Raw genomic sequence first — 111,431 nt, forward strand, 5'->3', positions numbered from 1 at the left:
CGCCCATGTTGCGGATCTGCTCGGTCGGCTCGATGAAGGTCCGGCCCATATACTGGTTGCGGATGATGCCCATGCCGAAGGGGATGCCGCTTTCATGCGCATAGCCGATGGCGGCGGGGGTGCCGCTGTCGGGCACCGGGCAGACCAGGTCGGCCTCGACCGGGGCCTCGCGCGCCAGTTCCACGCCGATCTGGCGCCGGGTCTCATAGACCGAGCGGCCGCCGATGATCGAATCGGGGCGCGAGAAATAGACATGCTCGAAGATGCAGAACCGGCCCTTGGAGGGGCCGAAGGGGCGCGAGCTTTCGACCTCGCCCTTCGAGATCACCACCATCTCGCCCGGCTCGATCTCGCGCAGGAACTCGGCGCCGATGATGTCGAGCGCGCAGGTTTCCGAGGCCAGCACGAAACCCTCGTCGCCCAGCCTGCCCAGCACCAGCGGCCGCACGCCCAGGGGGTCGCGCACGCCGATCAGCTTGGTGCGGGTCATGGCGATGACCGAAAAGGCGCCCTCGACCCGGCGCAGCGCGTCCTTCATCCGCTCGGGGATGTTGCGCTGGATGGACCGCGCCATCAGGTGGATGATGCATTCGCTGTCGCTGCTGGACTGGAAGATCGAGCCGCGCTCGATCAGTTCGCGGCGCAGCGCCATGGCGTTGGTGATGTTGCCGTTATGGGCGATGGCGCAGCCGCCCATGGCGAATTCGCCGAAGAAGGGCTGCACGTCGCGGATCGCCGTCGCCGCCTTGGTGCCGGCGGTGGAATAGCGCACATGGCCGATGGCGAGCGAGCCGGGCAGCGTCTCCATCAGGCTTTGCTTGGTGAAGTTGTCGCGCACATAGCCGAAGCGGTGGGCGCTGTTGAAGCCCTGCTCGGCATCGTGGCTGACGATACCGCCGGCCTCCTGTCCGCGATGCTGCAGGGCGTGCAGCCCGAGGGCGACGAAATTGGCGGCATCCGTCACTCCGATCACGCCGAACACGCCGCATTCTTCGTGCAGGCGGTCGGAATCGAAGGGATGGGCAAGGAATGGCTGCATCATCACCGACTCTTGGGGCTATTCCGGGGCTGGGTATAGGGGACGTTCGACGCCAATCTAGGGTGTCAGGCCGGCGAAGTCACGCCCCACCGCCATCGCGGGGCGCATTTTATGTCACAAAAGAGCCATATCGCCCTAGTTCGCCGGCGTGGCGGGGACGGGAGTCGCGGCATCGACCGGCTGGCCCACGGGCCCGCAGCTGCGCACCAGCTGCTCGTAGCGGCTGACCACCCAGCCGGGGGCGTCCTGCGGGATCTGCTGGTCCATCTGGCCGCGCATGCGCTCGAACACCTGGGCCGAGCGCGAGTTTTCCACCACCGCGACGGGCTGGGTGGCCATCACCCGGTCATAGACGATGAAGGCGATGGCGACGAGCAGGATGCCGCGCGCCACGCCGAACAGGAACCCCATGCCCTGGTCGACGCCGCCAAGCGCGGAACGCTGCACGACCGAGGAAAACAGCGGCGTGATGATCGAGAACAGCACCAGCGCCAGCGCGAAGACCGTGGCGAAGCCGGCGATGGTGGCCAGCTCGCAGCTGTCGGCCAGGAACTTGTTCAGCCCCGGCACCTGCGCCACCATCGGCCGCACCGTCGGCGCGAAGATGAAGGCCAGCACCGCCGCGCCGATCCAGCCCAGGATCGCCAGCGATTCGCGCACGAAGCCGCGCGCATAGGCCAGGATCGCCGAGAGGATGATCACGGCCGCGACGATGCCGTCGATGATGGTGAATCCGTCCATTTTCACGCCCTTTCGCGGCATTGCCCGCGTCTTGGGACGAGTTCATCCGGCGCCGAATGTCTCGCCCACGAAACTTGTCAGATCCGCGATGCGGTCGATCCGCATCGCGGCCATGCCCTCGACCTTGGTGGCCGCCGGCAGGATCGCCCGTGAAAAACCAAGTTTCTGCGCCTCTTTCAACCTGTTTTCCGCCTGCGCGACCGGCCGTAACGCGCCGGAAAGGCTGATCTCGCCGAAAAGCACGGCTTCGGGCGGCAGCGCGAAGTCCTCGCGCGCGCTGAGCAGCGCGGCGGCGATGGCGAGGTCGGCTGCAGGCTCGGCGACGCGCATCCCCCCGGCAACATTGAGAAAAACGTCAAGGCCGGCGAAGGGAACGGCACAGCGCGCCTCGAGCACGGCGAGGATGGTCGAGACCCGGCCGCCATCGAGTCCGACCACGGTTCGGCGGGGACTTGCCAATGTCGAGGGGGCGACGAGGGCCTGCACCTCGGTCAGCACCGGGCGGGTGCCCTCGATGCCGGCGAAGACGGCCGAGCCGGCGCTGGCCTCGCCGCGTTCGGACAGAAACAGCGCCGAGGGATTGGCGACTTCGGAGAGCCCGCCGCCGGTCATCTCGAAGACGCCGATCTCGTCGGCCGGACCGAAACGGTTCTTGTGGGCGCGCAGGATGCGGAACTGGTGGCCGCGCTCGCCCTCGAAATACAGCACGGTGTCGACCATGTGCTCGACGACGCGCGGGCCGGCGATCTGGCCCTCCTTGGTGACATGGCCGACCAGGATGACCGCGGTGCCGCGGCGCTTGGCGAAGGTGACGAGCTCATGCGCGGCGGCGCGGACCTGCGCGACCGAGCCGGGCGCCGCCTCGATCCGGTCGGACCAGAGCGTCTGGATCGAGTCGATCACCGCGACGTCCGGCCGTTCGGCGTCGAGCGTGGTCAGGATGTCGCGCAAGGCGGTCTCGGCCCCCAGGCGGACGGGTGCGTCGCCGAGGCCCAGGCGCTGCGCGCGCAGCCGGACCTGGGCGCTGGCTTCCTCGCCCGAGACATAGATCGCCTGCTGGCCGGCGCGGGCGAAGGCGGCGGCGGCCTGCAAGAGCAGCGTGGACTTGCCGATGCCCGGATCGCCGCCGACCAGGATCGCCGAGCCGGGCACCAGCCCGCCGCCCAGCACCCGATCGAACTCGGCGATGCCCGAGGTGGCGCGCGGCGGCGGCGCCTCTTGCGTGGCGAGGCCCGAAAGCGGGATCGGCTTGCCCTTGAGCGTGCCGAGGCCGCGCCCGGGGCCCTGGGAAAGCGGCGCCTCCTCGACGATGGTGTTCCAGGCGCCGCAGGCGTCGCAGCGGCCGGCCCATTTGCGATGGCGGGCGCCGCAGGCGGTGCAGGTGAAGGCGGTGATCGGTTTGGCCATGCGGGATATGTGGCAGATCGCGGCGGGGGATGCCATGGGGCGCCGGACGGGCTTTCTCTGTTTCTGAAATACCCCTGCGGCGGTTCCATCAACTCGGGCGCCGGGCCGGGCTGCAAGATGGGTATTTGGAAAACAGAGAAAGCCGCTCAGCTGACACCCAGGCCGGCCCGCATCATGAAGCGGCGGACCGGGGCCACGGCGTAGAGCCCGCCCAGGGCGGCGGCGCGCAGGTCGCGCAGCGGCCGGGCCGAGATCATGCTGGCGCGGTTCAGCGCGTCGATGCCGAACAGCCGGGCCAGCGCCTCGGGACGGCGGCGGCGCTCATAGGCGGCGAGCGATTCCGCGCAGCCCGGGTCCTCCGCCGAGAGATCGAGCAGGGCGGCGAGATCGGCAAGGCTCATGTTCAGCCCCTGCGCGCCGATGGGCGGCACCACATGCGCGGCCTCGGCGATCAACGCCGTGCGCGGGCCGGTGAAGCGGTCGGCAATCTGGCTGATGATCGGCCATTCCGTCAGCCGCGTCGCCTGGGTCAGAAGGCCCAGCACCCCGGCCGAGCGGCGGTTCAGCTCGGCCTCGAAATCCTCGCGGGGCAGGGCGCGCAGCCGGGCGGTTTCCGGGCCGCGCTCCATCCAGACCACGGCCGAACTGGGCTTGCCGTCCCGGTCGGGCAGCGGCACCAGCGTGAAGGGGCCGCCCGAGCGGTGGATTTCGGTCGAGACGTTGTCGTGCGGGCGGTCATGGGTGACGGCGAAGGCCAGCGCCTTCTGGCCGTAGCGCAGCGTGCGGGTGCCGATGCCGAGCGATTCGCGGACTGGCGAGTTGCGGCCGTCGGCGCCGATCACCAGCTTCGCGCGGATGCGGCGGCCATCGGTCAGCGTCGCCAGTGCCTCGCTGTCGCGGGCCAGCAGCCCCGCCGTGCCGGTGCCGGGCAGGAAGCGGACATTCTGCAGCCCGGCGAGGCGGGCCGAGATCTCGCGCTTCAAAAGCCAGTTGGGCAGGTTCCAGCCGAAGGGCTGGTCCGAGATCTCGGCGGCGTCGAAGTCACGGGCCAGCCGCGCCTGCGGCAGCTTCCCGCCGGCGTCGATGATCCGCATCACCTGCAGCGCCGTGGCATGCGGGGAAAGGCGGTCCCACAGCCCGGCCGCCTGCAGCACGGCGATCGAGGGGCGCAGGAAGGCGGTGCTGCGCAGGTCCGAGCCCTCAGCCGCCTCGTCGGTCACCGGCGGGGCGGGGTCGACGCAGACCACCCGATGCCCGGCGCTGCCGAAGGCGGCGGCCGCGATCAGCCCGGCGATGCCGCCGCCGGAGACGAGGACCTCGGTATCGTCGATCTGCATGGTCGGGGCCGGCCTAGAACCCGGCCGCATAGGCGGCGAGCATGGCGAAGACCAGCGCCGTCGCGGCCAGCGCGATCAGGCTGAGCCCCGGCAGGCCCCAGAGCACCAGGACCACCACCGAGAGCACCACGGCCAGCAGCGCGAAGGTGAAAAGGCTTCTCGCGGTGCGCGCCTCGGCCCGGTCCTGGGCGGCGGCTTCGGCGGGGGTGAGCGGTTGGGACATGGCGCGTTCCTCGGCTTGCGGTTTTCCTGTCGGGCGGAAGCTCAAGTCTTAACCGGCCCGTCGGTTCCGGCAAGCCCGCGCAGGAAGGCGGCCAGGTCGCCGGTGCGGTAATGCACATGCGGCCCGTGGTCCTGGTCCCCGGCAAGCTCGTCCGGGCCGTGGCGGCCCGGACCGACCAGAATCGTCCGCATTCCAAGCTCATGCGGGATGGCGAGGTTCCTGGGGTCGTCCTCGAACATGGCGGCGCCGGCAGGTTCGAACCCCTCGGCAGCCAGAACTGCGGCATAAGAGCGCGCATCCGGCTTGGGGTGGAAGCCCGCTTCCTCGACGCCGTGGATCGCGTCGAAGACCATCAGCCCGCGATGTTCCAGCACCCGCGTCGCATAGGCGCTGTCGGCATTGGTATGCACGATCTTGCGGCCGGGCAGGGCGGCGATCAGCGCCGCCAGTTCCGGGTCCGGGGTCAGGACCGTGAAGTCGATGTCATGGACGTCGCGCAGATAGGGCAGCGGGTCGATGCCATGCTCGGCCATCAACCCGGCCAGCGTCGTGCCGTGCGTCCGCCAGTAATGGCGGCGCAGCCGGCTGGCCTCCGCCTCGGTCACGCGCAATTCGCGCATGACATAGGCGGTCATGCGCCGCTCGATCTGGGCGAAAAGCCTGACCTCGGGCGCATAAAGCGTGTTGTCCAGATCGAAGATCCAGGTGGAGACATGACGAAAATCCATGGCGCCTGCCTAAACCCGCGGCATGGCGCTTGCAATCGCCGTTCCAAGCGGGGATCGTGCCCGCCATGAAAGACGCCTATTCCCTGATCCTTTCCGCCATCGACAACGGCATCTATCGCCCCGGCGACCGGCTGGTCGAATCCGAGCTGGCCGAGCGTTTCGGCGTCTCGCGCACCCCGGTCCGCGAGGCTTTGCAGCGGCTGGAAACCCAGTCCATGCTCAAGCGCGACGGGCGCAGCCTGATCGTCGCCACGCTGGACCACAACCAGCTGGCCGAGCTTTACACCGTGCGCGCCGAGCTCGAGGCGCTGGCCGCCCGGCTGGCCGCCCGCCACGCCACGCCCGAGGAGGTGCGCGTGCTGGCCGGCATGGTCGAGGACGACCGCGCCATCCTGGGCGACCCGCAGGCCCTGGCGCGGGCGAACCGCCGCTTTCACCACCAGATTCACCTGGCCTCGCACAACCGCTATCTGGTGCAGCAGCTGGACCTGGTGCATCGCAGCATGGCCTTGATGGCGCGCACCAGCCTGGCCGCGCAGGGCCGCGACGTGGTGACGCTGGACGAGCATCAGGCCATCGTCGACGCCATCGCCGCCCATGACGGGGCGGCGGCGGAACAGGCGCTGCGGCACCATATCTCGATGGCCTTCGAGACCCGGCTGAAGGAAGAGGCGCGGCTGGCCGACGAGGAGGAATGATGCGCGAGATCCGCGCCCCCGCCGATCTGGAGGAAGGCGCGGCGCATCTGGTCCGGGTCTGCCCGGTCTGGGCGCGGGAACTGCCGGCGCTGCTGCCCCTGCCGATGCGGCGCTGGCCCGAGGGTTTTCCGGCGATCCGCGACGCGCTGGTCTCGCAGCAGATCTCGACCCGGGCGGCGGCGGCCATCGGCGCGCGCATGGCCGAGGCGGGGCTGGCCGACGAGGCCGGGATCGCCGCGGCAGAGGACGAGACGCTGCGCGCCGCCGGACTGTCGCGGCCGAAGATCCGCTACCTGCGCGGCATCGTCGCGGCCGGGGTCGACTGGCCGGGCTTGCGGACCCTGCCCGACGAGGAAGTGATCGCCCGGCTGACCGCCCTGCCGGGAATCGGCCGCTGGACCGCCGAGATCTATCTGAAATTCGCGCTCGGCCGCGCCGATGCCTTTGCCGCCGGCGACCTGGCGCTGGCCGAGGCGGCGCGGCTGCTCTACGGCTTGCCCGAGCGGCCCGGCCCCGCTGCGCTGACGGCGCTGGCCGAACCCTGGCGGCCCTGGCGCGCGGTTGCGGCCCGGGCACTCTGGGCCTATTACCGGGCCGCAAAGGGGCGCGAGGGCGTCCGTTAGGGGGACGAGATGCTGCGCGAACTGAAATCCGAACGCAAAGGCCCGCAGAAACCCGATTCGGTGGTGGTCTTTCTGCATGGCTACGGCGCCGACGGGGCCGACCTGCTGGGCCTGGCCGATCCGCTGGCGCCGCATCTGCCGGGCACCGCCTTCTATTCCCCGGACGCGCCCGAGCCCTGCCTGAACAACCCGATGGGCTATCAATGGTTTCCGATCCCGTGGATGGACGGCTCCAGCGAAGAGCAGGCCCGCAGCTCGGCCGAGCAATCCTTCAAGGACATCAATGCCTTCCTCGACAAGGTTCTGGCGGATGAGGGGCTGACGCCGGACAGGCTGGCGCTGGTCGGCTTCTCGCAGGGCACGATGATGGCGCTGGCCGTGGCCCCGCAGCGCGACGCCGAGATCGCCGGCGTCGTGGGCTTCTCGGGCCGGTTGCTGGACACTGAGAACCTGGACAAGGCGCGGGTCCGGCCGCCGATCCTGCTGGTGCATGGCGATCAGGATCCGACGGTGCCCTTCGAAAGCATGGGAATCGCCGGCGAGGCGCTGCAGAAGGCCGGCTTCACCGTCTACGGCCATGTGATGAAGAATACCGGGCACGGCATCTCTCCCGACGGGCTGTCCGTGGCGCTGGCCTTCCTGAAAGAGCGGTTTGCCGCCAAACCGTGAGGGTTTGATCGATTGGCCTCTTGCGAAACCTGCGGCAGCCCCTACGTTTTTTAAAGAGACACAGAGACGAGGAGAGGCCCCATGACCCTGATCTGGATGACTGCGATCGCCCTGATTCCGACCGGCATGCTGGCCCTGCGTCTCGCCCGTCAGCCGCAACATGCCGCGGTGCGCGCCCGGCGCTGACCGCCCGGCCCGCGATCAGTCCCAGATCGCGGGATCGGCTATCTCGATCGAATTCCCGGCGGGATCGCGGAAATAGAGCGAGCGGCCGCCTTGCGGCCAGATGAAATCCGCCTCGATCTCGACCCCCGATGCTTCCAGATGCGCGCGCCAGGCGTCGAACAGGCCGGGCTCTGCGGCCATGCAGAAATGCCCCGGCCCCTCGGCGCCATGCGGCGGCACGGGCAGGCGGGCGTCGGGCTTGGGCGGAATCCGGGTCGCGCTGGAGCGAAACACCAGCAGCACCTGCGCGCCGCAGCGGAAGAAGACGTGCCGGTCGGGGACGCGGGCGATTTCGGACAGGCCGATGGTTTCGGTCCAGAAGCGGGCGGCCTCGTCCAGATCCTCGGCGTAAAGCGCCGATTCCAGCGTGCCGATCAGTTTGGGCGGCGTGGTCATGCCGCCATCCTGCCAGCAATCGGCCAGGCAGGCCAGCCCGGCTTGACCTTGCCCCCGCCCCGCGCGACAGCTTGCCTGCAGGACAGGAGGCGCGGCATGGCATGGATCTATCTGGGTGTGGCAGGGTTACTCGAAGTGGTCTGGGCCTTCGCCATGAAACTGTCCGAGGGGTTCACCCGGCCCTGGCCGACCGCCATCACCCTGGTCGCCATGGTGGCCAGCGTCTGGTTCCTGTCGCTGTCGATGAAGGTGCTTCCGCTGGGCACCGCCTATGTCATCTGGACGGGCATCGGCGCGGTCGGCACCTTCGTGCTGGGGATGGCGCTGCTGGGCGAATCGGCCGACGCCCTGCGCCTTGTCGCGGCGGTGCTGATCGTCGCCGGGCTGGTGCTGATGAAAATCGCCTCGCCGCATTGAACGTGTCACGCCCTTGTCACGCCGCCCGGTTATTTGAGCGCCAGGCATATATTCAGGGACTTGTCAGCCCGGAGCCGCGATATATAGTCGGTGCCATGTTCTGACCCGTCCCGGACAAGGCGAAGCGAGGGCCGATGCTGGACGACCATGGCGAATTCCGAACGCAATTCGTGCGCGAGCCGTCCTGCTTGCGCCACCACCCCGCGCTGGTGCTCAACGCCGATTTCAGGCCGCTCAGCTACTACCCGCTGTCATTGTGGCCCTGGCAGGAGGCGATCAAGGCGGTGTTCCTGGACCGGGTCCAGATCATCGCCGAATACGACGAGGTGGTGCGAAGCCAGCGCCACGCCATACGCATCCCCTCGGTCGTGGTGCTGAAGGATTACGTCAAACCCCAGAAGCGCGTGGCCTTCACGCGCTTCAATCTTTTTCTGCGGGACGAATTCTGCTGCCAGTATTGCGGCGCCAAGGGCGAGCTGACCTTCGACCATGTCGTGCCGCGCTCGCGCGGGGGTGGCACCAGCTGGGAAAATGTCGTCGCCGCCTGCTCGCCCTGCAACCTGAAAAAGGCGAACAAATCGCTGAAGCATTCGGGCCTGAGGCTGCGCCGCCCGCCGCGCCGACCCACGCCCGAAGAGATGCACGCCATCGGCCGGCGCTTCCCGCCGAACCATCTGCACGAAAGCTGGATGGATTTCCTGTATTGGGATACCGAGCTGATCGCGGATTAGCGCGGTCGCGCATGACGCTGCTTTTCCAGGCGTTTTTCGCGCCAGAGCCTGGGCGGGGGGCCCGCGATTGCCGGCCCGCGCCACGACAATGACAGCGGATCGTTGCAGTCGCCGGCAATGCCGGGTAAAGAAGCCGTCAGGTTTGCGTGATGACATCCAGACCTGTATGCGGCGGGCCGCCCTTCGCCCGGCGCAGCGACTATCGTCCGCGCGCATGGCCGCCGCTGACAGGCGGCCCTGCAGGGCGATCACGAAAGACAAGAAAGGATCTCGTATGTGGACGCGTATTCAGACCGTGGTTGAGGGAAAGCCTGTCTCTGGCGACTGGACGATCTGCCGCAATGAGGTGCCGGTCGGGCGTATCCGCCACGATCCGCAAGTGCCCGGCGTCGCCGCCTGGGCCTGGAGCCTGTTGCACGATCCGGCTGCCGGCGGACGGGCATGGACGGAGGAAGCGGCCATGTCGGCGGTCAAGGACAGTGCCGAGAAACCGGGCGACGCAGCCGCCTGAGACAGTCCGGGTCGGGCGGCGATGATGCCGCCCGTCCGTTTCCGCCAGGCCGCCCGCACCTTGCGGGCCGGATGCGGGAGAATCTAGCTTCGGTGATCGCGCGTCGTCAGATGCGCGATCGCGGCGGCCAGAAGCGCCAGAAGACCCAGCGCGAACAGCGGGATGCCAACGGCGCTTGCCGCCCAGATCGTCAGCCCTGCGGCCAGGATCACGGCGAGAATCAGGATCAGGAAATGCGGCAGCGGCATGTCATCCTCCGTTGCCTTCAATATGGTCCCGGCGGCGTGGCTGGAAAAGGCCCCGCCGCGGTTTTGCGCATGCTGTTGCCGATGAATCGGGCCGGGCCGGGGCATCGTCTGCGCGATCTGGAAAATGTTCGCTAAATGTTCTAGCCTGGCGGCATGAGCCTGCCACCCCGGAACCCCGACGAGATCCTGCGCGCCCGCGGCGCCGACTCGCGCCCTGCCGCGCGCTTCGAGCCCTATCGGGCCGAGCGCGAGGAAGACGGCTGGGACATCCCCGAAGAGCAGAGCCTGCTGCGCACCGAGGTCGCGCAGGAGCGGGCGCGCTCGATCATCACCCGCAACACCTCGCCCGATATCTCCTTCGACCGCTCGATCAACCCCTATCGCGGCTGCGAGCACGGCTGCATCTATTGCTTCGCCCGGCCGAGCCACGCCTATCTGGGCCTGTCGCCGGGGCTGGATTTCGAGACGCGCATCACCGCCAAGCCCAACGCTCCCGAATTGCTGGAAGCCGAGATCGGCCGGCGCGGCTATGCGGTGGCGCCCATCGCCTTCGGCACCAGTACCGACCCCTACCAGCCCGTCGAGGCCAAGCTGGGCATCATGCGCGGCTGCCTGCAGGTGCTGCATGACTGGAACCATCCGCTGAGCCTGGTGACGCGCGGCGCCACGGTGATGCGCGATGTCGACCTGCTGGGGGCGATGGCGGCCAAGGGGCAGGTGATGGCCGGCGTCTCGATCACCACGCTGGATGCCGAACTGGCGCGGCAGATGGAGCCGCGGGCGCCCGCGCCCTCGACCCGGCTGCGGATGATCCGGGTGCTGGCCGAGGCCGGCGTGCCGGTGCGGGTCATGGTGGCGCCGGTGATCCCGGTGCTGACCGAGCACGAGATGGAGCGCATCATGCAGGCCGCCCGCGATGCCGGGGCCAGCGCCGCCAGCATGATCCCGATCCGCCTGCCGCTGGAGGTGGCGCCGCTGTTCCGCGACTGGCTGGAGCGGCACCATCCCGGCAAGGCGAGGCATGTCATGGCGCGGGTGCAGGCGATGCGCGGCGGGCGCGACAACGACCCGCGCTTCGGCAAGCGCATGCGCGGCGAGGGGCCCGAGGCCGAGCTGCTGCACCAGCGCTTCCGGCTGGCCCGCAAGCGGCTGGGGCTGGTGCGCGAGGCCGAGGTGCTGGATTGCAGCCGCTTCGGCCCGCCGCCCCGGACGGGGGACCAGCTGTCGCTGTTCTGATTACTCGCCCGGCCCCATGGCTTCGGCGATGCGGGCCGAGATGCGCTCGGGCGAGGGGCGCGGCCCGCGCGGCGCGGCGACCAGCGCGTCGCGCATGGCGGCCAGATGCTCGGGCGTGGTGCCGCAGCAGCCGCCGATGACGCGCACGCCCAGATCGCGGGCCAGCACGGCGAATTCCGCCATGACCCCGGGCGTCGCGTCATAGATCAGCCCGCCGTCCTGATAGCGCGGCACGCCGGCATTCGGCTTGGCGATCAGCGGCCGTTCGTTGCCCGAGGCGGCGAAACCCGCCACCGCCATCAGCAGCTCGGCCGGGCCGGTGCCGCAATTCGCGCCATAGGCCAGCGGCGGATAGGGCAGCCGGTCGATCAGCGCGGCGAGTTGCGGCGGCGTCACCCCCATCATGCTGCGCCCGCCCGGCTCAAAGCTCATCATGCCGCACCAGGGCATGCCGACCGCCTGCGCGGCCTTGGAGGCGGCGCGCATCTCCTCGGCGGCGCTGATCGTCTCGATCCACAGGATGTCCGCGCCGCCTTCCTTCAGCGCCTGCGCCTGTTCGGTGAACATGGCGGTCGCCTCGGCCTCGGTCAGCCGGCCCATCGGCGCCATGATCTCGCCGATGGGGCCCATCGAGCCGGCGACGATCACCGCGCGGCCGGTCCCGGCCGCAGCCTCGCGCGCCAGGCGGGCGGCCGCGCGGTTCAGCGCGGCGACGCGGGCCTCGGCCTTGGCCAGCCGTAGCCGGCTGGCATTGGCGCCGAAGCTGTTGGTCAGGATGATGTCGGCGCCCGAGGCGATCATCTGCCGGTGCAGCTCGCGCACCTTGTCGGGATGGGTTTCGCACCACAGGTCCGGCGCCTGTCCCGGCGCCAGCCCCATGTTGTAGAGATTGGTTCCCGTCGCCCCGTCGGCCAGGAGCCAAGGGCGTTCGCCGAGCATCCTCGACAGCTGGTCAGGCATGGTCTTTCCCGTTCTGCGGCAGGATCGGGGAATCATAGCCCATCCTGCCGGGAAGTCATTGGGACATTTGCGGCCCGCTCAGCGCGAGCGGATCATGCCCATGATGTCCTTGGTGCGCTCGACGATCGGTTGGGCGATGGCCTGCGCCTGGTCGGCGCCGCGGCCGAGGATGCGGTCGATCTCGGCCGGGTCGGCCATGAACTCGGTCATCCGCCGGGTGATCGGCGCCAGGGCTTCGACTGCCACCTCGGCCAGCGCGGGCTTGAAGGCGCCAAAGCCCTGGCCCTCGAACCGCGCCAGCACCTGCTCGCCGCTCTCGCCGGTCAGCGCGGCATAGATGTTGACCAGGTTCTTCGCCTCGGGCCGGTCCTTCAGGCCGTCCATCGATCCCGGCAGCGGGTCGGCATCGGTGCGCGCCTTGCGGATCTTTTGCGCGATGGCGTCGGCATCGTCGGTCAGGTTGATGCGGCTGGCATCCGAGGGATCGGATTTCGACATCTTCTTGGAGCCGTCGCGCAGGGACATGACGCGGGTGGCCGCGCCCTCGATCATCGGCTCGGTGATCGGGAAGAAGTCCACGCCGTAATCGTGGTTGAACTTGGCGGCGATGTCGCGGGTCAGCTCCAGATGCTGCTTCTGGTCCTCGCCCACCGGCACGGCGGTGGCGTGATAGGCCAGGATGTCGGCGGCCATCAGCGACGGATAGGCCAGAAGGCCGAGGCTGGAATTCTCGCTGTTCTTGCCGGCCTTGTCCTTGAACTGGGTCATCCGATACATCCAGCCCACCCGCGCCACGGTGTTGAACAGCCAGGCGAGCTCCGCATGCTGCGAAACCTGGCTCTGGTTGAACAGGATCGAGACCTCGGGATCGACGCCCGAGGCCATGAAGGCCGCCGCGACCTCGCGGGTGTTGTGCCTGAGCTTCTCGGGCTCCTGCCAGACGGTGATCGCGTGCAGGTCCACGACGCAATAGATCGTCTCGGCCCCCTTGCCCTGATAGTCCGCAAAGCGTTTCAGCGCGCCCAGATAGTTGCCCAGCGTCAGCCCGCCCGAGGGCTGGATGCCGGAAAAGATGCGCTTGGCGAAGCTCGTGGTCATGGCACTACCTGCTTGGAAAATCCCGGTGGCTGGCTTACCTCTTGCCCCGGTCGGGCGCAACCGCCCGCAAGGAGGGCTTGCGCAACAGCCCACTGGAAAGGAGCCTTGATGCGACCCGGTTACGATGAATCGCCGCTGAACCCCGTGCCCGCCGTGGTCTGGATGATCGCCCTGCCGATGATCGCCTGCGAGGCGGTGTTCGGCCTGGCGCAGATGGGCTTCATCGGCGGCGGCGGGCAGGGTGCCGGCCTTGCCATGCGGCAGATCGCGGTCGAGCGCACCGCCTATATCCCCGAATTCGTGCTGCGGCTGTGGCAGATGAAGGTGTTCCTGCTGGACCAGAGCTGGCGCATCCTGACCTATTCCTTCGTGCATCTGTCGCTGACCCATGCGCTGTTCGTCATCGTCTTCACGCTGGCGCTGGGGAACCTGATCGCGAACCAGTTCCGGCCTTGGGCGGTCGCGGCGCTGTTCTTCGGCTCGGCCATCGGGGGGGCGCTGGTCTATACGCTGGCGGCGGGGCTTCTGCCGCAGTTCCGGTTCCAGGCGCTGATCGGCGGCTATCCGGCGGTCTACGGCTTCGTCGGTGCCTTCACCTTCCTGCTCTGGACGCGGCTGGGGCAGGAGAACGCGAACCGCCTGCGCGCCTTCACCCTGATCGGCATGCTGCTGGCCTTCCAGCTGGTCTTCGGCATCCTGTTCCAGGACGGCAGCCTGACCTGGATCGCCGAGATCGCCGGCTTCTGCTGCGGCTTCCTTCTGTCCTTCGTGCTGGTGCCGGGCGGGATCGGGCGCGTGATGCGCCAGATCCGTCAGCGCTGACGCCGCAAGCCCGCACGCAGGTCCGAGGGCCGGAACGCGCCCAGCACCAGCGCCGCCGCGCCATAGGCCGCCATGCCGCCCAGGACCAGCGCGGCCAGCGCCAGATAGCGCGTCCCGGGCTGCTCCAGCGTGTCGCCCAAGGCCAGCATCAGGCCCCAGATCACCGCGCCCATGACCGCGGATGCCGCGCAGATGCGGGGCAGGCGGTGGCGGAAGCGGTCGTCGAGCTCGGCCGCCTCGCCAAAGGCTTTCGTGCCGCGCCAGAGCTGCGCCGCCATGGTCCAGCCGGCGACGGTGGTGCCCCATGCGGCGGCGGAAAAGCCGATGAAGGGCGCCAGCCCCAGCGCCACCACCGCATTGACCACCATGGACCAGACCGCGAAGCGGAACGGGGTGCGGGTGTCCTCGCGGGCGAAATACAGCGGCTGCAGCACCTTTTGCAGCACGAAGGCCGGCAGGCCGAGCCCGTAGATCGCCAGCGCCACGGCGGTCGGCCCGACATCGGCGCTCAGGAAGGCGCCGCGCCGGAACAGCACCGAGATCAGCGGATAGGCCATCACCACCAGCGCCACGGCGGCCGGCACGGTCAGGAACAGCGCGAATTCGGCGGCGCGGTTATAGGCGTGCCTGCCGCCGCCGGTATCGCCGGATTTCAGCCGGCGCGAGATGTCGGGCAAGAGCACGATGCCGATGGCGATGCCCACCACCCCCAGCGGTAGCTGATACAGCCGGTCGGCATTGGTCAGCCAGGCGATGGCGCCGTCGAAGAACGAGCCGACCTGCCGCCCGACCAGCAGGTTGACCTGCACCACGCCGCCCGCCAGCACCGCGGGGGCGGCCACGGCCAGCAGGCGCCGCATGTCCGGCGTCAGCCGCGGCAGGCGCAGGCGCAGCGGAAAGCCCATGCGCTTTGCCGCCCACCAGACGGTGAAGAGCTGCGCGATGCCCGAGACCGGGGTGGACCAGGCCATGGCCAGCCCCATGTCCCAGCCCCGCCAGTCGGCCAGCAGCATGGCGGCGATCAGGACGAAGTTCATCAGCACCGGCGCGGCGGCCGCGGCCATGAAGCGCCCGCCGGCGTTCAGCAGCCCCGAAAGCAGCGCCGTCAGCGAGATGAACAGGATATAGGGAAAGCAGATGCGGCCATAGATCACCGCCAGCTCGAAACGCTCGTCGCCCTGGAAGCCCGCGGCCTGCATCAGCACCAGCCAGGGCATGGCCAGATGCGCGATCAGCGAGACGACCAGCACCACCGAGAACAGCCCCGAAAAGGCCTCCTCGGCAAAGCCGCGCGGGTTCTCGCCGCTTTCCAGCCGCTTGGCGAACATCGGCACGAAGGCGGTGTTGAAGGCGCCCTCGGCGAAGAAGCGGCGGAACATGTTGGGCAGGGTGAAGGCGACGATATAGGCCTGCGCCACCGGGCCGGTGCCGAGATAGGCGGCGATCATCACGTCGCGGACGAAGCCCACGACGCGGCTGGCCAAAGTCCACGCCCCTACCGAGAGGAAGCCCCGGATTAGTCTGATCGGTTGCATCTTCGGTCCCTCAGAACGTCCCGCCCAGCGGCCGCCCGGCGCGTTCGGCGCGCTCGGCCCCGTCCTTGATCGCCTGGCGCAGCTTCTTCTCCAGCGACTCGCGGCGGCCGGCCTGGTGCAGCTTCAGCCCGAACATGTCCTTGACATAGAAGGTGTCCACCACCTGCGCGCCGAAGGTGGCGATCACCGCGCTGGCGATCTGGATATGGTTGTCGGCCAGGGTGCGCGTCAGGTCGTAGAGCAGGCCGGGACGGTCGCGGGTATCGACCTCGATGACGGTGTAGACGTCGCTGCCCTCGTTGTCGAAGGTGATATGCGTCGGGAAGCGGAAGGCGCTGTCGCGCTTGCGGGGCTTGTCGCGGCCGGCCAGCGCCTCGCGCGCGACGATCTCGCCCTTCAGCGTGCGCTGGATCATGGTGTGCAGGCGCGGCAGCCGGTCGGCGGCATAGGGATGGCCGTCGGCATCCTGCAGCCAGAACACCGCCGTCGCGAAACCGTCCTTGGTGGTATAGGTGCGGGCATCGACGATGTTCGCCCCGACCAGCGCCAGCGCCCCGGCCATGCGCGAGAAGATGCCGGGATGGTCGGCCAGCACGAAGGCGGCGCGGGTGGCGTCGCGGTCGGTGTCGGGATGCAGGTCGGTGCGGATCTCGTCATCGCCCAGATCCTTCAGCATCTCGGCAAAGACATATTGCGTCTCGGTCGGCAGGCCCGGCCAGTAATTGTCGTAATGCCGGCCCAGCTCGGCCTTGATCGCCTTCGGCTCCCAGCCCTTGGCGGTCAGCAGGTGGCGCAGCGAGCGCTTGGCCTCGCCGGTGCGCTTGTCGCGGTTCAGCTCCTCTAGGCCGTTTTCCAGCGCCGCCTTGGTTTCCTGGTGCAGCTTGCGCAGCAGCATCGCCTTCCAGTTGTTCCAGGTGCCGGGGCCGACGCCGCGGATGTCGCAGACGGTCAGCACCAGCAGCATGTCCAGCCGCCGGGTGGTCTTCACCGCCTTCGCAAAGTCGCGCAGCGTGCGCGGATCGGCGATGTCGCGTTTCTGCGCCACGTCCGACATCAGCAGGTGGTTGCGGATCAGCCATTCGATGGTCTCGATCTCGTCCGCCGGCAGGCCGAAGCGGGTGCAGATGCGCCGCGCCAGCCGCGCGCCCAGGATCGAATGGTCCTCGGCCCGGCCCTTGCCGATGTCGTGCAGCAGCACGGCAAGGTAGATCACCCGGCGGTTCACCTTGCCCCGCATGATCTTGCTGACCACCGGCAGGTCCTCGGCATCCTCGCCGCGCTCGATGGCGGCCAGGGCGGCGACGCATTGGATCAGGTGCTCGTCCACCGTGTAATGGTGATAGACGTTGAACTGCATCATCGCCACCACCGGAGCGAATTCCGGGATGAAGGCGGCCAGCACGCCCAATTCGTTCATCCGGCGCAGCGAGCGTTCCGGGTTGCCGTGCTTCAGCAGCAGGTCGAGGAAGATGCGCACCGCCTCGGGGTCCGAGCGCATGCGGTCGTCGATCATCTCCAGATTGGCCGCGACGGCGCGCATGGCGTCGGGATGGATCAGGATGCCGGTCCGCAGCGCCTCCTCGAAGAGCCGCAGGATGTTCAGCGGATCGGACAGGAACTGCTTCTCGTCGGCATAGGTCAGCCGCCCGCGATCCACGCGAAAGCCGGCCCGGACGCGGCGGCGGCGCTGGAACAGCCGGTTCATGATCGGCGCCTTGTAAAGGTGCCTTGCCTCCAGCGCGACCAGGAACACCCGGGTCAGCTCGCCGACCTTGGTGGCGTGCAGGAAATAGTCCTGCATGAAGATCTCGACCGCGCGGCGGCCGCCGAGGTCGCGATAGCCCATGCGCTTGGCCACCTCGACCTGCATGTCGAAGGTCAGCTGGTCCTGCGGCCGGCCGGCGATCAGGTGCAGGTGGCAGCGCACGGCCCAAAGGAAATCCTCGGCCTGCCAGAAGGTCAGGTGCTCGTCGCGGGTGAAGAAGCCCAGGTCGACCAGTTCCACGGCGCGGTCGACGCGATGGATGTATTTGGCGATCCAGTAGAGGGTCTGCAGGTCGCGCAGGCCGCCCTTGCCCTCCTTGACGTTGGGCTCCAGCACATAGCGCTGCCCGCCCTGGCGGCGGTGGCGCTCGGCGCGTTCGGCCAGCTTCGCCTCGATGAACTGGGGGACGGTCTTGTCGAACAGCTCGGACCAGAGCCGGTCGCGCAGGGTTTCGGCGGCGGTGGCGTGCCCGCAGATCAGCCGATGCTCCAGCAGGCTGGTGCGGATGGTGATGTCGCCGGCGCCCAGCCGCAGGCAGTCATCGACCGAGCGCGTGGACTGGCCGATCTTCAGCTTCAGGTCCCACAGCATGTAGAGCATGGATTCGACGACGCTTTCCGCCCAGCCGCTGACCTTCCACGGCGTCAGGAACAGCAGGTCCACGTCGGATTGCGGCGCCATCTCGGCCCGGCCATAGCCGCCGATGGCCAGCACCGCCAGCCGCTCGGCATCGGTGGGGTTGAGCAGCGGGTGCAGGATGGTGGTCGCGACGTGATGGATCGCCAGCACGACGGCGTCGGTCAGGCTGGCGATGGCGCGCACCGTCTCGCGCGCGGCGCGGGGGTGGGACATGAAGCCGGCCGCGATGTCCTCCATGGCGGCCGCGCGCGCCTGGGACAGGATGGCGACGGTGCGGGCGCGGATCTCGCGCGGCTCGGCGATATCCGCCAGCGCGCCGGTCAGCGCGGGCAGGAAGCTTTCGGGGGCGAACAGCGAATGCGCCCCGGGCAGGGCCGGGGCGCTTTGCGGCAAGGTGTCGGTGTCCCTGGCGCTCAAGATCAGAACCCGAAGCCGCCGAAGCTGCGCGGCGCCGGATCCAGCACCACCACCTGGTTGCCCCGCACCGTGGCCACCGCCAGGGCGCGTTCGTTGGTGCCGTCCCGCTTGAGACGGAAGGCGCCCGAGACCCCGGCGAAGCCCGCGCTCTGCGTCAGGCCCGAGGTGGTCAGCGCATTGCGCTTGCCCGCCCGCACCAGCGCCGCGATGGCCGCGACCCCGTCATAGGCCAGCGAGCCCAGCTCGTGCGGGGTTTCGCCATGGGCGGCGCGGTAACGCTGGTCGAACTGCGCCTTGAGCGTGGTGTCGGGAATGGCGAACCAGCCGCCCTGCACGCCGCGCAGCTGCAGCCGGGCCGAGGGCTGGTCCCAGCGCGTCAGCCCCATCATCTGCACCGAGGCCGAGGTGACGCCGGCATCGGCCAGCCTGTCGGTCAGATAGGGCAGCACCGCGCCCTGGTTCGCGGTCAGGAAGACCGCGTCGACATTGCCCGACAGCGCCGCCTGGGCGACATTCGGCACGATGCCGTCGATGCCCTGCTTGGATAGCGGATGCACGGCGGTGCCGACCAGGGTGGCGCCGTTGCGCTGGATGGCGCGCTGGATCGCGCGGGCGCCGACCTGGCCGGCAGTGTCGTCCTCGGCCACCATCAGGATGCGGCGCTTGCCGTTCCTGACGCCGTATTTGACCAGCCGGTCGGCGACGTTGTCGAAGGTGTTGCCCAGCACGAAGACATTGCCGCCGGCGATGTCGGTGTTGTTCGAGAAGGACAGCACGTTGACGCCCTGCGGCGCCATGGCATTGCCGACCGCATTGGCGCTGTCGGCGAAAAGCGGGCCCAGGATGATCTTGGCCCCCTCGGCCACCGCCTGGTTGGCCATGGCGACGGCCGTGCCGGGCTCCGAGCCGGCATTGTAGATCCGCAGGTCGATGGTCGCGCCGCGCGCATCCGCGGCCGCCATCCTGGCCGAATTGGTCAGCGAGCGCGCCAGCCAGTCCAGATCCGCGCTGCCCGTGCCCCCCGGCACCAGCAGCGCCACCGGCACCGGCTGCGACGGGTCGATGCTCTGGCCGGTCTGCGGGCCCGAGGCCCCCATCTCGATGGGCTGGCAGGCGGCAAGCGTCACGGCGGCAAGGACAGCTCCGACGCGCGCCAGCGGACGGCGCAGGTCGAAGGCGCCGCGGATCGTTTTCAGGACGGTCATGGCGTGATTCCCTGTTGGATCGAGGCTGGGGGTTTGATGGGGGCAGGTTATTGGCATATTCCGGACATGGCAACTTGCCCGGCAGAGAGAAAGGGACCCGCGATGGAGGACAGCGCCAGCACAACCGGGACGGGCGCGCGGCCGGTTTCCCTGACCGTCTCGGCCGCCGCGCCCGAGCCGGGCCTCTACCTGGTCGCGACCCCGATCGGGGCGGCGCGCGACATCACCCTGCGGGCGCTCGACGTGCTGAACACGGCCGATGTGCTGGCGGCCGAGGATACCCGCAACCTGCGGCATCTGCTGGATATTCACGGCATCGCGCTGCGCGGCCGGCGGCTCGTCGCCTATCACGACCACAATGCCGACCGGGCACGCCCGGCGATCCTCGCGGCGCTGGGCGAGGGGAAGAGCGTGGCCTATGCCTCGGATGCCGGCACGCCGCTGGTCGCCGATCCGGGCTACCGCCTGGCGCGGGACGCCGCCGAGGCCGGGTTTGCGGTTCGGGCGCTGCCCGGGCCGTCGGCGGCGCTGGCGGCGCTGTCGGTCTCGGGCCTGCCCAGCGACCGCTTCCTGTTCGTCGGCTTTCCCCCGGCCGCCGGCGGCGCGCGCCGGAAATGGATCGAGAGCTGGCAAAAGGTCGACGCGACGGTGATCGCCTTCGAAAGCCCGAGGCGCGTTAAGCAACTGTTGGAGAACTTGTGCGAAACTGAGGCGAATCGGTCTACGGTGATCTGCAGGGAACTGACCAAGAAGTTCGAAGAGGTGATGCGTGGCAGCGCGGCGGAGCTGGTCGAAAGAATCCCTGCGGAAGGATTGCGCGGCGAGGTTGTGGTGCTGTTCGGGCGTCCCGAACCCGTCGTCGCGGATGAGGGCAGCTTGCGCGTGGCTCTGGACGGGCTGCTGGGCACGCTGTCCGTGAAAGAGGCGGCGGCAGAGGTTGCTGCGCGGTTCGGTCTGCCCCGGCGCGAGGTCTATGCGCTGGCGGTGGAGATGAAAAGGGAACGGGAATGAAGTTCGAAAGAATCTCCGAGGGAACGCCTGTTCCGGCCATCGGCGTCAGGGCGCGGCGGGGGGCAGTCGCCTGTGCCGCGGGCCGTTTCGCCGAGGAATCGGTGGCGCGGGAATATCGCCGGCGCGGCTATGAGGTGCTGGCCGAGCGCTGGCGCGGCCGGGGCGGCGAAATCGACCTGATCCTGCGCAAGGATGAGGAATATGCCTTTGTCGAAGTGAAGAAGTCGCATTGTCACGACCGGGCGGCCGAACGGATCAGCCGCCGGCAGATCGCCCGGATCTGCCAGGCTGCGCTGGAATATTGCGGGCGCCTGCCCGCGGGCCTGCTGACCGCGATGCGTTTCGATGCCGCGCTGGTCGACCAGCTCGGCCGGGTCGAGATCATCGAGAATGCCTTTGGCATGAACTGACCGCTGCGGCTTGCAAACCCGGCCCGCGCGCGCGACAAGATCGCTCGAAACAGGCTGGGGATGATGGCATGAGTCTTTACGTGGCCCTGCAGATGGACCCGATCGAGCAGGTCTCGATCGACGGTGACAGCACCTTCCGGCTGGGGCTCGAGGCCGAGGCGAGGGGGCACCGGCTGTTCCAGTACACCGCCGACCGGCTGAGCTATAGCGAGGGCAGGATCCTGGCCCGGGGCCGCCCCGTCACGCTGCGGCGAGAGCCGGGCAATCACGTGACCTTCGGCGACTGGGTCGATGTCGACCTGTCGGAATTCGACGTGGTCTGGCTGCGGCAGGACCCGCCCTTCGACATGGGCTACATCACCACCACCCACCTGCTGGATCGATTGCATCCCTCGACCTATGTGGTCAACGATCCGTTCTGGGTGCGCAACAGCCCCGAGAAGCTGCTGGTGCTGGATTTTCCCGAGCTGACGCCACCGACGCTGATCACACGCGACCTGGCGCAGATCCGCGCCTTTCGCGAGCGGCATGGCGATTTCATTCTCAAGCCGCTCTACGGCAATGGCGGGGTCGGCATCTTTCACATGCGGCCCGACGATCCGAACCTGTCCTCGCTGGTCGAAACCTTCCTGGCCAACAGCCGCGAGCCGATCATCGCGCAGAAATACCTGCCCGCGGTGGTCAGGGGCGACAAGCGCATCATCCTGGTCGATGGCGAGCCGGTCGGCGCAATCAACCGCGTCCCGGCCGCGGGCGAGGCGCGCTCCAACATGCATGTCGGCGGCCGTCCCGAGAAGATCGGCCTGACCGAGCGGGAATACGAGATCTGCGCCCGGATCGGCCCGGTCCTGCGCGAGAAGGGGCTGATCTTTACCGGAATCGACGTGATCGACGGTTGGCTGACCGAGATCAACGTGACCTCGCCCACCGGCATCCAGGAACTCGAGCGGTTCGATGGCGTCAACGCCGCGGCGCTGATCTGGGAGGCGGTCGAGCGCCGGCTGGCGGAGCGAGGCTGACCTCCGGGTTCGTCCGGGCAGACAAGGCGTGCGGCGGATGGGACTATCGGGCAGGTGAGGTCTCGATTGCCAATGTTCCGTGGCTGGGCCTTTTCGCAGCATTCCCGGCACCTTCCGGGGGCGCTGATATTTCCCGGCTGCAGGATGGCGAGACAGCAGCACCGGTTGAGAATATGCGGATGTGGATCAGTGCCGTGCTGTCAGGCCATGGGGAAATAGCGGCCGCTTTTCCACCGGTAGCGACATTCGGTGCGCATCGCGGTGCTTCCGGTATTTTAGAACGGCTTCATCACCTCGACCGGCGGTCGAGAGTTTCGCCTTGGCGAGGTGGATCCCCTCGCGCCACGGGAGCAAGGGGCGTGATCGAGGCAGGCGCCAGACGAAGGCGCTCGTTCGCCTGGCGCAGATCTCGGCTCCGCATAATGCATCCTGCGAAAGAATCCGGGCCCTCACACCTCTGCAGGCGCGTGAAAATCTGGAGGTCGAGGATATGGTGGTCATATCGCCCAGGCAGACCGGTCGCCTGAACTCAGTCACAAGACGTGTGGCCTCCGACTGGCCGCCGAAGAACCGGCGGGCACGCCCTCAATCCGGCCGGCCGAAGGGCAGGCGGTAGGTCAGCGCCTCGGCCAGGTGCGGCTGGCGGATCGCCGGGGAACGGTCCAGGTCGGCAATGGTCCTCGCGCTGCGCAGGATGCGGTGGTAGCCGCGCGGCGTCAGGCCCAGCCGCTCGGCCGCCAGGGCCAGCAGCGACCGGCATTCGCTGTCGAGCGGCGCGATCTCCTCGAGCAGACGGCCCGAGGCGTCGGCGTTCACCCGCGCCGACGGATGGCCGGCGAAACGTTCGGTCTGGAGCATCCGGGCGGCGGCGACCCGCTCGGCGACGCTGGCCGAGCTCTCGCCGGTCGCCGGCAGGCCCAGGTCCTCGATGGCGACCTGCGGCACCTCGATGCGCAGGTCGAAGCGGTCCATCATCGGCCCCGAGATCCGGCCCAGATAGTCCGATCCGCAGCGCGGCGCCTTGGAACAAGCGCGCGCGGCGTCGGCGATCTCGCCGCAGCGGCAGGGATTGGCGGCGGCGACCAGCAGGAAGCGCGCCGGGTAGCGGATATGGGCATTGGCGCGCGAGACGTGGATCTCGCCGGTCTCGATCGGCTCGCGCAGGGCGTCGATGACCCGGCGCTCGAATTCCGGCAGTTCGTCGAGAAACAGCACGCCATTATGCGCTAGGCTGGCCTGGCCGGGCCGGGCATTGCGGCCGCCGCCGACCATCGCCGCCATCGAGGCGGTGTGATGCGGCTGGCGGAAGGGCGCCATGCGCGAGATCCCGCCCTCGGCCAGGAGTCCGGCGACGGAATGGATGATCGAGGTCTCCAGCGCCTCGGGCGGGGTCAGCGGCGGCAGGATGCCGGGCAGGCGGGTCGCCAGCATGGATTTGCTGGCTCCGGGCGGGCCGACCATCAGCAGGTGATGGCGGCCGGCGGCGGCGATCTCCAGCGCGCGGCGTGCGCGCTCCTGGCCCTTGACCTCGGAGAGGTCGGCCTCGTGCACGGTTTCGGCCAGCTCGCCCGGCGCGGCGCGGGGCAGGGGCGCGCGGTCGGTCAGGTGGTCGACCGCCTCGCGCAGGGTGCGCGGCGCAAAGACCGGCACCGTGCCGACCCAGGCCGCCTCGGCCCCGCAGGCGCGGGGCACCAGCAGCGCCCGGCCTTCCTCGGCCGCGGCCATGGCGGCGGGCAGGGCGCCCGCCACCGGCGAGAGCCGGCCGTCCAGCGCCAGTTCCCCCAGCGCCACCACGCGCTCCAGCGCCTCGGCCGGGACGATCTCCAGCGCGGCCAGCACGGCCAGCGCGATGGGCAGGTCGAAATGCGAGCCCTCCTTGGGCAGGTCGGCGGGCGACATGTTCACCGTCACCCGCCGCGAGGGCATGGCGATGGAGAGCGCCCCGAAGGCGGCCTTGACCCGCTCGCGCGCCTCGCTGACCGATTTGTCGGGCAGGCCGACGATGCCAAATCCCGGCAGGCCCGGCGAAACCGAGCATTGCACCTCGACCAGCCGCGCCTCGACCCCGTCGAAGGCCACGGTATAGGCAATCGCCGCCATCACCTCTCCCCATGTCACAGGGGCTCTGGTTAACCCGCCGGAGCTTAAAGATTGGTTAACGGGCGCGGCTTGCTTGTTCCGCGGCCCGCTTCGGCCTATGTGCAGGGCGAACGTCACGGCAGAGGAAGCGACCATGCAAGGCAGCCGCATATTGCTGATCGTCGGCGGGGGCATCGCCGCCTTCAAGATCCCCGAGCTGATCCGCATGATCCGGCGCGAGGGGGGCTCGGTCGTGCCGGTGCTGACGCGGGCGGGGGGGCAGTTCGTGACGCCGCTGACCCTGTCGGCGCTGGCCGAGGCGCCCTGCCATACCGAGCTGTTCGACCTGACCCGCGAATCCGAGATGGGCCATATCCAGCTGTCGCGCGCCGCCGATCTGGTGGTGGTGGCGCCGGCGACCGCCGACCTGCTGGCGCGGATGGCGGCGGGGATGGCGGACGACCTGGCCTCGACCCTGCTCTTGGCCACGGACAAGCCGGTGCTGGCGGCGCCGGCGATGAACGTGCGCATGTGGCAGCACCCGGCGACGCAGCGCAACCTGGACCTGCTGGAGAATGACGGCGTCCGGTTTGTCGGCCCGGACGAGGGCGACATGGCCTGCGGCGAATACGGTCCCGGGCGCATGGCCGAGCCCGAGGCGATCCTACAGGCGATCCGCGCGGCGCTGGGGCGCGAGAAGCCGCTGCGCCTGCCGCCCGAGGCGGTGGTCTCGCTGCCCGCGCGGGTGCTGGGCGGGCGGCATGTCATCGTGACCTCGGGCCCGACGCATGAGCCGATCGACCCGGTGCGCTATATCGCCAACCGCTCCAGCGGGGCGCAGGGCGCGGCGATTGCCGCGGCGCTGCGCGACCTGGGCGCGCGGGTCAGCTTCGTTACCGGTCCGGCCGAGGTGCCCCCGCCCGAGGGCGTCGCGGTGATCGCCGTCGAGACGGCGCGCGAGATGCGCGAGGCGGTCGAGGCCGCCTTGCCCGCCGATGCCGCGGTGATGGCCGCTGCCGTGGCCGACTGGCATGTCGCCAATGCCCGGCCGGGCAAGATCAAGAAGGACGGCTCCGGCAGGCTGCCCGAGCTGCAATTCGCCGAGAATCCCGATATCCTGGCCTGGATCAGCCAGCTGGGCCGCGACCGTCCGTCGCTGGTGGTGGGCTTTGCCGCCGAGACCGACGACGTGCTGGACAACGCCGCCCGCAAGCGCAAGCGCAAGGGTTGCGACTGGATCGTTGCCAATGACGTGAGCCCGGCGACCGGGATCATGGGCGGGACCGAGAATGCGGTGACGCTGATCTCCGAGACCGGGGCGGAAAGCTGGCCGCGGCTCTCCAAGGACGAGGTGGCGCACCGGCTGGCCGCGCGCATCGCCGATGCGCTGAACGCCGGGGACGGCATGGCGGAGGGGCATGCATGAACCGGGTCTATCTGGACTGGAACGCCACTGCGCCGCTGCGCCCCGAGGCGCGCGAGGCCATGCTGGCGGCCAGCGAGATCGTCGGCAACCCGTCCTCGGTCCATGCCGAGGGGCGGGCGGCGAAATCGGCGCTGGAACGGGCGCGCGAGGAGATCGCCTCGGCCCTGGGCGCCGAGGGGGCGGATGTGATCTTCACCTCGGGCGCCACCGAGGCGGCGGCGCTGGCGCTGCAGGGCCGCGGGCTGGCCTGTTCGGCGGTGGAACATGCCGCCGTGCTGGCCTGGTGCGACAATTCGCTGCAGACGGAGCCCTCGGGGCGCGTGATCGTCCCCGATCCGGCCCGTGCGGCGCTGCAACTGGCCAATTCCGAAACCGGCGTCATCCAGGACCTGCCCCAGGGGCTGGCGGCCAGCGACCTGACCCAGGCCTTCGGAAAGATTCCCTTCGCCTTCAACTGGCTGGGGATCGAGGCCGGTTTCGTCAGCGCCCACAAGCTTGGCGGTCCGCGCGGCATCGGCGCGCTGGTGGTCCGGCGCGGCACCGAGATCGAGGCCCTTATCCGGGGCGGCGGGCAGGAACAGGGCCGCCGCGCCGGGACCGAGAACCTGATCGGCATCATGGGCTTTGCGGCGGCGGCGAAAGCGGCGCAGAATGATCTGGATCAAGGAATCGGGGAAAAAGTGTCGGAAATCCGCGATTCCCTGATGGCTACTCTGGAATCCGGGGCAGAAATGGTTACATTCCCGGGGCGCGAATCCCGCCGCCTGCCGAATACATTGTCGATCCTGACGCCGGGATGGCGCGGAGAGACGCAGGTGATGCAGATGGACCTCGCCGGATTTGCCGTATCGGCAGGCTCGGCCTGTTCCTCGGGCAAGGTTCGGCCAAGCTCCGTTCTGACGGCCATGGGAATCGCGCCGGAATGGGCGGGCGATGCGATCCGCGTCTCGATCGGTCCGACGACGGACCCTCGGGACGTCGTGCGTTTTGCGGATGCCTGGCTGGCGGCTTATGCGCGCTGGCGGCAAAGGAATGATCAGCGGGCGACCGCGGGAAGGGTGTGAGATGTCTGTTGAGACCGGCGAGGCCATCGAAGTCCGCGAGGGCGTAGACCGCGAGACCGTCGAGACCGTTCAAAGCATGGGGTCCTACAAATACGGCTGGGACACCGAGATCGAGATGGAATATGCCCCCAAGGGCATCAACGAGGACATCGTCCGGCTGATCTCGAAGAAGAACGAGGAGCCGGAATGGATGACCGAGTGGCGGCTGCAGGCCTTTCGCCGCTGGCAGACCATGACCGAGCCGAAATGGGCGATGCTGCATTATCCCGAGATCGCCTATCAGGAGCAGTATTACTACGCCCGCCCGAAAAGCATGGAGGTCAAGCCGAAGTCGCTGGACGAGGTCGATCCCAAGCTGCTGGCCACCTGTGAAAAGCTGGGCATCCCGCTGAAGGAGCAGATGATCCTGGCCGGGATCGAGGGCGCCGAGGGCGCGCCGGCCGAAGGGCGCAAGGTCGCGGTGGACGCGGTCTTCGACAGCGTCAGCGTCGGCACCACCTTCAAGGACGAGCTGGCCAAGGCCGGGGTGATCTTCTGCTCGATCAGCGAGGCCATCCGCGAGCATCCCGAACTGGTGAAGAAATACCTGGGCTCGGTCGTGCCGCAATCGGACAATTTCTTCGCCACGCTGAACTCGGCGGTCTTCTCGGACGGCAGCTTCGTCTATGTGCCGCCGGGGGTGCGCTGCCCGATGGAGCTGTCCACCTATTTCCGCATCAATGCCGAGAATACCGGCCAGTTCGAGCGCACGCTGATCATCGCCGACAAGGGCTCTTACGTCAGCTATCTGGAAGGCTGCACCGCGCCCAAGCGCGACGTGGCGCAACTGCACGCGGCGGTGGTCGAGATCGTCGTGCTGGAGGATGCCGAGGTCAAGTATTCGACCGTGCAGAACTGGTTCCCCGGCGACGAGGAAGGCAAGGGCGGCATCTACAACTTCGTCACCAAGCGCGCCGATTGCCGCGAGGCGCGGGCCAAGGTGATGTGGACCCAGGTCGAGACCGGCTCGGCGATCACCTGGAAATACCCGTCCTGCATCCTGCGCGGTGACGAGAGCCAGGGCGAGTTCTATTCCATCGCCATTGCCAACAACCACCAGCAGGCGGATACCGGGACCAAGATGATCCATCTTGGCAAGAATACCCGCTCGCGCATTGTTTCCAAAGGGATTTCCGCCGGGCGGGCGCAGAACACCTATCGCGGCCTCGTGTCGATGCATCCGCGCGCCAAGAACAGCCGCAACTACACGCAATGCGACAGCCTGCTGATCGGCGACAAATGCGGCGCCCATACCGTGCCCTATATCGAGGTCAAGAACACCTCCTCGCGCGTCGAGCACGAGGCGACGACCTCGAAGGTGGATGACGACCAGCTCTTCTATTGCCGCCAGCGCGGCATGGACGAGGAGGAGGCGGTCGCCCTGGTGGTGAACGGCTTCTGCCGCGAGGTCTTGCAGGCGCTGCCGATGGAATTCGCCATGGAGGCGCAGTCGCTGGTCGCCATCAGCCTGGAAGGGTCGGTCGGATGATCGTCACCACCACCCCCGGCATCGAGGGCCGCCGCATCAGCGCCTATCACGGCGTGGTGACGGGCGAGACCATTATCGGCGCCAACATCTTCCGCGACATCTTCGCCGGGATCCGCGACATCGTGGGCGGCCGTTCCGGCGCCTATGAATCCGCGCTGGCCTCGGCCCGCGAAACCGCCTTGTCCGAGATGCAGGACCGCGCGACCGCCCTGGGCGGCAATGCGGTGGTCGGCGTCGACCTGGACTATGAAGTCATCAACAACATGCTGATGGTGTCGGCCTCCGGCACCGCCGTGACCGTCGAATAGGAACCGAACCATGCTGGAAATCAAGAATCTGCACGTCAAGCTTGAGGACGAGGACAAGCAGATCCTCAAAGGCGTCGATCTGACCGTCCCGGCTGGCGAGGTCCATGCCATCATGGGGCCGAACGGCTCGGGCAAGTCGACCCTGTCCTATGTGCTTTCGGGCCGCGACGGCTATGAGGTGACCGAGGGCGAGGCGAGCCTGGAGGGCGAGAGCCTGCTGGAGATGGAGCCCGAGGAGCGCGCCGCCGCCGGCCTGTTCCTGGCCTTCCAGTATCCGGTCGAGATCCCCGGCGTCGGCAACATGACCTTCCTGCGCACCGCCGTGAACGCGCAGCGCAAGGCGCGCGGCGAGGAAGAGCTGTCCTCGGCCGAGTTCCTGAAGCTGATCCGCGAAAAGGCCCGCACCCTGAAGATCGACGCCGAGATGCTGAAGCGCCCGGTCAATGTCGGCTTCTCGGGCGGCGAGAAGAAACGCAACGAGATCCTGCAAATGGCCATGCTGGAGCCGCGCATGTGCATCCTGGACGAGACCGATTCCGGCCTCGACGTCGATGCGATGCGGCTGGTGGCCGAGGGGGTGAACGCGCTGCGCTCGCCCGACCGGGCCTTCCTGGTGATCACGCATTACCAGCGGCTGCTGGACCATATCCGGCCGGACGTGGTGCATATCATGGCCGACGGCCGCATCGTGCGCACTGGCGGGCCCGAACTGGCGCTGCAGGTCGAGCAGCACGGCTACGGCGATCTTCTGGCGGAGGTCGGGTAATGGCGGACACGGCTGTTCTTGCCGCGCAGGTTCCCGCGGTCGAGGGCAAGGCCCGTCCCGGCGACACCGCCCTGGCGGCGCGCCTGGACGCGCTGGACCTGCCGCGCGGCGGCTTTACCCGTCCGGCGCGCGAGGATGCGGCGCAGCGGCTGCAGGCCATGGGCCTGCCCGGCGCGCGCGACGAATACTGGCGCTATACCGATCCGGCAGCTTTCAACGCCGCCCGGCCGCAGCCGGTCGATCTGGCTGCCGATACCAGCACCCTGTTCACCGGCATTGACCGGCTGAACATCGTCTTCGTGGACGGGCGCCTCGATGCCGCCGCCTCGGATGCGCTGGAAGCCGAGGGGGTCGAGATCGAAAGCCTCGCCGCCGCCGAGGCGCGGGCGGATCACTGGGCCGCCGGGCTCTATGGCCGGCTGGAAGCCGCCGGGCAGGTGCCGGTCAAGCGTCCCTTCGCGGCGCTGAATACGCTGGCCGCCGCCGAGGGCGTGCTGATCCGCGTCACCGGCAAGCCGGACCGGCCGGTGCACATCACCTATCGCCGCTCGGCCGCCGATGCGGACGTCCATCTGCATCACGTCGTCAAGCTTGAAGAGGGGGCCGAGCTGACGCTGCTGGAAACCGGCTCGATCGGCGCGCGCTCGAACGTGGTGATCGAGGCCGATCTGGGCCAGGGCGCGCGCTTCCACCACATCAGCGCCAAGCGCGCCAACGATCCCAAGCTGGGGCTGGGCCATATCTTTGCCCGCGTCGCCGCCGAGGCGCTGTTCAAGTCCTTCACCTTGACGGTCAACGGGCTGATGATGCGCAACGAGGCGGTGATCGACATTGCCGGCGACGATGCGGTGGCGCATATCGCCGCGGCGGTGCTGGGTGACGGCGACATCGGCCGCTTCCACCACGACGACACCGTCTTCATCACCCATGCCGCCGAGCGTTGCGAAAGCCGGCAGGTGTTCAAGAAGGTGCTGAAGAACGGCGCCGAGGGCGTGTTCCAGGGCAAGATCCTGGTCAAGCCCGGCGCGCAGAAGACCGACGGCTACCAGATCAGCCAGGGGCTGCTGCTGGACGAGGGCAGCCAGTTCCTCGCCAAGCCCGAGCTGGAAATCTATGCCGACGACGTGAAATGCTCGCATGGCTCGACCACCGGGGCGCTGGACGAGACGGCGCTGTTCTACCTGCGCTCGCGCGGGGTGCCGAAGGAACGCGCCATCGTGCTCTTGGTGCTGTCCTTCCTGGCCGATGCGCTGGACGAGATCGAGGACCAGCGGCTGCGCGACGACATCCTCGGCCGGCTGGAAGACTGGCTGACGGCGCGCGCGGGCAATCCGGGCAAGGCCGGTTCGGGCGGGGCATGAGCCGGGCCGGCATCGTCCCGCGCATTCTGGAAAGCTGGTGGGCGCCGGGCAGGGTGGTCAGATCCCTGCGCGGCATGCCCGACCGGGCGCTGATCGTCGTGCTGATGGCGGCGATGCTGGTGTTTCTGGTCGCGCAGGCCCCGGGCCATGCCCGGGATGCGCAGCTCATGCCCGAGGTGCCCTTGGGCGCGCGCATGGGCGGGGCGCTGCTGGCGGTGATGTTCATGATGCCGCTGCTGGCCTATGCGGTGGCGGCGCTGGTCTCGGGCCTGTCGCGGCTGACGCCCTGGCCGGTGGCGCCGCTGGATTCGCGCCTGGCGCTGTTCTGGGCGCTGCTGGCGGTGGCGCCGGCGATGCTGCTGGTGGGGCTGACCGCCGGCTTGGTCGGCCCCGGTCCGGCGCTTGGCCTGACGCGGGCGGTGGCGGGTCTGGGCTTTCTCGTGATATGGGGCGCGGGACTGCGCGCATTGGCGGGGAACAGATGAAACTGGGCGATCTTGGCGACCTGACGGTCCTGACCCTGCGGGACCCGGAGGCAGCCGTCCGCGTGCTGCGCGAGCTGGACTTGCCGATGGTGGCGCGCTGGATGGTGCTGCTGCTGGCGGTGACGCTCTCCACGCTGCTTGCTGCGCTGTCGCTGCTGCTGTTCCCGGTCGAGGTGGACAACCCCGTCTCGCGCATGCTTTCCGAACCGATGACGCTGGCCGGCATCCAGCTGGGCGCCATGGTGCTGTCGGCCCTGTTCGTTGCGCAGATCGGGCGGCTGTTCGGCGGCCATGGCACCTTTCCCGACGCCCTGCTGATCGTCGGCTGGGTCGAGCTGATGCTGGTCGGGCTGCAGGCTGTGCAGGTGGTGATGATGGCGCTGTTTCCTGCCACGGCCACGCTGCTCTCCATGCTGGCCTTTGGCCTTTTCCTTTATCTTGCCGTGACCATGACCAAGGCGTTGCACGGCTTCACCAGCACCGGCAAGGTGGTGGTGGGCCTGATCGGCAGCGTCTTCCTGCTTGGCTTCGTGCTGTCGCTGATCGCGGCGGCATTCGGCATCGTCCCCGAGGTGACACCATGAGCTTCGACGTCGAAAAGGTCCGCACCGATTTCCCGATCCTGTCGCGGCAGGTGAACGGCCGGCCTCTGGTCTATCTGGACAATGGCGCTTCGGCGCAGAAGCCGCGCGCGGTGATCGATGCCATCACCCGCGCCTATGAGGCGGAATATGCCAATGTCCATCGCGGGCTGCATTTCCTGTCCAATCTCGCGACCGAGAACTATGAGCGCGTGCGCGCCATCATCGCCCGCTTCCTGAACGCCCCGCGCGAGGACGAGGTGATCTTCACCTCTGGCGCGACCGAGGGCATCAACCTCGTCTCCTATGGCTGGGCCGCGCCGCGCCTGCAGGCGGGCGACGAGATCGTGCTGTCGGTGCTGGAGCATCACGCCAATATCGTGCCCTGGCATTTCCTGCGCGAGCGCCAGGGCGTCCAGCTGAAATGGGTCGAGCCCGAGCCCGACGGCAGCCTGCCGCCCGAGAAGGTGCTGGCGGCGGTGGGGCCGCGGACAAGGCTGATCGCCGTCACCCATATGTCGAACGTGACCGGCACCGTGGTCGATATCGGCGCCATCGCGCGCGGCACCTCGGTGCCGGTTCTGGCCGACGGCAGCCAGGCCGCCGTGCACATGCCGGTGGACCTGTCCGCGCTCGGCGTCGATTTCTACTGCATCACCGGGCACAAGCTCTATGGTCCCTCGGGGTCGGGCGCGATCTGGATCCGGGCCGAACGGCAGGCCGAGATGCGGCCCTTCATGGGCGGCGGCGACATGATCCGCACCGTCACCCGCGACAGCGTCGATTATGCCGACCCGCCGCTGCGCTTCGAGGCCGGCACGCCCGGCATCGCCAACCAGATCGGGCTGGGCGCGGCGCTGGAATACCTGATGGCGCTTGGCATGGAGAACATCGCCGCGCATGAACGCGACCTGCGCGACTATGCCCGCGACCGGCTGCGCAGCCTGAACTGGCTGTCGGTGCAGGGCGACGCGGCCGAGAAGGGCGCGATCTTCTCGATGACCATGCAGGGCGCGCATGCGCATGACATCTCGACCATCCTCGACAAGCGCGGCATCGCCGTGCGGGCGGGGACGCATTGCGCCACGCCGCTCTTGGATTATTTCGGCGTCACGGCCACGGCGCGCGCCAGCTTCGCCATGTACAACACCCGCGCCGAGGTCGATGCGCTGATCGACGGATTGACCTTCTGCCGCGAGCTTTTCGCCTGAACCCCATTGCAGAGCCGCGCGTTTGCGGGTAATCAACGGGGGCTCGCGGTCCCATAGCTCAGCTGGATAGAGCGCTACCCTCCGAAGGTAGAGGCCACACGTTCGAATCGTGTTGGGACCGCCATTTTCCCCTTCATCCGCCCTGCCGCCGCGTTTCCTGATCCGGCGCTGCGATGGAAAGAAGCCCCGCTCATGGCAGGAGCGGGGCTTGCGTTCGCTGCGGATCTCGGGAGGAAAAATTCCGCAGCCTCTGGGTGACTGATCCGGGGACCGGCCTGTGCAGCCTATCTGGGGGCGGCCGCGGCAAAGGGGAATGCGGGATCACCCGTGACGCGGCGTCATCCGTGGGGTTTGCCTTGGGCGCGTGAAAAACCCGGCCATCGCGGAGGCGACAGCCGGGCGCAAAGGAAGACCCAGGACAGGGTCAGGCGAGTTCCAGGTTCAGCCGCTTCTCGAAGGCGCCGCGATAAAGCTGCGACAGTTCGGCCAGCGGCGCGGCGTCGCCGCCAAGCGAGACCCGGTCGGCGCCGAAGCGGCCGACGCGCGCCAGCGGCACGCCTGCCGTCTGGGCCGCCGCGATCAGTTGCGCGGCATTCTCCTCGCTGCAGGCGACCAGATAGCGGGCCTGATCCTCGCCGAAAAGCTGGGCGATATCGGCGCTGTCCAGCGTGACGCCCAGGCCCGCCGCCTCGGCCAGCTCGAAGGCGGCCAGCGCCAGCCCGCCATCCGACAGGTCGGTCGCGGCCGAGACCAGCTTGCCATGGGCGCGCAGGAACTCGCCGTTGCGCCGCTCGGCGGCCAGGTCCACATGCGGCGCGTCGCCCGCCTCGATGCCGAAGGCTTCGGCGGCCAGCGCCGACTGGCCAAGATGGCCGCGGGTCTCGCCTATGACCAGCGCGATGTCGCCCTCGGCCGGCAGGCCGGCGATCAGATCGTCCAGGTCGGCGATCAGCCCGACGCCGCCGATGGTGGGCGTGGGCAGGATGCCCTTGCCGTCGGTCTCGTTGTAAAGCGAGACGTTGCCCGAGACGATGGGGAAGTCCAGCGCCGCGCAGGCCTCGCCGATGCCCTTGATGGCGCCGACGAGCTGGCCCATGATCTCGGGCTTCTCAGGATTGCCGAAGTTCAGGTTGTCGGTGGTGGCCAGCGGCAGGGCGCCGCAGGCGGTCAGGTTGCGATAGGCCTCGGCCACCGCCTGCTTGCCGCCCTCATAGGGGTTGGCCTTGACATAGCGCGGCGTCACGTCGCTGGTGAAGGCCAGCGCCTTGCGGGTGCCGTGCACGCGCACCACGCCGGCGCCGAGGCCGGGGCGGCGGATGGTGTCGGCGCCGACCTGGGTGTCGTATTGCTCCCACACCCAGCCCTTGTGGGCGTAGCTGGGGCTGCCGATCAGCGATTTCAGCGCAGCGATGGGGGTGATGGCGGGCAGGGCGGACATCTCGCCCGCTGCCGGGGTCTCGATCCAGGGACGGTCGTATTCCGGCGCGCTGGAGCTGAGCTTGGACAGCGGCAGGTCGGCTTTGACCTCGTTGCCGTGGACGATCAGGAAACGGTCCTCGGCGATGGTCTCGCCGACGATGGCGAAGTCCAGATCCCATTTCTCGAAGATCGCCCGCGCCTCGGCCTCCTTCTCGGGCTTCAGCACCATGAGCATGCGTTCCTGCGACTCGGACAGCATCATCTCATAGGCGGTCATGTTGGTTTCGCGCTGCGGCACGGCGTCGAGCACCAGCTTGATGCCCAGGCCGCCCTTGTCGCCCATCTCGACCGCCGAGCAGGTAAGGCCCGCCGCACCCATGTCCTGGATCGAGATCACGCTGTCGGTCTGCATCAGCTCCAGGCAGGCCTCCAGCAGGCATTTCTCGGTGAAGGGGTCGCCGACCTGCACGGTGGGGCGCTTTTCCTCGATGGTGTCGTCGAACTCGGCCGAGGCCATGGTCGCGCCGCCGACGCCGTCGCGCCCGGTCTTGGCGCCCAGATAGACCACCGGCATGCCGACGCCCGAGGCGGCGGAATAGAAGATCTTGTCGCTGTCCGCGAGGCCCGCCGCAAAGGCGTTCACCAGGCAGTTGCCGTCATAGCTGCGGTGGAAGCGCACCTCGCCGCCGACGTTCGGCACGCCGAAGGCATTGCCATAGGCGCCGATGCCCTCGACCACGCCCTTGACCAGATGCGCGGTCTTGGGATGCTCGGGCCGGCCGAAGGACAGCGCGTCCATGGCGGCGATGGGGCGGGCGCCCATGGTGAAGACGTCGCGCAGGATGCCGCCGACGCCGGTCGCGGCGCCCTGGTGCGGCTCGATATAAGAGGGGTGGTTGTGGCTCTCCATCTTGAAGACCACGGCCTGGCCGTCGCCGATATCCACGACGCCGGCGTTCTCGCCCGGGCCGCAGATCACCTGCGGGCCCTTGGTCGGCAGGGTGCGCAGCCATTTCTTCGAGGACTTGTAGGAGCAATGCTCGTTCCACATCGCCGAGAAGATGCCGAGTTCGGTGAAGCTCGGCTCGCGACCGATGATCTCGAGGATGCGCTGGTATTCGTCGGGCTTGAGCCCGTGCGCGGCGATCAGTTCCTCGGTGATCTGCGGTTCGTTCATGTCTGGCGCCCTTTTCCCCGGTTTCCCGGGCCTTTTAAGCGCAGGCGGGGCTTTAGGAAAGGGGCCGCGCGCGGCCCGGCGCGGCGGCGATCCGAAACGGTTCTGCCGCGCCGCGGCGAAGGCGCGGCCGGCGGGCAAAAAAAAAGCCGGGCATGAAGCCCGGCTCAAGTCCAACAGGGAGGTTGAAGGTGATGAGAATTGCTTCAAATCATCCCCTTCGAGATCGGAAATATGTGCAGTCGGCGAACGGTTCAAGGATGATTTCCGCATTGCGGCACATGGCCGATATGCATTCTGCGAATGCCTCGGGCAGAACGGCCGGGCAACTGCCCGTTTGCCGCTCATCCGAGGGGGCGGTCGCCGGCCTGTTCCTCGGTCTGCTGCCTGCGCAGCGACTGGATTTCCTCCAGCACGAAATCGCGGAAGGCCGCGACCCGGCGCGAGGCGCGCAGTTCTTCCGGGAAAGCCAGAAAGACCGGCACCTCGCCGGATTCGATATCCGGCAAGACGCGGGTAAGGTTGGGAAAATCGGCGCTGAGGTAATCCGGCAGCACGCCGATGCCGACGTGGTTCAGCACCGCCTGCAGCACGCCGAAATAGTTGTTCACCATCAGCGTCGATTTCATGGTCCGCGCCAGCAACATCTGCGACAGCACGGCGCCCGAGCTGACCTGCGGCGTCTGCGGGCTCTGGCAGATCAGCCGGTGCGGCGCCAGATCCTCGAGCGTGTGGGGCACGCCGGCCTTTTCCAGATATTCAGGTGTGGCGTAAAGCCGCATGCGGATATTGAGCAGGCGGCGCCGGATCAGGTCCTGCTGGTTCGGCTCTTTCATGCGGATGGCGACATCGGCCTCGCGCATGGGCAGGTCGAGGACGCGCTCTTCCAGCATCAGGTCGATCTTGAGGTCCGGATAGCGGTCATAGAGCTTGGCCAGGCGCGGCACCAGCCACATGGTGCCGAAGCCGGTGGTCGTGGTGACCTTGAGCTCGCCGAAGACGTTCTCCTCGCTGTCGCGGATGCGGGCAGCGGTGGTGTCGAGCTTGCGGACCATGGACGAGGTCGCCTCGAACAGCAGTTCGCCCTGTTCGGTCAGGATCAGTCCCCGGGCATGGCGGTGGAAAAGCGTGGTGCCCAGCGAATCCTCCAGCGCGCGGATCTGGCGGCTGACGGCGGATTGGGACAGGTGCAGAACATCGCCCGCGTGGGTCAGGCTGCCCGCGTCGGCGACGGCGTGAAATATTCTTAACTTATCCCAATCCATAACAGTGCTTTCTTGCGGCATCAGCCATGCAATCCGTGCAACCCTTACCACAGAAGGTTAGCGGAACAAGCCTGCAAAACGCCCGGAAAACCCTTTATCCGTCAGTGTTGCTGACGCACACTGCCCGCCGAACCGCCATCCGCACGGAAAGGGCCGGACAAGCGTGCAGAATACCGCCCGGGGGGCCCGATTCTCCGCGGGGCGCCGTCACGGGCTTTTGAACGCCGGCGGCATCGGGATGGGCCGCCGCGGGCCCTGGCCGCATGACATAAATCATGGCGTTCCCTCGCCTTGCGTCCTAAAAAGGCGCGTCGCGAGCAGGAGGCTAGTCATGGCGGTAGGGGTTTTCGATTCGGGTCTGGGCGGGCTGACGGTTCTGGCCGCGATTGCCGCCCGCATGCCGGACCTGCCCTTGGCCTATCTGGGCGACAACAAGCACACGCCCTATGGGGTGCGCGACGCCGAGGATATCTTCGACCTGACCTGCGCCGGGGTCGAGCGGCTTTGGGACGAAGGCTGCGATCTGGTGATCCTGGCCTGCAACACCGCCTCGGCCGCGGCGCTGCGGCGCATGCAGGAGACCTGGCTGCCCGAGGGCAAGCGCGTGCTGGGGGTCTTCGTGCCGATGATCGAGGCGCTGACCGAGCGGCGCTGGGGCGACAACTCGCCGCCGCGCGAGGTGGCGGTCAAGCATGTGGCGCTGTTCGCCACCCCCGCCACCGTCGCCAGCCGCGCCTTCCAGCGCGAACTGGCCTTCCGCGCTATCGGCGTCGATGTCGAGGCCCAGCCCTGCGGCGGGGTGGTCGACGCGATCGAGATGGGCGACGAGATCCTGGCAGAGGCGCTGGTGACCAGCCATGTCGAGGCGCTGCTGCGCCGCATGCCGCATCCCGAGGCGGCGATCCTGGGCTGCACGCATTACCCGCTGGTGCAGGCCGCCTTCCAGAAGGCGCTGGGGCCGCAGGTCAAGGTCTATTCCCAGCCCGATCTTGTCGCCGAAAGCCTTGAGGACTACCTGAAGCGCCATCCGGAGATGCTGGGCAGCGGCACCGTCTCGCGCTTCCTGACCACCGGCGATGCCGAGCGCGTCTCGGGCAAGGCCACGCAATTCCTCCGCCATCCGATCAGGTTCGAAAGTGCCTGAAACTGGAAAGCTTGAACGATGAAATCACTGAAGAAAAAGCGCCGCATCCAGATCATTGTCGCCGCCGCCCTGGCGCTGGTGCTGGCGGTCGGGCTGATCGGCTACGGGTTTCGCGACGGCATCAACCTGTATCGTTCGCCCAGCCAGATGGCTGAAAGCCCCCCCGAGGCCGGCGAGGTCTTTCGTCTGGGCGGGCTGGTCGAGGACGGCAGCCTGATCCGCGGCGCCAGCGAGACGGTGAGCTTCCGCGTCACCGACGGCGGCGCCTCGATCCCGGTGCGCTTTACCGGCGTGCTGCCCGACCTGTTCGCCGAAGGCCAGGGCATGATCGGCACCGGCCGGATGGAGGGCGACACCTTCGTCGCCACCGAGATCCTGGCCAAGCATGACGAGAACTACATGCCGCGCGAGGTCATCGACTCGCTCAAGGAGCAGGGCGTCTACGAGGACCCGAACTCCTGACGCAACGCGCGCCTGGTTAACAGGGCGTTAACCGCACTCCCCCAGCCTTGGCCCCATTTCCGCAAGTGGGGGCTGGCATGAAGACAGTGGAACAGATCGCGGCCGAGATCGTCGCGCGTGAGGGGGGCTACGTCAACGATCCCGACGATCCGGGCGGGGCGACGAATTTCGGCGTGACGCTGGCGACGCTGCGGCGGCTGGGCATCGACAAGACCGGCGACGGGCGCGTCGATATCCGCGACGTCAGGGCGCTGACCCGCGCCGATGCCGAGCGCATCTTCGTCGAGCATTACTTCCGCCGGCCGCGTCTGGCGGAACTGCCGGCCTCGGTGCAGGCCTCGGTCTTCGACATGTATGTCAATGCCGGCACCAATGCGGTGAAGATCCTGCAACGGCTGGTGACGCGCATGGGCTTTGCCGCGACCGACGACGGTCTGGTCGGGCCGCGCACCATCCTGGCCGCCCGGCAGGCCGAGGCGGCGGCACCCGGCCATTTCGCCGATGCCTACGGCATCGCGCGGCGCAACTACTACTATTCGCTGGGCGATGCGCGCCCGGCCAGCCGCAAATACGCCCGCACGCAATCGGGGGGCAAGGGCGGCTGGATCCTGCGGGCCGAGGAGTTCATCTCGCCCCGCTATCACCTGTCGCTGGCCGAGCATCGCGCAAGGGTGGCGGCATGGGGCTGATGGACCGTTTCCTGGGGGCGGGCGCCGCCGCCGCCACCGTCGCCAATGCCGCCACCGGCATGGCCGAGGTGTTCCGCGAGAACGCCACCCGCCGCATGGAACTGGACGAGCAAGCCTATGCCCGCGCCATCACCCAGCACGGCGCGGAATTCGCCGCCGCGCCGCGGGGCTGGTTCGATGGCATGATGAACGGGCTGAACCGGCTGCCGCGTCCCATGATGACGCTGGGGACGCTGGCGCTCTTCGGCTATGCCATGGTCGAGCCCGAGGGCTTCGGGCTGCGGATGCAGAACCTGAACCTTGTGCCCGAGCCGCTCTGGTGGCTGCTGGGCGCCGTCATCAGCTTCTATTTCGGCGCGCGCGAGGCGCATTACTTTCGCAGCCGGCCCGTCATCCGCAACGCACCCCCGGCCACGCCGCTGACGCTGCCGGCGCCGGAGGCCGGCGGGTCCTTCGGCGACAATCCGGCCCTGCGCGACTGGGCCGAGGCGGAAGCCGCGAAATAGCGATGCTGTGACAATCTGGCAGGCGCGGGGGGCTGGCTTGCCGCCCGCGCCACGGCTATTCTGCGGGGCAGCCACCCGGAGGAAGCCCATGATCGCCGAAATCGGCCATTTCGCCCTGATCCTTGCCTTTGCCGTGGCGCTTTTCCAGATGATCGTGCCGATGATCGGCGCCGCCAGGGGCTGGGGCGGCTGGATCGACAGCGCCCGCCCCGCCGCGCTGGCGCAATTCGGGTTGATCGGCATTTCCTTCGCGGCGCTGACCGTGGCCTTCGTGACCTCGGACTTCTCGGTCGCGCTGGTCTACGAGAATTCGCATACCGCCAAGCCCATGCTCTACAAGATCAGCGGCGTCTGGGGCAATCACGAGGGCTCGATGCTGCTCTGGGTGCTGATCCTGTCGCTGTTCGGCGCGGCGGCGGCTAGCTTCGACGCCAACCTGCCGCCCAAGCTGCGGGCGCGGGTGCTGTCGGTGCAGGCGGCGATCGGCGCGGCCTTTCTGGCCTTCATCCTGTTCACCTCGAACCCGTTCGCCCGCATGGCGAGCCCGCCCTTCAACGGGCGCGACCTGAACCCGCTGCTGCAGGACCCCGGCCTCGCCTTTCATCCGCCGTTCCTTTATCTCGGCTATGTCGGGCTCAGCATGGCCTTCAGCTTCGCCGTGGCGGCGCTGATCGAGGGGCGGGTCGATGCCGCCTGGGCGCGCTGGGTCAGGCCCTGGACGCTGGCGGCCTGGGTCTTCCTGACCATCGGCATCGCGCTGGGGTCCTGGTGGGCCTATTACGAGCTGGGCTGGGGCGGGTTCTGGTTCTGGGACCCGGTGGAGAACGCCAGTTTCATGCCCTGGCTGATCGCCGCCGCGCTGCTGCATTCCGCCATCGTCGTGGAAAAGCGCGAGGTGCTGAAAAGCTGGACCATCCTGCTGGCCATCATGGCCTTCGGCTTCTCGCTGATCGGCACCTTCATCGTGCGTTCGGGCATCATCACCTCGGTGCACAGCTTCGCCAGTGACCCCGAGCGCGGCGTGTTCATCCTGGCGATCCTGGCCTTCTTCGTCGGGGGGGCGCTGCTGCTCTTTTCCGTGCGCGCGGCCTCGATGCAGGCGCGGGGCGCCTTCGCCCCGGTCTCGCGCGAGGGGGCGCTGGTGCTGAACAACATCCTGCTGGCGGTTTCGGCCTTCGTGGTCTTCATCGGCACGGTCTGGCCGCTGGTGGCCGAGATGGCCTGGGACAAGAAGCTCTCGGTCGGCGCGCCCTTCTTCGAGAAGGCCTTCACCCCCTTCATGGTGGCGCTGGCGATCATCCTGCCGCTGGGCGCGATCCTGCCATGGAAGCGCGGCCGGCTGAAGCGCGTGCTTTATCCGCTGCGCGGCGCGCTGGTCTTTGCCGCCGCCGTCATGGCGCTGGTCTTTGCCGTCTCGACCGGGCATTCGGCGCTGGCGGTGATCGGCGCCGGGCTGGGTGCCTGGCTGGTCGGCGGCGCGGTGGCCGACCTGTGGCTGCGCACCGGCAATTCCGGCCTTGCGCGCCTGCGCCGCCTGCCGCGCGCCGATTGGGGCAAGGCGGTGGCCCATGCCGGGCTGGGCGTCACCTTCATCGGCATCAGCCTGCTGATGGCCTGGCAGGTCGAGGACATCCGCGTCGCCCAGGTCGGCCAGACCTTTACCGTCGCCGGCTATGACATCACCCTGGAGGCGGTCGAGGAGCGCACCGGCCCGAACTACGATTCCATCGTGGCCACGATGAGGGTCGGCCGCGACGGCCGGCAGGTCGCCCTGCTGCATCCCGAAAAGCGGGTCTATCCGGTGCAGGCCATGCCGACGACCGAGGCGGCGATCCAGAACGGGCTGTTCCGCGACCTCTATCTGGTGATCGGCGACGAGCAGCAGGCCGGCGGCTGGGCGGTGCGCAGCTATATCAAGCCCTTCGCCAGCTGGATCTGGCTGGGCTCGGCGCTGATGGCGCTTGGCGGCTGCATCAGCCTGTCCGACCGGCGCTATCGCGTCGCCGCCGGCGCACGGCAGAGCCGGGCCGCGGCCCAGCCGGCGGAGTAGGCGATGCGCGCGCTGATCCTGACCCTGTCGCTGCTCTTGGCGCTGCCGGCCCTGGCGGTCCAGCCCGACGAGGTGCTGTCCGACCCGGCGCTGGAGTCGCGGGCGCGCGAGATCTCGAAGATCCTGCGCTGCCCGGTCTGTCAGGGCGAGACCATCGACGAATCCAATGCGCCGATCAGCCGCGACCTGCGGCTTTACCTGCGCGAGCGGCTGGTCGCGGGCGACAGCGATGCCGAGGCGGTGCAGGCTGTCACCGACCGTTTCGGCGAATACGTGCTGTTCGAGCCGCCGGCGCGCGGGGTGAACTGGCTGCTTTATCTGGCCGGGCCGGTCATGGCGGTCCTGGCGCTGCTGCTGGGCTGGCGCTTCGTGCGCTCGCGCAACCTGCCCGAAGAAGGTCCGGCCCGGCTCTCGGACGAGGAAAAGGCCCGGCTGGACCGGATCATGCGCGACTGACGCAGGGTCGGGCCTTTTCCCCTGGCCGGTGCTTGGGCAGGATGGCCGAAAGCAGGGGGACCGGATGAGCTTTCAGACCATCGAATTCACGCATCGGGACGGCATTGCGCGGCTGGCGCTGAACCGGCCCGACACCGTCAACGCGCTGAACCGCACCATGCGGGCCGAGATCGTGGCGGCGATGACGAACCTGCCGCAGGGCACGCGTTGCGTGGTGCTGACCGGGACCGGGCGCGGCTTCTGCTCGGGCCAGGACCTGACCGACGCCACGGCCGGCTTCGACGTGGAAACCATCCTGCGCGAGGAATACGAGCCGATGCTGGCCGCCATCTCGGACGCGCCGGTGCCGGTGATCGCGGCGGTGAACGGCATCGCGGCCGGGGCGGGGGCCAATCTGGCGCTGGCTGCCGATGTGGTCATCGCCAGCGAAAGCGCCAGTTTCGTGCAGGCTTTCAGCCGCATCGGGCTGATCCCGGATGCGGGCGGCACCTTCATCGTGCCGCGCTCGGTCGGCGTGCCGCGCGCCATGGGAATGATGCTGTTCGCCGACCGCATCCCGGCGGCCCGGGCGGCGGAATGGGGGCTGATCTGGGAGGCGGTGCCGGACGCGGAATTCGCGACCGTGGTGGCAGAGCGGGCGCGAACCCTGGCCGAGGGGCCGACCGCGGCCTTCCTGGCGATCCGCCAGGCGCTGCGGGCATCAAGCGGCAACGACATGGCGGCGCAACTGCAGCTGGAGGCGCGGCTGCAGGGCGAGATGGCGCGCAGCCGGGATTTCGCCGAGGGCGTCGCGGCCTTTCTGGAAAAGCGCGCGCCGCGGTTCATCGGACGCTGAGCCGGGCGCGCTGCGGCCGGGCTCAGCCGATGCGCAGGAAGCGCGGCGCCGAGTCGCGGTTGTCGAAGAAGGGCACCGTCGGCGGCGGGACGAGCGGGCTGTCCCCGGCCGCGGCCAGCAGGCCGGCGACTTCGGCCAGCACCACTTCGGTGATGAAGGGCAGGTCCAGCGCCCGCGCCTCGGGCAGCGGCACCCAATGCAGATGCGAAAGCTCGTCGCAGGCGGCGCTGAAATCGTTGCGGTCGCCATGCAGGCGCTCGGCATCCAGCAGCAGGAAGCGGGCGTCGAAGCGGCGCGGCCGGCCGGGCGGGGTGATGGCACGGAACAGGTAGATCAGCGCCGAAGGATCCGGCGCCAGCCCGGCGCCGGAATAATGGTCCCAGCCGCTGGGGGCGGGGCCGGGCCGGCCGGTCAGCAGGCCGGTTTCCTCGGCCAGTTCGCGCAGGGCGGCGGCGGCCAGCGCCAGCGGCGTGGCGGCCGAGTCGGGGCGCGGCTCGGCCGCCAGCAGCGCCGAGGTCCGGGGCGGCAGGTCGCCGGCCAGCCGAACCTGCGCATCGGCGGCATCCACCGCCCCGCCGGGAAAGACGTATTTCGAGGGCATGAACACGGCCGAGGCGCCCCTTTGCCCCATCAGCACCGACGGCCCGCCGCGGGCCTTGCGGTCCAGCACGATGACGGTGGCGGCGTCGCGGATCGGCGGCTCGGCGGCGCTGCGGCTTGCGGGGGCGGTTCCGGCCTCGGCGCTCACGACGCGGCAGCCTCGATTCCCGCGGGCCCGGCGCCGAAGCCATGCATGCGGCGCGCCCATTGGAAGCCGATCATCCCGCCCTTGATCAGCGGCAGCAGCAAGAGCGACAGCACGACCGCGCCCAGGCTGAAGCCGATCAGCATCGCCATGGCCGAGGGCCGATACATCATGTAGACCGCCAGCAGCAGCGGCGCGCCCAGATGCGAGACCAGCAGGATGGTCAGATAGGCCGGCCCGTCATCGGCCCGCTGGTGGTGCAGTTCCTCGCCGCAATGCGGGCAGGCCGGGCGGACCGACAGGTAGCCCCGGAACAGCCGCCCCTCGCCGCAGGCGGGACAACGGCCCAGGGCGCCGCGCAGCATGGCCGGCTTGACGGGACGTTCGGGCAGGGTGGCATCGGAATAGGTATGAGGCATCGGCGCGTTCCTTTCCTGTTCCGCCCCTATGTAGGACAAGAGGCCCGCAAAGAAAAGCGCCGCGGCCGACCGCGGCGGCAGCGGCAAAGCGACGCAGCGGCCTCACGCCGCGATCATCTGCGAGGCCATGACGATCCGGTTGCGCCCCGAGGATTTCGCATTGAGCAGCGCCCGGTCGGCGCTGGTCAGCAGCGCCTCGGGGTCCAGTGCCGGCGCATGCGGACCGGGATGGCCGACCGCCACGCCCGCCGAGATGGTGACGTCCAGCTCGGGCAGCGCGCAGCCATGCGGCAGGGCGACCGGCGCGGCCATCACCGCATGGCGCAGCGCCTCGGCGATCCGGCGGGCGCTGCGGGCCGGGCAATCGGGCAGCACGGCCAGGAATTCCTCGCCGCCGATCCGGGCCAGCAGCGCGCCCTCGGGCAGCGCGGCGGCGAGGCGGGCGGCGATCTCGGCCAGCACCGCGTCGCCGGCGGGATGGCCGTGGACGTCGTTCACCTGCTTGAAACGGTCCAGGTCCAGCAGCATGACCGCCAGATCGCCCCGGCCCTCCTGCGCCTCGGCCGCGAGTTCGGCCAGGCGGGGCAGGGCATAGCGGCGATTGTGCAGCCCGGTCAGCGGGTCGGTCATCGCCCAGCGCATGTTGCGCCGGGTTTCATGCCGGCGGCGGTCGGCCTCGTGCTTGCGGGCAAGCTGGGCTTGCAGGCGCATGGCCGATTCGGGCGCTGCGTCGGGACCGGCGAGATCCCAGGCCAGCACGTCCCCGGCGCCGAGGTCCAGCGCCACCGGCATCATCTCGGCCCGCCCGGCGCGCAGTGCGACGACGAAGCCCGCCTCGCGCGAATGCGGGCGCGAGCGCAGCTCGGACAGCAAGCGCAGCCCGTCGCCCGGCTGCTGGATATCCGCCGCGATCAGGTAAAGGTCGGCCACCCGGCCCGCCGCCGCCTCGGCCAGGGCGCGCTCGGGATCGCTGACCGAGATCGCGAAATCGACCCGGCCCTGCAGGGCGTGGCGCCAGCCCAGGGCGGTGGCCGGCTGGTCGGCGACGAAGACCGCGCGCGGCCGGGCGTCATGGGCGTCATGGGCGTCATGGGCAAAGCCCGCCGCCGCCTCGGCCAGGCCGGGAAGGGGGTCTGGCAACGCGCCCGCCTCGTGCCGGATCAGCCCGCGGATCCGGGCCAGCAGCGTCAGTTCGTCGCCCGGTTCGACCAGCGCCGCGGCGCCGGCGCGCAGCGCCGCCACGCGATCCGGGCCGCTGGCCTGGAGCAGCACCGGCAGCTCGGCGCCGCAGGGCAGGGCGCGCAGTGCCGCGCAAAGCGCCGGCCCGGCCATATCGGGCAGGCTGGCGCCGATCAGCACGATCTGCGGGTGGATCAGCCGCGCCATGCGCAGCGCCTCGGCCCCCGAGGCGGCGGTCGAGACCTCGTAGCAGGCCGAGACCAGCCGCACCTTCATGGTGATGCGATTCGTCGGCACGCCGTCAACGACAAGAATACGTCCCGCCATGGTCATGCCCGCTTTACACCCGCTGCCCTGGCCCGCATCTTGCGCGACAATGGTTAACAAATCCTTTCCGGCCGCGACGATTTCGCCGCGGCCTCGAAGAAGGCGAGAGACGCATGACACCGAACGAGGCGCGCGACATCGCGGAGGCGGGCTTCGCCCATATCGCCGGGGACGCCGATCTGGCGGGGGCGCTGCTGGCGCAATCGGGCAGCGACGTGGCGGGCCTGCGCGCCATGGCGGCGCGGCCGGAATTCGCGGTCTTCGTGCTGGATTTCCTGCTGGAGCAGGACCAGCGCGTGCTGGACTTCGCACAGGTCGCGCAGATCGCGCCGCAGCGGGTGCAGATGGCGCGCGCCGTGCTGGGCGGGGGCGACCCCTGGTAGGGCCGCCCGCCGCCTCAGGCGACCTCGGCGAAGACCTTGTCGAGCGCCTTTTCCAGCTTCTCGAACATCTCGTCCATCTGCGCCTCGGTCAGGATGAAGGGCGGGCACAGCACGATGGACTGGCCCAGCGGCCGGCAGATCAGCCCCAGATCGGTGCAGGTATTGGCGATGCGCTCGCTGACCGAAAGCTTGCCGTCGAAGGGGGTCTTGCTCGGCTTGTCCTTGACCGCCTCCAGCGCCCACATGAAGCCGATGCCGCGATATTCGCCGATGTTCGGCCGGTCGGCGATGCGCTTCAGCCCCTCTTCGAAGCGGGGGGCGAGGCGGCGGACATTCTCGGCCAGCCCCTCGTTCATCACCACGTCGATGGCCTTCAGCGCGATGGCGCAGCCGACCGGATGGCCCGAGGCGGTGAAGCCGTGCGGAAACTCCTCGATCGCCTCGACGGCGGCCTCGACCCGTTTCGCGAGGTCGGGGCCAAGGATCACCGCGCCCATGGGGAAAAAGCCCGCCGTCAGGTTCTTGGACGAGATGATGGCATCGGGCATGAAGTCGTAGGTCAGGCAGCCCCAGGTGCTGCCGGTCCGCCCGAAGCCGCAGATCACCTCGTCCGAGATCATCGGGATGTCGTGCTTTTTCAGGATCGGCAGGATGGCCTGGAAATAGCCCTGGGCCGGCGGGATCACGCCCCCCGCGCCCATCACCGGCTCGGCGAAGAAGCCGGCGATGGTGTCGGCGCCCTCGCGGGTGATGGTATCCTCCAGCTCGCGGGCCAGGCGGGCGACGAATTGCGCCTCGGTCTCGCCTTCCTCGCCATAGCGCCAGTAATGCGGGCAGGTCAGGTGGATGAAGCCGGGCAGCGGCAGGCCGAAGACCGAATTGTAGGGCTTGCCGGTCATCGAGGCCGAAACCGCGGTCACGCCGTGATAGGCGTTCCAGCGCGTCAGGATCTTGCGCTTCTGCGGCTTGCCTTCGGCGGCGTGCAGGAACCACAGCATCTTGACCATGGTGTCGTTCGCCTCGGAGCCGGAATTGGTATAGAAGACCCGGCCGCTGTCGAAGGGCGAGACCTCGACCAGCTTTTCCGACAGCATCACCGTCTGGTCGGACATGCGGCCGAAAAAGGCGTGATAGCCGGGAAAGCGGTCGTATTGCGCCTTGGCGGCCTCGATCAGGCCCTTGTGGTCGAAGCCGGCGACCATGTTCCACAGGCCGGAATTCGCATCCAGATAGCGGCGGCCATGCACATCGACGATATAGGGACCCTCGCCATGGGTCACGACGACGGTGCCCCGCTGATGGACCGAGGGCATGTCGGTGAAACCATAGAGCGAATAGGTCTCGGCCCGGGCTTCCCAGCTTTGCGGTTGGTTCATGTCGTCAGCCTCCATCTGCTTTGCGGGCAGGCTAGCCGGGCGCCGGGGGCGGTTCAATGGGGCGCCGTCGCGGTTCGGGCCAAGTGCCGGCCGCGGCGCGGCCCGCCCGGCGAATTGCCCGACGGTGCGGCGAAAACGCCGCCTAGCGCGGGCGGGGCAGGCCGATCCGGTCCAGTGCCGCCTCGATGGCGGAAAGCGGCGCGGCGCGCGTCTCGGCCACCAGCGCGTCGAAGCGGCGGCGCAGCGCGGCTTTCTCCTCGTCCCGGCAATCGTTCCAGGGCCGGCCCTGCAAGCCCATGTGCAGCACGTAATAGCCGATGAAATGCGGCCGCTCGCCGGCGGCCAGCAGCGCGCGATAGGCCTCGTGCGCGCCGCAGCGGCGCAGGGCGGCCGCATCGGGAATGCCGGCCGCGACCAGGGCGCGGGCGGTCGCGGGGCCGATATTCGGGATCGTGGTCAGGTCGCTCATCTTCGCCCAGACTTTCCAAGGCAGCCGATTTCCTGTATCAGCGCGCGAACCCCAAGGACAGCACGGCATGAGCGACCAAGCCCCGAAATCCGCCCCGGCGGTGAAGAAACTCTTCATCAAGACCTATGGCTGCCAGATGAACGTCTATGACAGCCAGCGCATGGCCGAGGCCATGGGCGCCGAGGGCTATGTCCTGACCGAGAACCAGGCCGAGGCGGACATGGTGCTGCTGAACACCTGCCACATCCGCGAAAAGGCGGCCGAGAAGCTTTATTCCGACCTCGGCCGGCTGAAGCCGCTCAAGGCGGAAAAGCCGGACCTGAAGATCGGCGTGGCCGGCTGCGTCGCCCAGGCCGAGGGGCAGGAGATCCAGCGCCGCATGCCGATCGTCGATCTGGTGGTGGGACCGCAGGCCTATCATCGCCTGCCGGCCATGGCGCGGGCCGGAGGCGGCGTCGATACCGAATTCCCGGCCGAGGACAAGTTCGAGCACCTGCCGAAGCCCGCCGCCGCCACCCGCCGCGCCCCCGCCGCTTTCCTGACCGTGCAGGAGGGCTGCGACAAGTTCTGCGCCTTCTGCGTCGTGCCCTATACGCGCGGGGCCGAGGTCTCGCGCCCCGTCTCGCGCATCCTGGCCGAGGCGCGCGACCTTGTCGCCCGCGGCGTGCGCGAGATCACGCTTCTGGGCCAGAACGTCAACGGCTGGCACGGCGAGGGGCCCGAAGGGGCCGAATGGGGCTTCGGCCGGCTGATCCGGGCGATAGCGGAAATCGACGGGCTGGACCGCATCCGCTATACCACCAGCCACCCCAACGACATGGCCGAGGACCTGATCGCCGCGCATCGCGACGAGCCGAAGCTGATGCCCTATCTGCACCTGCCGGTGCAGTCGGGCTCGAACCGCATCCTCAAGGCGATGAACCGCAAGCATACGGTGGACCAGTATCTGCGGCTGATCGAGCGCATCCGCGAGGCGCGTCCCGACATCATGCTGACCAGCGACTTCATCGTCGGCTTCCCCGGCGAGACGGACCAGGACCATCAGGACACGCTGGCGCTGGTGCGCGCGGTGAACTTCGGCACCGCCTTCAGCTTCAAGTATTCGCCGCGTCCCGGCACCCCAGCCTATGAGCGGCCGGAGGTCGAGGGCGCCGTGGCCGATGCCCGCCTGCAGGAGCTGCAGGCGCTGCTGACCAGCCAGCAGAAGGCCGCGCAGGAAGGCATGGTCGGCCGCGAGCTGGGCGTGCTGTTCGAGAAGCCCGGCCGCAACCCGGGGCAGATGGTCGGCAAGTCGGACTATCTGCACGCGGTCTTCGTCGAGGCGCCCCAGGCCAGGGTCGGCGACCTGGTGCGGGTGCGCATCACCCACAGCGCGCCGAATTCGCTGGCGGGCGTGCTGGCCGCCTGAACGGCACTGGCCCGCGCCGCCGGGCGCGTGCCGTTTCTTGGGCGTCGCGCCTTGCCGCCCTGCAGAAGTGGTTTTCCGTGCGCTGCATCGCCCAAAACCGCCCGGGGGGCTGATCGGCCAGCCGCGCGTGGCGCACCCTGCCGCCACCCTCTCCGGCGGCGGGGGCCGCCGCCGGGCTCAGGCGGTCGTCAGTTACGGCCCCGTCCGGGCGGGAACGAGGGCGGGAATGCCTGGGTCATGGCTGGCCGGCAAACAACAGCCGGCCGCCCTCTCACCCGCATTTCGAATGGCCGCAGGACGGGCAGGTCATGCAGCCCTCGATCATGCGCATGCCGTATTGGCCGCAGGCCGGGCAGGCCGGGCCGCGCGGGCGTTCGCCCACCGCCATGACCTCGGCCTGGGGGTCGGATTTCAGCCCCATGCCCTCGCCGGCCAGGAAGCCGGTGGCGATCATGTGCCGTTCGATCACCCCGCCGATGGCGGCGAGGATCGAGGGCACGTAGCGCCCCTCGATCCAGGCACCGCCGCGCGGGTCGAAGACCGCCTTCAACTCCTCGACCACGAAGCTCACGTCGCCGCCGCGCCGGAACACCGCCGAGATCATCCGCGTCAGCGCCACGGTCCAGGCGAAATGCTCCATGTTCTTCGAGTTGATGAACACCTCGAACGGCCGGCGGTGGCCGCCCTGCACGATGTCGTTGATGGTGATGTAGATCGCATGCTCGCTGCCGGGGAATTTCAGCTTGTAGGTCGCGCCCTCCAGCGCCGCCGGGCGGTCCAGCGGCTCGGTCAGATAGACCACGTCGGCGCCCTTGTCGGCCTGCGGCGCCTCCTCGGTCTTTTCGCTGACCGACAGGACCGAGCCGGTGACGTCGTTCGGGCGATAGGTGGTGCAGCCCTTGCAGCCCTTGTCCCAGGCGGCCAGGTAGACGTCCTTGAAATCCTCGAAGGAAATATCCTCGGGGCAGTTGATGGTCTTGGAAATCGAGCTGTCCACCCAGTCCTGCGCCGCCGCCTGCATGGCGACATGGTCCAGCGGCGCCAGGGTCTGGGCGTTGACGAAGTAATCCGGCAGGGGCGCGTCGCCCTTCAGGTCGCGCCACATCTGCACGGCGTAGTCCACGACCTCCTCCTCGGTGCGCGAGCCGTCCTTTTGCAGCACCTTGCGGGTATAGGCATAGGCAAAGACCGGCTCGATCCCGGAACTGACATTGCCGGCATAGAGGCTGATCGTCCCGGTCGGCGCGATGGAGGTCAGCAGCGCGTTGCGGATGCCGTGCTGCGCCACCGCCTCGCGCAGATCCGCATCCATGCGCTGCATGAAGCCCGAAGCCAGGTATTTCTTCGCGTCGAACAGCGGGAAGGCGCCCTTTTCGCGGGCCAGATCGACCGAGGCGAGATAGGCGGAACGCGCGATGGCCTTCATCCAGGCCCGCGTCTGCTCGACCGCATCCGCCGCGCCATAGCGCAGGCCCAGCATCAGCAGGGCATCGGCCAGCCCGGTGACGCCCAGCCCGATGCGGCGCTTGGCCTGCGCCTCGGCCGCCTGTTGCGGCAGCGGGAATTTCGAGGCATCGACCACGTTATCCATCATCCGCACCGCGGTGCGGACCAGTTCGTCCAGCGCCTCGGGGTTCAGGCGCGCATCGGCGGTAAAGGGCGCCTCGACCAGCCGGGCCAGGTTGACCGAGCCCAGGAGGCAGGCGCCATAGGGCGGCAGGGGCTGTTCGCCGCAGGGATTGGTCGCCGCGATGGTCTCGGCATAGTTCAGATTGTTCTGCTGGTTGATGCGGTCGATGAAGATCACGCCCGGCTCGGCATAGTCATAGGTCGCGCGCATGATGCGGTTCCACAGGTCGCGCGCCCGCACGGTGTGATAGACCTTGCCGTCGAATTGCAGGTCCCAGGAGGCATCCGCCTTGACCGCCTGCATGAAGGCATCCGTCACCAGCACCGACAGGTTGAACATGCGCAGCCGGGCGCTGTCCTGCTTGGCCTCGATGAAGGCCTCGATGTCGGGATGGTCGCAGCGCATCGTCGCCATCATCGCGCCGCGGCGCGAGCCCGCCGACATGATGGTGCGGCACATGGCGTCCCAGACATCCATGAAGGACAGCGGCCCCGAGGCGTCGGCGGCCACGCCCTTCACCTCGGCGCCGCGCGGGCGGATGGTGCTGAAGTCATAGCCGATGCCGCCGCCCTGCTGCATGGTCAGCGCGGCCTCCTTGAGCATGTCGAAGATGCCGGCCATGCTGTCGGGGATCGTGCCCATGACGAAGCAGTTGAACAGCGTCACCTCGCGCCCGGTGCCGGCGCCGGCCAGGATGCGGCCGGCGGGCAGGAACTTGAAATCCTCCAGCGCGGCATAGAAGCGGTCCTCCCACAGCGCCGGCTCCTTCTCGACGCGTGCGAGGTCGCGGGCGACGCGGCGCCAGCTGTCCTCGACCGACAGGTCGATCGGCTGGCCCTCGGCGTCCTTGAGCCGATACTTCATGTCCCAGATCTGCTCGGCGATAGGGGCGGAGAATCGGCTCATGGCAGGCGTCCTTGGCTAGGGTCGGAATCGGGGCGAGCGGGTCTTATACAGCCGCGCCCGCCCGGTTGGAGTCGGAAAAACATGAGAGGTATGAATATAGGCGAAACCGGCGCCGATTTCCAGATCTTGCGGGCGCGCGCACGGCCCGCACAACCTGTGGGGGCAGGCTATTGCTGCCCGCCGCCCAGCTCGTCGATGACGTTCTGCCACAGGCTGGCCGGCTGCGCGCCGGTGACGACATGGGTGTCGGCGACGATGAAGGTCGGCACCGAGTTGATGCCGCGTTGCCGGGCATGCAGTTCGCGGCTGGCGATCTGGTCGCGGTCCTCGGCCGTGGCGAGCAGGCGGCGGATCATCCGGCCGTCCATCCCGGCCTTCTCGCCGATCTCGACCAGAACGTCCGGGTTCGAGATGTTCCGGCCCTCGCGCCAATGCGCCCGCATCAGGCCGGACATGACCGGGCTCTGCACACCCTCCAGCCCGGCCCAGTAGAGCAGGCGATGGGCGTCGAGCGTGTTCGGCACCCGCTCGATCAGCGAGGGGTTGATCCACAGGCCCAGCCGCTCGCTGGCCTCCATCACCGGCTTCATGGCGGCGATGATGCCCTTCTCGTCGGTGAACTTCATCTTCATGTAGGCGACGTAATCCATCCCGGCCTGCGGCATCTGCGGGTCGAGGCGAAAGGGCTGCCAGGTGATGGCGAAAGGGTGGCCGGGGCGGCTTTCCAGCGCCCGGTCCAGCTCGGCCTTGCCGATCAGGCACCAGGGGCAGACCGGGTCGGCGAAGATGTCGAGGCGCACTTGGCCGGGAAGGGGGTCGGTCATTCAGCGATCCTTGCGATGGATGTCGCGCAGGGCGCGGCGGTTGATCTTGCCCGTGGGCGTCCGGGGCAGGGCGGGCAGGCGGATGTATTCGCGCGGCTGCTTGTAGCGCGCCAGCGCCGCCTCGACCTGCCGCCGCATCGCCTCGGCCGTGGCGGGGCCGGTCCAGAAGGCGGCGATGATGCTCGTGCCGGGGCCGACAGGCAGTTCGGCGGCGGCGACGTCGCCGGCATCGGGCAGGGCGGAAAGCGCGTCCTCGACCTCGCCCGGTGCGACGCGGAAGCCGCCGGCATTCATCATGTCGTCGGCGCGGCCCAGGGTGCGGATTGCCCCCTCGGGCGTGGCCTCGGCCAGATCGCCGGTCAGGAACCAGTCGCCCCGGAAGCGGGCGGCGGTCTCCTCGGGCTGGTCGAGATAGCCCAGGAACAGGCCGGGGTCCGAGCGGTGCACGGCCAGGATGCCGGGGCCCGGGCCCGGTGCGCCGCTATCGTCGAGGATGGCGATGCGGCGGCCGGGCTGGGGGAAGCCGGCCGTGCCCTCGGGCGCCGGCCGGGCCGGGCTGCCGGACAGGAAGGTCGAGCATTCCGACATGCCCATGGCCTCGTGCAGGTCGGTGCCGGTGCGCGCCTGCCAGTCGCGGCGCAACCCGGGGTCGAGCCGCTCGCCGGCGGTGAGGCCATGGCGCAGCCCGGCCCAAGGCTTCCACTCGGCGCGCAGAATGCGGCGGAAGACGCCGGGCGCGGCGGCGAGGATGGTGGCGCCGTGGCGGCTGGCGATCAGCGGGATCTGCTCGGGCGCGACGCCTTCGACCGGGATCAGCGCCGTGGCGCCGACGGTCCAGGGGTCCATGAGCCCGGTGCCGAGCGTGAAGGTCCAGTTGAAGGCGCCGGCATGCAAGAGCCGGTCCTGCGCCGTCAGCCCATACCAGCCGTCGAACATCATCCGGCGGGCGAGGATGGCGCGATGCGCGTGGCAGACGGCGCGCGGCTGGCCGGAGGTGCCCGAGGTGAAGACGATATAGGCCAGGTCGTCGGGATCGCGTTGCGCGAAGCCGGCCGGCGGCAGGGCGGCGAAATCGGCGAGCCGGGCGGCGGGCAGAACCGGGGCCGGGTGGTCCGGGAGCGCGATGCCCTGGTCGGCGACGATCATCGCCGGGCGGATGGCGGCGGCGATCCTGCCGATCTCGGGCGCGGTCAGCATCGGCGAGGTCGGGACCGGCACGATGCCGGCGGCGATGGCGCCGAGATAGGTCACCGGGAAGCCGGGATTGTTGCCCAGCCGCATCAGCAGCCGGTCGCCGGGTGCAAGGCCGGCTTGCAGCAGGCCCGTGGCGGTGCCCAGCACCGCCCGGCGCAGCCGGGCGTGCGACCAGCGGTCGGCGCGGCTGAGGCCGAGGACCGACATGGCCAGCTTGTCCGGCACCGCCAGCCCGGCTTGCAGCACATGTTCGGCCAGATTCATCCCGTCACCTCCGCCCGGTCCAGGGCTTCGGGATAGAGGCTTGCAGCGCGGCTGGAAAGGGGGCTCTGTCCCCCGCGAGGCCGGCCCCTTCCGGGGCCTGCCTCGCGTCCCCCGGGATACTTGTGCAAGAAAGAAGCCGGGGGCCGGCATGAAAGCGGCCGGCGCCTTGCGGGGCCGGCCGGTTCCGAAATTCCGGGTGCTGTCGAATCAGAGCAGCTTCAGATCCGAGGCCGAGCTGCGGCCGTCGCGGCCGGATTGCAGTTCGTAGGCGATCTTCTGGTTGTCGTTCAGGCCGGTCAGGCCGGCGCGCTCGACCGCCGAGATGTGGACGAACACGTCCTTGCCGCCGTCATCGGGCGCGATGAAGCCATAGCCTTTGGTGGCGTTGAACCATTTCACGGTGCCGGTAGCCATTATACCGTCTCTCCTTCAAGTCCTCCCGGGGCGAGATTGCGCCCGGGCCGTGCAGCCCTTTCCCGTCAAGTCCGGCTGCCCCGTGAAGGGAGGCGGTAGAAAGTCGTGCTCACGCGGACGAGAGGATGAACGATTCGCGGAAAAACGCAAGCAATAATGCGTCGCGCAAGTTGACGCGAGGTCAGCTTGCGCGGTGCCATGGGCAGATTCTTGCTGATCTGCGCCGGTCAGCGCAGATCGGGCGGCGTGGCCTCGGCGGCCAGGGCCTGGATCGCCTGATCCAGCCCCAGGCTTTCGCTGCCCTGCCGGTCGAGGCGGCGCACGGAAACGCTGCGCTCCTCGACCTCCTTCAGGCCGACGGCCATGATGACCGGCACCTTGCCGACCGAATGCTCGCGGACCTTGTAGTTGATCTTTTCGTTGCGGGTGTCGGCCTCGGCCCGCAGTCCGGCCTTGCGCAGCGCGGCCACCACCTGATGCACGTAATCGTCGGCGCCCGAGACGATCGAGGCGACCACGACCTGGCGCGGCGCCAGCCAAAGCGGCAGCTTGCCGGAATAGTTCTCGATCAGGATGCCGATGAATCGCTCGAAGCTGCCCAGCACGGCGCGGTGCAGCATGACCGGCATGTGTTTCTGCCCGTCCTCGCCGACATATTCCGCCTCAAGCCGCTGCGGCAGGTTGAAGTCGCATTGGAAGGTGCCGCATTGCCATTCCCGGCCGATGGCGTCGGTCAGCTTGAAGTCGAGCTTCGGCCCGTAGAAGGCGCCGTCGCCGGGATTGACCTCATAGGGCAGGCCCAGGTGCTCGATGGCGCCTTTCAGCGCCGCCTCGGCCTTGTCCCAGATCTCGTCGGAACCGACGCGCACATCCGGCCGGGTCGAGAGCTTGATGTCGAATTTCTCGAAGCCGAGATCCTTGTAGACCGAGGACAGGAGCCCGATGAAGCCGGCGCATTCCGCCTCGATCTGGTCCTCGGTGCAGAAGATATGCGCATCGTCCTGGACGAAGCCGCGCACCCGCATCAGCCCGTGCATGGAGCCCGAGGGCTCGTAGCGGTGGCAGGAGCCGAATTCGGCCAGCCGCAGCGGCAGGTCGCGATAGGATTTCAGGCCCTGGTTGTAGACCTGGACATGGCAGGGGCAGTTCATCGGCTTGAGCGCGTTGATGCGCTTTTCCTTGGCGCCTTCCTCGTCCACCTCGACGATGAACATGTTCTCGCGATAGGCTTCCCAATGGCCCGACTTCTCCCACAGGATGCGGTCGACGACCTGCGGGGTCTTGATCTCCTTGTAATCGGCGCGGATCAGCCGGCGGCGCATATAGGCTTCCAGCTCGCGATAGATCGACCAGCCGTTGGGGTGCCAGAACACCATGCCCGGCGCTTCCTCCTGGAAATGGAAGAGTTCCATTTCGCGGCCCAGCTTGCGGTGGTCGCGCTTGGCGGCCTCCTCCAGCATGGTCAGATGCGCCTTGAGGTCGTCGCGGTTCTTGAAGGCCACGCCGTAGATGCGCTGCAGCATCGGCCGCGAGGCGTCGCCCAGCCAATAGGCGCCGGCGACATGCGTCAGCTTGAAGGCGTCGGCTGGCACCTGGCCGGTATGCTGCAGATGCGGGCCGCGGCAGAGATCCTGCCAGTCGCCGTGCCAATACATCCGCAGATCCTCGCCCTCGGGGATGCGGTTCACCAGCTCGACCTTGAAGGGTTCGCCGCGGTCCTCGTAATAGGCCAGCGCCCGGGCGCGGTCCCAGACCTCGGTGCGCACCGGATCGCGGGCGGCGATGATCTGCTTCATCCGCGCCTCGATGGCGCCCAGGTCCTCGGGGGTGAAGGGCTCGGCGCGGTCGAAGTCGTAGAACCAGCCGTAATCGCGCACCGGGCCGATGGTGACCTTCACGTCCGGCCAGAGCTCCTGCACGGCGCGGGCCATGATATGGGCGAGGTCGTGGCGGATCAGCTCCAGCGCCGGCTCGCTGTCCTTCATGGTGTTGATGGCGATCTTGCCGCCGGTCGTGATCGGCCATTGCAGGTCGATATGGCGGCCGTCGAGGCTGGCCGAGATGGCGTTCTTGGCGAGGCTGGGGGCGATGGAGGCCGCGACCTCGGCCGCCGTCACGCCGGCGGGGTAGTCGCGCGCATTGCCATCGGGAAAGGTCAGGGAGATCTGGGACATGGAGTCCTCCTCGTCGGTTTGGCGCCCACGGAACGCCCGGTTGCGGGTATGTCGGGCGGGTGTGGCCCGATTGCCGGGCGTTGTCAATGCGGCTAGGGTCGCGGGGGGCTTTGCGCCCCCGTCGCGCGAGGCGCGACTCCCCGCAGGGTATTTGGGAAACAGAGAAATGACGCAGTTTCTGGAAGGGCCGCAGGGGCGGCGCATCGCTTATGAACGGGTCGAGGGGCGGGGGCCGGGCGTGGTGTTCCTGGGCGGGTTCCGCTCGGACATGCAGGGCACCAAGGCGCTGTGGCTGGAGGATTGGGCGCGGGCGCGGGGCCGGGCCTTCCTGCGCTTCGACTATTCGGGGCACGGCGAATCCTCGGGTGCCTTCGAGGAGGGCAGCATCGGCGACTGGTTCGCCGATGCCATGGCCGCGATCCGCGGGCTGACCGAGGGGCGGCAGGTGCTGGTCGGTTCCTCGATGGGCGGCTGGATCAGCCTGCTGCTGGCAAGGACCATGCCCGAACGGCTGGCCGGGCTGGTCACGGTGGCGGCGGCGCCGGATTTCACCGAGCGCGGCTATTGGGCCGGGTTTTCGCCCGCCGAGCGCGCGGCGCTGCAGGAGCGGGGCCGGGTCGAGCAGCCCAGCGACTATGGCGAGCCCTATGTCATCACCCGCCGGCTGATCGAGGACGGGCGCGACCATCTGGTGCTGGACCAGCCCCTGCCGCTGCCCTTCCCGGTGCGCTTCCTGCAGGGCACCGCGGATGCCGATGTGCCGATGTCCTGGGCGCTGGACCTGCTGGACCATGCGCGCGGCGAGGACATGCGGCTGACGCTGGTGAAGGGGGCGGATCACCGTTTTTCGACGCCCGACTGCCTGGCGCAGATCGGCGCGGCGATCGAGGAGGTCCTGGCGCGGGGATGAGAGGGGCGCGGCCGGCAGAGCGGGCCGCGCCCCGTTCCCGCGGGTCGTCAGACCGCGATCTTGGAATCGTGTTCGGTGAGGTTGCTGACGCCGCAATCGACCGGGACCGGGCCGCTGCGGCGGCGCTTGCGCTGGCCGGCGGGCTGGACCTGTTCGTCGATGAAGTCCAGCACCAGCGGGCGGATGTTCAGCCGCCAGCTCTTGCCGGCGAAGATGCCGTAATGGCCGGCGCCGGGCTCCAGGTGCTGGGTCTTGCGGCTTTCCGGCACCCCGGTGCAGAGCGCCAGCGCCGCGACGCATTGGCCCGGGGCCGAGATGTCGTCATTGGCGCCCTCGACCGTCATCACCGCGACATCGGTGATCTTGCCCAGATCGACCGGCTTGCCGTTCACGGTGAAGCGGTTCAGCGCGATTTCGCGCTCCTTGAAGATGCGCTCGACGGTGGAGAGGTAGAATTCGGCGGTCATGTCCATCACGGCGAGATATTCGTCGTAGAACGTGTTGTGCTTGTCGCCCTCGGAGGCCTGGCCGCGGGCCTCGGCGAAGATCTTGTCGAGGAAGGCCTTGGCATGGGTCTCGGCATTCATGGCGATGAAGGAGGAAAGCTGCGCGAGGCCGGGATAGACCATGCGCCCGGCGCCGCGATACTTGAAGCCGACCTGCTGGATCATCAGGTAGTCGAGTTCGCCCATGGTGATGCGGTTGCCGAAATCGGTCACCTCGGTCGCCGCCGCGTCGGGATCGATGGGACCGCCGATCAGGATCAGCGAGCGGGGCTGGGCCTTGGGGTCCTCCTCGGCCAGGAGCGCGGTCGCGGCCAGGGCCAGCGGCGCCGGCTGGCAGACCGCGATCACATTGGTGTCGGGGCCGAGATGGCGGATGAAATCGACCAGATACTGGGTGTAGTCGTCGATGTCGAACTTGCCGCAGCTGACCGGAATGTCGCGGGCATTGTGCCAATCCGTCACATAGACTTCGCAGTCCGGAAGCAATGATGTGACCGTGGTGCGGAGGAGAGTGGCATAGTGACCCGACATCGGCGCGACCAGAAGAACCTTGCGGGCCAGCGGCGTGCGCCGCGCGACGCGGAAATGCACCAGGTCGCCGAAGGGGCGCTCGATCACCGGCTCGACATAGACGACATGGTCCTGGCCGTCCTCGGAGACGATGGGCGGAATCTCCCAGTCGGGCTTGATGACCATGCGGGCGAAGCTGCGCTCGGTCACCCGGCCCCAGGCCGACATGAGCTTGAACAGCGGATTCGGCATCAGCGCGAAGGCCGGATAGGAGGCCAGGGCGCGCGCGCTGGCGCCCATCCATTCGTTGGTGTTCCGGATCGTCTCCATCGCGTCGTAGGAGATGATACCTCTCAAACCTTTATACGTCGTCATTCCCAACCTTCTCCCGTGAACCCGCCGGATTCGGCCTTGCCGGGGAATGACACGGCTTTACCTGCGTATTGTGCTGGGCATAATGATTTTACGGTTCAGGGAGGATTGTCAATTATGGCGGGCAAAGACGAAAAGCCGGAAAGCGAAACCGGGGCCCAGACTGCGGCCAGCCCGGGCAGGGGCCGCAAGGCGGGGGCGAAGGGCCGGGCAGCCGCGCAGGCCGAGGCCGCCCCGGCCGAATCGGACAAGCCGAAACGGACCCGCCGGGCAAAATCCGCGTCCGTCGCCGAGCAGCCGGCCGCGCCGAAGGCCACCGCTTCCAAACCCGCTGCAGCGAAGCCTGCCACCGCAAAGCCCGCCGCCGAGCAGCCGCAGCAGCCGGTGAAGCCGGCCGCGCCGAAGGCCACCGCTCCCAAACCCGCCGCAGCGAAGCCTGCCGCCGCAAAGCCCGGCGGCGCGAAAGCCGCGACCAAGTCGGGGGCGCGCAATGCCGTGTCGCGGGCTCGGGCGGCCAGCCGCAGCGATCCCCGCACCGGCACGCGCCGCAAGCCGGCCGCCAAATCGGCGGCCAAGGCCAAGGCCGAGCCGGCGACGCTGGGCGCCGTGGACGAGGCGCTGCGTCCGCTGGGCGCCGTCGGCCCGGGCGGCCTGCCGCCCATGGGCGCGCCCGTCGCCACGACCCCGGCGCCCGCCGCGGCTGAAAAGCCCGCCGCCGACGCGTCGCCCGCACCCGGTTCCGCCGCCGCCTTTGCCGAGGCCGCCTTCGGCGTCGGCAGCCGCCTGCCCGAGAAACTGGCCCAGAACATCGAGCGCATCGAATCGCTGACGCAGCGCCTGATCAGCGCCCTGGCACAGCGCCGCCCCCACAGCCCCGGGGTCGAGATGCCCGGCCCCGACCTTTTCGCCACCGCGACCTCGGCCTGGATCAAGCTGCTGGCCGAGCAGCCCGAGCGGGTGATCGGCCAGCAGGTCAGCTATTGGGGCGAGACCCTGCGCCATTTCGCCGAGGCCCAGGCCGCGCTGGCCCGCGGCACGCTGACCCCGCCGCCCAGCGAGGGACCGCGGGACCGGCGCTTCTCGAACCCGCTCTGGGAGGCGCATCCCTTCTTCAACTTCATCAAGCGGCAATACCACATCAACGCCCAGGCGCTGCAGGAGGCGGCCAGCGCCCTCGACCTGCCCGAGATGAGCGACCGGCGCCGCATCGAGTGGTTCACCCGCCAGATGATCGACATGATGGCGCCGACCAATTTCCTGGCGACCAATCCCGATGCGCTGGAAAAGGCGCTGGAGACCGAGGGCGAGAGCCTGGTCAAGGGGCTAGAGAACCTGGTGCGCGACGTCGAGCAGAACAGCGGCGAGCTGATCGTCTCGCTGGCCGACCGCGACGCCTTCCGCGTGGGCGAGAACATCGGCACCAGCGAGGGGACGGTGGTCGCGCGCACCAGGCTTTACGAACTGATCCAGTACAAGCCCACCACCCCGCAGGTGCACGAAATCCCGCTGGTGATCTTTCCGCCCTGGATCAACAAGTTCTACATCCTCGACCTCAAGCCGCAGAACAGCCTGATCAAATGGATCGTCGATCAGGGGCATACGCTGTTCGTGGTGGCCTGGAAGAACCCCGATCCCAGCTATGCCGACACCGGCATGGACGACTACGTCTCGGCCTATCTCGAGGTCATGGACCGGGTGCTGGACCTGACCGACCAGAAGAAGCTGAACGTCGTCGGCTATTGCATCGCCGGCACCACGCTGGCGCTGACGCTGTCGCTTCTGAAGCAGCGCGGCGACGACAGGGTGAACGCGGCCACCTTCTTCACCGCGCTGACCGATTTCGCCGACCAGGGGGAATTCACCGCCTATCTGCAGGAGGATTTCGTCTCGGGCATCGAGGAGGAGGCGGCGCGGACCGGCGTGCTGGGCGCACAGCTGATGACCCGCACCTTCAGCTTCCTGCGCGCCAACGATCTGGTCTGGGGCCCGGCGATTCGCAGCTACATGCTGGGCGAGATGCCGCCCGCCTTCGACCTGCTGTTCTGGAATGGCGATGGCACCAACCTGCCCGGGCGCATGGCGGTGGAGTATCTGCGCAGCCTGTGCCAGCAGAACCGCTTCGTCCGCGACGGGTTCGAGCTGATGGGCCATCGCCTGCATGTCGGCGACGTCACCGTGCCGCTCTGCGCCATCGCCTGCGAGACCGACCATATCGCGCCCTGGAAGGACAGCTGGCGCGGCATCGCGCAGATGGGTTCGAAGGACAAGACCTTCATCCTGTCCGAATCGGGCCATATCGCCGGCATCGTCAACCCGCCCAGCAAGAAGAAATACGGTCACTATACCTCGGATGCCGGCTTCGATCGGGACGAGCAGCACTGGCTGGACCGGGCGCAGCACCATGAGGGCAGCTGGTGGGGCCGCTGGGGCGAATGGCTGGCCCGGCGGGCAGGAGAGATGGTCGAGGCGCGCGACCCCGGCGAGGGCTTCGGCCCCGCGCCCGGGCTTTACGTCCACGAGCGGGCGTAAATTTTTTCTGCACTGCAGCAAGAAAATCTTGCAATGCTGCAGTGCAGAAAGTATATGGGGGACAGAAGAGTTCAACCGGTGCCGAAGCTTCGCGCCGACCTAGGAGAGAGCAAATGGCCAAGACCCCTGACTTTACCAAGACCATGCAAGAAGTGATGGCGAAATTCCCGGTCGATACCTCGTCGTTCCAGGACGCCTTCAAGTCGCAGACCGCCCTGGGCGAAAAGATGGCCAAGGTTGCCCTGGCCGCTGCCGAGCGTTCGACCGAGATCTCGGCCCAGTGGGCCAAGGACACCATCGCCCGCATGGGTGAGCTGACCTCGTCCAAGGAAGAGCCGGCCGAATACGCCAAGGCGCTGAGCGACTTCGCCACCGCCGCCGCCGAAATGGCCGCCGAGCACATGGCCGCCTTCGCCGAAGTCGCCAAGAAAGTGCAGATGGACACCGTCGATCTGATGCTGACCGCCGGCAAGGACCTGGCCTCGGACGCCCAGAAGGCCGCCGAGAAGGCCACGCGCGAGACCCAGGCCGCGGTCAAGAAAGCCGCTGCCGCCGCGACCACGGCCAGCACGGTGACCAAGGCCTGATCCGGCCTCGGACGTTTCGGGACAAGGGGGCAGGTTTCTGCCCCCTTTTCTCATGCCCGCCGGGGCGTCCCACTTTGCCCAGCATGGCGATTTTCTTTGCATTTCTCCGGGTCATTTCCCATCATGCTGCAAATGCATTGCCGGAGGAGCCATGGCTGAGGCCGAGAACACGACCCCGCTTCTGATCAAGCGCTATGCAAGTCGCCGCCTCTACAACACCGAGACGAGCGATTACGTCACGCTGGAGGACATCGCGGGTTTCATCCGTGCCGGGCGCCAGGTGCGCATCGTCGATCTCAAGACCGGCGACGACCTGACCCGGCAATATCTGTTGCAGATCATCGCCGAGCACGAGGGGCGGGGCGAGAATGTGCTGCCCATCGACGTGCTGATCGATCTGGTGCGCAGCTATACCACGCAGGCGCAATCGGTGGTGCCGCAATTCCTGGCCGCGAGTTTCGAGATGCTGCGCGAGGGCCAGTCCAAGATGATGGAGAACCTTTCGACCTTTCCCAACCCGATGTCCTCGATGCCGGGGTTCGAGGCGCTGCAGCGCCAGCAGCAGCTGTTCCTGAAGGCGATGGCAGCGGGCTGGGGCGCGGGCAGCAGCGGCCCCGACATGGACGAGATGGAGGGCGAGGCGTCTTCCGGCGGCAAGAAGGGCTCGGGCGGCGAGGACATGGCCGAGATCCGCCGGCAGCTGGCCGAGCTTCAGAAGCGGATTTCGAAGCTTTGAGAGAACTGCGACTTGCGCAGCCCGGCCCGTCGCGCTAGACGAGCCGCCACGGACGGTTGGCCGAGTGGTCGAAGGCGCACGCCTGGAAAGTGTGTAGGCGGGGAACCGTCTCGAGGGTTCGAATCCCTCACCGTCCGCCATATTCCGTTGATTTAATTGATAAATATGAATTTTTGGAGCGCGCCCGCCATTGTGCCCGCCACGCGCGAAGCGCTTGATATGGTGCGTGGCTGGTAGCCCGGAAGAGTGCCTGAAGCGAGTCAGTTCTGCGGAGGCGGCGGCCTTCTCCTCATTCTCGCCGGAATATCGTCAGATGCCAGAGGGATTGCCGAAGGCGAGGGCAGCCTTAGGCCAGCCAAAAGCGCCTCATAGCTTTCCGGTTCGTCCTCTTCCTGCCCGCCCGGATCGTTGGCTTGATGGTCAACAGGATTATAGCTGTGGACTCGAAGCTCGGCGACACCCGGCGCCATCGGCAGCACCGGCTGTTCCCGATCCAGCGCCTGGATCTGGGATTTTTCGTCCACACACAGCACGATGGCCCGGTTCGGCGGGGCCATGTAAAGGTCGACGATATCCCGCACCTTGTCGACGAACAGCGGATCGGTGGAAAGTTTGAAGGTCTCACTGCGATGCGGCTGCAGGCCGAACGCAGTCCAGATCCGGCGGATGGTGGTGTGCGACAGGCCCGTCGCGGCAGCGATCGAGCGGATCGACCAATGGGTGGCATCTCTCGGCGTGGTGTTCAGTGTCCGCCCGATCACCTCGGCTCCCTGATCGTCCGACGCCCTGCGGGGCCGACCAAGACGATATTCGTCGGTCAGCTCCTCGATCCGGTCCCTGACGAACCGCCTGCGCCATTTGCCGACCGTATGCTCATGCACTCCGAGCCGCGCCGACCTCCTTGCTTTGCAGCCCTTCCGCACAGAGCAGTATCGTCCGGCACCGGTCCGACAGCGACCGCGCGGCCTTGCGATGCCGGACATGCGCCTCGAGAAAGTCGCGCTCATCGGTACTCAGAACCACCTCGTCCGCCACTCGACCAACCATACCGTCCCTCCAAAATCGTCAGGGTCAAGGATATGAAACTACAGTTCCAGGTGACCAGGCCATGCTGACCGGTCCTGTCGGCTTAGACTCGATGTGGTCGCGGCCATGTTCAAGGCTTCCTCAAGTGTCGATCCGTATAACCATTTGTCAGACGAAGCGTCTTTGGGCTGGTCGTAGAGGATGCCACCGCCAGCGATGCTGACCGTATCCTCTCTCAAGCTCTGTGTAGCCTATAACAACCTCGTTTCTGATCGTCCAGTGGTGGTTAGGGGCCGGGCGATTCGCGCAGGAAACGAGGGAAATCAAACCCCGTAGCAGAAAGGGGGCACCACTTGGGACATATCCGGTTGAGGATTTGTGTTTGCCAATGACTTCAAGCGATTATGAGAAGTTCAATGGCTCCGGCGGTAGGGATCGAACCTACGACCAATTGATTAACAGTCAACTGCTCTACCGCTGAGCTACGCCGGAACACGGGGCGGTGTATAGCTTCGCTCTTTGGGGGCGTCCAGAGGGGTTTGCGGATTTTTTTCCTCGATCTCGGAAATTCCCGCTGCCGGGTATTCAGCCGGGTGTTCAATGGGCGGAAAACACCGATCCCGAGGTGATCGGACCGCCGGTCGAGACCGCGCCCAGCTCGGACAGGGCAATCAGATGCGCCAGCACATTGCGCGTCGCCGCGGGAATCAGCATGGGCGGCACCTGGTAGATTTGCCGCGCAAGCGACTCGGCCGTGGCGGGGCCGGCGCGCAGCGCCGAAAGGATCTGCACCGTGCGCGCGCGGCGATGCGCCGCAAGCTCGGCCAGACGCGCCGAAGGATCGTGCACCGCCGCGCCATGCGCCGGCAGCAGCAGCCGCGCGCCCGCCGAATCGAGCCGCTCCAGCGAACGGAAATAATCCGCCAGATCCCCGTCCGGCGGCGAGATGATCGTCGAGGACCAGCCCATCACCACATCGCCGCAAAAGATCGTCTCTTCCTGGCGAAAGGCCAGGTGGCCGGCGAAATGGCCGGGCGTGTGCAGCGCGGTCAGCCGCCATTCGTCGGTCTCGACCACCGCGCCGTCGCCCAGGGCGATGTCGGGGGCAAAATCGCGGTCAAGGCCTTCGCCGCCTTCGATGGCCCCTTCGCGTGCCAGCCGCTCCATCACCGCCGAGCGGCCCGCCTCGGCGGGGCCGAAGCCCAGGATCGGCGCGCCGGTGGCCTGCGCGAGCGCACGGGCGCCGCCGGAATGGTCCAGGTGCGCATGGGTGACGAAGATATGGCTGATGCGGCCTGCCCCGGCGGCCAGGATCGCCTGGCGATGCGCGGCAAGGTCGGGGCCGGGATCGATCACGGCGACCCGCTCGCGCCCCAAAAGGAAGGTGTTGGTGCCCGGCCCGGTCAGAGGCGAGGGATTGTCGGCGGTGATGATCCGCAGGGCTTTCTCGGCGCTTGTCATGCGGCTAACCTAGCCAGGGACGGGCCGGTTTTCCAAGGCCGCAATGAGGCGAAGGGCGATGAATTTCGACTGGCTGAAACGGGTCATGCCGCGCGGCCTCTACGGGCGGGCGGCGCTGATCCTGTTCCTGCCGGTCGTGGTGGTGACCATCGTGGTCACCGTCATGTTCCTGCAGCGGCATTTCGAGGACGTGACCCGGCAGATGACCTCGGGCATGGCCCATGAGGTCGCACTGGTCGCCGCGCGGATCGAGGCGGCGCCGGATATCGAATCGGCGCGCGTCTCGGCCGGCGAGGTGGCTGACCCGCTGGGGCTGGAGCTGGTCCTGCCGGCCGAGCCCGGCGCGGACTGGCGTGGCTTTTACGATCTTTCGGGCCGCATCGTCATCGCCGAGCTGCACGAGCGCGTGCCGGCGGTGCGCGCCGTCGATCTGAGCCAGCGCCGCGAGGTGCGGGTGACGCTGCAGGGGCGCTGGGGCGACTATCGGCTGGTGTTTCCGCGCGGCCGGGTCAGCGCCTCGAATCCGCATCAGCTGCTGGTGCTGATGATCGGCACCTCGCTGTTGATGACCGCCATCGCCACGATCTTCCTGCGCAACCAGCTGCGGCCGATCAAGCGCCTGGCGCGCGCCGCCGAGGAATACGGCAAGGGCCGGATCATCCCCTATCGCCCCGGCGGCGCCAGCGAGATCCGCAGCGCCGGCACCGCCTTCCTGGAGATGCGCGCCCGCATCGAGCGCCAGAACGAGCAGCGCAAGCAGATGCTGTCCGGCGTGAGCCACGATCTGAGGACACCCTTGACCCGGCTGCGGCTGGGCCTGTCGATGCTGAGCCCGGACTATCCGCCCGACCCGGACGAGATCGCGGCGCTGGAAGGCGACGTGGCGGCGATGGGCCGGATGGTCGACGCCTTCCTGGACCATGCCCGCGACGCGGCCCAGGACGGCCCGCCCGAGCCGGTGCCGGCGCTGGATTTCCTGCGCGGCATCGTCGCCGACGCGCAGCGCGGCGGGCAGCGGGTGGTGCTGCATTCGGTCGCGGGCGAAGAGGCGGGCCGCGCCACCTTCAGCCGCGACAGCCTGCGCCGCGCCGTCGAGAACCTGATCGGCAATGCCGTGCGCTATGGCGACCGCGCCGAGGTCGATGCGGCGCTGGGGCCGAGCTATTTCCGCATCTCGGTCGAGGATGACGGGCCCGGCATCCCGCCAGAGAAGCGCGAGGAGGCGCTGAAGCCCTTCACCCGGCTCGATCCCTCGCGCAACCAGAACCGCGGGCAGGGGGTGGGGCTGGGCCTGTCCATCGCCGCCGACATCGCCCGCGCCCATGGCGGTCAGCTGCGGCTGGGCGAGGGCGAACGCCTGGGCGGCTTGCGGGCCGAGATCGTGATTCCGCGCTGAGCGGCGCGGTTGCGGGACGCCCCCCGGCGGGCTAAGGCTGTCACAAGGACATAAGACAGAAGGGATTCCGCGATGCGGGCATTCGTATTTCCGGGACAGGGCGCCCAGGTCGTGGGCATGGGGCGCGAGCTGGCCGAGGCCTATCCGGCGGCGCGCGCAGTCTTTGCCGAAGTGGACGAGGCGCTGGGAGAGAGCCTCTCCGACCTGATCTGGAACGGCGATATCGAGACGCTGACCCTGACCCAGAACGCCCAGCCGGCGCTGATGGCCACCTCGCTGGCCGCCTTCCGGGCGCTGGAGGCCGAGGGTTTCGGCATCGCGGACGCGGATTTCGTCGCCGGCCATTCCCTGGGCGAATATTCGGCGCTTTGCGCGGCCGGCGCGCTGAGCCTGGCCGATACCGCGCGGCTTCTGCGCCTGCGCGGCCAGGCCATGCAGGAGGCGGTGCCGGTCGGGCAGGGCGCCATGGCGGCGATCCTCGGGCTGGACTTCGCCGCCGTCGACCAGATCGCGCGCGACGCGGCCGAGGGCGAGGTCTGCCAGGCCGCCAATGACAACGACCCGGCGCAGGTGGTGATCTCGGGCCACAAGGCGGCGGTGGAGCGCGCGGCGGCGCTGGCCAAGGAGCGCGGCGCCAAGCGGGCGCTGATGCTGCCGGTCTCGGCACCGTTCCATTCGGCGCTGATGCAGCCGGCGGCGGCGGTGATGGCCGAGGCGCTGGCCGCGGTCGAGATCGCGGCCCCGGCCGTGCCGCTGGTCGCCAATGTCCGCGCCGAGCCGGTGAGCGAGCCGGGCGCCATCCGCCGGCTTCTGGTCGAGCAGGTGACCGGTGCCGTGCGCTGGCGCGAGTCGGTCGAGTTCCTGGCCGGCGCGGGCGTGACGGAGTTCTGGGAGATCGGCGCCGGCAAGGCGCTGTCGGGCATGATCAAGCGCATCGCCAGGGAGGCGGCGGTGAAGAATATCGGCGCTCCGGCGGATATCGCGGCGCTGAAGGGGTAAAGGGGGCTCCGCCCCCATCCCTGCGGGATTCCCCCGGGGTATTTGGAAAACGGAGAAGAGCTTGATGTTTGATCTGACGGGCAGGAATGCGCTGGTGACCGGGGCCTCGGGCGGGATCGGCGGCGCGGTGGCCGAGGCGCTGCATGCCGCCGGGGCCACGGTGGCGCTGTCGGGCACGCGCGAGGCGCCGCTGCGGGAACTGGCCGAGAAGCTGGGGTCGCGGGCGCATGTCGTGACCGCCAACCTGGCCGATGCGGCCGCGGTCGAGGCGCTGCCCAAGGCGGCGGCCGAGGCCATGGGATCGGTCGATATTCTGGTCAACAATGCAGGGATCACCCGCGACAACCTGTTCATGCGCATGTCGGACGAGGAATGGGCGCAGGTGATCGAGGTCAACCTGACCTCGAGCTTCCGGCTGTGCCGGGGGGTCTTGCGCGGCATGATGAAGGCGCGCTGGGGGCGGATCGTGAACATCGGCTCGGTCGTCGGCGCCACCGGCAACCCGGGGCAGGGCAACTATGCCGCAGCCAAGGCGGGTCTGGTCGGCATGTCGAAGAGCCTGGCCTATGAGGTGGCCTCGCGCGGGATCACGGTGAACTGTGTCGCCCCCGGCTTCATCGAGACCGCGATGACCGACAAGCTGAACGACGAGCAGAAGGGCCGGATCCTGACGCAGATCCCCGCCGGCCGCATGGGTTCGGCGCAGGAAATCGCCGCTGCGGTGCTGTATCTGACCAGCCCCGAGGCGGGTTATGTCACCGGCGCCACGCTGCATGTCAACGGCGGCATGGCGATGATCTGATGATGGTTTATGCGGGTTGCAAGATCACGTCTCCGTGCTATATCCCGCAAGCAAGGCTGCAGGGGAACCGCCCTGGGCTGTGACCGGCAATCGCTGGAACATCTGGGCGGATTGCCCGCGAAAACGAGGAAGAGACATGAGCGATATCGCTGATCGCGTGAAGAAAATTGTCGTCGAGCACCTGGGTGTCGATGAGGACAAGGTGACGGAAACCGCCTCGTTCATCGACGATCTCGGCGCCGATTCGCTGGATACCGTGGAACTGGTCATGGCGTTCGAGGAAGAGTTCGGCATCGAGATCCCGGACGACGCCGCCGAGACGATCCAGACCTTCGGCGATGCGGTGAAGTTCATCCAGGGCGCGGTCTGATCCTGCTCTGAGAGACGTGAAGGGCGGTGCTTTCCCGGGGAAGCGCCGCCCTTTTTCTTTGCCTGCGGCGGTTTGACCCGACGTCGCGCGGAACCGCCGCGTCCCGGCCTTCGTTTTCAGGGCGAACCTGACGAAGGAGAGTTTCATGGCCGTAAATGTCAAAGGGCTCAGCGACAATGCCCGCAAGACCGCGATCGCCGAGCTGAATGCCCGCCTGGCCGACGCCCTGGCGCTGTCGGCGGCGATCAAGCAGGCGCATTGGAACGTCAAGGGCCGCAACTTCATCGCGGTGCACGAGCTGTTCGACACGGTCAAGGCGCGGCTGGACGAGCATGTGGACATGATGGCCGAGCGCGTGCAGGTGCTGGACGGGGTGGCTGTCGGCACGGTCGAGAAGGTGGCCAAGGCCAGCACGCTGAAGGAATACCCGACCGACCTGACCAAGGCCGAGGACCATATCAAGGCGGTTTGCGAGCGGATGCGCGATTACGGCGAGAAGGTGCGCGCCGCCATCGACGCCACCGACGAGGCGGGCGATGCCGATACCGCCGACCTGTTCACCGCCGCCTCGCGCGCCGCCGACAAGGATCTGTGGTTCCTGGAAAGCCATCTGGAGTGAGGGGCCTGCCAGAGTGACGAACCGGGGCCTTGGCCCCGGTCTTGCTTTCTGCGCCGCTTATTTCGGCATCGGCGCGGTGATGCCCTCGACATAGAAATTCATCGAGGACAGGTCCTGGTCGCTGGCCACTTGCCCCTCGGCCAGCCAGTCGCTGCCATCCTGCTTCTTCAGCGGCCCGGTGAAGGGGTGGTATTCGCCCGAGGCGATCCTGTCCTTCAGCGCCAGCGCCTCCTCCTTGACCTCGGGCGGCACGGCCTCGGTGATCTCGCCGATCTCGACCTCGCCGTCGCCGATGCCCAGCCAGACCGAATGTGAGGTCCAGCTGCCGTCCAGCACCTCGCCCACGCGCTTGACGTAGTAGGGCGCCCAATTGTCGATGATCGACGAGACCCGCGGCGTGGGCTTGAAGGCCGCCATGTCGCTGGCCTGGCCGAAGCCGAAGGCGCCGGCCTCCTGCGCCTTGGCCAGCGGCGCGGTCGAGTCGGTGTGCTGCAGAATCACGTCCACGCCCTCGGCGATCAGCGCGGCGGCGGCGTCGGCCTCTTTCGCGGGGTCGAACCAGCTATAGGCCCAGACCACCTTCATCTCGACATCCGGGTTCACCTTCTTGGCGTGGATATACGAGCTGTTGATGCCCTGGACCACCTCGGGAATCGGGAAAGAGCCGATATAGCCGATCTTGTTCGACTTGGTCATGCGCCCGGCGATGGTGCCCATGACGGCGCGGCCCTCGTAGAAGCGGGCGTCGTAGGTGGCGACGTTCTCGGCGGTCTTGTAGCCGGTGGCGTGCTCGAACTTCACGTCGGGGAATTTCTTGGCGACGTTGATCGTGGCGTCCATGAAGCCGAAGCTGGTGGTGAAGATCAGCTTGTGGCCGGAGAGCGCCAGCTGGGTGATGGCGCGTTCGGCATCGGCGCCCTCGGGCACGGATTCGATATAGGTGGTCTCGACCCGGTCGCCATATTCCTTTTCGACCGCCTGACGGGCCAGGTCGTGCTGATAGGTCCAGCCGCCGTCGCCCACCGGCCCGACATAGATGAAGCCCACCTTGAGCTTTTCATCCTGCGCAAAGGCGGGCAGGGCCGAGGCGGCCACAAGGGCGGCGGCGCTGCCGAGAAGGGTTCTGCGGTTCATCATGGTCTCCTGTTGGTTGCGCTAGCGCAGCGCGTGGAAGGGCCTGCCCAGCGATCCGGGGGCAGCAGCCCCGCCCGAGCGGCCGAATTTCTGCCGGGCCGAGATCAGCACCAGCACGGCGATGGTGGCCAGATAGGGCGCCATGCTGAGCAGCTGCACCGGCACCGCGACCCCCGCCGCCTGCAGGCGCAGCTGCAGCACGGTGACGCCGCCGAAGAGCCAGGCGCCGGCCAGCACGCCCCAGGGGTTCCATTGCGCAAAGACCACGATGGCCAGCGCAATCCAGCCGGCGCCGGCGGTCATGCCCTCGGTCCATTGCAGCACCGTGGCGATCGAGATATAGGCGCCGCCCATCCCGGCCAGCGCGCCGCCGAAGCCGATGGCGGCCATGCGCAGGGCGCGCACCGGATAGCCGAGGGCATGGGCGGCGTCGTGGTTCTCGCCCACCGCGCGCAGGATGAGGCCGGGGCGCGAGCGCATCAGGAACCACCAGACCGCTGGCACAAGGGCGAGGCCCAGCCAGATCATCAGGTTCAGCCGCAACGGCCCGGCCAGCATCGGCGGCGCCTTGACGCCTTCGTAAGGCTTGCCGAACATCGCGGTCAGGCCCAGGCCGAACAGCGTCAGCGCAAGGCCCGTGGCAACCTGGTTCGACAGCAGGAATTGCGTCAGCACCGCGAAGATCATCGACAGCGCAGCCCCGGCGACGGCGGCGGCGACGAAACCCAGCGCCGGGCTGCCGCTGGCATGGGCTGCGGCAAAGCCCGCCAGCGCGCCGCCGATCATCATGCCCTCGACGCCCAGGTTCAGCACGCCGGCGCGTTCGACGACCAACTCGCCCAAGGCCGCGAACAGGATCGGCGTGGCGGCGCCCAGCAGCAGGATGAAGACGGAAAGCGGGTCGATCATCATGCGCGCCTCCGGATGCGATAGCGGGTCAGGATGTCGAAGCCGAGCAGGAAGAACAGCAGCATTCCCTGGAAGACCTGGACCGACGCCGCGGGCAGGTTCAGCATCATCTGCGCCAGCTCGCCGCCGATATAGGTCAGCGCCATGAGCAGCCCGGCCAGCAGGATGCCCAAGGGGTGCAGCCGGCCCAGGAAGGCCACGATGATCGCGGTGAAGCCGTAGCCCGAGCCGAAGCTTTCGGTGATCTGCCCGGCCGGCCCCGCGACCTCGAAAAGCCCCGCCAGCCCCGCCAGCGCCCCCGAGACGCCCAGGCACAGCGCCACCAGCCGCTCGGGGCGCACGCCGGCGAAGCGCGCGGCGCAGGGCGCGGCCCCGGCGGTGCGGATGTGGAAACCGAGCACGTGGCGCGACATGACGAACCAGGTCGCCGCCAGCGCCAGCACCGCCGCCACGCCGCCCCAGTGCAGGCCGGAGCCCGCGATCAGCTCGGGATTCGCGGCGGCATCATATTGCTGCAGGTTGCGCGAGCCGGGAAAGTTGAAGCCCTCGGGGTTCTTCATCGGCCCGAAGGCCATCCAGGCGGCGACCTTCTGCGCGACATAGACCAGCATCAGCGAGACGAGGATCTCGGACGCGCCGAACCAGTTCCTCAGCAGCGCCGGGACCATGCCCCAGGCCCAGCCGCCCGCCGCGCCGGCCAGGATCATCGCCGGGAAGATCCAGAACGCATCCAGCGGATAGGCGGCCAGCGCCACCGCGGCGCCGCAGATCGCGCCGATGATGTATTGCCCCTCGGCGCCGATGTTCCAGATCCCGGCGCGAAACCCCAGCGCCAGGCCGCAGGCGATCAGGATCAGCGGCCCGGCCTTGATCAGAAGCTGCGGCCGCGAATAGCTGGCGGCGGGACCGAAGAGCGGGTCCCAGAAGATGGTGCGGATCGCCGCCAGCGGGTCGAAGCCCATGGCGGCGAACAGCGCGCCGCCGACGATCATGGTGGCCAGGACGGCAAGCACCGGAGTCGCGACCTGCCAGAGCAGCGGGGCGCTGGCGCGCGGTTCAAGCCGGAACATGCGCCACCTCCATGCCATGCGCGCCGCCCAGCATCAGCCCGATCTCCTCGACCGTCAGCCCCTCGGTGGGCCGGGGGGCGGACAGCCGGCCCTGGTTCAGGGCGCAGAAGCGGTCCGACAGTTCCAAGAGCTCGTCGAGGTCCTGGCTGATGACGATCAGCCCGGCGCCCTGCGCAGCCAGGTCCAGCAGCGCCTGGCGGATGGCGGCGGCGGCGCCGGCATCGACGCCCCAGGTCGGCTGGTTGACGACCAGCACCCGCGGCCGGCCCAGCACCTCGCGGCCGATGACGAATTTCTGCAGGTTGCCACCCGACAGCGCGCCCGCCGCCGTGCCGGGGCCGGGGGTGCGCACATCGAAGGCGCGGATCACCTGTTGCGCGAAAGCCGTGGCCACCTTGCGGTGGATCAGGCCGCGCCGGATCAGGTTCTGCCGCGCCCCGGCGGTCAGCAGCGTGTTTTCCGCCAGGCTGAATTCGGGCACGGCGGCATGGCCCAGCCGGTCCTCGGGCGCGGCGAGCAGCCCGGCGCGGCGCCGCGCCTCGGGGCCGGCGTCGGAGAGGTCGCGCCCCTCCAGCACCACGGTGCCCGGGGCGGTCGCGGTCTCGCCCGACAGGGCCGAAAGCAGTTCCTCCTGCCCGTTGCCGGCGACGCCGCCGATGCCCAGGATCTCGCCCGCGCGCAGGCTCAGCGCGATCTCCTGCAGCGCCACGCCCTCGCCGCCCTGGGTGGACAGGCCGCGCACTTCCAGCACGGAGGCGCCGGGCTTGCGGCCGGAACGGTCCACCAGCCGCATCTCGGCCCCGACCATCATCGCCGCCAGTTCGCGGGCGGAATGGGCGCGCGGATCGACCGTGCCGACCAGCCTGCCCTGGCGCAGGATGGTCGCGCGGTCGCAATGGCTGCGGATTTCCTCCAGCTTGTGGCTGATATACAGGATCGCCGTCCCGGCCTCGGCCAGTTGGCGCAGGGTGGCGAACAGGATCTCGGCCTCCTGCGGGGTCAGGACCGAGGTCGGCTCGTCCATGATCAGCAGCCGCGGGCCTTGCAGCAGGCAGCGCAGGATCTCGACCCGCTGCCGCTCGCCCGCCGACAGGCTGGCGATGCGGCGGGCGGGGTTCAGCGGCAGCCCGTAGCCCTGCGACAGTTCCGCGATGCGGCGCGCGAGTTCGGGGCGCGGCGGCGGGTTCTCCATCCCCAGCGCGATGTTTTCCGCGACCGTCATCGCATCGAACAGGCTGAAATGCTGGAACACCATGGCGACGCCGGCGGCGCGGGCGGCGCGCGGGTCGTGCGGCGCGTAGGGCGCGCCCAGCAGCGCCATCCGCCCCTCGTCCGGCCGCACCAGGCCGTAGATCATCTTGACCAGCGTGGACTTGCCGGCGCCGTTCTCGCCCAGCAGGGCATGGATCTCGCCCCCCGCGACCGCGAAGGACACGTCGTCATTGGCGCGCACGCCGGGATAGCTCTTGCCCAGGCCCTCGGCCCGGAAAACATCGGTCACTGTTGCGCGCCTCGCTGCTTTTTGCGACAAGATTAGCGGTTTTCCGCCGAGGGGCAATTGCACAATCCGTCAGGTCGGACCTAGATTGCGCCATGCCGGAAAATTCACCCCGATTCATCCACCTGCGCACCCATTCCGAACATTCGCTGCTGGAAGGCGCGGTGCCGGTCAAGAAGCTTGCCGATCTTGCGGCGCAGAACGGCATGCCCGCCGTGGCGCTGACCGATACCAATGCGCTGTTTGCGGCGCTGGAATTCTCGGTCAAGGCGCAGGATGCCGGCGTGCAGCCGATCATCGGCTGCCAGGTGACGCTGCAGGCCGAAGTGACCGGCCCCGTCGTGCTGCTGGCGCAGAACGAGGCCGGCTGGCTGAACCTGATGGAGCTGTCGACCTGCCTTTACCTGCGCGACGACAATGCGCTGCCGCATGTGACGCTGGCCGAACTGGAAGCCCATGCCGAGGGTCTGATCTGCCTGACCGGTGGCGCCGGTGGGCCGCTGGGCCAGCTGGTGCTGCAGGGTCGCGTGCCCGAGGCCCGCGCCCTGGCCGAGCGGCTGGCCGCCGCCTTCCCGACCCGGCTTTATGTCGAGTTGCAGCGCCACCACGATGCCGAGGGCCAGCCGGTCCCCGAGGAGGCGGGCTCGGAAGGCGGCATGATCGACCTCGCCTATGCGCTCGACCTGCCGCTTGTCGCCACCAACGACGTGTATTTCCCGAAAGCCGAGCTTTTCGACGCCCATGACGCGCTGATCTGCATCTCGGACCGCGCCTATGTCGACCAGACCGCGCCGCGCCGCCGGCTGACCCCGCAGCATTACTTCAAGACCGCCGCCGAGATGGCGACGCTGTTCGCCGACCTGCCCGAGGCGATCCAGAACACCGTCGAGATCGCCCGCCGCTGCGCCTTCGCGGTCAAGAAGCACAAGCCGATCCTGCCGCGCTTCGCCGATGACGAGGTCGAGGAGCTGCGCCGCCAGGCCTGGGACGGCCTGCGCGCCCGGCTGGCGGTGATCCCGCATTCCGCCACGGTCGAGGAATACGAGGAACGCCTGCGCTTCGAGCTGGGCATCATCGAGCAGATGGGCTTTCCCGGCTATTTCCTGATCGTTGCCGACTTCATCAAATGGGCGAAGGAACACGGCATCCCTGTGGGCCCCGGCCGCGGCTCGGGTGCGGGGTCTCTGGTCGCCTATGCGCTGACGATTACCGACCTTGATCCAATCCGTTACAGCCTGCTCTTCGAGCGGTTCCTGAATCCCGAGCGGGTCTCGATGCCCGACTTCGACATCGACTTCTGCATGGATCGCCGCGAGGAGGTGATCCAATACGTGCAGGAGAAATACGGCCGCGACAAGGTCGGCCAGATTATCACCTTCGGCGCGCTTCTCTCCAAGGCGGCAGTCCGCGACGTCGGCCGGGTGCTGCAACTGCCCTTCGGCCAGGTGGACCGGCTGTCCAAGATGATCCCGGTCGAGGGCGTCAAGCCCGTCAGCGTCACCAAGGCGCTGGCCGACGAGCCGCGCCTGCGCGAGGCCGCCAAGGAGGAGGTCGTCGCCCGCCTGCTGGACTATGCCGCCAAGATCGAGGGGCTGCTGCGCAACGCCTCGACCCATGCCGCGGGCGTGGTGATCGGCGACCGGCCGCTGCACCGGCTGGTGCCGCTTTATCGCGACCCGGCCTCGGACATGCCGGCGACGCAGTTCAACATGAAATGGGTCGAGCAGGCCGGGCTGGTCAAGTTCGACTTCCTCGGCCTCAAGACCCTGACGGTGATCCAGAACGCGGTGGACCTGATCAATGCCGGCGGGCGGCCGCTGCATGTCGCGGCCGACGGCCGGGTGCTCTACGAGCCCGCCAGGGGGGCCGAGAACCAGATCAACGCCATCCCGCTGGACGACAAGCCCAGCTATGACCTCTTTGCCAGCGCCCGCACCGTGGCGGTGTTCCAGGTCGAAAGCTCGGGCATGATGGACGCGCTGCGGCGCATGAAGCCGACCTGCATCGAGGATATCGTGGCGCTGGTCGCCCTCTACCGCCCCGGCCCGATGGAGAACATCCCGACCTATTGCGAGGTCAAGAACGGCCTGCGGCCGCTTGAATCCATTCATCCTTCCATCGATCATATCCTGGCCGAGACCCAGGGCATCATCGTCTATCAGGAACAGGTGATGCAGATCGCCCAGGTCATGGCCGGCTACAGCCTCGGCGGCGCTGACCTGTTGCGCCGCGCCATGGGCAAGAAGATCGCCGAGGAAATGGCCAAGGAACGGCCGAAATTCGTCGATGGTTGCGCGGCACAGGGAATCGACAAAAAGAAGGCCGGAGAGGTCTTTGACCTGCTTGAGAAATTCGCGAATTACGGCTTCAACAAGTCCCACGCCGCCGCCTATGCCGTGGTCAGCTACCAGACCGCCTGGCTGAAGGCGAACCACCCGGTGGAGTTCATGGCCGCGGTGATGAACTGCGATATCCACCTGACTGACAAGCTCGCCGTCTACAAGCGCGAGGCCGACCGGATGGGGATCGAGACCATGCCGCCCTGCGTGAACCGTTCGGAGGCCATGTTCAGCGTCCGGGACGGCAAGATCCTCTATGCGCTCGGAGCACTGAAGGGCGTCGGCGTCGAGGCGATGAACCTGATCGTGCAGGCGCGCGGCGACCGGCCCTTTGCCGACCTGCACGACTTCGCCCGTCGGGTGGACATGCGCCGGGTCGGCAAGCGGCCGCTGGAGATGCTGGCCCGCGCCGGCGCCTTCGACGCGCTGGAGCCGAACCGGGCGCGGGTGCTGAAATCGCTGGACGGGCTGGTCGCCTGGTCGGCGGCGGTGCAGGAGGCGGCGGCCTCCAGCCAGTCCTCGCTGTTCGGCGGGGGCGAGGATCTGCCGCCGCCGCGCCCGGTCGCCGCTCCGGTCTGGATGCCGGCCGAGAAGCTGGCCGAGGAACATGCGGCGGTGGGCTTCTATCTGTCCGGCCATCCGCTGGACGACTATCAGCCGGCGCTGCGCCGCAAGGGGGTGCAGACGCTGGCCGAGGTGACGCAGGCGGCGGCCGACGGGGCGCTGGTGGCGCAGCTGGCCGGCACCGTCGCGCATCGGCAGGAAAAGAAATCCGCGCGCGGCACCCGCTTCGCCTTTGTCGGCCTGTCCGATCCGACCGGGCTTTACGAAGTCACGGTGTTTTCCGACACGCTCGACGCGCATCGCCAGCATCTGGAGCCGGGCGAGAACGTCGTCCTGCAGGTGCAGGTCGAGCCGTCGGGGGATCAGGTCAAGCTGCTGGCGCGCTCGGTCACGCCGCTGGATCAGGCGGTGGCGGATGCCGGGGCGAACCGCCTGGCGGTCGAGATCGCCGGGCTGGATGCCGTGCCGGGCATCGCCGAGGCGCTGGCCCGCATTCAGGCCGAGCTCAACGCGCCCGCCCGCGCCCGTGGTCCCATCGCGCTGCGGCTGAAGGATGGCGGCGATCTGGTCGATATCGAGATCGCCGAGGACGCGCCCCTGACCACCCCCGCCCGCCAGGCGCTGCGCGTGCTGCCGGGGGTGCTGGAGGTGGTCGAGGAGTAACGCCGGCGCTTCCGGGCAATGCGGCGGCGATGGTCAAGCGCCTGCCTGCGGCGCGGGCGCGCGCCCCCGGCATGGCCCGTTCCTGATCCGCCGGCGGCAAAAACCCCCGGGCGGCGGCGATGGACCGTTGATCACGGCCGCGTTATGGCGAATCCTAAGGAACCTCATGGATTGCGGGCTGTCGTTGGGCTGGGGCGACTCGCGGCAAGGGATTCGGATGCAGCTGGACGCCGTCTTGCAGGTTCTCGATGCGTTGCGCCTGCGCAAGGCGCGGGCGCTGTTGTATTTCCTGCTGGCCGACCGGGCCCCGGTGCATCGCACGGAAAAGGTCACCGACCTGTTCTGGCAGAATTCGGACGAACACAAGGCCTCGGCCTCGTATCGGCAGGCGGTCAAGCATATCCGCCGCGCCATGGCGGGCACCCCCGGCTGGGCGCTGGAGACCAATGCCGGCGAGATCGCGTTGCGCCTGCCGGACGGATTCGTGCTGCAGCAGGAACTGGCCGCGCGGCTGGCCGGGCCGGGCTGGGACCCCGAAGAGGCGGGTCGCCTGCGCCTGCTGATCGACCAGACCGTGCAGCTTGAAGGGATCAGCGCCTCGTTCGACAGCTGGCTCGCGATCACCCGCGCCAGCCTGCTGGCCGGGCTGCGGCAGGTGCTGGACCGCCGGCTGGCCGGGCTGGCCGGTTCCGACCCCGACACCCAGCGCGCGCTGGCCGAGTTCGCCATCGCGCTGGAGCCTTCGAACGAGAATGCCACGCGGCTCCTGATGCGGCTCGACTGGCAGGCGGGCCGGCCGACCCGCGCCATCGAGCGCTACAACACGCTTTACGCCCATCTCGACGAGCTTTTCGACCAGGAACCCGAGGCCGAGACCGTCGAGCTGCTGGCGGCGATCAAGCTGGACCCCGGCGGCGGCGGGCGCCACGGTCCGCAGCGCGACCGGCTGCCCCAGGTCAGCCTGTCGGTCTCGCTGCGGCGCGCCGAGGGCGACGGGCACGAGTTGGAAAGCCTGACCAACGTGCTTTTCGCCGACCTGCGCATGCGCATGGGCCGATTCCGCGAATGGTGGATCGTCGAGGAGGGCACGCCCGAACCGGCGCAGGTGCGCATCACGCTGAAGCCGTTCTATCTGCAGGGCGGCTTGCGGCTGTTCGCCGAGGTGCAGCGCGGCGCCGGCGGTCATCTGGTCTGGTCGGAATGGATCGAGGAGCCGCAGAGCGATTGGGAAGCCAAGGTCCGCCTGCTGCTGTCCAACATCGCCAATGCGCTTTCCGTGGTGGTCTCGGACCGCTCGCTGTCGGATTCCGGCTCGGGCATCTATGACGATTGGCTTCGGGCGCAGGCGCTCCTGGACAGCTGGTCGCCCGAAACCGAGGCCGAGGCGCTGGCCATCCTGCGCGAGATCGCCGCGCGCTCGCCGCCCTTCGGCCCCGCCCATGCCGAGCTGGCGGGCGCGCTGAACGTGCGCCATGTGCTTCTGCCCGGCACCTACCAGACCGAGGAGCTCAAGCGCGACGCCATGCATCACGCCATCGTCGCGGTGACTGCGGACCCGCTGGACACCCGCGCGCATCGCGTGCTGGCCTGGTGCTTCTGCCATCTGGGCTATTTCGACCTGGCCGAGTTCCATTTCGACCAGGCGCTGGTCTTGAACCGCAACAACCCGCTGACCCTGGCCTCCTGCGCGCTCGGCTTCGCCTTCTCGGGCGATCTGCGAAAGGCCGCCGGGCTGGTCGCCGAGACCAAGCGCCATGCCGCGGTGATGGAGCCGTTTCACCAGATCTATCTGGCGGCGGCGGATTACCTCTGCGGCGATTTCGCGGCGGCGGCGCGGCAATGCGAAAGCGGCGCCGGGCTGATGCCGACGGTGGGCGGCTGGCACAGCGCCGCCCTGTGGCGGCTGGGCGAGGCCGAGGCGGCGGCGCGCCGCCTCGACGCCTATCTGGCCGAGCTGCGCGGACAATGGCGCGGCCCGCCGGCGCCGACGGATGCGCAGCTGCTGGACTGGTTCCTGTCGGTCTTTCCGCTGCGCGACGAAGCCTGGCGGCAGGAGCTGCGCGAGACGCTGGAACAGGCCGCCGCGGCCCGCAGCCGCTTCCATGTCTAGCGGCACATGTTGGTGGCGTAGATCCCGACCGAGCGGTGGAAGGCGCGCAGCGGGCTCGACATGATCTCGTTCTTGACGTCCTTGGCCGGGCGGCCGTTGCCGTCCTTGAACCGGCTGCGCTCGCGGATCGCCTCTTCCATATGCGCCTCCAGCGCGGCCTGCAGCGCGGGGGTCCAGCCCGGCGTGGCCTTGCCGGCGAATTCGCGCACCATTTCAAGGATCTCGGTCTGCATGCCGGCCAGCATCAGCGCCCGGTCCAGCTCGTAGGACAGGGGCGGGCGAAAGCCCTCGGCCTCGCCCTGGGCGCGCAGCATGGCATCGGCGATGCCCAGCGTCTCGTCCGATGGCACCACCAGGATACGGGTGTTGCGGTCCGGCTTCTTGCTGCCGCGGCGGCGGCTTTCGAACTCGATGCGGACGGTGGTGCTGTTCAGGATCGCCTCGCGTTCGGCGTCGCTGAGCGCCGCGCCGCCGTCATGCACCGAGAAATCCTGCACCACCAGCGCGCGCTTGACGCGTTCCTCCAGCGCGTCGAGCTCGGCCTTGGGCACGCCGGCCTTGCCGCGCTGCGACAGCTCGACCATCAGCCGGCCGATATATTCGACGTTCAGCGGCTCGCCGTCGCTGCCCTTGCGGGGGCTGATGCTGCCGTCCTTGTGCAGCCAGGCCTCGGGCTGGTCCACCTCGGCCCCGACGATGATGTATTTGCGTTTCGTCCCGGTCATGGTCTTGTCTCCGTCATTCTCTGGCGAGGGCGATCAGTTCCAGCATGGTCGCGGGCCTGGGCAGCCCGGCCGCCGCCTCGTCCTCGCCGGCCAGCACCACCCGGCGGATCGAGCCCAGCACCGAGCCGCGCAGCAGCGCGCTGCCCAAGGGACCGAAGCCGCCCCGCTGGCCGTGCAGCTGCGCCTCGACCATCAGGAACTGGTAGAGCGGGCCCCATTCCAGCATTTCGGCGTCGATGCGGATCGGCGCCTCGGGATGGGCGGCGGCGAAATCCGCGGCCAGGCGGGCGGGGGCGATGCGGGCGGGCCAGTCGCCGGGCAGGGCGGCGACGGCGGCGCGAAGCGCCTTGTTGCCGGGCCGCAGCGGCAGGGCGATGGCGGCCGAGGCATTGTCCATCGCGATGACCGCCGCCGCCGTCACCGGGGCGCGCAATTCCGGCGCCACGCTGGCCGAGATGCCGGTCAGCGGCGCGCCGGGGCTTGCGCCGAAGAACAGCGGCCAGTCAATGCGCCAGTCGGTCTCGGCCTCGCTGGGGGCATAGCCGCGCTTGAGCAGCGTGCCCAGATTGTGCAATCCCGAGCGGCCCAGATGATAGGCCGCCAGCGGCAGGGCGTGGAAGGCCCGGCACAGCCCGTGCAGCAGCGTGGTTTCGTCCAGCGCCCAGCAGCCGGGCAGGGCGTCGCCGTCCAGCCCGGCGATCTCGGGATGCAGGAAGCGCGGCAGCAGGTCGCCGGTCAGGATGGCGTGCCAGCAGCGCACGGCGTGGACGCGGGACAGCGCATAGGCGCGGAACGGCTCCTCCCCCCTTGCCATCAGCCTGCGGGCCAGCCGGTTGTGGAACTGCATCCAGGCCACGGTCAACTCGTGCAGCATCAGCGAGTCGCGGTTGCGCTCGTCATAAAGCGCGCGGATCGGCCGCGGGTCGGGGTCCGAGATGGCGCCGGCCGCCCGCGCATAAAGCCGCGCCAGCCTTGCGCCCGGGGTCAGGCGGAACAGGCAGGTCTCGGGATCATAGACATGGGTCAGCATGGCCGGGCCGGGTCCGTAGACGGTTTCCAGCGTCAGCGGATTGTCGATCAGGTTGTAGCGCCGCACGGGCTTGGCGTCCCCGTCGCCGCCGCTGCGGGCATAGGGCACGCTGTCGGCCGGCACGCTGCTGCCCATGTCATGGCCCATGAGCTGGGCCAGATAGGTATAGCCCGAGGGAATATGCGCCGTCCGTTCGAGGCAGGCGATGCGCCAGTCCGGGGTGGTGCGCATCAGGATCTCGGGCAGGCGCTGGCCGATCCCGGCGCGGTCGTCCGGCGCGGAAAGGGGCGAGGCCAGCGCCCCCATGTCGCGCAGCGCCCCGCGCATCGGCGCGCATCCCATGGGACAGGCGCCCGGTCGGGGTTCCTCTCGTGGCGCCGTCATGGCCAGGCCGTCATCACGCATGTGTTCCTCACAAATAGGGCAGGCCGGTCTCTTCGGTGAAAGGCGGAGGGGGGGCGTCGGGCCGGCAGACCCAGACGCTGAGCGGCCCTTCGGGCACCGAGATCTCGCGGCAGGCGGGCGGGGTGTCGAAGCAGCCCGCGGCATCCGGGTCGCCGGGCGGGGCGGGGTGGATGGCGGCGGCTTCGGGAAACAGCAGGGCGGCGCGGCGGGCATAGCCGCGGATGCGGTTGCGCACCGGCTGCAGCGCGTCCGCGCCGCCCAGAGAGCGGGCGGCCAGCAACTCCATCAGGTTCAGCTCCATCAGCAGAAGCTCGCGCAGGGCCTTGTCCGCCGCCAGTGCCGGGTCGCGATGCACGCCATAGCCCAGCACCGGGTCCTGACCCTCCAGGCTCATGCTGCGGCAGATCATGGCGCAGGGGCCGCGCGGGGTCTGGATCTGCCACCAGTCGGTGCGCCGCCGCAGCGCCGCGCCGCCCCGGGCCCGATCCAGCCGCCCGGCCAGCCCGGCCAGCCGGATCCAGTCCGCGGCCACCGGCAGGGCGGGGCGCCGGCCCAGCCACCAATCCGCGACCGCCCGTCGCTCGCAGGCTTCGTCCATGGCGGCCAAGCGTGCCTGCCCGGCATCGGGATGCGCGGCCAGCCCGTCGCGCCAGGGCTCGAAACCGCCGCCGCCCGCCCGGAAGGCGGCCAGCGCCAGGATCTCGGCCGTCTCGCCGATGCAGCGGTCGAAGGCCTCGTCGCGGCTCTGGCCGGCGCCGCTGGCGGTGCGGCCGTCGGCGGTCAGCGCCTGCAGGATGACAAGCCCCGGCGCGAAGAAGCTTTCGCGCCAGTCGTGCCGTTGCCAGCTTGCGGTCAGGTCATGGGCGCTTCGGCCGGGTTTCTCCATCGGCGCAGGGGTCCTTGGCAGCAGGTTTCCCTGTTCCTAGCGCAAGCCTGTGATCGCGGCGTGAATTTTCCCCGCCCGCCCGCGTTCTCGACCCCGGTCATGCGGTTTCGTCCGACGCCGGGGGACGGTCGGGCGGCGCGCGGCTGGCCCGATCCGTCACGCGCGACTGACACAGCCAAGTCCGGACGTGACGGAACGACCGGCCGCCATCCCCCGCACGGCGCAGGGAGCGGCTGCAGGAATCGCCTTTTACCCCTTGCAGTCATGGGAAATTTACAAATCGGTGCGACTGGAGGGGCGTGACCGGCGCGGCCTCTGCCTGCCGCCTGCCATACCAGACAGTCCAGTTGCGAATTGACACCCCGGCCCCTGGCAGGTGACAAATCCGGACAGGGAGGCGGGCGGCCCCCAAGGGCCGAGGCCCTGGCAAGGCCGTTCGGGAACGATGACGCCGCAAGGCACGACTCGGAGGGAAACATGCAACGAACCGTATTCTGGCTTGCCGGGCTGATGGTGCTGCCCGTCGCGGCCGAGGCCAGGACCGAAATTTCCTGGTGGCACGCGATGACCGGCGCCAATGCCGAGGTGGTGACCAAGATCGCCAATGATTTCAACGCCAGCCAGGAGAATTATGAGGTCAAGCCCGTCTTCAAGGGCACCTATCCCGAAACGCTGAACGCCGGCATTGCCGCCTTCCGCGCCGGCCAGGCCCCGGACATCATCCAGGTCTTCGACGTCGGCACCGGGGTGATGATGGGCGCGCAGGGCGCCATCAAGCCGGTGGCCGAGGTGCTGCAGGAAGGCGGCTACGACTTCGACAAGAGCCAGTATCTGCCCGGCATCGTCGGCTATTACTCGACGCCCGAGGGGGACATGCTGTCCTTCCCCTACAACTCCTCCTCGCCGATCCTGTATTACAACAAGGACATCTTCGAGAAGGCGGGGCTGGACGTGGACAACCCGCCCAAGACCTGGGCCGAGGTCTGGGCCGCCGCGCGCCAGATCAAGGAATCGGGGGCCGCGACCTGCGGCTATACCTCGACCTGGCTGACCTGGATCCATACCGAGAATTTCGCCGCTTGGAACAATGTCAGCTGGGGCACGAACGAGAACGGCCTGGCCGGCACGCCCGAGCTGAAGATCGACGGCCCGCTGTTCGTCAAGCATTTCCAGGAACTTGCGGACCTGGCGAAAGAGGGCGTCTTCGTCTATGGCGGCCGCACCAGCGAGGCCAAGCAGAACTTTACCTCGGGCGAATGCGGCATCCTGACCGAAAGCTCGGGCGGGCTGGGCGACATCGTGAAATCGGGCATGAACTACGGCATCGGCCAGCTGCCCTATGACGAGACCGCCGAGGGCGCGCCGCAGAACACCACGCCGGGCGGTGCCTCGCTTTGGGTGATGGGCGGCAAATCGGACGAGACCTACAAGGGCGTCGCCGCCTTCTTCAACTACCTGTCGCAGACCGAGGTGCAGCAATACCTGCACGAACAATCGGGCTATCTGCCGGTGACCATGGCGGCTTACGAGGCGACCAAGGGCTCGGACTTCTACCAGCAGAACCCGGGCCGCGAGACGCCGATCCTGCAGATGATGGGCAAGGAGCCGACCGAGAACTCCAAGGGCGTGCGGGCGCCGAACCTGCCGCAGCTGCGCGACATCCAGAACGAGGAATACGAAAAGATGCTGGCCGGCCAGCAGGACGCGGCCACGGCGCTGAAGAACGCCGTCGAGCGCGGCAATGCCGCGATCCGCGAGGCCGCGGGCGGCTGAAACCAGGGGCGGGCGTTGCGGCGCCCGCCCGATCCGACAAGGGGGACGGATGAGACGCACGGTCTTTCCGCACAAGCTGCTGCCCTGGCTGCTGCTGGCGCCGCAACTGGCGATCACGCTGATCTTCTTCTACTGGCCGGCGGCGCAGGCCTTTCGCCAGTCCGTGCTGCGCGAGGACGCCTTCGGCCTGAAGACGACCTTCGTGGGGCTGGCGAATTTCCGCAAGGTGCTGAGCGATCCGAACTATCTGAACTCGGTCCGGGTGACGGTGGTGTTCTCGGTGCTCGTCGCCTTCTGCGCCATGGCGATCGCGCTGTTCCTGGCGGTGCAGGCGGAAAAGATCATCCGCGGCAAGGGCTTCTATCGCACGCTGATGATCTGGCCCTATGCGGTGGCGCCCGCCATCGCCGGCATGCTGTGGCTGTTCATGTTCAATCCCAGCTTCGGCACGTTGGCCTGGCCGCTGCGGCGGATGGGCATCTACTGGAACCCGCTGCTGGACGGCGAGCAGGCGATGGCGCTGGTGGTCGCCGCCGCGACATGGAAGCAGATCAGCTACAACTTCCTGTTCTTCGTCGCGGGCTTGCAGGCGATTCCCCGCTCGCTGCTGGAGGCGGCGGCCATCGACGGCGCCTCGCGCCGGCATGCCTTCTGGACCATCGCCTTTCCGCTGCTGGCGCCGACGACCTTCTTCCTGCTGGTGGTGAACACCGTCTATGCGCTGTTCGACACCTTCGGGATCATCCATGCCGTGACCGGCGGCGGCCCCGGCAAGGCGACCGAGACGCTGGTCTACAAGGTCTATAACGACGGTTTCGTGAACCTGATCATGGGCGATTCCGCCGCGCAATCGGTGATCCTGATGATCATCGTGATCGCGCTGACCGCCTTCCAGTTCCGCTTCATCGAGCGGAGGGTGCATTATGGCTGAATCCTCTCCGCTGGCCGCGCGCGGCGCCGGGCGAGTGCTGGCGCATTTCTGGATGGTGCTGGGCGTGATCGTGGTGGCCTTTCCGGTCTATTACGTCTTCGTCGCCTCGACCCATTCGGTGCAGACCATCCTGCGCCCGCCGCTGCCCCTGCTGCCCGGACCCGAGGCGGCGCGGAACTATTCCGATGCCTTCTCGGGCGGGATCAGCCGCATCGGCGGGGTCAGCCTGTGGCGGCTTCTGGCCAATACCACCATCGTCGCCATGGGCATCGCGCTGGGGAAGATCGCGATCTCGATGGCCTCGGCCTATGCCATCGTCTTTTTCCGCTTTCCGCTGCGCATGGCCTGTTTCTGGCTGATCTTCATCACCCTGATGCTGCCGGTCGAGGTGCGCATCCAGCCCACCTACAAGGTCATGGTCGACCTGGGGCTGATCGACACCTATCCGGGGCTGATCCTGCCCTTGATCGCCTCGGCCACCGCGACGCTTCTGTTCCGGCAGTTCTTCATGACCATTCCCGATGAATTGCTGGAGGCGGCGCGGGTCGACGGCGCCGGGCCCTGGCGGTTCTTCAGGGACATCCTGTGGCCGCTGTCGCTGACCAATGTGGCCGCGATCTTCGTGATCCAGTTCATCTATGGCTGGACGCAATACCTGTGGCCGCTGCTGGTCACCAATTCCAACGAAATGAACACCATCGTCATCGCGCTGAAGAAGATGATCTCATTCGCCGATGCCGATACGCCCTGGAACCTCGTGATGGTCACAAGCGTGCTGGCCATCCTGCCGCCGATCCTGGTGGTGGTGCTGATGCAGCGCTGGTTCGTCAAGGGCCTGGTCGAGACGGAGAAATAGATGGCCCGCATCCTGCTCAACGACGTCCGCAAGAGCTATGCGGGAAACGAGGTGATCCATGGCATCAGCATCGAGATCGCCGACGGCGAATTCGTGGTGATCGTCGGACCTTCGGGCTGCGGCAAGTCCACGCTTCTGCGCATGGTGGCCGGGCTGGAGGCGATCAGCGCCGGCACCATCGAGATCGGCGGCAAGGTGGTCAACGACCTGGAACCGCGCCAGCGCGACATCGCCATGGTGTTCCAGAACTATGCGCTTTATCCGCATATGTCGGTGCGCGAGAACATGGCCTACGGGCTCAAGATCGCCCGGATGCCGAAGGCCGAGATCGAGGCCCGCGTCGCCAAGGCCGCGACCATGCTGGAGCTGGAGCCCTATCTGGACCGCAAGCCGCGCGCGCTGTCGGGCGGCCAGCGCCAGCGCGTCGCCATGGGCCGGGCGCTGGTGCGCGAGCCGGCGGCGCTGCTGCTGGACGAGCCGCTGTCGAACCTGGACGCCAAGCTGCGGGTGCAGATGCGCCTGCAGATCAAGGAGATGCACCTGCGCACCGGCCAGACCACGCTTTATGTCACCCATGACCAGGTCGAGGCGATGACGCTCGCCGACCGGCTGATCGTGATGAACAAGGGCGTGGCCGAGCAGATCGCCACGCCGCTGGAGGTCTATGAGCACCCGGCCAGCGAATTCGTGGCGGGCTTCATCGGCTCGCCGGCGATGAACATCTTCACCGTCGGGACGGCCGAGGGCGGCGTCACCCTGCCGGGCGGCGCGGTCCTGCCGCTGCCCGGCGTGCCGCGCGGCGGCGACCTGCGCCTTGGGCTGCGCCCCGAACATCTGCGGCTGGCGCAGCCGGGCGAGGCGGCGATCCCGGTCCTGCTGCGCTCGGTCGAGCGGCTGGGCGCGGACGCCTTCGGCTATGGCATGATCGAGGGCTCGGAGGTGCCGATGGTGCTGCGCCTGCCCGGCTCCAGCCGGGCCGAGCGCGGCGACCGCATCGCAGCGGTGCCCGATCCGGCGCATCTGCATTTCTTCGACCCCGGCAGCGGCCGCCGCGTCGAGGGTTGAGGGGTCGATCAGCCAGCGCGAAAGGCGGGCCGCGGCGGCCGCAAGCCGGCCGCCCGGAGGGGATGCTGCGGGCACCGTTCCCGGGCTTCGCCGGCAGGGACTGCGCGGCATCCGGCAGCGTCGGGCCGGCCCTGCCATTGCCGCGCCCCGACCGATATGGCCGGGCAGGGTGCCAAGAGAGAGGCCTGCGACATGACGGGCCTGCCTGTCCCGTGGCAAGCAAGGCAGCATAGCCGGCCGCCTATTCGGCCAGCGCCTTGTCCAGCGCCTCGACCATCGGCCGGGTCAGGGTCTGCGGCCTGCGGTCGATGCCGGCCCAGCCGCGCTCAAGCGCCGCGTCGATGTCGATGGCGCGGGCGGTCTCGGTTTCGGTCAGCTCGTCCCAGCCGAGCGGTGCCGCCACCGGAGCGCCGGGCCGCGCGCGGACCGAGAAGGGTGCGACCGCCGTGGCGCCGCGTTCGTTCCGGAGCCAGTCGATGAAGATCCGCCCCTTGCGGCTGGCCTTGGACAGCGCCACCGTATAGCGGTCCGGCTCGTCCCGGGCGCAGAGCGTGGCGAAGCCGCGGGCGAAATGCTTGAGCTCGTCCCAGCCCAGGTTGCGGCGCAGGTTCACCACCAGATGCACCCCCTTGCCGCCGGTCAGCATCGCCCAGGGGTCCAGGTCCAGGTCCCGCAGCCGGCCGCGCAGCGCCAGGGCGGCGGCGCGCACGGCGGCGAAACCCAGCCCCTCGTCGGGGTCGAGGTCGAAGACCAGCCGGTCCGGCCGCTCCAGCCGGTCGCGGCGCGCGGCCCAGATGTGGAATTCGACCGTGCCCATCTGCACCGCCGCCACCAGCCCGGCCGCATCGGTGACATAGGCATAGGGCGCCGCCTCGCCATCGCTTTCGGTGATCTGCATCTGCTTCACCGGCTTGGGAAACCCCTTGCCCGGATGCTTCTGGAAGAACCGCTCGCCCGCCATGCCCTCGGGCAGGCGCAGCATCGACAGCGGGCGGTCGGCGGCCTCCTGCAGCATCAGCGGCGCGACCTGCTGGTAATAGCGGGCAAGCCCGGCCTTGGTCAGCCCGGCCTTGCCCGGGCCGGCATCGGCAAAGATCACCCGCTCGGGATGCGAGATCGCGACGCCTTCGATCCGTTCGGGCATGGATGGCTCCTCTTCTGCCTGCGGGGCAACGCCGGGCGGGCGGTTTGGGTTCGCCCCCGCCCGCGGCGCCCCGGCGGGCCGGGGTGGTTGCGCCGCCGGCCAAAGCCCGCTATGTCGGGCGCCCATACCGGTCGCAGCCTACCCGGTCATCAAAACAAGGGTCACATCATGAAGACGACAGTTGTCTGCTCGGGCGGACTCGATTCCGTGTCGCTGGCGCATATGATCGCCGCGCAGGGCGGGCTTTCGCGCCTGATCTCCTTCGACTACGGCCAGCGCCACCGCAAGGAGCTGGATTTCGCGGCCAGCGCCGCCCGGCGGCTGGACGTGCCGCATCACGTCATCGACATGCGCGGGGTGGGGGCGGTGCTGACCGGCTCGGCCCTGACCGGCGGGGCCGAGGTGCCGGACGGGCATTATGCCGAGGAGACCATGCGCATCACCGTGGTCCCGAACCGCAACGCCATCATGCTGACCATCGCCTTCGGCATGGCGGCGGCGGTGGGCGATCAGGCGGTGGCGGCCGCCGTGCATGGCGGCGATCATTTCATCTATCCCGATTGCCGCCCCGCCTTCACCGAAGCGTTCCAGCAGATGCAGGACGCGGCGCTGGACGGCTATGCGCGACTGCGGCTGCTGACCCCCTTCGTGCATCGCACCAAGGCCGACATCGTCACCGAGGGCGCCCGCCACGGCACGCCCTTTGCCGAGACCTGGTCCTGCTACAAGGGCGGCGCCCTGCATTGCGGGCGCTGCGGCACCTGCGTCGAACGGCGCGAGGCCTTCCACCTGGCCGGCATCCCCGACCCGACCGCCTATGAGGATGCCGATTTCTGGCGGCAGGCCATCGCGGAACGGGGGCGGGCCTGATGTTCCGCATCGCCAAAGAGTTCCATTTCTCGGCCTCGCACCAGCTGGCGCATCTGCCGCCGGATCACCAATGCGCCCGGCTGCACGGGCACAATTACATCGTCGTGGTCGAGCTGGCGGCGGCCGAGCTGAATGCCGACGGCTTCGTGCGCGACTATCACGAGCTTGCGGCGCTGAAGCATTATATCGACACGCATTTCGACCATCGCCACCTGAACGACGTGCTGGACGGTCCTTCGACCGCCGAGAACATGGCGCGGCATTTCCATGACTGGTGCAAGGCGCGCTGGCCCGAGACGGTGGCGGTCCGGGTGTCCGAGACGCCCAAGACCTGGGCCGAGTATCGGCCATGACGCTGCGCATCGCGGAAATCTTCGGCCCGACCATCCAGGGCGAGGGCGCGCTGATCGGCGAGCCCACGGTCTTTGTCCGTGCCGGCGGCTGCGATTATCGCTGCTTCTGGTGCGACAGCCTGCACGCCGTGGACAGCAGCCATCGCCACGAATGGCGGCCGATGAGCGCCGAGGCGATCTGGGCCGAGGTGCGGCGCCTGTCCGGGGGCCAGCCGCTGACCGTCTCGCTGTCCGGCGGCAATCCGGCGATCCAGGATTTCGCCCCGCTGATCGCGCTGGGACGCGCCGCGGGCTATCGTTTCGCCTCCGAGACGCAGGGCTCGGTCGCGCAGCCCTGGTTCGCGGACCTGTCCATGCTGGTGCTGTCTCCGAAACCGCCGTCGAGCGGGCAGCTGGTCGATTGGGACGCCTTCGACCGCTGCTTGCGGGCGGGCGAGGGCGCGGGCCAGCGGGTGCTGAAGATCGTGATCTTCGACCAGCGCGACCTGGACTGGGCGCGCGGGGTGGCGGCTCGCCATCCCCAGCTGCCGCTTTACCTGCAACCCGGCAACCCCGAGACCGATCCCGCCCTGCCGGTCGATCCGCAGGCCCTGGCCGACCGGCTGCTGTGGCTGGTCGAGAACACGGTCGGCCGCGGCTGGCTGAAACCGCGCATCCTGCCGCAGCTGCATGTCCTGATCTGGGGCAACCGGCGCGGCGTCTGACATTCGGAGAGAACCATGACCGAGACGATCTACAGCGGCCTCAAGCAGCTGGGCGGCGCCACCGTGCTGCCCGAAAGCCCCGACAAGGCCGAGCTGGAGCGGGTGCAGAACCCGCAGGCCGACCTGTCCTATAACGTGCGCTTCACCGCGCCCGAGTTCACCTCGCTCTGCCCGATGACCGGGCAGCCGGATTTCGCGCATCTGGTCATCGACTATGTGCCCGGAGACTGGCTGGTCGAGTCGAAATCGCTGAAGCTATATCTCGGAAGCTTCCGCAATCATGGTGCTTTCCATGAGGATTGCACCGTCTCGATCGGCCGGCGGCTGGCCGGGTTCCTTGCGCCGCGCTGGCTGCGCATCGGCGGCTATTGGTATCCGCGCGGCGGCATGCCCATCGATGTCTTCTGGCAGACCGGACCCATGCCCGAGGGGGTCTGGATCCCCGACCAAGGCGTTCCGCCCTATCGCGGCCGCGGCTGAACCTGCCCCGGCAAGAACCTATCAGTCGGCGCGGTCCCGAGTATCGGGCCGCGCCGATTTTTCTTGACAGTCCCCTCGCGAGTATGTGAGCATTTGCCCATCGCATTAGCAAATGCCGATCCGTAGGGGAGGACAATCGAATGAGCATGATGCTGCGCGGCCTGATGGGGGCTTGCGCCATGACGGCGCTGGCGGCGCCCGCCTTGGCCGAGACGCTGACCATCGCCACCGTGAACAACGGCGACATGATCCGCATGCAGAAGATGACCAAGCCGTTCACCGATGCGAACCCGGACATTCAGCTGGAATGGGTCACGCTGGAGGAGAACGTGCTGCGCCAGCGCGTCACCACCGACATCGCCACCAAGGGCGGGCAATACGACATCGTGACGGTCGGCAATTACGAGGTGCCGATCTGGGCCAAGCAGGGCTGGCTGACGCCGCTCGAGGACATGGGCGAGGATTACGACGCCGCCGACATCCTGCCGCCCATCGCCGAGGGGCTGTCGCTGGACGGCAAGCTTTATGCCGCGCCCTTCTACGGCGAATCCGCGATGATCATGTATCGCACCGACCTGATGGAAAAGGCCGGGCTGGAAATGCCCGAGCGCCCGACCTGGGATTTCGTCTATGACGCGGCGCGCAAGATGACCGACAAATCCGCCGAGGTCTATGGCATCTGCCTGCGCGGCAAGGCCGGCTGGGGCGAGAACATGGCCTTCCTGACCTCGATGGGCGCAAGCTACGGCGCGCCCTGGTTCGACATGGACTGGAAGCCGCAATTCTCGGGCGAGGCCTGGAAGAAGGCGCTGACCGATTACGTCACCATCATGAACGAGGCCGGCCCGCCCGGCGCCTCGTCGAACGGCTTCAACGAGAACCTGGCGCTGTTCCAGACCGGCAAATGCGGCATGTGGATCGACGCCACCGTGGCGGCAAGCTTCGTGTCGAACCCCAAGGATTCGACCGTGGCCGACAAGGTCGGCTATGCGCTGGCGCCCGAGGGCGAGAAGCCGCAGATGTGGCTCTGGGCCTGGACGCTGGCGATCCCGTCCTCGACCGATGCGCCGGATGCGGCCAAGAAGTTCGTCGCCTGGGCGACCTCGAAAGCCTATACCGAGCAGGTCGCGGCGGAAGAGGGCTGGGCGAACGTGCCGCCGGGCACCCGGACCTCGCTTTACGAGAATCCGGAATACCAGCAGGCCGCGCCCTTCGCCAAGCCGACGCTCGACAGCATCATGTCGGCCGATCTCGCGAACCCGACCACCGTGGAAGTGCCCTATATCGGCACGCAATGGGTGGGCATCCCCGAGTTCCAGGCGCTTGGCACCGCGGTCGGCCAGCAATTCTCGGCCGCTCTGGCGGGGCAGGCCAGCGTCGATCAGGCCCTGCAGATGGCCCAGCAGATCGCCGAGCGCGAAATGGCCCGGGCCGGCTATCCCAAGTGACAGGCGTTGCTGAGTCAACCCGGACCTGAGCCGGGGCAGGGGGCGGCAAGCCCGGCCCCTGCCACCCAACCCGAACCTTCATCGCTCGCGTGGGAGGCGCGCCGATGGCTACCAGACATCAGAAAACACTCGCGCGCCTGATGGTCGCGCCCTCGGTCCTGCTGCTTCTGGGCTGGATGATCGTGCCGCTGGCCATGACGCTGTGGTTCAGCTTCCAGAGCTACAACCTGCTCTCGCCCGGCATGGAACGCTTCATCGGCTGGGCCAATTACCAGTATTTCCTGTCCGATCCCGCCTTCTGGACCGCGATGCAGAACACGCTGCTGCTGGTCGGGGGCGTGCTGGTCATCACCGTGGGCGGCGGCATCCTGCTGGCCTTGCTGCTGGACCAGCCGATGTTCGGGCAGGGCATCGTGCGCATCCTGGTGATCGCGCCCTTCTTCATCATGCCGACCGTCTCGGCGCTGGTGTGGAAGAACATGTTCATGAACCCGGTGAACGGGCTTTTCGCCTGGCTCGCCAAGGCGGTGGGCGCGCAGCCCATCGATTTCCTGGCGCAATATCCGCTGATGTCGATCATCCTGATCGTCGCCTGGCAATGGCTGCCCTTCGCCACGCTGATCCTGCTGACCGCGCTGCAATCGCTCGACAGCGAGCAGATGGAGGCGGCCGAGATGGACGGCGCCGGGACCTGGGCCAAGTTCACCCACCTGATCCTGCCGCACCTGTCGCGCGCCATCACCGTGGTGATCCTGATCGAGACCATCTTCCTGCTTTCGGTCTTTGCCGAGATCCTGGTCACCACCAATGGCGGGCCGGGCTACCAGTCCACCAACCTGACCTATCTGGTCTTTTCGCAGGCGCTGCTGCAGTTCGACGTGGGCGGCGCATCCGCCGGGGGCATCATCGCCGTCATCCTTGCCAACATCGTCGCGATCTTCCTGATGCGGATGATCGGCAAGACGCTGGAGTAAGAACCATGGCCCGCAAGACTTCCGATACCCGCCGCTGGGGCTTCACCATCCTGGCCTGGGGCGTGGCGTTCCTGATCTTCTTCCCGATCCTGTGGACGATCCTGACCAGCTTCAAGTCCGAGGCCGACGCCATCGCCAGCCCGCCGAAGTTCCTGTTCTTCGACTGGACGACCCAGAACTATGCCGAGGTGCAGTCGCGCTCGCCCTATTTCCGGCATTTCATGAACTCGGTCATCATCTCGGTCGGCTCGACGCTTCTTGGCCTGCTGATCGCCATTCCGGCCGCCTGGTCGATGGCCTTCCAGCCGGCCAAGCGCACCAAGGACCTGCTGATGTGGATGCTGTCCACCAAGATGATGCCGGCGGCCGGGGTGCTGATCCCGATGTATCTGCTGTTCCGCGGCTGGGGGCTTCTGGACACCCGCGCAGGGATCACCGTCGTCCTGATGCTGATCAACCTGCCGATCATCACCTGGATGCTCTACACCTATTTCCGCGAGATTCCTTCGGAAATCCTGGAAGCCGCGCGGATGGACGGCGCCAGCCTCAGGAACGAGATCCTGCACGTGCTGACGCCGATGGCGGTGCCCGGCATCGCCTCGACGCTGCTTCTGAACGTGATCCTGGCCTGGAACGAGGCGTTCTGGACGCTGAACCTGACCACCTCCAAGGCGGCGCCGCTGACGACCTTCATCGCCAGCTATTCCAGCCCCGAGGGGCTCTTCTACGCGAAACTCTCGGCGGCGAGCACCATGGCCATCGCCCCGATCCTGATCCTGGGCTGGTTCAGCCAGAAGCAACTCGTGCGCGGCCTGACCTTCGGCGCGGTGAAATGAAAAGGGGGGAATGATGGGTAGCATCACGCTTCAACAGGTCCGCAAGACCTTCGGCGAGGTCGAGGTCATTCCGGGCGTCGATCTGGAGATCAGCGACGGCGAATTCGTGGTCTTCGTCGGCCCTTCGGGCTGCGGCAAGTCCACGCTTCTGCGGCTGATCGCCGGGCTTGAGGATGTGACCTCGGGCCGGATCGTCATCGACGGGCAGGACGTGACCCAGGCGGCGCCGGCCAAGCGCAAGCTGGCCATGGTGTTCCAGTCCTATGCGCTTTACCCGCATATGTCGGTCAGGAAGAACATCGCCTTTCCGCTGAAGATGGCGGGCATGGCGGCGGACGAGCAGGAGCGGCGCGTCCAGCACGCGGCCGGAATCCTGAACCTGACCGACTATCTGGACCGCCGTCCGGGCCAGCTGTCCGGTGGCCAGCGCCAGCGCGTTGCCATCGGCCGCGCCATCGTGCGCGAGCCCTCGGCCTTTCTGTTCGACGAGCCCTTGTCGAACCTCGACGCGGCCTTGCGGGTGAACATGCGGGTCGAGATTTCCGAGCTGCACAAGAAGCTGGCGACGACGATGATCTATGTCACCCATGACCAGGTCGAGGCGATGACCATGGCCGACAAGATCGTCGTGCTGCGCGCCGGCCGGGTCGAGCAGGTGGGTTCGCCGCTCGAACTTTACCGCCAGCCCGCGAACCGCTTCGTGGCGGGCTTCATCGGCAGCCCGAACATGAATTTCATCGAGGGCGAGGCCGCCGCCGCCATGGGGGCTCATGCCATCGGCGTGCGCCCCGAGCATTTCACCATGTCCACCACCGGCGGCCAGTTCGCCGGCACCGTGGGCGTGGCCGAGCATCTGGGCTCGGACACCTTCCTGCATATCGAGCTGGACGGCGGCACCCCCATCGTCGCGCGGGCGGCGGGCGAGTTCCCGGTGGATCACGGCGACCGCATCTGGCTGACCCCGCAGGACGGCCGGGTCTATCGCTTCGACCAGCAGGGGCTGGCGCTGTAAGCGCGCCGCCCCTATCGGGGCCGCGCCCGCGGCTTCGTTCCTGCATGACAGAACCGGGATGAATTCGGATGGACAGGCTTTCCAACCAGACCCTAGACCGCCTCGGCCAGCCGGTGCCGGGCTATGACCGCGCCGCCCTGCGCCCCGGCATCCTGCATTTCGGCGTCGGGAATTTCTTCCGCGCCCATCAGGCCGCCTATCTGGACCGGCTGATGAACATGGGGCTGGCGCAGGACTTCGCCATCATCGGCGCCGGCGTCATGCCGGGGGACGTGCGGATGCGCGACACGCTGGCGGCGCAGGACTATCTTTACACGCTGGTCGAGCAATCGGCCGAACGCTCGGATGCCCGCGTTCTGGGGCCGATCGTGGACTATATCGCGCCGGGCGATCCCGCGCGGGTCATCGCCGCGCTGGCCGATCCGGCGATCCGCATCGTGGCGCTGACCATCACCGAGGGCGGCTATTTCATCGATGCCGCCACCGGGCATTTCGACCCGGCCCATCCCGCCATCGCGGCGGATGCGCAAAATCCCGACGCGCCGCGGACCGTGTTCGGGCTGATCGTCGCGGGGCTGAAGGCGCGGCGGGCGGCGGGCCATGCGCCCTTCACCGTCATGTGCTGCGACAACATCCCGCATAACGGCAAGATCACCTGCGAGGCGGTGGCCGAAACCGCGCGGCTCTCGGACCCGGAACTGGCCCGGTGGATCACGGCGCATGTCGCCTTCCCGAACGCCATGGTGGACCGCATCACCCCCGCCACCAGCGACCGCGAACGCCGCATGGTGCGCGAGGATTTCGGCATCGCCGACGACGCCCCGGTCTTCTGCGAGGATTTCATCCAATGGGTGCTCGAAGATAACTTCCCCGCCGGCCGCCCGCCGCTTGAGAAGGCCGGCGTCGAATTCGTCGCCGACGTGACGCCCTGGGAACTGATGAAGATCCGCATCCTCAACGGCGGCCATGCGGTGATCGCCTATCCGGCCGGGATGCTGGACATCCATTTCGTGCATGAGGCGATGGCCGACGCTCAGGTCCGCGCCTTCCTGGAAAAGGTCGAGGCGGACGAGATCATCCCCGCCGTGCCGCCGGTGCCCGGCACCGACCTTGGCGCCTATTTCGCCAAGGTGGCCGAACGCTGCGCCAATCCCAAGATCGGCGATACGGTGCGCAGGCTTTGCCTCGACGGTTCGAACCGGCAGCCGAAGTTCATCGTGCCGACCATCGCCCACCGGCTGGAGCGCGACCTGCCCGTGGACGGGCTGGCGCTGGAATCGGCGCTGTGGTGCCGCTATTGCGCCGGAACTACGGACAGCGGCGCGGCCATCGAGCCGAACGATCCGAACTGGGACCACCTGACGCAGGTGGCGCAGGCGGCGAAGTCCGATCCCTCGGCCTGGCTGGACATGGCCGAGATCTATGGCGCGACCGGCCGCGATCCGCGCTTTGCCGAACCCTTCGCGCGCTGGCTGGCCATGCTGTGGGACAGGGGCACGCGCGCGACGCTCGACGCCTATCTCAAGGGCTAGGCGGTGGTGCGCGGGCTGATCTTCGATTGCGACGGGGTGCTGGTCGATTCCGAGCCCCTCGCCGCAGTCGAGATCGAGGCGCTGCTGCAAAGGCTGGGCGCGCCGATCACCCGCGCCCGCATCTATGACGAATTCCTGGGCCGCTCCTTCTCGACCATCGTCGAGGCGGCGCGGGGGCAGGGCGTCGATCTGGGCCCGGCGCTGCCCGGCTATGCCGAGGCGCTGGCCCTGCGCTTTCGCCGCGAGCTGCGCCCGGTGCCGGGCATGGCCGAGGCGGTCGCGGGGCTTTCCGGGCCGCGCGCCGTGGCCTCATCCAGCGCGCCGGACCGGCTGCGGCTGTCCCTGTCGCTGACCGGGCTGGCGCCGCTCTTCGGGCCGCATGTCTATTCCGCGACACAGGTGGCGCGCGGCAAGCCCGAGCCCGACCTGTTCCTGTTCGCCGCCCGGCATCTGGGCATCGCACCGGCCGATTGCGTGGTGATCGAGGACAGCCCGGCCGGCCTGCGCGCCGCCCGCGCGGCAGGCATGCGGGTGATCGGCTTTCTGGGCGGCAGCCATGCCGCACCCGCCCGGCTGGCCGAAAAGCTGGCGGCGCTGGCCCCCGACGCGCTGATTGACCACGCCCGGGATTTGCCCAAGACTTTGGCCGAGCTGGGCTAGGGAAGGGGAATCGGCGTGCTGATCGGGGCCGTGGATGTGGGCTCGGCCCGGGCGCGAGCGGGGCTTTTCACCCTCGACGGCCGGCTGATCGCCCGCGCAAGCCGGGGTTTCGCCACCATCGCGGGGCCCGACCGGCAGGCCATGCACGATTTCGCCGAGATCTGGCGGGCCGTGGCCGAGGCCCTGGCCGAGGCGCGGCGTCAGGCCGGCGCCAGCCCCGCGCAGGTCGGGGCGCTGGCCTTCGATGCCACCTGCTCGCTGGCGGTCGAGGCGCCGGGCTTTGCCCCGGACGTGATCGCCTGGCACGACCATCGCGCCGTGGCCGAGGCGGGCGAACTCAGCCGCATCCCGCATGAGATCGTCGCGCGGGCCGGCGGCTCGGTCTCGCCCGAGATGCAGACGCCGAAGCTGATGTGGCTCAAGCGCCATCGGCCCGAGGTCTGGGCGGTTCTGGCCGGGGTGCGCGACCTTTGCGACCAGCTGGCCTTTCGCGCCACCGGCATCGAGGCGCGCTCGCTTTGCGCGACGGCGGCGAAATGGCCCTGGCTGCCGGATCGCGGCGGCTGGCAGGCGGACCTGCTGGAACAGGCCGGGATCGCCGATTTCCCGCGCCCGGGGCCGGTCCTGCCGCCCGGCGCGCGCATCGGCCCGCTTTCCTTGCAGGGCGCGGCCGAGCTGGGGCTGGAGCCCCAGACGCTGGTCGCTGCCGGGCTGATCGACGCCTTTGCCGGGGCGCTCGGCGCGGCGCCGGACATGCCGGCGCTGATCGCCGGCACCTCGAACTGCGTGATGGCGACCGGGCTGGCGCCGCGCCCCGCGCTTTGGGGGCCCTATCCCGGCGCCATCCTGCCCGGCGAAAGCGTCAGCGAAGGCGGCCAGTCCGCGACCGGCGCGCTGCTGGAGCGGGTGCGCGGGCTCTATCCGCAGCCGGTCAGCCACGACGCGATCCTGGCCCGCATCGCCGCCGATCCCGAGCCGGAGCCCGGCCTGCATGTCCTGCCCGACATCAAGGGCAGCCGCACGCCCTTCGCCGATCCGCTGATGCGCGGCGCGATCCACGGCCTGACGCTGGAACGCAGCGCGCAGGCGCTGGATGCGCTTTACTGGCGCGCGGCGGTGGGCATCGCGCTGGGAACGCGGCAGGTCATCGCGCATATGGGGTTGGCGCCCGCGGCGCTGGCCATGGCCGGCGGGCAGGCGCGCTCGGCCCTGCTGCGCCAGCTTTATGCCGATGCGACCGGGGCCGAGATCCACTGGCAGCCCGAGGACGCGGTGCTGCGCGGCACCGCCATCGCCGCCGCCGCGCCGCTCATGGGCGGGATCCGCGCGGCGCGCGCCCGTTTCGCAAGACCGGTCGAGATCACCCGCCCCGATCCGCAGGCCCGGGCGCGGCGCGAGCGGGACTGGCGCATCTTCCTGCGCATGCAAGAGCAGCGCGCCGAAATCGCCGCGATGTCAGCCCTCTAGCAGCGCCGCGCCGGTCGCGGCATCGGTGATCAGCCCGCTGATCAGCCCGCCCTGCAGCGCGCCGCGGATCGCCGGCACCTTTTCCGCGCCATGGGCGGCGCCGATTACCAGCGTCGTCTCGCGCGGCGGGATCGGGGCCGAGGCCACCCGGTCGTTGCTGAGCCCCGCCACCAGCGCGCCCCGGGCGTCATAGGCCCAGCCGGTGATCTCGCCCACCGCGCCGGCCGCGACCAGCGCGTCCAGATCGGGCTGGGACAGGAACCCGTCCAGCATCAGCGGCGCGCCTTCGCCCAGCGTGCCGATGCCGACGAAGGCCACCGCCGCCTCGGCCGACATGCGGATCAGCCGCTCGATGCTGGGCTGGCTGTTGACCGCCTGCCGCTCGCGCATGCTGGGGGCGATGACGGGCAGGGGCAGGGGAAAGCTGCGGGCGCTGACCAGGTCGGAGAGCGTGAACAGCACGTTGTAATAGGCGGTCGAGCCGTCCGGCGCGATATTGCCGGTCAGCGAGACGATGCGGTGCTGCGGGCAGTCGATATGCGGCAATTGCGCGATGGCGCTGCGCAGCGTGCGGCCGGTGCCGATCGCCATGGTCATCGGATCGGGCCGCCGCAGCCATTGCTCGATCACATCGGCCAGCATCAGCGCCACCCCGACCTCGGGCGCGTCCGAGGGCGCGATCTGGCAGAATTCCAGCCCGTATTTCCGCTGCAATTCGACGGCAAGGTCCATGCAATGGGCGAAGGGATGGTCGATGCGGATCTTGACGATGCCCTCGGCCATGGCCTGCGCGACCAGGCGCTGCGCGGTCTGGCGCGAGACGCCCATGATGCCGGCGATCTCGTCCTGGGTCTTGCCCGCGACATAGGAAAGCCATGCCGCCTTGGCTGCCTGTTCCAGTTTCCGGCCCTGGTTCGACATCGGTTGCGGTTCCCGTCCTGCGCCTGCCCGGGATGCGTTCCCCCGATCCCGTGTCTAGCTTGCCGGCGGACCGGCTGTCCAGCACCCCCGCCCCGCCGGAAAAGCCGCGCGCCGATGATCCATGTCAATTTCAGGGCCGGCCGATCCGGCGTAAACCGCCGGGGCTGGACAGACCTGCCGGGGATTCGCGCGATGAGCGTCATGGCCTTCCTTTCCGCCGTCCTGGCGCTGCTGATCGCGCCCGGGCCGACGAATACGCTGATGGGCCTTGCCGGGGCGCAGAAGGGGCTGCGCGCCGTGCTGCGCCTGATGCCGGCAGAGCTGCTGGGCTATCTGGCCGCCATCCTGCCGCTGGCCTGGCTCGGCGCCGGGCTGCTGGAACGCTGGCCGGCGGCGGCGGTGGGGCTGAAGCTCGTGGCGGCGCTCTGGGTCATGCTGCTGGCCGTCCGCCTGTGGGGGCGAGGCGGCGAGGATGGCGCGGGCGACGAGGTGACGGCGCGGCGGGTCTGGCTGACCACGGTGCTGAACCCCAAGGCGCTGATCTTCGGCCTGGTGCTGCTGCCGGCGCCCGCGGATCCGGGCTTTGCGCCAAGGCTGGCACTGTTCTGCGCCATGGTGGTCGCGGCGGCGCTGCTCTGGGGTTCGGCGGGGACGCTGACCCGGATCGGGGATCGCGGTCTCGGCCGGCTGCGCGTGGTGCAGCGCCTGGCCTCGGCCTGGCTGGCGGCAGTCTCGGTCACGCTGATCGCGGGAGTGATCGCGGCGTGACGCCCGCTGCGGCCGGGCCGGGAAGCTGTCGGGCAAGGGCCGGTGCGATCGGGCCGCCGGCCTGATGTATACCTCATGCGCCGCCGCGACCGGAGCTGACGGCCGCGGAAGCGCGAGGAGGCCGAGGGCCGATCCGGCTGATGCGCATGCGGGGCGGATGAAACCGCAGCCCCCTTTGCCGGTTGTCACTGGACAGATGCTTCACCGCAACCGGACAGAGATCGCCGCGAGGAGGGCGCCCATGGACAGCGAGCAGGCGCAAATCGGCACCTCCTATTGCGGGCCCACGCCCGAACCCGGAGGGCTCTGGAGCAGCTGGAACCTCGATCCGGTCCTGATCGCGGCATTGTTGTTGTCGCTGGTCTGGGGGCTGCGGCACGCGGAGGCAAGGACTCTTTTCCTAGCCGGCTGGACGGGTCTGGTTCTCGCCTTCGTTTCGCCGCTCTGCGCCCTGACCACGGCGCTTTTCTCCGCGCGGGCGGTTCATCACCTGCTGCTGGTCGGGCTGGCCGCGCCTGCGCTTGCCGCCGGCCTGCCGTTTCGCCGGGTTCCGGCCGCGGCAGGTTTTGCCGTCACGGGCCTCGCCCTGGTCATCTGGCATGTGCCGGCCGCCTATTCGGCGGCGTGGAACAGCGCGGCCCTCTACTGGCTGATGCAGGCCGCGCTGTTCGTTCCGGCCTGGGCCTTCTGGTCCGCGGTGTTCCTTCCCGGAGACCGAAGCGCCGAGGCTCTGCTTGTCCATGCCTTGCTGGTGGGGGCGCTGGCCGGGACGATGGGGCTGATCGGCGCGGTGCTGGCCTTTTCGGACCGCGTTCTCTATCCCCAGCATCTCGCCGGCAGCTGGGCTTGGGGGGTGGAGGCCCTTGCCGATCAGCAGGCGGCGGGGCTGGTCATGTGGGTGCCGGGTCTGGTGCCGCTGGCGCTGGTCGCGGCGCTGATGCTGCGGCGGGTCTGGCGGCTGGGCGCGGCGGCATGATCGCGGCGGTGAAATTCATCCATTTCGTCGGGCTTGCCTGCTGGTGCGCGGCGCTGATCGCGCTTCCCCTGCTGATGCATGCCCATGGCGGGATGCGCGACCAGCGGCAGTTCGCGCGGTTCCGCCTGGTGACCGATGTCAGCTACATCGCCTTCGCCACGCCCGCCGCGCTGATCGCCATCGCGGCGGGAACCGCGCTGGTCTTCCTTGCCCGGGTCTTCGAGCCCTGGCTTCTGGCGAAGCTGGCCTTCGTCGCGGCCATGGTGCTGGTCCATGTCTGGCTTGGCCATCTGATCCAGCGCTCGGGCGAGCAGCCGGGCCGCGCGCGGCCGGCCCATCCGCTGGTCGGGCTGGCGCTGGCGCTGCCGCTGATCGGCGTGGTGCTGGCGCTGGTTCTGACCAAGCCCGACCTTTCGGCGCTGACGGCCCTGATCCCGGATCAGTTCCTCGTTCCCCGCGGAGCGGCCCCATGATCCTGTTCCGGTCCTCCCTGCGTGCCCAGCCCGTAATCGAAGACCAGCTTGCCCCCGTGCCAGCCGGTCATGCCGGTCATGCCCGCAGCGAGAAGCGAGGTCAGCACGCCCCAGGGCAGGACCGCCGCGACCGGATCGTCCAGCCGGATCGCCCAGTTGGCGCCCAGAACCGAGAGCAGCATGACCGCCAGGACGAAATGGGTCCAGCTTGCCGCGCGGATGCGGATGCCGGGCACCAGCAGCAGCTCGGCCGTGCCCGCGAGCCCGGCAAGCAGCCCCATGAGGAAACCCACGCCCGACGCCCAGAGCGCGGTCCGGGGCCAGAACGGGTCGCCCGTCCACCAATAGAGCGCATCGGCGCCCAGCGTGCAGATGCACAGCGCGATCGGAAAGGTCACCAGCATGGCATGGATCGGATGCCCGGCGATGGCGATGCGGGATTCCGTCAGGTGGAAGCTGCGGTGTTCGTGAATCGGATCCCTGAACCTGCGGCGGGGCCGCCTGCGTCTCGCCATGCCCGGACCTTCCCTGCTGCCTGCCGGGACCGGGCGGCGCCCGCATCCCCTGTGCCGCAACCGGCGGCGGCGCTGATGGTTCCTTTTCTGGCGGGTTGCGAGGGCCCCTTGTCCAGCCTTGCGCCCGCCGGGCCGGCGGCGGCGCAGATCGCGGTTCTGTGGTGGGCGATGCTGGCCGGGGCGGTGCTGATCACGCTGATGGTGCTGGCGCTTGTCTGGCGCGGTTTCGCCGCGCCGCCGCATCCTCGGCCCGGCGAAAGCTTCTGGATCCACGGCATGGGGCTGGGTTTTTCGCTGGCGGTGCTGGCGGCGGTGGTGGGCGCCGGCATCTGGGTGGGCGAAAGGCTGCAGGCCCGGCCGGACCCCGAGGCGATCCGGGTCGAGGCCATCGCCCGGCAATGGGACTGGCGCTTCCGCCAGCCGGGGCCTGACGGGCGCATGGTCGAAACGCGCGGCCAGCTGCATATCCCCGCCGGGCGTCCGGTCGATGTGGTGATCCGGTCCGAGGACGTGATCCACAGCTTCTGGGTGCCGCGCCTTGCCGGCAAGATGGATGCGCTGCCCGGACGGGACAACCTGCTGCGGATCCAGGCGGATGCGCCGGGCCTCTATCACGGCACTTCGGCCGAGTTTTCCGGGACCGGCTATGCCGGGATGCGCTTCGAGGTGCTGGTCTGGCCGCCGGACGATCCGCCCGATCTGACCGCGGAGGAGTCCGAATGATCCCGCCGCGCCCCAATCCGCCGCAGAACGCGCTGCGCCTTCATCGCGAGCTGGACCGGGTCTGGGGCCGGCCGCCGGGGTTGCGGGGCTTCCTGTCTTCGGTGAACCACAGCGAGCTGGGGTTGCGGTTCATGATCGCCGCCTTCGTGTTCTTCGCCGTCGCCGGGATGCTGGCGATGCTGATCCGCACCCAGCTTGCGACGCCGGGGGGCGCGTTCCTCGATACCGCGCATTACAACCAGATATTCACCATGCATGGCAGCATCATGATGTTCCTCTTTGCCATTCCCATGCTGGAGGGGCTGGGGATGTATCTGCTGCCCAAGATGCTGGGCGCGCGCGACCTGGCCTTTCCGCGCCTGTCGGCCTTTGGCTGGTGGTGCTATCTCTTCGGGGGCGCGATCATCCTGCTGGCGCTGCTGGCCAGGGTGGCGCCGGATGGCGGCTGGTTCATGTATACGCCGCTGTCGTCGAAGACCTACAGCCCCGGCATCAATGCCGATGTCTGGCTCCTGGGCATCACCTTCGTCGAAGTCTCGGCGGTGGCGGCGGCGGTCGAGATCATCGTGACGGTCCTGCGGATGCGCGCGCCGGGCATGCGGCTGACCGACATGCCGCTGATGGCCTGGTACATGCTGGGCACGGCGGCGATGATGCTGGTGGGCTTTCCGCCGCTGATCCTCGGCTCGGTGCTGCTGGAGATCGAGCGCGCCTTCGGCTGGCCGTTCTTCGACGTGGCGCGCGGCGGCGATCCGCTGCTGTGGCAGCACCTGTTCTGGCTGTTCGGCCATCCCGAGGTCTATATCATCTTCCTGCCGGCGGCGGGGGCGATTTCCACGATCCTGCCGGTGATGTGCCGCACGCGGATCATGGGCTACGGCGCCATCGTCGCGGCCGTCCTGGGGCTGGTGTTCCTGTCCTTCGGCCTGTGGGTGCATCACATGTTCGCCGTGGGCATCCCGCATATGGCGCTGGCCTTCTTCTCGGCCGCATCGGCGCTGGTCGCGGTGCCGACCGCGGTGCAGATCTTCGCCTGGATCGGGACGATGTGGCAGGGGCGGCCGCAGATGCGGCTGCCGATGCTGCACCTGATGGGCTTCTTCTCGACCTTCGTCATGGGCGGGCTGACCGGGGTGATGCTGGCCATCGTGCCCTTCAACTGGCAGGCGCATGATACGGCCTTCGTCACCGCGCATCTGCATTACGTGCTGATCGGCGGCTTCGTCTTTCCGATGATGGCGGCCGCGGTCTACTGGCTGCCGCTGTTCAGCGGCTGCGCGCGGGTGAAGGGGGTGGGCGAGGCCGCCTTCTGGCTGATCCTGATCGGCTTTCACGGCACCTTCCTGATCATGCACCTGACCGGCCTTCTGGGCATGCCGCGCCGGATCGACGCCTATCCCGACAATCCCGAATGGATCCTTCCCAACCTCGTCAGCTCGCTGTTCGGCTTCGTCATGGCAATGGGCTTTGCCCTGTTCCTGCTGGACCTGCTGCTTCAGGTCGTTTTCGGGTCGCGCGCGCGCCGCGATCCCTGGGAAGCGGGCACGCTGGAATGGGCCATGCCGATGCCGGCGCCCAGCTACAACATCGCCTCGCTGCCCTTGCCCGGGCAGACCGCGCTGGACCTGGCGCGCGGCGAAGGGATGTTGCCCGGCGCGCCGCGGGACCGCCGCGAAACGCTGGTGGTCGAGGCCCTGGGCGGCGCGCCGCGACATGTGGCGGTGCTGCCGGGGAACACCCTCCTGCCGGTGGTCACGGCGGCGGTGATCGGGGGCTTCGTGCTGCTGATGCTGTTTGGCTTCTACCGTCCCGCCGCGGTCGCGCTGGCCGCCATCGCGCTGACCGCCTGGCAGTGGCAGGGGTTCATGGGCTGCCGCCGCGACGCCGGCCCGGTCGAGGTCTCTCCCGGACTGCGCCTGCCGCCGAACTGGGCGGTAGAGGACGGTCTGGCCCGGACCGGGCTGGTCTGCCTTCTGATCGCCAACGGCACGCTGTTTGCCTGCTTTCTTTTCGCGGTGGGGTTCCTGTCGGTGATCGCGCCGAACTGGCCCGCGCCGGAAAGCGGCCCGGGCACGGCGCGGGCGGCGATCCCGGCGGGGCTGCTGCTTCTGTCGCTGCTCGCCGCCTCGGCCCTGGCGCGGCTGTCGCTGGCGCGGGGGGCGTCAGCTGCCCTGTTGGCTCTGGGGGCGGCGCTGGCTGCCGCCGGGCTGCTTGCGGCCGGGCTGGACGATCCGACCCGCCATGCCCGGGATGCTCTGCGGGCGGCGGGGCTGGGCTATGTCGTGCTTCATGTCGGGATCGCGCTGATGCTTGCCTTGCTGTGCCTCGTGCAGCGCCGGGACGGCCGGATCGCGCCGGGCCGGGTTTCCGCCTGGCCCGTCTGGCGCATCTGGCAGGACTACACCCTGGCGACCACCGCCGTCCTGACGGGCCTGGTTGCCGCGCAGGAGGTGCTGTCATGACCTGGCCCCTGCGCGCCTTGCTGGGTCCGATGCTCTGGGCGGCGGCATTTTCGGCGATCTATGCCGTTCACGGGCTGGGCTGTGCGCTGGACTGGCCCGCCCGTCCCGCCCCGGTTGGCGACCTGCACCGCTTCGCCCTGATCTCGCTGTGGTTGGCATCGCTCATGGGCGGGGCGCTGATCCTCTGGCGGATGCCGAAAGCCGGGGACGCAGGCGGCAGGATCGCCCGCGCGGGCGGCTGGATCGGTTTCCTGGCCATCCTGCTAACGCTGTTTCCGGTTCTGGGCCTGACGACCTGCGGCTAGGCAGGGAAGAGCGATCCGCGCCCAGCCCCCGAGGTCGCCGCAAGAGGCGGCCGGACAAAGGGGGCGAGATTTCGCCTTTGCGGCAGTTGCAACCGCATTCGAGCCGGATCCGCAGGCGGCCCGCGCCAGGCGCCGACCCTTCGACCCCGATCATCGCAGGCCCGCAGGTCCTGGGCCTGACATCCGGGACGGCACACCAAGCTGTGACGACGCTCAAGGAACCAATCCGAACGAAGGCGCATTACCCGGAAAGGCATCCGAGCGCATCATGGGTTTACGCAAGCTTCGAAAGGATTACCTGACCAAGCCTGTCTTCCGATGGGCCAGCGCCGCCATGCCGCCCATTTCGGAGACGGAACGCGAAGCGATCGATGCCGGCACCGTCTGGTGGGACGGCGCGCTGTTTTCGGGCAATCCGGACTGGAAGGCGCTTCTGGCGATGCCTCCGGCGAGGCTGACAGAGCGCGAACAGGCCTTCATGGACGGGCCCGTGCGCGAACTCTGCGCGATGGTCGACGACTGGAAGATCGCCTGGCAGGATCGCGACTTGCCGCCCGAGGTCTGGCGCTTCATGCGCGAGCAGAAATTCTTCGGGATGATCATCCCCGAGAAATATGGCGGGCTTGGCTTTTCGAACGCGATGCATTCCGAGGTGGTTCGAACGGTGTCCACCGCAAGCGTGGTGGCCGGCTTCACCGTCATGGTGCCGAACTCGCTCGGCCCCGGCGAGTTGCTTTTGCATTTCGGCACCGAGGAGCAGAAGGATTACTGGCTCCCGCGGCTGGCCGACGGCCGCGAAATCCCCTGTTTCGGCCTTACGTCCGAGGATGCGGGCTCCGACGCGGCGGCGATGACGGATACCGGCGTCGTCGAGCATGGGGATATCGACGGCGAGCGGACGCTGGGCATCAGGCTCGACTTCCACAAGCGCTATATCACGCTCGGCCCGGTGGCGACGGTGATGGGTCTCGCCTTCAAGCTTCGGGACCCCGACAACCTGCTGGGCGAGGGGGTGGAGCGCGGCATTACCGTGGCGCTGATCCCGACCGCGACGCCGGGCGTCAGCCACGGCGAACGCCATATGCCCCAGTTCACGCATTTCCAGAACGGGCCGCTTCACGGCAAGGACGTCTTCATTCCGCTGGACTGGATCCTTGGCGGCAGGAAGCAGATCGGCCAGGGGTGGAAGATGCTGATGACGGCGCTTGCCGCCGGCCGCGGCATCTCGCTGCCGTCGCAATCGGCGGGATCGGCGGCGATATGCGCGCGCGTCACCGGCGCCTATGCCCGCATCCGGCGGCAGTTCAACCTTCCCATCGGCGATTTCGAGGGCGTGCGCGAACATCTTGCCGACCTTGCCGCCAATGCCTACCTGATCGACGCCGCGCGCCGTCTGACGGTCGCGGCGCTTGATGAAGGCCATCGGCCCTCCGTGATCTCGGCGATCATGAAATATCACGCGACCGAGCGCATGCGGCAATCGGTCGAGAAGGCCATGGATATCCATGGCGGCAAGACGATCATCGACGGGCCGAGGAACTATCTCGGCGGGCAGCACCGCTCGGTGCCGATCGGCATCACCGTCGAGGGGGCGAATATCCTGACCCGCAACCTGATGATCTTCGGCCAGGGCGCGATCCGGTCGCATCCCTACATGCTCGACGAGATGACGGCGCTGTCGGAGGCCGACAAGGCCGCCGGCCTCGACGCCTTCGACCGCAGCTTCTGGGCCCATGCGGGCCATGCCCTCCGCACCGTCTTCCGCACCTGGGGGCGGGGCTGGACCGGCGGCCGCATCGCACCTGCGCCCGACGGTGCCGCGCTGCCGCATCATTGGCGCCGGCTGTCCCGACTGTCCGCCGCTTTCGCGCTGCTTTCCGACATGGCGCTGCTGACGCTGGGCGGGGCGCTCAAGCGCAAGGAGATGCTGTCGGCGCGCATGGGCGACATCCTGGCCGAGCTTTACCTGCTCGGCGCGGTGCTGAAGCGATACGAGGACGAGGGCCGGCAGGAGGAGGACCTGCCGATCGTCGATTACGTCATGCTGACGGGGACCGACCGCATCGCCGCCGCCTTCGACGGCGTGCTGGCCAACCTGCCTGCACGCTGGGCGGCGTGGCTCGTGCGCTTTCTCGCATTCCCCTTGGGCGTTCCTCGTGCCCATCCGCCCGACAGGCTGGCCGATCAGGTGGCCGCGATCCTGCTGGAGCCGACGGCCCAACGCGAGCGGCTGACGCCGAACCTCTATCTGGGCGAAGGCCGGGACGGTCATCCGGTCCGGGATCTGGAGGAAGCCTTCCACCTGGTCGCCGCCAGCGCCCCGATCGAGAAGAAGATGCGCGAGGCAAAGCTCCGCGATCCCGAACAGGCGCACCGCCGCGGCCTGATCAGCGACGACGAGCTTGCCCATATCCGGGCCGCCGAGGCTGCGACCGCGCGCGTGATTGCCGTCGATGGCTTTGCGATGGAGGACATCTCGCCGCTGGCGAGTCAGCATCGTCGGGGCAAGAAGCTGCACGAGGCCGCGGAATAATGGCTGTGCAGCCGCCAGAACGCGCGGCGAGGCGGCAGGCACGCGATGCAGGAAAGATCGAACGCGCCTGGCGGCTGCCCGAACGGCCCGGACGCGGGTCCCGGCCGCCTGCGCGAGGCGCGCAACCGCGGCGGCGGCGGGNCGTTCCCCTTCGGAACGGATTTCACGCCCGGGGAACGAAAACTGCTCCCGGCGCTTTCGTTCCTGAAGGAGAGGACCGCCACGCGGCGGGGGACGGCCTCGGCCGCCCTCTCGGCGATGGCCGCAGGCGCACGGCGCACGGATCGCAGGGAAGAACTCGCCCGGATGCAGCTTGGCAGGGCGAACGGCTTTCGGGAGATGATCTGCAGGCGCCTGCTGACATGGGCGCTGGAACAAGCCAGCTCGGGGGATGCGTTGCGCTGAGCGTCCTTTTCGGGAGGATGACGATGCCAAATGACGAATCGAACCGCCCGACGGTCCTGATCACCGGAAGCTCGGGGTTTCTGGGAGAGGCCATCGCCAGGGGCCTGCGCGACCGCTATCGCATCATCGGCCTTGACGTCGCGCAACCGAAGCACCCGATCCAGGGCGTGGAGACGGTCGAGATCGACCTCACCTCGGACGAAAGCGTCGAGGGCGCCGTGCGGCAGGCGGCCAGCAAAGCCGGCGGGCCCATCGCCTCGGTCATCCATCTGGCCGCCTATTACGACACGACCGGCGAGGACAATCCCAAATACGACGCCGTGACGGTGCAGGGCACGCGCCGGCTGCTTCAGGCGCTGAAGGCGGTGGGCGCCGAGCAGTTCGTCTTTTCCAGCACCCTGCTGGTGCATGCGCCGAGCCCCGGCAAGGGCGTGCGCATCGACGAGGATTCCCCGCTGGATCCGCCCTGGGCCTATCCCCAGTCGAAGGCCGATACCGAAGAGCTGATCGCCCGCGAGCGCGGCGACGTCAGGACGGTGATCCTGCGGCTCGCGGGCGTCTACGACGAGGACTGCCGGGCCGCTTTCGTCGCCCAGCAGATCGCCCGCATCTTCGAGCGGTTGCCGACGGCCTATCTTTTCACCGGCGATCTGACTGCGGGCCAGCCCTATCTTCACAAGGACGACCTGGTCGACGCGATCATGCGCACCGTGGATCGTCGCGCCGCGCTTCCCGAAGAAACGGTCATGCTGATCGGCGAGGAGGAGACGCCGTCCTACGAGGAGATGCAGAAGCGCATAGGCCGGCTGATCCATAACGAGGAGTGGCGCACGCTCAGCCTGCCCAAGGGCATGACCAAGGCCGGCGCCTGGGTCCAGACCGAGGTTCTGGACGAGGAAACCGACATCAAGCCGTGGATGATCGAAAACTCCGACGATCACTACGAGATCGACATCTCGCGCGCCCGCTCGCTGCTTGGATGGGCGCCCAGGCACAGCCTGACCGGAACGCTGCCCGAGATGATCCGCAGGCTCAAGCAGGACCCCACCGACTGGTATGAAAAGAACAAGCTCGACCCGTCCGCGGTCGCCGCGTCGCAGCCGGAACTGGATCAGGCCAAGGAACGCCTTCGGCAGCCGCTCGAGCGCAGCCTTGATCAGGTCGAGGAGGCCGTCGAGCGGCATCGCTTCTGGACACTCTGGGCGCCGATGGCGAATGCGGCGCTGGGCCTGTGGCTGATGGCCGCGCCGATGACGCTCGGGCTCTTCGATCCGGTCTCGGCGACGTTGCCGCCCGCGCTCGGCCACGAGATCGCCGAACCGCAGGTCCGGAACATGCGGCTCGGCATCAGCGAAATCCTGTCCGGCCTGCTCATCGCGGTTCTGGCGCTGGCGGGCATGGCGCGCCGCCGCCGCTGGNTGCAATGGGCCACCGCCGCCGTCGGGCTATGGGTGATGTTCGCGCCGCTGGTGTTCTGGACCACCAGCGCGGCCGCCTATGGTCTCGACACGCTGGTCGGCATGCTGGTGGTGGCCTTCGCGGTGATGATTCCGCCGACGCCCGGCATCAGCCGCCGGGCGCTGGCGGCCGATGATGACCGGCCGCTGGGCTGGAGCTATTCGCCCTCATCCTTCACGCAGCGCATTCCTATCGTGGTGCTGGCCTTGGTCGGGCTTTTCGTCTCCCGCTATCTCGCCGCCTACCAGATGGGCCATATAGACGGGCTGTGGGATCCGTTCTTCGGCCCGGCAGAGACCTCGGCCCGCAACGGCAGCGAGGCGGTCGTGACCTCCTGGGTGTCGAAAGGATTTCCCATCGCCGACGCCGGGCTCGGCGCCTTCGCCTACGCCGTCGACATCCTGGCCGGGGCCATCGGCGACCGGCGCCGCTGGCGCACCATGCCGTGGATAGTCTTCCTGTTCGGCCTGCTGATCATCCCGCTCGGCGTGGTCAGCGTGTCCTTCATCATCATCCAGCCGCCGCTGATCGGCGCGCTTTGCACGCTCTGCATCATCCAGGCGGCCGTCACGGTCGTCCTCATTCCCTACTCGGTCGACGAGGTGCTGGCGACAGCCCAGTATCTCTGGCGTGCCAAGCGGGCGGGCGAGCCGTTCTGGCGCACTTTCTGGAAGGGGGGCCCGGCGCTGTCCGAGAACCAGACGCCCGAGCCCGATCTGAACCGTTCCGCAGGCGCGTTCCTGAAGGATTTCGTGTTCGGCGGCGTGACCTTCCCCTGGACGCTCGCCGCCAGCGCGGCGCTCGGCGTCGTGCTGATGGCGACGCCCCTGATCTTCGGAACGCAGCCTCCGCTCTATTTCAGCGACCATGTCGTCGGCTGCCTCGTCGTCATGGTGGCTGTCACGGCCATGGCCGAAGTGGTGCGCGCGGTGCGTTTCCTCAATGTTGCGCTCGGCGCCTGGATCTGCGCCTCGCCGTTCCTGCTGGGCGGCGGGTCGGG

The 111,431-nt window shown here is 68.6% G+C and carries 101 protein-coding genes, 3 tRNA genes and 1 pseudogene (2 of these 105 only partly in view); 65 read left to right on the forward strand and 40 right to left on the reverse strand.

The genetic code is table 11. The features are described 5' to 3' along the window. The 6 genes from purF to PARJ55_RS0106945 form a co-directional block, all read right to left on the reverse strand. On the reverse strand, positions 1-1,039 hold the 5' portion of the coding sequence (purF, locus tag PARJ55_RS0106920) for an amidophosphoribosyltransferase (protein ID WP_156929443.1). The gene continues 458 nt to the left of window position 1, outside the view; 1,039 of the gene's 1,497 nt are visible here — the first part of the coding sequence; the start codon lies at positions 1,037-1,039; its stop codon lies off the left edge, out of view. A gap of 135 nt (positions 1,040-1,174) precedes the next feature. Then, the gene (locus PARJ55_RS0106925; RefSeq protein ID WP_028712370.1) at positions 1,175-1,780 is read right to left on the reverse strand and encodes a CvpA family protein; all 606 of its coding nucleotides are present in this window, start codon (positions 1,778-1,780) and stop codon (positions 1,175-1,177) included. Between the two features lie 42 nt (positions 1,781-1,822). Further along, the gene (radA, locus tag PARJ55_RS0106930; RefSeq protein WP_028712371.1) at positions 1,823-3,187 is read right to left on the reverse strand and encodes a DNA repair protein RadA; all 1,365 of its coding nucleotides are present in this window, start codon (positions 3,185-3,187) and stop codon (positions 1,823-1,825) included. Between the two features lie 146 nt (positions 3,188-3,333). Then, positions 3,334-4,524, reverse strand: a complete 1,191-nt coding sequence (locus PARJ55_RS0106935; RefSeq protein WP_028712372.1) for a UbiH/UbiF family hydroxylase — start codon at positions 4,522-4,524, stop codon at positions 3,334-3,336. 13 nt (positions 4,525-4,537) lie between these two features. After that, on the reverse strand, positions 4,538-4,747 hold the full coding sequence (locus PARJ55_RS0106940) for a hypothetical protein (RefSeq protein WP_028712373.1): 210 nt from the start codon (positions 4,745-4,747) through the stop codon (positions 4,538-4,540). A 41-nt stretch (positions 4,748-4,788) separates the two neighbouring features. Next, positions 4,789-5,475 (reverse strand): pyrimidine 5'-nucleotidase, encoded by a 687-nt coding sequence (locus PARJ55_RS0106945; RefSeq protein ID WP_028712374.1) that lies wholly within the window; start codon positions 5,473-5,475, stop codon positions 4,789-4,791. A 65-nt stretch (positions 5,476-5,540) separates the two neighbouring features. Here PARJ55_RS0106945 and PARJ55_RS0106950 point away from each other — a divergent pair, with 65 nt between their 5' ends. Genes PARJ55_RS0106950 through PARJ55_RS0106960 form a run of 3 tightly spaced genes read left to right on the forward strand, consistent with a single transcriptional unit; the run spans position 5,541 to position 7,465 of the window. Then, on the forward strand, positions 5,541-6,173 hold the full coding sequence (locus tag PARJ55_RS0106950) for a GntR family transcriptional regulator (RefSeq protein ID WP_028712375.1): 633 nt from the start codon (positions 5,541-5,543) through the stop codon (positions 6,171-6,173). Beyond that, complete coding sequence (locus PARJ55_RS0106955) at positions 6,173-6,796, forward strand: DNA-3-methyladenine glycosylase (RefSeq protein ID WP_028712376.1); 624 nt, start codon at positions 6,173-6,175, stop codon at positions 6,794-6,796. The genes PARJ55_RS0106950 and PARJ55_RS0106955 overlap by 1 nt, the downstream gene beginning before the upstream one ends. A gap of 9 nt (positions 6,797-6,805) precedes the next feature. After that, entirely contained in the window at positions 6,806-7,465 is a 660-nt protein-coding gene (locus PARJ55_RS0106960; RefSeq protein ID WP_028712377.1) for an alpha/beta hydrolase, read from the forward strand. A 201-nt stretch (positions 7,466-7,666) separates the two neighbouring features. Here PARJ55_RS0106960 and PARJ55_RS0106970 read toward each other — a convergent pair whose 3' ends face one another. Continuing rightward, on the reverse strand, positions 7,667-8,086 hold the full coding sequence (locus PARJ55_RS0106970) for a VOC family protein (RefSeq protein WP_028712378.1): 420 nt from the start codon (positions 8,084-8,086) through the stop codon (positions 7,667-7,669). 96 nt (positions 8,087-8,182) lie between these two features. Here PARJ55_RS0106970 and PARJ55_RS0106975 point away from each other — a divergent pair, with 96 nt between their 5' ends. The 3 genes from PARJ55_RS0106975 to PARJ55_RS0106985 all read left to right on the forward strand — a co-directional run bounded on the left by PARJ55_RS0106975 (position 8,183) and on the right by PARJ55_RS0106985 (position 9,745). Beyond that, positions 8,183-8,503, forward strand: coding sequence for a multidrug efflux SMR transporter (locus PARJ55_RS0106975; RefSeq protein ID WP_028712379.1), 321 nt, complete (start codon positions 8,183-8,185; stop codon positions 8,501-8,503). 134 nt (positions 8,504-8,637) lie between these two features. Continuing rightward, a complete protein-coding gene (locus PARJ55_RS0106980) occupies positions 8,638-9,234 on the forward strand; it encodes an HNH endonuclease (protein ID WP_028712380.1) in 597 nt (198 codons plus the stop codon). Positions 9,235-9,508: 274 nt separating this feature from the next. After that, positions 9,509-9,745, forward strand: coding sequence for a hypothetical protein (locus tag PARJ55_RS0106985; RefSeq protein ID WP_028712381.1), 237 nt, complete (start codon positions 9,509-9,511; stop codon positions 9,743-9,745). Positions 9,746-9,828: 83 nt separating this feature from the next. On the opposite strand, the gene PARJ55_RS24285 is transcribed toward PARJ55_RS0106985, so the two are convergent. Continuing rightward, a complete protein-coding gene (locus tag PARJ55_RS24285) occupies positions 9,829-9,993 on the reverse strand; it encodes a hypothetical protein (RefSeq protein ID WP_198019324.1) in 165 nt (54 codons plus the stop codon). 153 nt (positions 9,994-10,146) lie between these two features. Between PARJ55_RS24285 and PARJ55_RS0106995 the strand changes: the two genes are divergently transcribed. Next, the gene (locus tag PARJ55_RS0106995; protein WP_028712382.1) at positions 10,147-11,229 is read left to right on the forward strand and encodes a PA0069 family radical SAM protein; all 1,083 of its coding nucleotides are present in this window, start codon (positions 10,147-10,149) and stop codon (positions 11,227-11,229) included. Here PARJ55_RS0106995 and bmt read toward each other — a convergent pair whose 3' ends face one another. Then, a complete protein-coding gene (gene bmt, locus PARJ55_RS0107000; protein WP_028712383.1) occupies positions 11,230-12,189 on the reverse strand; it encodes a betaine--homocysteine S-methyltransferase in 960 nt (319 codons plus the stop codon). Between the two features lie 78 nt (positions 12,190-12,267). Then, the gene (gene trpS, locus PARJ55_RS0107005; protein WP_028712384.1) at positions 12,268-13,287 is read right to left on the reverse strand and encodes a tryptophan--tRNA ligase; all 1,020 of its coding nucleotides are present in this window, start codon (positions 13,285-13,287) and stop codon (positions 12,268-12,270) included. Positions 13,288-13,395: 108 nt separating this feature from the next. On the opposite strand from trpS, the gene PARJ55_RS0107010 reads away from it, so the two are divergent. Continuing rightward, complete coding sequence (locus tag PARJ55_RS0107010) at positions 13,396-14,109, forward strand: rhomboid family intramembrane serine protease (RefSeq protein ID WP_028712385.1); 714 nt, start codon at positions 13,396-13,398, stop codon at positions 14,107-14,109. On the opposite strand, the gene murJ is transcribed toward PARJ55_RS0107010, so the two are convergent. Genes murJ through PARJ55_RS0107025 form a run of 3 tightly spaced genes read right to left on the reverse strand, consistent with a single transcriptional unit; the run spans position 14,100 to position 19,670 of the window. Continuing rightward, positions 14,100-15,644, reverse strand: coding sequence for a murein biosynthesis integral membrane protein MurJ (gene murJ, locus PARJ55_RS0107015; RefSeq protein ID WP_028712386.1), 1,545 nt, complete (start codon positions 15,642-15,644; stop codon positions 14,100-14,102). The genes PARJ55_RS0107010 and murJ overlap by 10 nt on opposite strands. Positions 15,645-15,654: 10 nt before the next feature. After that, complete coding sequence (locus PARJ55_RS0107020) at positions 15,655-18,465, reverse strand: [protein-PII] uridylyltransferase (RefSeq protein WP_028712387.1); 2,811 nt, start codon at positions 18,463-18,465, stop codon at positions 15,655-15,657. A gap of 2 nt (positions 18,466-18,467) precedes the next feature. Continuing rightward, a complete protein-coding gene (locus PARJ55_RS0107025) occupies positions 18,468-19,670 on the reverse strand; it encodes a penicillin-binding protein activator (protein WP_036698062.1) in 1,203 nt (400 codons plus the stop codon). A gap of 102 nt (positions 19,671-19,772) precedes the next feature. Between PARJ55_RS0107025 and rsmI the strand changes: the two genes are divergently transcribed. From rsmI to gshB, 3 genes are all read left to right on the forward strand, one after another. After that, the gene (rsmI, locus tag PARJ55_RS0107030) at positions 19,773-20,681 is read left to right on the forward strand and encodes a 16S rRNA (cytidine(1402)-2'-O)-methyltransferase (protein WP_084637796.1); all 909 of its coding nucleotides are present in this window, start codon (positions 19,773-19,775) and stop codon (positions 20,679-20,681) included. Beyond that, entirely contained in the window at positions 20,678-21,091 is a 414-nt protein-coding gene (locus PARJ55_RS0107035) for a YraN family protein (protein ID WP_051416179.1), read from the forward strand. The genes rsmI and PARJ55_RS0107035 overlap by 4 nt, the downstream gene beginning before the upstream one ends. A gap of 68 nt (positions 21,092-21,159) precedes the next feature. Next, complete coding sequence (gene gshB, locus PARJ55_RS0107040) at positions 21,160-22,110, forward strand: glutathione synthase (RefSeq protein WP_028712391.1); 951 nt, start codon at positions 21,160-21,162, stop codon at positions 22,108-22,110. 585 nt (positions 22,111-22,695) lie between these two features. On the opposite strand, the gene PARJ55_RS0107045 is transcribed toward gshB, so the two are convergent. Next, entirely contained in the window at positions 22,696-24,210 is a 1,515-nt protein-coding gene (locus PARJ55_RS0107045; protein ID WP_028712392.1) for a YifB family Mg chelatase-like AAA ATPase, read from the reverse strand. A 133-nt stretch (positions 24,211-24,343) separates the two neighbouring features. Between PARJ55_RS0107045 and coaBC the strand changes: the two genes are divergently transcribed. From coaBC to PARJ55_RS0107095, 10 genes are all read left to right on the forward strand, one after another. Then, a complete protein-coding gene (gene coaBC / locus PARJ55_RS0107050) occupies positions 24,344-25,615 on the forward strand; it encodes a bifunctional phosphopantothenoylcysteine decarboxylase/phosphopantothenate--cysteine ligase CoaBC (protein WP_028712393.1) in 1,272 nt (423 codons plus the stop codon). Beyond that, on the forward strand, positions 25,612-26,679 hold the full coding sequence (locus PARJ55_RS0107055) for a cysteine desulfurase family protein (RefSeq protein WP_028712394.1): 1,068 nt from the start codon (positions 25,612-25,614) through the stop codon (positions 26,677-26,679). Before coaBC ends, PARJ55_RS0107055 begins: the two co-directional genes overlap by 4 nt. 1 nt (position 26,680) lies before the next feature. Further along, entirely contained in the window at positions 26,681-28,207 is a 1,527-nt protein-coding gene (gene sufB, locus PARJ55_RS0107060; RefSeq protein ID WP_028712395.1) for a Fe-S cluster assembly protein SufB, read from the forward strand. Then, complete coding sequence (locus PARJ55_RS0107065; protein ID WP_028712396.1) at positions 28,204-28,515, forward strand: heavy metal-binding domain-containing protein; 312 nt, start codon at positions 28,204-28,206, stop codon at positions 28,513-28,515. Before sufB ends, PARJ55_RS0107065 begins: the two co-directional genes overlap by 4 nt. 10 nt (positions 28,516-28,525) lie before the next feature. After that, a complete protein-coding gene (sufC, locus tag PARJ55_RS0107070; RefSeq protein ID WP_028712397.1) occupies positions 28,526-29,281 on the forward strand; it encodes a Fe-S cluster assembly ATPase SufC in 756 nt (251 codons plus the stop codon). After that, positions 29,281-30,642: a SufD family Fe-S cluster assembly protein gene (locus tag PARJ55_RS0107075; RefSeq protein ID WP_156929440.1), complete on the forward strand. Its 1,362-nt coding sequence runs from the start codon at positions 29,281-29,283 to the stop codon at positions 30,640-30,642. Before sufC ends, PARJ55_RS0107075 begins: the two co-directional genes overlap by 1 nt. Continuing rightward, the gene (locus PARJ55_RS0107080) at positions 30,639-31,127 is read left to right on the forward strand and encodes a hypothetical protein (RefSeq protein ID WP_028712399.1); all 489 of its coding nucleotides are present in this window, start codon (positions 30,639-30,641) and stop codon (positions 31,125-31,127) included. The genes PARJ55_RS0107075 and PARJ55_RS0107080 overlap by 4 nt, the downstream gene beginning before the upstream one ends. Then, positions 31,124-31,711, forward strand: a complete 588-nt coding sequence (locus PARJ55_RS0107085; protein WP_028712400.1) for a YIP1 family protein — start codon at positions 31,124-31,126, stop codon at positions 31,709-31,711. The genes PARJ55_RS0107080 and PARJ55_RS0107085 overlap by 4 nt, the downstream gene beginning before the upstream one ends. Next, the gene (locus PARJ55_RS0107090) at positions 31,708-32,919 is read left to right on the forward strand and encodes a cysteine desulfurase (protein ID WP_028712401.1); all 1,212 of its coding nucleotides are present in this window, start codon (positions 31,708-31,710) and stop codon (positions 32,917-32,919) included. The genes PARJ55_RS0107085 and PARJ55_RS0107090 overlap by 4 nt, the downstream gene beginning before the upstream one ends. Before the next feature lie 47 nt (positions 32,920-32,966). Continuing rightward, positions 32,967-33,043 (forward strand) — tRNA-Arg (locus PARJ55_RS0107095). A 300-nt stretch (positions 33,044-33,343) separates the two neighbouring features. Here the strand turns inward: PARJ55_RS0107095 and purL are convergent. After that, on the reverse strand, positions 33,344-35,515 hold the full coding sequence (gene purL, locus PARJ55_RS0107100; RefSeq protein WP_028712402.1) for a phosphoribosylformylglycinamidine synthase subunit PurL: 2,172 nt from the start codon (positions 35,513-35,515) through the stop codon (positions 33,344-33,346). A gap of 341 nt (positions 35,516-35,856) precedes the next feature. Then, positions 35,857-36,777 carry a LysR family transcriptional regulator gene (locus PARJ55_RS0107105; protein WP_028712403.1) on the reverse strand — a complete coding sequence of 307 codons (921 nt, stop codon included), beginning with the start codon at positions 36,775-36,777 and terminating at the stop codon, positions 35,857-35,859. Between the two features lie 331 nt (positions 36,778-37,108). Between PARJ55_RS0107105 and PARJ55_RS0107110 the strand changes: the two genes are divergently transcribed. The 7 genes from PARJ55_RS0107110 (at position 37,109) to PARJ55_RS0107140 (ending at position 42,919) form a co-directional block, all read left to right on the forward strand. Then, the gene (locus PARJ55_RS0107110; RefSeq protein WP_028712404.1) at positions 37,109-37,921 is read left to right on the forward strand and encodes a glutamate racemase; all 813 of its coding nucleotides are present in this window, start codon (positions 37,109-37,111) and stop codon (positions 37,919-37,921) included. 18 nt (positions 37,922-37,939) lie between these two features. Beyond that, entirely contained in the window at positions 37,940-38,383 is a 444-nt protein-coding gene (ccmE, locus tag PARJ55_RS0107115; protein ID WP_028712405.1) for a cytochrome c maturation protein CcmE, read from the forward strand. A gap of 77 nt (positions 38,384-38,460) precedes the next feature. Then, on the forward strand, positions 38,461-39,072 hold the full coding sequence (locus tag PARJ55_RS0107120; protein WP_028712406.1) for a holin-associated N-acetylmuramidase: 612 nt from the start codon (positions 38,461-38,463) through the stop codon (positions 39,070-39,072). Further along, complete coding sequence (locus PARJ55_RS0107125; protein ID WP_028712407.1) at positions 39,063-39,578, forward strand: holin family protein; 516 nt, start codon at positions 39,063-39,065, stop codon at positions 39,576-39,578. The genes PARJ55_RS0107120 and PARJ55_RS0107125 overlap by 10 nt, the downstream gene beginning before the upstream one ends. A gap of 88 nt (positions 39,579-39,666) precedes the next feature. After that, on the forward strand, positions 39,667-41,628 hold the full coding sequence (locus tag PARJ55_RS0107130; protein WP_028712408.1) for a heme lyase CcmF/NrfE family subunit: 1,962 nt from the start codon (positions 39,667-39,669) through the stop codon (positions 41,626-41,628). Positions 41,629-41,631: 3 nt separating this feature from the next. Continuing rightward, the gene (locus PARJ55_RS0107135) at positions 41,632-42,084 is read left to right on the forward strand and encodes a cytochrome c-type biogenesis protein (protein ID WP_028712409.1); all 453 of its coding nucleotides are present in this window, start codon (positions 41,632-41,634) and stop codon (positions 42,082-42,084) included. A gap of 64 nt (positions 42,085-42,148) precedes the next feature. Further along, complete coding sequence (locus tag PARJ55_RS0107140) at positions 42,149-42,919, forward strand: enoyl-CoA hydratase-related protein (RefSeq protein WP_028712410.1); 771 nt, start codon at positions 42,149-42,151, stop codon at positions 42,917-42,919. Between the two features lie 22 nt (positions 42,920-42,941). On the opposite strand, the gene PARJ55_RS0107145 is transcribed toward PARJ55_RS0107140, so the two are convergent. From PARJ55_RS0107145 to PARJ55_RS0107155, 3 genes are all read right to left on the reverse strand, one after another. Continuing rightward, positions 42,942-43,667 carry a DNA mismatch repair protein MutT gene (locus PARJ55_RS0107145; protein ID WP_028712411.1) on the reverse strand — a complete coding sequence of 242 codons (726 nt, stop codon included), beginning with the start codon at positions 43,665-43,667 and terminating at the stop codon, positions 42,942-42,944. Next, positions 43,664-44,083, reverse strand: coding sequence for a DUF983 domain-containing protein (locus PARJ55_RS0107150; protein WP_028712412.1), 420 nt, complete (start codon positions 44,081-44,083; stop codon positions 43,664-43,666). The genes PARJ55_RS0107145 and PARJ55_RS0107150 overlap by 4 nt, the downstream gene beginning before the upstream one ends. A gap of 102 nt (positions 44,084-44,185) precedes the next feature. Next, positions 44,186-45,589, reverse strand: a complete 1,404-nt coding sequence (locus PARJ55_RS0107155; protein WP_028712413.1) for a diguanylate cyclase domain-containing protein — start codon at positions 45,587-45,589, stop codon at positions 44,186-44,188. Between the two features lie 113 nt (positions 45,590-45,702). Between PARJ55_RS0107155 and PARJ55_RS0107160 the strand changes: the two genes are divergently transcribed. Further along, a complete protein-coding gene (locus PARJ55_RS0107160) occupies positions 45,703-45,972 on the forward strand; it encodes a DUF3572 domain-containing protein (protein ID WP_028712414.1) in 270 nt (89 codons plus the stop codon). Between the two features lie 14 nt (positions 45,973-45,986). Here the strand turns inward: PARJ55_RS0107160 and PARJ55_RS0107165 are convergent, their stop codons facing one another. After that, positions 45,987-47,348, reverse strand: coding sequence for an aminotransferase (locus tag PARJ55_RS0107165; RefSeq protein WP_028712415.1), 1,362 nt, complete (start codon positions 47,346-47,348; stop codon positions 45,987-45,989). 142 nt (positions 47,349-47,490) lie between these two features. Then, positions 47,491-47,817, reverse strand: a complete 327-nt coding sequence (locus PARJ55_RS0107170) for a TfoX/Sxy family protein (protein WP_028712416.1) — start codon at positions 47,815-47,817, stop codon at positions 47,491-47,493. A 67-nt stretch (positions 47,818-47,884) separates the two neighbouring features. Between PARJ55_RS0107170 and miaB the strand changes: the two genes are divergently transcribed. Then, positions 47,885-49,225 carry a tRNA (N6-isopentenyl adenosine(37)-C2)-methylthiotransferase MiaB gene (miaB, locus tag PARJ55_RS0107175; protein ID WP_051416180.1) on the forward strand — a complete coding sequence of 447 codons (1,341 nt, stop codon included), beginning with the start codon at positions 47,885-47,887 and terminating at the stop codon, positions 49,223-49,225. A gap of 271 nt (positions 49,226-49,496) precedes the next feature. Here the strand turns inward: miaB and PARJ55_RS0107180 are convergent, their stop codons facing one another. The 5 genes from PARJ55_RS0107180 to thrS all read right to left on the reverse strand — a co-directional run bounded on the left by PARJ55_RS0107180 (position 49,497) and on the right by thrS (position 56,631). Further along, a complete protein-coding gene (locus PARJ55_RS0107180) occupies positions 49,497-51,761 on the reverse strand; it encodes an adenosylcobalamin-dependent ribonucleoside-diphosphate reductase (RefSeq protein WP_028712418.1) in 2,265 nt (754 codons plus the stop codon). Positions 51,762-51,928: 167 nt separating this feature from the next. Next, positions 51,929-52,585 (reverse strand): DsbA family oxidoreductase, encoded by a 657-nt coding sequence (locus tag PARJ55_RS0107185; RefSeq protein ID WP_028712419.1) that lies wholly within the window; start codon positions 52,583-52,585, stop codon positions 51,929-51,931. Beyond that, positions 52,586-54,043 carry a class I adenylate-forming enzyme family protein gene (locus PARJ55_RS0107190; RefSeq protein ID WP_028712420.1) on the reverse strand — a complete coding sequence of 486 codons (1,458 nt, stop codon included), beginning with the start codon at positions 54,041-54,043 and terminating at the stop codon, positions 52,586-52,588. Between the two features lie 207 nt (positions 54,044-54,250). Then, positions 54,251-54,457: a cold-shock protein gene (locus PARJ55_RS0107195; protein WP_011747293.1), complete on the reverse strand. Its 207-nt coding sequence runs from the start codon at positions 54,455-54,457 to the stop codon at positions 54,251-54,253. A 227-nt stretch (positions 54,458-54,684) separates the two neighbouring features. Beyond that, positions 54,685-56,631 carry a threonine--tRNA ligase gene (gene thrS / locus PARJ55_RS0107200; RefSeq protein ID WP_028712421.1) on the reverse strand — a complete coding sequence of 649 codons (1,947 nt, stop codon included), beginning with the start codon at positions 56,629-56,631 and terminating at the stop codon, positions 54,685-54,687. A 166-nt stretch (positions 56,632-56,797) separates the two neighbouring features. Here thrS and PARJ55_RS0107205 point away from each other — a divergent pair, with 166 nt between their 5' ends. After that, a complete protein-coding gene (locus tag PARJ55_RS0107205) occupies positions 56,798-57,541 on the forward strand; it encodes a carboxylesterase (protein WP_028712422.1) in 744 nt (247 codons plus the stop codon). A 47-nt stretch (positions 57,542-57,588) separates the two neighbouring features. Here the strand turns inward: PARJ55_RS0107205 and phaZ are convergent, their stop codons facing one another. Further along, on the reverse strand, positions 57,589-58,932 hold the full coding sequence (gene phaZ, locus PARJ55_RS0107210) for a polyhydroxyalkanoate depolymerase (RefSeq protein WP_156929441.1): 1,344 nt from the start codon (positions 58,930-58,932) through the stop codon (positions 57,589-57,591). A 114-nt stretch (positions 58,933-59,046) separates the two neighbouring features. Here phaZ and phaC point away from each other — a divergent pair, with 114 nt between their 5' ends. The 4 genes from phaC to PARJ55_RS0107230 all read left to right on the forward strand — a co-directional run bounded on the left by phaC (position 59,047) and on the right by PARJ55_RS0107230 (position 62,921). Continuing rightward, positions 59,047-61,458 carry a class I poly(R)-hydroxyalkanoic acid synthase gene (gene phaC, locus PARJ55_RS0107215; protein ID WP_028712424.1) on the forward strand — a complete coding sequence of 804 codons (2,412 nt, stop codon included), beginning with the start codon at positions 59,047-59,049 and terminating at the stop codon, positions 61,456-61,458. Positions 61,459-61,571: 113 nt separating this feature from the next. Continuing rightward, positions 61,572-62,045: a phasin family protein gene (locus PARJ55_RS0107220; RefSeq protein ID WP_028712425.1), complete on the forward strand. Its 474-nt coding sequence runs from the start codon at positions 61,572-61,574 to the stop codon at positions 62,043-62,045. A 151-nt stretch (positions 62,046-62,196) separates the two neighbouring features. After that, positions 62,197-62,781, forward strand: a complete 585-nt coding sequence (phaR, locus tag PARJ55_RS0107225; RefSeq protein ID WP_028712426.1) for a polyhydroxyalkanoate synthesis repressor PhaR — start codon at positions 62,197-62,199, stop codon at positions 62,779-62,781. Positions 62,782-62,831: 50 nt separating this feature from the next. Further along, positions 62,832-62,921: transfer RNA gene (locus PARJ55_RS0107230), tRNA-Ser, on the forward strand. A gap of 291 nt (positions 62,922-63,212) precedes the next feature. On the opposite strand, the pseudogene PARJ55_RS21575 reads toward PARJ55_RS0107230, so the two are convergent. The 3 genes and pseudogenes from PARJ55_RS21575 to PARJ55_RS0107245 form a co-directional block, all read right to left on the reverse strand. Beyond that, a pseudogene (locus PARJ55_RS21575) lies at positions 63,213-63,828 on the reverse strand (IS630 family transposase); the annotation flags it as partial. A gap of 396 nt (positions 63,829-64,224) precedes the next feature. Then, a tRNA-Asn gene (locus PARJ55_RS0107240) sits at positions 64,225-64,299 on the reverse strand. Between the two features lie 105 nt (positions 64,300-64,404). Beyond that, the gene (locus PARJ55_RS0107245; RefSeq protein ID WP_028712427.1) at positions 64,405-65,268 is read right to left on the reverse strand and encodes an MBL fold metallo-hydrolase; all 864 of its coding nucleotides are present in this window, start codon (positions 65,266-65,268) and stop codon (positions 64,405-64,407) included. Positions 65,269-65,326: 58 nt separating this feature from the next. Between PARJ55_RS0107245 and PARJ55_RS0107250 the strand changes: the two genes are divergently transcribed. The 5 genes from PARJ55_RS0107250 (at position 65,327) to dps (ending at position 69,454) form a co-directional block, all read left to right on the forward strand. Beyond that, on the forward strand, positions 65,327-66,664 hold the full coding sequence (locus PARJ55_RS0107250) for an ATP-binding protein (RefSeq protein ID WP_028712428.1): 1,338 nt from the start codon (positions 65,327-65,329) through the stop codon (positions 66,662-66,664). Between the two features lie 72 nt (positions 66,665-66,736). Beyond that, entirely contained in the window at positions 66,737-67,663 is a 927-nt protein-coding gene (fabD, locus tag PARJ55_RS0107255) for an ACP S-malonyltransferase (RefSeq protein WP_028712429.1), read from the forward strand. Positions 67,664-67,727: 64 nt separating this feature from the next. Beyond that, positions 67,728-68,465, forward strand: a complete 738-nt coding sequence (gene fabG, locus PARJ55_RS0107260; protein WP_028712430.1) for a 3-oxoacyl-ACP reductase FabG — start codon at positions 67,728-67,730, stop codon at positions 68,463-68,465. Between the two features lie 136 nt (positions 68,466-68,601). Continuing rightward, entirely contained in the window at positions 68,602-68,835 is a 234-nt protein-coding gene (locus tag PARJ55_RS0107265; protein ID WP_010397399.1) for an acyl carrier protein, read from the forward strand. 145 nt (positions 68,836-68,980) lie between these two features. Beyond that, a complete protein-coding gene (gene dps, locus PARJ55_RS0107270; RefSeq protein ID WP_028712431.1) occupies positions 68,981-69,454 on the forward strand; it encodes a DNA starvation/stationary phase protection protein Dps in 474 nt (157 codons plus the stop codon). Between the two features lie 57 nt (positions 69,455-69,511). Here dps and PARJ55_RS0107275 read toward each other — a convergent pair whose 3' ends face one another. The 4 genes from PARJ55_RS0107275 to PARJ55_RS0107290 are packed head-to-tail and all read right to left on the reverse strand — an operon-like array spanning position 69,512 to position 74,068. Then, entirely contained in the window at positions 69,512-70,588 is a 1,077-nt protein-coding gene (locus PARJ55_RS0107275; RefSeq protein WP_028712432.1) for a BMP family ABC transporter substrate-binding protein, read from the reverse strand. A gap of 21 nt (positions 70,589-70,609) precedes the next feature. Continuing rightward, a complete protein-coding gene (locus PARJ55_RS0107280) occupies positions 70,610-71,500 on the reverse strand; it encodes an ABC transporter permease (protein ID WP_028712433.1) in 891 nt (296 codons plus the stop codon). Continuing rightward, positions 71,497-72,567 carry an ABC transporter permease gene (locus PARJ55_RS0107285; RefSeq protein ID WP_028712434.1) on the reverse strand — a complete coding sequence of 357 codons (1,071 nt, stop codon included), beginning with the start codon at positions 72,565-72,567 and terminating at the stop codon, positions 71,497-71,499. The genes PARJ55_RS0107280 and PARJ55_RS0107285 overlap by 4 nt, the downstream gene beginning before the upstream one ends. Further along, positions 72,554-74,068, reverse strand: a complete 1,515-nt coding sequence (locus PARJ55_RS0107290) for an ABC transporter ATP-binding protein (protein ID WP_028712435.1) — start codon at positions 74,066-74,068, stop codon at positions 72,554-72,556. The genes PARJ55_RS0107285 and PARJ55_RS0107290 overlap by 14 nt, the downstream gene beginning before the upstream one ends. A gap of 92 nt (positions 74,069-74,160) precedes the next feature. Here PARJ55_RS0107290 and dnaE point away from each other — a divergent pair, with 92 nt between their 5' ends. Beyond that, complete coding sequence (gene dnaE / locus PARJ55_RS0107295; protein ID WP_028712436.1) at positions 74,161-77,631, forward strand: DNA polymerase III subunit alpha; 3,471 nt, start codon at positions 74,161-74,163, stop codon at positions 77,629-77,631. 217 nt (positions 77,632-77,848) lie between these two features. Next, a complete protein-coding gene (locus PARJ55_RS0107300) occupies positions 77,849-79,741 on the forward strand; it encodes a BTAD domain-containing putative transcriptional regulator (protein WP_028712437.1) in 1,893 nt (630 codons plus the stop codon). Here the strand turns inward: PARJ55_RS0107300 and PARJ55_RS0107305 are convergent. From PARJ55_RS0107305 to PARJ55_RS0107315, 3 genes are read right to left on the reverse strand one after another with little or no spacing between them, the layout of a single operon-like run. After that, positions 79,738-80,466 carry a hypothetical protein gene (locus PARJ55_RS0107305; RefSeq protein ID WP_028712438.1) on the reverse strand — a complete coding sequence of 243 codons (729 nt, stop codon included), beginning with the start codon at positions 80,464-80,466 and terminating at the stop codon, positions 79,738-79,740. The genes PARJ55_RS0107300 and PARJ55_RS0107305 overlap by 4 nt on opposite strands. Before the next feature lie 13 nt (positions 80,467-80,479). Then, positions 80,480-81,901 (reverse strand): hypothetical protein, encoded by a 1,422-nt coding sequence (locus PARJ55_RS0107310; RefSeq protein WP_028712439.1) that lies wholly within the window; start codon positions 81,899-81,901, stop codon positions 80,480-80,482. A gap of 7 nt (positions 81,902-81,908) precedes the next feature. Then, positions 81,909-82,787 carry a YcaO-like family protein gene (locus PARJ55_RS0107315; RefSeq protein ID WP_028712440.1) on the reverse strand — a complete coding sequence of 293 codons (879 nt, stop codon included), beginning with the start codon at positions 82,785-82,787 and terminating at the stop codon, positions 81,909-81,911. A 477-nt stretch (positions 82,788-83,264) separates the two neighbouring features. Here PARJ55_RS0107315 and ugpB point away from each other — a divergent pair, with 477 nt between their 5' ends. Genes ugpB through PARJ55_RS0107335 form a run of 4 tightly spaced genes read left to right on the forward strand, consistent with a single transcriptional unit; the run spans position 83,265 to position 87,412 of the window. Next, on the forward strand, positions 83,265-84,560 hold the full coding sequence (gene ugpB / locus PARJ55_RS0107320; protein ID WP_028712441.1) for a sn-glycerol-3-phosphate ABC transporter substrate-binding protein UgpB: 1,296 nt from the start codon (positions 83,265-83,267) through the stop codon (positions 84,558-84,560). A gap of 49 nt (positions 84,561-84,609) precedes the next feature. Further along, positions 84,610-85,491 (forward strand): sn-glycerol-3-phosphate ABC transporter permease UgpA, encoded by an 882-nt coding sequence (gene ugpA, locus PARJ55_RS0107325; RefSeq protein ID WP_028712442.1) that lies wholly within the window; start codon positions 84,610-84,612, stop codon positions 85,489-85,491. After that, positions 85,484-86,347, forward strand: a complete 864-nt coding sequence (gene ugpE / locus PARJ55_RS0107330; RefSeq protein WP_028712443.1) for a sn-glycerol-3-phosphate ABC transporter permease UgpE — start codon at positions 85,484-85,486, stop codon at positions 86,345-86,347. The genes ugpA and ugpE overlap by 8 nt, the downstream gene beginning before the upstream one ends. Continuing rightward, on the forward strand, positions 86,348-87,412 hold the full coding sequence (locus PARJ55_RS0107335) for a sn-glycerol-3-phosphate import ATP-binding protein UgpC (RefSeq protein ID WP_028712444.1): 1,065 nt from the start codon (positions 86,348-86,350) through the stop codon (positions 87,410-87,412). Between the two features lie 241 nt (positions 87,413-87,653). Here PARJ55_RS0107335 and ligD read toward each other — a convergent pair whose 3' ends face one another. Then, positions 87,654-88,556 carry a non-homologous end-joining DNA ligase gene (gene ligD, locus PARJ55_RS0107340; RefSeq protein ID WP_028712445.1) on the reverse strand — a complete coding sequence of 301 codons (903 nt, stop codon included), beginning with the start codon at positions 88,554-88,556 and terminating at the stop codon, positions 87,654-87,656. 168 nt (positions 88,557-88,724) lie between these two features. On the opposite strand from ligD, the gene queC reads away from it, so the two are divergent. From queC to PARJ55_RS0107395, 11 genes are all read left to right on the forward strand, one after another. Continuing rightward, entirely contained in the window at positions 88,725-89,426 is a 702-nt protein-coding gene (queC, locus tag PARJ55_RS0107345; protein WP_028712446.1) for a 7-cyano-7-deazaguanine synthase QueC, read from the forward strand. Then, positions 89,426-89,779, forward strand: coding sequence for a 6-pyruvoyl tetrahydropterin synthase family protein (locus tag PARJ55_RS0107350; RefSeq protein ID WP_028712447.1), 354 nt, complete (start codon positions 89,426-89,428; stop codon positions 89,777-89,779). Before queC ends, PARJ55_RS0107350 begins: the two co-directional genes overlap by 1 nt. Then, on the forward strand, positions 89,776-90,483 hold the full coding sequence (queE, locus tag PARJ55_RS0107355; protein ID WP_028712448.1) for a 7-carboxy-7-deazaguanine synthase QueE: 708 nt from the start codon (positions 89,776-89,778) through the stop codon (positions 90,481-90,483). The genes PARJ55_RS0107350 and queE overlap by 4 nt, the downstream gene beginning before the upstream one ends. Positions 90,484-90,498: 15 nt before the next feature. Beyond that, positions 90,499-90,963 carry a preQ(1) synthase gene (queF, locus tag PARJ55_RS0107360; protein WP_028712449.1) on the forward strand — a complete coding sequence of 155 codons (465 nt, stop codon included), beginning with the start codon at positions 90,499-90,501 and terminating at the stop codon, positions 90,961-90,963. A 140-nt stretch (positions 90,964-91,103) separates the two neighbouring features. Next, on the forward strand, positions 91,104-92,411 hold the full coding sequence (locus PARJ55_RS0107365) for a sugar ABC transporter substrate-binding protein (RefSeq protein WP_028712450.1): 1,308 nt from the start codon (positions 91,104-91,106) through the stop codon (positions 92,409-92,411). A 104-nt stretch (positions 92,412-92,515) separates the two neighbouring features. Beyond that, complete coding sequence (locus tag PARJ55_RS0107370; protein ID WP_028712451.1) at positions 92,516-93,385, forward strand: carbohydrate ABC transporter permease; 870 nt, start codon at positions 92,516-92,518, stop codon at positions 93,383-93,385. Between the two features lie 5 nt (positions 93,386-93,390). After that, positions 93,391-94,221 (forward strand): carbohydrate ABC transporter permease, encoded by an 831-nt coding sequence (locus tag PARJ55_RS0107375; RefSeq protein ID WP_028712452.1) that lies wholly within the window; start codon positions 93,391-93,393, stop codon positions 94,219-94,221. Positions 94,222-94,234: 13 nt separating this feature from the next. Further along, positions 94,235-95,233 (forward strand): ABC transporter ATP-binding protein, encoded by a 999-nt coding sequence (locus PARJ55_RS0107380; RefSeq protein WP_028712453.1) that lies wholly within the window; start codon positions 94,235-94,237, stop codon positions 95,231-95,233. A 68-nt stretch (positions 95,234-95,301) separates the two neighbouring features. Further along, entirely contained in the window at positions 95,302-96,765 is a 1,464-nt protein-coding gene (locus tag PARJ55_RS0107385) for a mannitol dehydrogenase family protein (RefSeq protein ID WP_028712454.1), read from the forward strand. A 3-nt stretch (positions 96,766-96,768) separates the two neighbouring features. Further along, positions 96,769-97,425, forward strand: a complete 657-nt coding sequence (locus tag PARJ55_RS0107390) for an HAD-IA family hydrolase (protein WP_028712455.1) — start codon at positions 96,769-96,771, stop codon at positions 97,423-97,425. Between the two features lie 15 nt (positions 97,426-97,440). Next, positions 97,441-98,892, forward strand: coding sequence for an FGGY-family carbohydrate kinase (locus tag PARJ55_RS0107395; RefSeq protein WP_028712456.1), 1,452 nt, complete (start codon positions 97,441-97,443; stop codon positions 98,890-98,892). Here PARJ55_RS0107395 and PARJ55_RS0107400 read toward each other — a convergent pair. Further along, entirely contained in the window at positions 98,881-99,813 is a 933-nt protein-coding gene (locus PARJ55_RS0107400; RefSeq protein WP_028712457.1) for a sugar-binding transcriptional regulator, read from the reverse strand. The genes PARJ55_RS0107395 and PARJ55_RS0107400 overlap by 12 nt on opposite strands. A 192-nt stretch (positions 99,814-100,005) precedes the next feature. Between PARJ55_RS0107400 and PARJ55_RS0107405 the strand changes: the two genes are divergently transcribed. From PARJ55_RS0107405 to PARJ55_RS0107415, 3 genes are all read left to right on the forward strand, one after another. After that, the gene (locus PARJ55_RS0107405; RefSeq protein ID WP_028712458.1) at positions 100,006-100,581 is read left to right on the forward strand and encodes a LysE family translocator; all 576 of its coding nucleotides are present in this window, start codon (positions 100,006-100,008) and stop codon (positions 100,579-100,581) included. A 241-nt stretch (positions 100,582-100,822) separates the two neighbouring features. Continuing rightward, positions 100,823-101,557 carry a cytochrome c oxidase assembly protein gene (locus PARJ55_RS0107410; protein WP_028712459.1) on the forward strand — a complete coding sequence of 245 codons (735 nt, stop codon included), beginning with the start codon at positions 100,823-100,825 and terminating at the stop codon, positions 101,555-101,557. Between the two features lie 8 nt (positions 101,558-101,565). Then, the gene (locus tag PARJ55_RS0107415) at positions 101,566-102,030 is read left to right on the forward strand and encodes a CopD family protein (RefSeq protein ID WP_232215676.1); all 465 of its coding nucleotides are present in this window, start codon (positions 101,566-101,568) and stop codon (positions 102,028-102,030) included. On the opposite strand, the gene PARJ55_RS21580 is transcribed toward PARJ55_RS0107415, so the two are convergent. After that, the gene (locus PARJ55_RS21580; protein ID WP_051416181.1) at positions 101,997-102,545 is read right to left on the reverse strand and encodes a DUF2231 domain-containing protein; all 549 of its coding nucleotides are present in this window, start codon (positions 102,543-102,545) and stop codon (positions 101,997-101,999) included. The genes PARJ55_RS0107415 and PARJ55_RS21580 overlap by 34 nt on opposite strands. Before the next feature lie 75 nt (positions 102,546-102,620). Here PARJ55_RS21580 and PARJ55_RS0107425 point away from each other — a divergent pair, with 75 nt between their 5' ends. From PARJ55_RS0107425 to PARJ55_RS0107450, 5 genes are all read left to right on the forward strand, one after another. Further along, positions 102,621-103,268 (forward strand): cytochrome c oxidase subunit II, encoded by a 648-nt coding sequence (locus tag PARJ55_RS0107425; protein ID WP_036698012.1) that lies wholly within the window; start codon positions 102,621-102,623, stop codon positions 103,266-103,268. After that, positions 103,265-105,730, forward strand: a complete 2,466-nt coding sequence (ctaD, locus tag PARJ55_RS0107430) for a cytochrome c oxidase subunit I (RefSeq protein ID WP_028712462.1) — start codon at positions 103,265-103,267, stop codon at positions 105,728-105,730. The genes PARJ55_RS0107425 and ctaD overlap by 4 nt, the downstream gene beginning before the upstream one ends. After that, positions 105,727-106,035: a hypothetical protein gene (locus PARJ55_RS0107435; protein WP_028712463.1), complete on the forward strand. Its 309-nt coding sequence runs from the start codon at positions 105,727-105,729 to the stop codon at positions 106,033-106,035. Before ctaD ends, PARJ55_RS0107435 begins: the two co-directional genes overlap by 4 nt. Positions 106,036-106,303: 268 nt before the next feature. Beyond that, a complete protein-coding gene (locus tag PARJ55_RS0107440; protein ID WP_028712464.1) occupies positions 106,304-108,568 on the forward strand; it encodes an acyl-CoA dehydrogenase in 2,265 nt (754 codons plus the stop codon). Between the two features lie 428 nt (positions 108,569-108,996). Continuing rightward, on the forward strand, positions 108,997-111,431 hold the 5' portion of the coding sequence (locus PARJ55_RS0107450) for an NAD-dependent epimerase/dehydratase family protein (RefSeq protein WP_028712466.1). 112 nt of this gene lie beyond the right edge of the window; the window shows 2,435 of its 2,547 coding nt (coding positions 1-2,435); it begins with the start codon at positions 108,997-108,999; its stop codon lies off the right edge, out of view.

It is taken from the genome of Paracoccus sp. J55, assembly GCF_000513975.1.
Classification (GTDB): domain Bacteria; phylum Pseudomonadota; class Alphaproteobacteria; order Rhodobacterales; family Rhodobacteraceae; genus Paracoccus.

Excerpts from the sequence above, each read along its gene's own strand:
- PARJ55_RS0107135 (WP_028712409.1), top strand. The coding sequence starts at position 41,632 with ATGCGCGCGCTGATCCTGACCCTGTCGCTGCTCTTGGCGCTGCCGGCC.
- PARJ55_RS0107065 (WP_028712396.1), top strand. The coding sequence starts at position 28,204 with ATGATCGTCACCACCACCCCCGGCATCGAGGGCCGCCGCATCAGCGCC.
- PARJ55_RS0106940 (WP_028712373.1), bottom strand. The coding sequence starts at position 4,747 with ATGTCCCAACCGCTCACCCCCGCCGAAGCCGCCGCCCAGGACCGGGCC.
- PARJ55_RS0107305 (WP_028712438.1), bottom strand. The coding sequence starts at position 80,466 with ATGACCGGGACGAAACGCAAATACATCATCGTCGGGGCCGAGGTGGAC.
- PARJ55_RS0106950 (WP_028712375.1), top strand. The coding sequence starts at position 5,541 with ATGAAAGACGCCTATTCCCTGATCCTTTCCGCCATCGACAACGGCATC.
- PARJ55_RS0106925 (WP_028712370.1), bottom strand. The coding sequence starts at position 1,780 with ATGGACGGATTCACCATCATCGACGGCATCGTCGCGGCCGTGATCATC.
- coaBC (WP_028712393.1), top strand. The coding sequence starts at position 24,344 with ATGCAAGGCAGCCGCATATTGCTGATCGTCGGCGGGGGCATCGCCGCC.
- PARJ55_RS0106975 (WP_028712379.1), top strand. The coding sequence starts at position 8,183 with ATGGCATGGATCTATCTGGGTGTGGCAGGGTTACTCGAAGTGGTCTGG.
- PARJ55_RS0107310 (WP_028712439.1), bottom strand. The coding sequence starts at position 81,901 with ATGCGTGATGACGGCCTGGCCATGACGGCGCCACGAGAGGAACCCCGA.
- PARJ55_RS0107130 (WP_028712408.1), top strand. The coding sequence starts at position 39,667 with ATGATCGCCGAAATCGGCCATTTCGCCCTGATCCTTGCCTTTGCCGTG.
- ccmE (WP_028712405.1), top strand. The coding sequence starts at position 37,940 with ATGAAATCACTGAAGAAAAAGCGCCGCATCCAGATCATTGTCGCCGCC.
- PARJ55_RS0107160 (WP_028712414.1), top strand. The coding sequence starts at position 45,703 with ATGACACCGAACGAGGCGCGCGACATCGCGGAGGCGGGCTTCGCCCAT.
- fabG (WP_028712430.1), top strand. The coding sequence starts at position 67,728 with ATGTTTGATCTGACGGGCAGGAATGCGCTGGTGACCGGGGCCTCGGGC.
- PARJ55_RS0107435 (WP_028712463.1), top strand. The coding sequence starts at position 105,727 with ATGACCTGGCCCCTGCGCGCCTTGCTGGGTCCGATGCTCTGGGCGGCG.
- murJ (WP_028712386.1), bottom strand. The coding sequence starts at position 15,644 with ATGCAACCGATCAGACTAATCCGGGGCTTCCTCTCGGTAGGGGCGTGG.
- PARJ55_RS0106995 (WP_028712382.1), top strand. The coding sequence starts at position 10,147 with ATGAGCCTGCCACCCCGGAACCCCGACGAGATCCTGCGCGCCCGCGGC.
- PARJ55_RS0107185 (WP_028712419.1), bottom strand. The coding sequence starts at position 52,585 with ATGACCGACCCCCTTCCCGGCCAAGTGCGCCTCGACATCTTCGCCGAC.
- PARJ55_RS0107045 (WP_028712392.1), bottom strand. The coding sequence starts at position 24,210 with ATGGCGGCGATTGCCTATACCGTGGCCTTCGACGGGGTCGAGGCGCGG.
- PARJ55_RS0107220 (WP_028712425.1), top strand. The coding sequence starts at position 61,572 with ATGGCCAAGACCCCTGACTTTACCAAGACCATGCAAGAAGTGATGGCG.
- queC (WP_028712446.1), top strand. The coding sequence starts at position 88,725 with ATGAAGACGACAGTTGTCTGCTCGGGCGGACTCGATTCCGTGTCGCTG.
- PARJ55_RS0106945 (WP_028712374.1), bottom strand. The coding sequence starts at position 5,475 with ATGGATTTTCGTCATGTCTCCACCTGGATCTTCGATCTGGACAACACG.
- PARJ55_RS0106955 (WP_028712376.1), top strand. The coding sequence starts at position 6,173 with ATGCGCGAGATCCGCGCCCCCGCCGATCTGGAGGAAGGCGCGGCGCAT.
- PARJ55_RS0106980 (WP_028712380.1), top strand. The coding sequence starts at position 8,638 with ATGCTGGACGACCATGGCGAATTCCGAACGCAATTCGTGCGCGAGCCG.
- PARJ55_RS0107380 (WP_028712453.1), top strand. The coding sequence starts at position 94,235 with ATGGGTAGCATCACGCTTCAACAGGTCCGCAAGACCTTCGGCGAGGTC.
- PARJ55_RS0107425 (WP_036698012.1), top strand. The coding sequence starts at position 102,621 with ATGGTTCCTTTTCTGGCGGGTTGCGAGGGCCCCTTGTCCAGCCTTGCG.
- PARJ55_RS0107365 (WP_028712450.1), top strand. The coding sequence starts at position 91,104 with ATGAGCATGATGCTGCGCGGCCTGATGGGGGCTTGCGCCATGACGGCG.
- PARJ55_RS0107265 (WP_010397399.1), top strand. The coding sequence starts at position 68,602 with ATGAGCGATATCGCTGATCGCGTGAAGAAAATTGTCGTCGAGCACCTG.
- PARJ55_RS0107300 (WP_028712437.1), top strand. The coding sequence starts at position 77,849 with ATGCAGCTGGACGCCGTCTTGCAGGTTCTCGATGCGTTGCGCCTGCGC.
- sufC (WP_028712397.1), top strand. The coding sequence starts at position 28,526 with ATGCTGGAAATCAAGAATCTGCACGTCAAGCTTGAGGACGAGGACAAG.
- phaC (WP_028712424.1), top strand. The coding sequence starts at position 59,047 with ATGGCGGGCAAAGACGAAAAGCCGGAAAGCGAAACCGGGGCCCAGACT.
- PARJ55_RS0107375 (WP_028712452.1), top strand. The coding sequence starts at position 93,391 with ATGGCCCGCAAGACTTCCGATACCCGCCGCTGGGGCTTCACCATCCTG.
- PARJ55_RS0107080 (WP_028712399.1), top strand. The coding sequence starts at position 30,639 with ATGAGCCGGGCCGGCATCGTCCCGCGCATTCTGGAAAGCTGGTGGGCG.
- PARJ55_RS0107440 (WP_028712464.1), top strand. The coding sequence starts at position 106,304 with ATGGGTTTACGCAAGCTTCGAAAGGATTACCTGACCAAGCCTGTCTTC.
- PARJ55_RS0107010 (WP_028712385.1), top strand. The coding sequence starts at position 13,396 with ATGCGACCCGGTTACGATGAATCGCCGCTGAACCCCGTGCCCGCCGTG.
- PARJ55_RS0107140 (WP_028712410.1), top strand. The coding sequence starts at position 42,149 with ATGAGCTTTCAGACCATCGAATTCACGCATCGGGACGGCATTGCGCGG.
- PARJ55_RS0107125 (WP_028712407.1), top strand. The coding sequence starts at position 39,063 with ATGGGGCTGATGGACCGTTTCCTGGGGGCGGGCGCCGCCGCCGCCACC.
- rsmI (WP_084637796.1), top strand. The coding sequence starts at position 19,773 with ATGGAGGACAGCGCCAGCACAACCGGGACGGGCGCGCGGCCGGTTTCC.
- PARJ55_RS0107170 (WP_028712416.1), bottom strand. The coding sequence starts at position 47,817 with ATGAGCGACCTGACCACGATCCCGAATATCGGCCCCGCGACCGCCCGC.
- PARJ55_RS24285 (WP_198019324.1), bottom strand. The coding sequence starts at position 9,993 with ATGCCGCTGCCGCATTTCCTGATCCTGATTCTCGCCGTGATCCTGGCC.
- gshB (WP_028712391.1), top strand. The coding sequence starts at position 21,160 with ATGAGTCTTTACGTGGCCCTGCAGATGGACCCGATCGAGCAGGTCTCG.
- PARJ55_RS0107110 (WP_028712404.1), top strand. The coding sequence starts at position 37,109 with ATGGCGGTAGGGGTTTTCGATTCGGGTCTGGGCGGGCTGACGGTTCTG.
- queE (WP_028712448.1), top strand. The coding sequence starts at position 89,776 with ATGACGCTGCGCATCGCGGAAATCTTCGGCCCGACCATCCAGGGCGAG.
- PARJ55_RS0107090 (WP_028712401.1), top strand. The coding sequence starts at position 31,708 with ATGAGCTTCGACGTCGAAAAGGTCCGCACCGATTTCCCGATCCTGTCG.
- PARJ55_RS0107165 (WP_028712415.1), bottom strand. The coding sequence starts at position 47,348 with ATGAACCAACCGCAAAGCTGGGAAGCCCGGGCCGAGACCTATTCGCTC.
- radA (WP_028712371.1), bottom strand. The coding sequence starts at position 3,187 with ATGGCCAAACCGATCACCGCCTTCACCTGCACCGCCTGCGGCGCCCGC.
- PARJ55_RS0107280 (WP_028712433.1), bottom strand. The coding sequence starts at position 71,500 with ATGATGATCGACCCGCTTTCCGTCTTCATCCTGCTGCTGGGCGCCGCC.
- phaR (WP_028712426.1), top strand. The coding sequence starts at position 62,197 with ATGGCTGAGGCCGAGAACACGACCCCGCTTCTGATCAAGCGCTATGCA.
- dps (WP_028712431.1), top strand. The coding sequence starts at position 68,981 with ATGGCCGTAAATGTCAAAGGGCTCAGCGACAATGCCCGCAAGACCGCG.
- PARJ55_RS0107335 (WP_028712444.1), top strand. The coding sequence starts at position 86,348 with ATGGCCCGCATCCTGCTCAACGACGTCCGCAAGAGCTATGCGGGAAAC.
- bmt (WP_028712383.1), bottom strand. The coding sequence starts at position 12,189 with ATGCCTGACCAGCTGTCGAGGATGCTCGGCGAACGCCCTTGGCTCCTG.
- PARJ55_RS0106960 (WP_028712377.1), top strand. The coding sequence starts at position 6,806 with ATGCTGCGCGAACTGAAATCCGAACGCAAAGGCCCGCAGAAACCCGAT.
- thrS (WP_028712421.1), bottom strand. The coding sequence starts at position 56,631 with ATGTCCCAGATCTCCCTGACCTTTCCCGATGGCAATGCGCGCGACTAC.
- PARJ55_RS0107085 (WP_028712400.1), top strand. The coding sequence starts at position 31,124 with ATGAAACTGGGCGATCTTGGCGACCTGACGGTCCTGACCCTGCGGGAC.
- PARJ55_RS0107315 (WP_028712440.1), bottom strand. The coding sequence starts at position 82,787 with ATGGAGAAACCCGGCCGAAGCGCCCATGACCTGACCGCAAGCTGGCAA.
- PARJ55_RS0107025 (WP_036698062.1), bottom strand. The coding sequence starts at position 19,670 with ATGACCGTCCTGAAAACGATCCGCGGCGCCTTCGACCTGCGCCGTCCG.
- PARJ55_RS0107150 (WP_028712412.1), bottom strand. The coding sequence starts at position 44,083 with ATGCCTCATACCTATTCCGATGCCACCCTGCCCGAACGTCCCGTCAAG.
- PARJ55_RS0107180 (WP_028712418.1), bottom strand. The coding sequence starts at position 51,761 with ATGAGCCGATTCTCCGCCCCTATCGCCGAGCAGATCTGGGACATGAAG.
- queF (WP_028712449.1), top strand. The coding sequence starts at position 90,499 with ATGACCGAGACGATCTACAGCGGCCTCAAGCAGCTGGGCGGCGCCACC.
- ugpA (WP_028712442.1), top strand. The coding sequence starts at position 84,610 with ATGAGACGCACGGTCTTTCCGCACAAGCTGCTGCCCTGGCTGCTGCTG.
- PARJ55_RS0107075 (WP_156929440.1), top strand. The coding sequence starts at position 29,281 with ATGGCGGACACGGCTGTTCTTGCCGCGCAGGTTCCCGCGGTCGAGGGC.
- PARJ55_RS0107405 (WP_028712458.1), top strand. The coding sequence starts at position 100,006 with ATGAGCGTCATGGCCTTCCTTTCCGCCGTCCTGGCGCTGCTGATCGCG.
- PARJ55_RS0107275 (WP_028712432.1), bottom strand. The coding sequence starts at position 70,588 with ATGAACCGCAGAACCCTTCTCGGCAGCGCCGCCGCCCTTGTGGCCGCC.
- PARJ55_RS0107385 (WP_028712454.1), top strand. The coding sequence starts at position 95,302 with ATGGACAGGCTTTCCAACCAGACCCTAGACCGCCTCGGCCAGCCGGTG.
- PARJ55_RS0106985 (WP_028712381.1), top strand. The coding sequence starts at position 9,509 with ATGTGGACGCGTATTCAGACCGTGGTTGAGGGAAAGCCTGTCTCTGGC.
- PARJ55_RS0107400 (WP_028712457.1), bottom strand. The coding sequence starts at position 99,813 with ATGTCGAACCAGGGCCGGAAACTGGAACAGGCAGCCAAGGCGGCATGG.
- PARJ55_RS0107055 (WP_028712394.1), top strand. The coding sequence starts at position 25,612 with ATGAACCGGGTCTATCTGGACTGGAACGCCACTGCGCCGCTGCGCCCC.
- ligD (WP_028712445.1), bottom strand. The coding sequence starts at position 88,556 with ATGCCCGAACGGATCGAAGGCGTCGCGATCTCGCATCCCGAGCGGGTG.
- PARJ55_RS21580 (WP_051416181.1), bottom strand. The coding sequence starts at position 102,545 with ATGGCGAGACGCAGGCGGCCCCGCCGCAGGTTCAGGGATCCGATTCAC.
- PARJ55_RS0107370 (WP_028712451.1), top strand. The coding sequence starts at position 92,516 with ATGGCTACCAGACATCAGAAAACACTCGCGCGCCTGATGGTCGCGCCC.
- miaB (WP_051416180.1), top strand. The coding sequence starts at position 47,885 with ATGAGCGACCAAGCCCCGAAATCCGCCCCGGCGGTGAAGAAACTCTTC.
- ugpE (WP_028712443.1), top strand. The coding sequence starts at position 85,484 with ATGGCTGAATCCTCTCCGCTGGCCGCGCGCGGCGCCGGGCGAGTGCTG.
- PARJ55_RS0107195 (WP_011747293.1), bottom strand. The coding sequence starts at position 54,457 with ATGGCTACCGGCACCGTGAAATGGTTCAACGCCACCAAAGGCTATGGC.
- sufB (WP_028712395.1), top strand. The coding sequence starts at position 26,681 with ATGTCTGTTGAGACCGGCGAGGCCATCGAAGTCCGCGAGGGCGTAGAC.
- PARJ55_RS0107250 (WP_028712428.1), top strand. The coding sequence starts at position 65,327 with ATGAATTTCGACTGGCTGAAACGGGTCATGCCGCGCGGCCTCTACGGG.
- PARJ55_RS0107035 (WP_051416179.1), top strand. The coding sequence starts at position 20,678 with ATGAAGTTCGAAAGAATCTCCGAGGGAACGCCTGTTCCGGCCATCGGC.
- PARJ55_RS0106970 (WP_028712378.1), bottom strand. The coding sequence starts at position 8,086 with ATGACCACGCCGCCCAAACTGATCGGCACGCTGGAATCGGCGCTTTAC.
- ugpB (WP_028712441.1), top strand. The coding sequence starts at position 83,265 with ATGCAACGAACCGTATTCTGGCTTGCCGGGCTGATGGTGCTGCCCGTC.
- PARJ55_RS0106935 (WP_028712372.1), bottom strand. The coding sequence starts at position 4,524 with ATGCAGATCGACGATACCGAGGTCCTCGTCTCCGGCGGCGGCATCGCC.
- ctaD (WP_028712462.1), top strand. The coding sequence starts at position 103,265 with ATGATCCCGCCGCGCCCCAATCCGCCGCAGAACGCGCTGCGCCTTCAT.
- PARJ55_RS0107205 (WP_028712422.1), top strand. The coding sequence starts at position 56,798 with ATGACGCAGTTTCTGGAAGGGCCGCAGGGGCGGCGCATCGCTTATGAA.
- PARJ55_RS0107120 (WP_028712406.1), top strand. The coding sequence starts at position 38,461 with ATGAAGACAGTGGAACAGATCGCGGCCGAGATCGTCGCGCGTGAGGGG.
- PARJ55_RS0107285 (WP_028712434.1), bottom strand. The coding sequence starts at position 72,567 with ATGTTCCGGCTTGAACCGCGCGCCAGCGCCCCGCTGCTCTGGCAGGTC.
- dnaE (WP_028712436.1), top strand. The coding sequence starts at position 74,161 with ATGCCGGAAAATTCACCCCGATTCATCCACCTGCGCACCCATTCCGAA.
- PARJ55_RS0107190 (WP_028712420.1), bottom strand. The coding sequence starts at position 54,043 with ATGAATCTGGCCGAACATGTGCTGCAAGCCGGGCTGGCGGTGCCGGAC.
- purL (WP_028712402.1), bottom strand. The coding sequence starts at position 35,515 with ATGAACGAACCGCAGATCACCGAGGAACTGATCGCCGCGCACGGGCTC.
- PARJ55_RS0107410 (WP_028712459.1), top strand. The coding sequence starts at position 100,823 with ATGGACAGCGAGCAGGCGCAAATCGGCACCTCCTATTGCGGGCCCACG.
- PARJ55_RS0107155 (WP_028712413.1), bottom strand. The coding sequence starts at position 45,589 with ATGGCGGGACGTATTCTTGTCGTTGACGGCGTGCCGACGAATCGCATC.
- PARJ55_RS0107350 (WP_028712447.1), top strand. The coding sequence starts at position 89,426 with ATGTTCCGCATCGCCAAAGAGTTCCATTTCTCGGCCTCGCACCAGCTG.
- PARJ55_RS0107245 (WP_028712427.1), bottom strand. The coding sequence starts at position 65,268 with ATGACAAGCGCCGAGAAAGCCCTGCGGATCATCACCGCCGACAATCCC.
- fabD (WP_028712429.1), top strand. The coding sequence starts at position 66,737 with ATGCGGGCATTCGTATTTCCGGGACAGGGCGCCCAGGTCGTGGGCATG.
- phaZ (WP_156929441.1), bottom strand. The coding sequence starts at position 58,932 with ATGACGACGTATAAAGGTTTGAGAGGTATCATCTCCTACGACGCGATG.
- trpS (WP_028712384.1), bottom strand. The coding sequence starts at position 13,287 with ATGACCACGAGCTTCGCCAAGCGCATCTTTTCCGGCATCCAGCCCTCG.
- PARJ55_RS0107105 (WP_028712403.1), bottom strand. The coding sequence starts at position 36,777 with ATGGATTGGGATAAGTTAAGAATATTTCACGCCGTCGCCGACGCGGGC.